The sequence below is a fragment of the Mycolicibacterium canariasense genome (assembly GCF_002101555.1).
Lineage (GTDB): Bacteria > Actinomycetota > Actinomycetes > Mycobacteriales > Mycobacteriaceae > Mycobacterium > Mycobacterium canariasense.
Genome location: NZ_LQOL01000019.1, coordinates 1 through 115,343 on the forward strand (window position 1 = coordinate 1; position 115,343 = coordinate 115,343).

Below are 115,343 nucleotides of genomic sequence, written 5' to 3' on the forward strand. Positions count from 1 at the left end.
ACATGATGCTCGATCACTACCAACAAACCAAGAACCTCCTGGTCAGCTACAGCGAGAACGCCGCAGGCTTCTTCTAAGAAGCCGCCTTCGTCGGGTTACACCCCGGGTCTCTCCAGGCTCGGGGTGTAACCGCGCTTCGGGTGGACAAGAACCGAGGCATCCGTCACACTCTTTTAAAGGTTGGAAAAACGACCTTTCAGACGTGGAAATCAATCGAGGGGGTTGGGTGTGACGTCAAGTCACGGCGCGGTGGAGGAGCACCTCGAGAGCGCGGGCTATCTACAGAAGCGGCAGCTCAAATCCGGTAGTGCCGGCTGGATCCTGCTGGCCGGGCTGGGGGTCAGCTATGTGGTGTCAGGTGACTACTCGGGCTGGAATTTCGGTCTGGAACAAGGCGGATTCGGTGGTTTGGCCATCGCCGCGGTGGTGATCGCCGGTATGTATCTGGCCCTGGTCCTGGGCATGGCGGAACTGTCGTCGGCCTTGCCCGCCGCGGGCGGCGGCTACACGTTCGCCCGCCGCGCGCTCGGGCCGTGGGGTGGATTCGCCACCGGCACAGCCATTCTCATCGAGTACGCCATCGCGCCGGCCGCCATCGCGACGTTCATCGGCGCCTACGTCGAATCTCTTGGGCTGTTCGGCATCACCGACGGGTGGTGGGTCTACCTGGCCGCCTACGTCCTGTTCATCGGAATCCATCTCTCCGGCGTCGGTGAAGCGCTCAAGGTCATGTTCGTCATCACCGCCATCGCACTGGTCGGGCTGGTCATCTTCGCCGTCTTCGCCGCCGGGCACTTCGACGCCGCCAACCTGACCAACATCCCCGTCGACGCCGACGCCGCGGGGGCCTCGACGTTCCTGCCGCACGGCTACCTCGGCATCTGGGCCGCCATCCCATTCGCGATCTGGTTCTTCCTTGCCATCGAAGGGGTCCCGCTCGCCGCCGAGGAGACCGCCAACCCGGAACGCAATGTGCCCCGCGGCATCATCGCGGCGATCACCGTCCTGCTGATCACCTGCGCCGCCGTGCTGATCCTCACCACCGGCGCCGGCGGCGCCGAACAGATGTCGTCGTCGGGCAACCCGCTGGTGGAGGCCCTCGGTACCGGCACGGCCGCCAAGGTGGTCAACTACATCGGTCTGGCCGGCCTGATCGCCAGCTTCTTCTCGATCATCTACGCCTACTCCCGGCAGCTGTTCGCGCTGTCACGCGCGGGATATCTGCCAACCCGGCTGTCGCTCACCAACTCTCGCAAGGCGCCGACCCTGGCCCTGATCGTTCCCGGCGTCATCGGCTTCCTGCTGTCGCTCACCGGAAAGGGCGCGCTGCTGCTGAACATGGCCGTCTTCGGTGCCGCACTGAGCTACGTGCTGATGATGGTCAGCCACATCGTGCTGCGCCGACGCGAGCCCGAGATGCGCCGGCCCTACCGCACTCCCGGCGGCGCCATCACCACCGGATTCGCCCTCGTGATTGCCGTTCTCGCCGTCATCGCCACCTTCCTCGTCGACAGCGTCGCGGCACTGTCCTGCCTGGTGGTGTTCGCCGCGTTCATGGCGTACTTCGCCCTGTACAGCCGCCACCGCCTGATCGCCAATTCCCCCGACGAGGAATTCGCGATGCTGGCCGAGGCCGAGAGCGAACTCAAGTGATCTACCGGCAGCACATCGGCGGTGTCGGTTACCGCTTCGACGGACTCGTCGAGGTGCTGGCGAAGGCCACACCGCTGCGGTCGGGTGATCAGCTGGCCGGATGCGCGGCCTCCTCCGATGCCGAAAGAGCTGCGGCGGCATGGACATTGGCCGACATCCCGTTGCAGACATTCCTCGACGAAGAGGTCGTCCCCTACGACGACGACGAAGTGACCCGGCTGATCTTCGACACCCACGACCGCGGCGCCTTCGCCGAAATCTCGCACCTGACGGTCGGTGGGTTCCGGAACTGGCTGCTGGACAACGCCTCTCGGGACGACGGTGCGCAACGCATCGCGGCCGTCGGCCCCGGTGTCACCCCCGAGATGGCGGCCGCGGTCAGCAAGATCATGCGCAACCAGGACCTGATCGCGGTCGCGGCCGCCACCCAGGTCACCGCGGCATTCCGGACCACCGTCGGCATACCGGGGACGTTGGCCACCCGGCTGCAGCCGAACCACCCGACCGACGACCCGCGGGGGATCGCCGCGGCCGTCCTCGACGGGCTGCTGCTCGGGTGCGGTGACGCTGTCATCGGGATCAACCCGGCCACCGATTCACCGCACGCCACAGCCGATCTGCTGCACCTGCTGGACTCGATCCGGTCCCGCTACGACATCCCCGCGCAATCCTGCGTGCTGTCGCACATCACCACCACCATCGGGCTGATCGACGAGGGCGTGCCGGTGGATCTGGTGTTCCAATCGATCGCCGGCACCGAAGCAGCCAACACCGCGTTCGGGGTGAACATCGACCTGCTGCGCGAGGGCAACGCCGCGGCGCGGTCGCTGCGGCGCGGCACCGTCGGGGACAACGTGATGTACCTGGAAACCGGTCAGGGCTCGGCGCTGAGTTCCGGCGCGCATCTCGGTGTCGGCGGCAAGCCGGTCGATCAGCAGACGCTGGAGGCCCGGGCCTACGCGGTGGCCCGCGACCTGGAGCCGCTGCTGGTCAACACCGTGGTCGGTTTCATCGGTCCCGAATACCTCTATGACGGGAAGCAGATCATCCGGGCCGGTCTGGAGGATCACTTCTGCGGCAAGCTGCTCGGGCTGCCGATGGGGGTCGACGTCTGCTACACCAACCACGCCGAAGCCGACCAGAACGACATGGACAACCTGCTGACGCTGCTCGCCGCCGCCGGCGTTGCCTTCGTCATCACCGTGCCGGGCGCCGACGACGTGATGCTCGGCTACCAGAGCCTGTCCTTCCACGACGTACTGGCCACCCGGCGGACCCTCGGGTTGCGCCCGGCACCGGAGTTCGAGGACTGGCTGCGCGGTATCGGCATGATCGACGCTGCCGGTCGGTTGACGCCCTTCGACGTCACCCAATCGCCGCTGCGATCATTGACCTCGGCGGCGGCATCATGAGCTCCTCCGAGCTGGCCCGGCAGCAATTCTGGGACGAACTGCGCACCACCACCCAGGCCCGGATCGGGCTGGGCCGCGCCGGCAACGGGCTGCCGACGCGAGAAGTGCTGGCGCTCAACGCTGCCCACGCCGCAGCCCGCGACGCCGTGCACCTGCCCCTGAACGTAGAACAGCTGGCCGCGAGTGTCGGTGAGGTCGGCATCGGCACGCCGGCGACGGTCACCAGCCAGGCGACATCACGGGGCGAGTATCTACGCCGGCCCGATCTGGGCCGCAGCCCCGCCGACCTGTCGGCGGTACCCGACGGCCCCGCCGATATCGGCTTCGTGCTCGCCGACGGGCTGTCACCGACCGCGGTGATGCACCACGGTGTCCCGCTGCTGCGTGCACTGGTGGCCCAACTCGGACAGACGTATTCGTTGGCGCCGCCGGTGATCGCGACGCAGGCACGGGTGGCCCTGGGGGATCACATCGCGGCCCGGGGTGGCTACGGGACGCTGTTGGTCATCATCGGCGAGCGGCCCGGCCTGTCCGTATCGGACAGTCTGGGCATCTACCTGACCCACCGTCCCCGCCCGGGGTGCACCGATGCGGATCGCAACTGCATCTCCAACATTCACCCACCGGACGGACTGGGGTACCAGGAGGCGGCTCGCATCGCGACCGGTCTGGTTGCCGGGGCGCGGCAACTCGGGCGCTCGGGGGTGACACTCAAGGACACCTCGCGGGGTGTCGCGGTCGGGACGGGTGCCGGCGCACAACTGTTGTAGCGAAGCGCCAACCGACCGACGGGTGCCGGAGCAGGCTCGGCAGCAGTGCCAGCGAATCGAAGTAGGTGACGCGTTCGGTGGCCTTGCCGTCGCGAAGGCTGAGCCGGTTCACCGTCGGCCACTCCAGTGTCCCGCCGAAGGCTCGCAATCGGAATTCGATGAACACCAGGGACTCGTCGCCGGACCATCGATCGACGACTCCGTGCAATCCCGGCAGACAGTGGCAGAAGAGCCGGAACTGGTCCTGCGCGGCGGCAATGCCCGCTGTGGTCGGCGTCAGGGGTTGCCTCAGCACCACGTCGGGGTGCAGCAGACCGGGAAGCTGCTCTGGCGATGGGTGCCGCCAGAATTCGGCGAACCGCGTGACGAAGTCGTGTGTGCTCATGAGGTGACGGTGCAGGGCAGTGGCTGCCACGTCAGCTCGTCGTGCTGCCAATCGCTGCCATCGGGTTTGTCGGTGGTGCCCTCTAGCATCCCGGCCATGAACTTCGTATCCACGCGCATCATCACCGCCGACGTCGGCCGGCTGGTCGCGTTCTATGAGCAGGTCACCGGCATCGCCGCGGTGTGGGGCAATGAGCTGTTCGCCGAGATCCCGACACCGGTCGGCACCCTGGCCATCGGCAGCGACAAAACCGTGCCGCTGTTCGGTGCGGGGTCGGCCGAGCCCGCCGCCAACCGCAGCGCGATCATCGAGTTCATCGTCGACGACGTGGATGTCGAGTACCAGCGCCTGCGGGGGCACGTCGGCGAAGTGGTCACCGAGCCCACCACGATGCCGTGGGGTAACCGGGCATTGCTGTTCCGCGACCCGGACGGCAACCTCGTCAACCTGTTCACGCCGGTGACCGACGCGGCGCGGGCCAAGTTCGGGATCAGCCCACCGAACTGATACTGGCGCCGCAGATCGGCAGGTCGATCGGCAGGGTGCGCGCGACGACATCGTCGGGCGGGGTGACCACCAGCTGACCCCAGCGGGCGCAGGCGTTCCCCGTCTCGGTGTCGATCATCGAGGTGAGCACGTCGGCGCTGGCGACCTCACCCGGCTGCAGCGTCAGGCGCGGCGCCGCGTTGGCCGGCCGTCGCGGGATGTTGATCAGCACCCCGCCGGCCGGTGTCACCAGATCGGCGCCCGGATAGCCCACCATGGTGCAGGCCTGCTGCGACGAGTTCCGGAACGACACGACCACCCGTCGTTGCGTGTTCGCGGATTCCATTGGCCCATTGGTGACGTCGAGCGCCTCGTCGGAGCACGGGCCGACCTGCTGCGGTGGCTCGGGGGGTGCCTGCGTCGGCGCGACCGTGACCGTCACGGGTGTCACCGGGGGAGCGGGTGCCGGCGTCGCGGCGAGGGTGGGATGGGCGGTCGGCGTCGCGGTGACCGTGACCGTCTGCGCCGGCGGCGACTGCTGGGCGGTGCATCCCGCCAACAGGGCGACCGCCACTACCGGCAGCGACCGAGCGACGATCTTCATGGGGCAAGTCCTTTCGTGGTGTCAGGTGCTTGCACGCTAGAGCCGGGTTCTTGTCGGATTCTTGGTGCCGACCCCGAGAAGGGACCACACCACAACGTCGGTGACGCCTCAGAGTCCGCCGCACCGGGACGGGGCCAGGAAGGGTGACCAGGGCGGGCAGTCCGCCGGCAGGGGCTGCGGCTCGGCCGGTGGCGGGGGCGGTGGCGCGGGCGGCACGGGTGCAGCCTGGTGCGGCGTTCCTCGCCACGGATAGACGGTGTTGGTGGCGATATCCACGGTGCCCTCGGACGTCCAGTACCAGTCGTGGCAGATGTTCCAGTCCCAGGTGATCACCCCGAATTCGGCCCCGGGAATCAACGGGTCACCCGGGCACCAGTGGGTGCAGGTGAGGCCACCGGGACAGTTGCCGCCCTGATAGCTGGGGCCGTCCGCGGATGCGGTGCCGGTGGCAGCGCCCAGGGCGGCCAATCCCACCCCGCCGGACATGACGGCGGTGGCCGCCATTCGCGCAATCCGGTTCATCTCTCGGTCCTTCCGTCAAGCGCCGCCTCCGGACGCGTCCTGGCATCCAGTAGATGCCGAGCGGGACCGCTACCGATCCCAAATAGCGCCTATGGCGTCTCTATCGCCGGGTCGGCGCGCGGCGTTGGCCGTCCGGTGCGACCAGGTGGGAATCGGTGGCGGTACCGCGGTGTTGGAGGGGACGAGTTCACCCACGACATCCGCCCGTGCGGCCGGAGCGGGTGCGCGGCTGTCCGGACCGACAGCGCCAAAGAACATCCGAACCGATGACGCTGAGCCACCACCGTAAAACGGTTGGCGGGCAGCGTGATCGTCGCGTCGGGAATATTCTGCACGGCGCCGTCGCACACCCGACCGATACGGTGATTGCCGATGTGTTGATCAATCCCGAGGGGGCATCCCGTTCCGGGGCTGTCGATCACCGTGATGGCAGTCACTCGACAGGCGCGTTTTAAAAAACTTGCCCTCCAACGAATTTCAGAGACCGAACCGTCGACCTCGGGGGTAGTATCGACGGTCCGGTCTGCTCGTTACAACGCATCAAAGGCCGCTTTTTATGCCAGGGGCGCGCCGCATCGGTCGAGCGAACGTCCGAGACCGTCCGATCTGAGATAGGTGCCATGCGAAAGCCCTTCCGAGTCGCCCTCAACACACTGGGAGTCCTCGTTGCCACCCCGGTGCTCGTACTCGCGACGACAGCCGTTGTCCACGCCGTCGCGTCGAAGGTCGAAGCATCGGACATCGTCTCCTACGGCGAATTGGTGCCGGTCGACGGCAAGAAGATGAACGTGGTGATACGTGGCAGCGGCAACGACACCATCGTTCTGCTACCCGGCCTCGGCACGGCCGCCCCGGCGCTTGACTTTCAACCGCTGATCGAGGCGCTCTCGGTTCGTTATCGCGTCATCGCCGTCGAGCCGTTCGGCACCGGGCTCAGCGACCAGACCGACACCGAGCGGACCATCGGGAATATCACCAGGGAACTGCACGAGGCACTTCGGTACCTCGGGGTCGACCGTTATGTGTTGATGGGCCACTCGATGGCGGGGATCTACGCGCTGGCCTACAGCGCGGCCTACGCCGGTGAACTCAGTGCGTTCGTCGGTATCGACAGCAGTGTTCCCGACCAGCCCGGCTGGAATGAGCCGCTACCGGCCGATGCGATCGTGGCCTTGGCCGACCTCGGGATCACCCGGTTGTTGCGCTGGCTCGGTGACGACCCCTACGCGGGGCTTCCGTATGACGAGGCGACGCAACGGCAGCTCGATCTGCTGAGTGCGAAGAATGCGGCAGCCCCGACGTTGACAAACGAAATGCGTAATGCGCCGGCAAATTTCGCCGCCGTCAGCGGGATGACGTTCCCGAAGGATCTGCCGGTGCTGCTCTTCGTGCGGGCGCAGGATGCCGATATCCCGGGCTGGGGTGAACTGCACCGGCGGCAAGCCGCGAGCGTCGACCGCGGCCGGGTGATCACCCTGGATGGCGGTCACTATCTGCATCACACCCGCTCGGCGGACATCGCGCGGGATACGGCGACGTTTCTCGAGCCGCACTGACCACCCGGAATGCCCGGGATTGACGGGCGGCGCGACAGGTTGTAAAACTGTCTTACATATTACAGCTTGTGCCGGTGCAGACGGGAGTCCTTTGGTGTCGATCACGCCCATCGGTCGAGGCAGCTCGGCGGACGCCGTCTACAGCCAGCTGCTCGCGCTGATCCAAGAAGGCGAATACGCGGTCGGTGCGCGCATCCCCTCCGAGCTCGAACTGGCCCGTCTGTTCGGGGTGAGCCGCCCGGTCATCCGGGAAGGGCTGGGCGGGTTGCGGTCGGCGGGAATGATCGAATCACGGGCCGGTGCAGGGACTTTCGTCACCGCCACCCACCCCAAGGCGCCGGGCCTGGTCCTGCTGGACCGTTACGAGACCGCCGATCTGCACGAGGTGCGCCAGCATCTGGAAATTCCCGGTGCCGGTCTGGCGGCGCTGCGCCGCACGGACGAGCACATCGCGGCCCTGGACGTGCTGGTCGAACGCAGCCGCGATGAGCGCGATGTCGTCAACTGGATCCGCGACGACCTCGAATTCCACGTCACCATCGCATCGGCCACCGGAAATGCGTTGCAGGTTCAACTTATTCGCGGACTGCGCGAATTGCAGTTCGAGCAGTCCGTGGAGATGGCGCGGCTGGCCGGGGGACTGGCCGCGCCGCACGCCGAACACCACGCCATCCTGGAGGCCATCCGGGCGCAGGATCGGGCCGGCGCCGAACAGGCGATGGCCGATCACCTCGCGGCCATCCAGCAACGGGTCAGTGCCCTCGCGTCCCACTCGACTTCCCCGGAGCAAGCATGAAACTGCCTTCCCACAACCGATTCGGCTACCAGCCCATCACCCAGCGGCCGTCGTTCAACTGGCCCGGTGGCCGTCAACTGGCGGTGTATGTGGCGGTCGCCCTGGAACACTTCTCCTATGACGCCGACGGGCTGGGATTGTCCTACTCGCCGGGGCTGCGTCACCCCAACACCTACAACTGGGCCTGGCGTGAATACGGCAACCGGGTGGGCGGCTACCGACTGCTCGATGAACTCAGCGCCCACGGCATGCCGCTCACGGTGCTGCTCAACACCGCCTGTTACGACCACTGCCCCCAACTCGTCACGGCGTACCGACAGGCCGGAGCCGAGTTCGTCGGGCACGGGATCACCAACTCGGTGCACCCCAACGAACAGGACGAACAAGCCGAGATCGAGACGATTCGCGCGGTCCGCGACGCCATCGCCGCACACGAAGGAAATCCGCCGGCGGGCTGGATGAGTCCCGGTGCACATCCCAGCCGGCGGACCGAGGACATTCTCGCCCGCGAAGGTTTTGGCTACACCTTGGACTGGCCGATGGATGATCAGCCCACCTGGATGGACACCCTGGGCGGCCCGCTGCTGAGCGTTCCTTACCCGCATGAAGTCAACGACGTTCCCGCCGTGGCGTTGCACCATGCCTCGGGCGCAGACTTCGCCACCATCATCGGTGACACCTTCGACGAGATGCGGGAACAGGCGCGATCGCAACCCTTGGTGCTCGGCATCGTGATCCACAGTTTCATCGTCGGCCAGCCGTTCCGCCTGCGCCGGTTCCGTGAAGTCCTCACCCACCTCACCGCCGGTCACCCCGACGTCTGGCTGACCACGCCGGGGCAGATCGCCCGTCATTTCACGAATACCGTTCCACCGGAACGGAGCTGAGGTGACCGGCGACTCCGGCTGCACCGAACTCGGCGACGCTGCCCGGCGTGCGGCCGCGGCGCTGTCGGCCTTCGGCTCGCTCACCACCCGCCTCACCATCGACGATGACCCGTCCGCCTTTCGCCGCATCCTGGAACGACAGGTGCCACGATGAATCCGCCGACGTGGACGGCACGCGGCTTGACGGCCGCTCTGCGCCGCGGTGAGTTCTCCTGCGCCGAAGTCCTGGCCGTCGCCCGCGAGATGCTGCAGCGTGTCGATAGGCTGACGAACTGCGTCGTCGATGATGACCTCCCCGGCACCGCACGGCACGTCGGCGAACTCGACTCGATGAGCGCCGAGACGCGACGTGAGCAACCGCTGTTCGGGCTGCCGTTCGGATTCAAGGACGTCTTCGCCTACCGCGGCGAGGCCCCCGGCCTGGGGCGGGCCGAATCGCGGCACACACATCGTGCGCGGAACGCAGAAGTGCTGCAGCGCGCCGAGAATGCCGGGGCGATCGCCGTCGCCCGACTGAGCCTGGACCCCATGAGCTACTCGGCGACCGGTCTCAACGACGACCTGGGGGACACCCGCAACCCGTGGGACCCCCAACGCATTTCCGGAGGATCGTCGGCTGGTGCCGCTGTCGCGGTCGCCGCGGGCGCGTTACCGGCGGCGATCGCGTCCGACACCGGCGGATCGGTCCGCATACCGGCCGCGATGTGCGGGGTGGTGGGGCTGAAACCCACCTATGGCCGAATCTCGCGCCGCGGCATGGCGCCGGTGTCGTTCTCCCAGGACTGCGTCGGCGTCATCGCCCGCAGCTGTGACGACGTCGCCTTCGTCTTCGCCAACCTCGCCGGTTATGACGCCGACGATCCCGGCTCCGTGCCCGCGCCACGGCCGCTGGACCAGCCCGACCCGCACGCACTGAACCGGCTTCGCATCGGCATCGACCGAGAGCTACTCGCGCGCAGCGCCACCGCAGAGGTGCGCGCGGCCATCGATGCCGCCATCGGCATCCTGGAGGGAATGGGCGCCCGTCTCGTCGAGATCGATCTGACGGGACTTTTCGGCTACGACAGCGCGGCGACGATGTTGACCGGAGCGGAGATCCTGTCCCTGTACGGGTCCGACTATCGCAGGCACCGAACGAAATACCCACCGACACTGCGGGCGCGACTGGACGCCGCGCTGCTGGCACCGCCCACCGCCCATGTCGATGCGCAACGCCTCCAGGGCCGCGCGCTGCACGATGTGCTCACCGGCCCGCTCACGCAGTGCGACGTGCTGTTGTCAGCGACCGTACCCGACGGCGCCCCGACCATCGCCGACCTCCGGACCGGCGGCGCCGAGCCGTCGCTCACCAACCAGAGGCTCCTGGCGCTGAACCGGCCGTACAGCTTCGTCGGCCTGCCGGCGCTGAGCATCCCGATCGGTTTCGGCGCCACCGGCCTCCCGCTGGCCATGCAACTGGCCGCGCGGCCGTGGAACGAAGCACTTCTGCTGCAGGCCGGTGCCGCCTATCAAAGCGCCACCGACTGGCACACCAAATATCCCACCAACCTCTATGCGGAGCAACGGAAATGACGACGAAGACCACGACCCAGCCCCCCGGCATCTGGAATCCCGGCGAGCATCTCTTTGCCCAATGCACGGTGGTCACCAATCCCACCCGCACGGTCTACCTGGCCGGTCAAACCTCGATCGACGAGAACGGTGACATCATCGGCGTCGGGGACGTCGAGACACAGATACGCACGTCGTTCGCGAACATCGCCACCATCCTCGCCCACGTCGGCGGCACGATCGAGGACGTCGCGAAGATCACCGCGTACTTCGTCGACATGGCAGCGCTGCCCGTGTACACGCAAGTCCTCGGCGAACTCTTCCCGAAGGTGCGGCCCAGTCAGACCGTCGTTGAGGTCGTCCGGCTGGCCATGCCGGAACTGCTCGTCGAGATCGACGCGACGGCGGTGTTGTGATGCGTGCGGTCAAACGGGTCGGCATCGTCGGGCTCGGGCCCATCGGTAGAGCCGTGGCCGAGGCCATCGACCTAGGGCTGCAAGGATATCGGCTGTCGGCGGTCGCCTCCGGGCACGCCGAGCGCGCCGCGGCCTATTCGCGCACACTGCGCCGGCCTGTACCGGTATTGGACGGGCCGGATATCGGCGCAGTCTCCGACATCGTCGTGGAATGCGCACCGTCGGCCATCTTCGAGAGTCTCGCGCGGCCGACCCTGGAACAGGGCCGGGACCTCATCGTGCTCAGCTCCGGGGCCCTGCTCACGCACTGGGACCTGGTCGAACTCGCCGACCTCACCGGGGGCACGTTGCGCGTCCCCACCGGTGCGCTGCTCGGGCTGGACGCCGTGCAGGCCGCCGCGCAGAACGGGCTGCGGTCGGTGCGGATGACCACCCGCAAACCACTGCACAGTCTCCTCGATGCTCCCCACCTGCACGGCCGGTCGGGGTTGGCGACGATCACCGAGCCCACCCTGTTGTTCACCGGCACCGCGCGTGAGGCCGCCGAGGGATTCCCCGCCAATCTCAATGTCGCGGTGGCACTGTCGCTGGCCGGGTTGGGCCCGGACCGGACCGAAGTGGAGATCTGGGCGGATCCGGCGCTGCAACGCAACACGCACCGAATCGACGTCGACGCCGCCTCGGCAACGTTCTCGATGTCGATCGAGAACGTCCCCTCCGAGAACCCGAAGACGGGCCGGATCACGGCACTGAGCGTCGTCGCGTTGCTGCGCAAGCTCGCGGCGCCGCTGCAAATCGGAACCTGACCGAACGACAGGAAGGGACAACGTCATGGATCTTGGCCTGGATGGCCGAATTGCCTTGGTCTGCGGGGCAAGTGGCGGCCTCGGCCGCGCCATCGCCACTCGGCTGACCACCGAAGGGGCTGTCGTGGCCGGAATCGGCCGCAACCCCGAAGCGCTGGCCACCACCGCCGCGACCGCCGGTCACTTGTTCACACCGTTCACCGCCGATCTGAACGATCCGGACAGCGTCACCGCGGCGGTCGACGCGATCGAGGAATCGATCGGCCCAATCTCGGTGCTGGTGAACAACACCGGTGGCCCCGCACCGGGTCCGCTGCAGGGTGTCCCGGTGGAACACTGGCGGACCGCCTTCGACGCGATGGTGGCCCCGGTGGTGCAGTTGACCGACCGGGTGCTACCCGGTATGCGCGCGGCGGGCTGGGGCCGGGTGATCACCAGCACCTCGTCGGGAATCGTGGCACCGATCCCGAATCTGGGGCTGTCCAACGCACTGCGGTCCACACTGGTCGGTTGGTCGAAGACACTGGCGACCGAGGTGGCCGCCGACGGTGTCACCGTCAACATCGTCATGCCCGGCCGCATCGCGACGCCACGCGTCGCCGCACTGGATCAGGCACGCGCCCAACGGGAATCGCGACCGGTGGCTGATGTCACGGCCGCGAGTGTCGCCGCGATCCCGATGGGCAGGTATGGACGACCCGACGAATACGCCGATGTCGTGGCGTTCTTGGCCGGAACCGGGGCCTCATACGTAACCGGTTCGGTAGTTCGAGTCGATGGAGGAATGGTGCCCAGTGTCTGAGACAAGAGCCACGATCCGGAAGCGGTTTCTCGCCGTCGACACCTCGGTGGTCGCCGACGTCCTCGACGAACACGGACTGCCGGACCAAGCGCTACACCCCGACCTGCGACCCTTCTCCGGTACCCAACTGGCCGGCTGGGCTTACACCATTGCCGGTGAGAAAGCCACGTACAGCGGGGGTGGCGACCCGGCCAAGATGCAGGCATGCGGCGGCATCGGACCCGACGAGATCTCGGTCTGGGCCGGCGACGGTGAAGGCATCTGCTATTTCGGGGAGCTGATCGCGCTCGGAATGGCCGAACGCGGGTCGGTCGGGGCCGTACTCGACGGCGGCATCAGGGACGTCCACTGGTTGCGGCAGCACCAGTTCCCGGTATTCGCTCGCTACCGCTCACCCATCCAGTCGATCGGGCGATGGCGCGTCACCGCGTATCAGCAGCCGATCACCATGCCCGGCGCCACCTGTGCCTCCGTCGATGTGCGGCCCGGTGACTTCGTGCTCGGCGACGACGACGGTGTGATCGTCGTGCCGGCCGAACGCGTCGAGACGGTTCTCGCTCGCAGTGAGGAACTCACCGCCACGGAGATCCGCGTGCGGGCAGCGTTGCGTGAGGGCAACACGCTCGCCGAATGCCTGGCCACCTTCGGCCACGTGTAGCTGACAGCCAAGGAGATCGTGTGACCGCCGAAACGCCCCCATCCGCACCGGGAAACGCCCCTGCGACAACCGGTGTCGCCGTCGAATGGCTCGGGTTGGAACAGGTCCCGCCCGAGGAAAGACACGGATCCGCCGGCAAAATTGGGGTGCTCTGGTTCGCCGCACAGCTTGTGCCGACCGCCTTCTTCCTCGGAGCCCTTGGGGCACAAGACTTCATCGGCCTGAGCTTTCCGGTCGCGTTCCTGGCCATCGTGCTCGGGACGGCGCTGGGAGCGCTGGCCCCGGCAGTGCTCGGGCTTGCGGGACCGCATACCGGCCTGGCCCAACTCGCCCAGTCCAAGCCGTTGTTCGGGCGCGCCATCACCTTGGTCGGCGTCCTGGCCGCCGGTACCAGCCTCGCCTTCATCGCGCTCGGCAGCATCTTCGGGGCCCAGTCGCTGAACATCACCGTCGGGATGCCGTTCATCCCGGCCATCGCCCTGGTCTTCGCCTTCGTCGGACTGGTCAGTGTGCTCGGTTACCGGTTCATGCACCGGTTCGAGCAGGCGATGGCTCTCGTGGTGGGGGCCGGATTCGTCGTCGTCACGGTCGCCATCGTCGGTCGCTCAGGACAGATCGTCCTCGATCAGACCAACCACGGAGCCGGCGCGGTGGGTGCGTTCGCGCTGCTGACGACCATCTCGTTCAGCTTCACCTTCGCGTGGGCGCACAACGCCGCGGACTACTGCCGATACCTGCGAAGCGATGTGTCCAAGCCGCGATTGTTCCTGTCGGTGTTCGCCGGAGTTTCGGTCGCCTGTATCTGGTTGGAAGGCCTCGGTTTGGCGGCGGGCACCCTACTGCCGGATGTCTCGGCGATGGCCGCGATGCACGACCTGGTCGGTCGGGGGCCGGTCGGGGCCGCGGTATTGCTGGCGATGTTCCTGGGTGTGGTGGCCAATGCCACGGTGGCGCAGTACAGCGCGGGACTGCAACTGCTGGCCGCCGGTGTGCGCCTGCCGAGGCCGGTGGTGACCGTCGGCACCACCGTCCTGGCGTTCGCGCTGGCGCTGTACTTGCAGGCAGGTGACCTCGCGCCACGCTTCACCAGCGTCATGTTGCTGGCCTCGTACTGGGTCGCGCCGTTCGTGGGCATCGTTGCGGTGTTCTGGTGGCAGCGTCCGGCGGTCGAGACGTTCGTGACTGCCGCATGCACACCCGTTCGCCGATTGCCCTGGCGGCCAAGTGCTTTGGTCGCACTGCTGGTCGGCTTCGTGGGTTGCCTGCCGTTCTCCAACACCACGTTGGGTGCCGAGCTGGCCGAACGAGGCCCGGTGTACGGCGCGCTGTTCGGCTCGGTCTCACGCTCGGTGCTGCACGGTGCGGACCTCGCGTACCCGGTGGGCATCGTGCTCGGTGCCGGAACGTATGTCCTGCTCGAAGGCGTCCGCGCGCTGCACGCCGAGCGGGAGGCACGCATCCCGCAGCGTGCACAGCTGCAGACCGGCTGACCCGGGCGGCTATGCCTGGGGTGCGGGAACGTCGACGACGATCTCGGCCCCCAGGGTGTATCCGGGTGCCAGCGACAGCGAGTCACCACTCCAGAACTTGCCCGGATCGAAGTAGTTCTCCCGTTTCTCGGTCCGCAGCAGGCCCATGTCCTCGTAGGTGATGGCGACCGTCTCCGCGCAGTACGCCGTCTCCAGGCCGACGGCCCGCTGCCGCGACTTGCTGCGCTCGGCGGACTCACGCACCTTCTTGTGCACGAACGGCAATCCCCGGGTGAAGTCGCTGACGACGGGCAGCCGCCCCCGCAGCCACCGCCCGGTCAGCCGCGCCGTCGTCGGGAACGCCGTCCCGTTCATCCGGGCGATCACCCGCAGCATCCGGTCTTCCTGCTCGCGGGTGGCATACGGGGAGAGCTGGCGCAGCCAGCAGCGCTGCCCGTAACCGTGCACCCACTGCTCGACGACCTCGCGCGTATCGTTGAGCTGGACGCCGCGGTGATGCGTGCCGGTCCACAGATCCAGCAGCTTTTGCCCCAGTTCGGCATGCCAGATCAGCGGCGGCAGGTCGTCGATGGCCACCGTCACGCCGACGTGGTTGACCGGCGCGTTGGTCAGGGTCTGAATGGCCCGGTCCGGACCGGACTCGCCGCGGAACAGCCAGATATCGCCCGTGCGGGTCTCCTGCAGCGCTCGGTCCAATGGCACCGTGTGTGCGTTCACCCCCGGCAGCCTATGCAGCACAATCGCTTGATGCGAAGCATCTGGAAATGGGTCGGGTTGGCCGGTGTCGCCGGGGTGGTGGCCGGCGGGGTGCTGGTCGCGCGGGATCAGCGCAAGCGCAAGGCCTACACGCCCGACGATATCCGGGCCCGGCTGCACCAGCGGCTCAACGAGGCGAACCAGGCCGGTTAGCGCCTGGCGGGCGGCCCCGAAATGCCACCGTTTACGGCGTGTCGGTGAGCAGACACGGCCGCTCGCGGACGAACGGTCAGCGGCTGACGAAGTCCACCACGACGTTGGTGAAGGCGTCGTTGTCGTCGCCCGCGGCGGTGTGCCCGGCATCGGACAGCTCGACGAACTCGGCGGCCGGCACCTTCGCCAGGAAGTCGCGGACGCCCTCCTCGGACACCACGTCGGAGAGCCGGCCGCGAATCAGCAGGATCGGCACGGTGAGGTTCATCGCGGCCTGCTCCAGCTTGTCCACCCGGGTGAACGGGTCATCGTCGGGCTTGGTGAGAAACGCCGGATCCCAATGCCAGTACCACCGGCCGTTGCGCAGCCGCAGATTCTTCTTCAGCCCTTCGGCGCTGCGGGGTTTCGGCCGATGCGGCAGATATTCGGCCACCGCGTCGGCGGCCTGTTCCAGCGAGTCGAAGCCGTGCACGTGGTTGAACATGAAATCGCGGATGCGGGCGCTGCCGTCCTTCTCGAACCGCGGCACCACATCGACGAGCACCAGCTTGGTCACCAGGTTGGGCCCGGCCTCGTGGGCGGCCAGGATGCCGGTCAGCCCGCCCATGCTGGCGCCGATGAGCACCACCGGCCTGTCGATCTGGTAGAGCACCTGCAGGACGTCGGCGCACAGGGTCTCGACGGAGTAGTTGGCGGTGGGGGACCGGTCGCTGTCGCCGTGTCCGCGGCTGTCCAACGCGACGACGTGCATGCCGGCGCCCGCCCCCGGGTCGCCGGCCAGGATCTGCCCGGTGTTCTTCCACGAGTGCCGGTTCTGGCCGCCGCCGTGCAGCAGCAGGACGCTGGGTAGGTCGGTCTCGATGCCGGCGTTCCATTCGTCGGCAACCAGGGTCAGGTCGTCGACACCACGGAACGTGACCGTCTGCGGTGCGTTGTCTGCTGTGCTCACGGGCATCCTCTCGCCGACCCGGCGATCACGTTACCCAGACACCCGATACCGCAAATGGCCGGTCCGCCCGCGCGGGCGTCCCTAGAATCACGCCTGTGCCGCCGGAACGTTCCCTCGACGAGGAACGTTGCCGCATCATCGAGGCCACCTACGAGTGCCTGCTGGAGTCGCATGAGGGCCCGTTGCCGGTGGCGGCGATCCTGGCCAGGGCCGGGGTGTCCAGCCGAGCGTTCTACCGGCATTTCGAGTCCAAGGACGAGTTGTTCCTGGCGATGCTGCAGGACCTGGCGGCGACGCTGTCGGGCTGGTTGGAGGAGATCGCGCGCGGGCCCGGCACGCCGGCCGAGCAGTTGCGCGCCTGGATCGGCCAAATGTTTGCTCTGGCGACCGAACCGTTGGTCTCCAGCTATCTCGCTGTGATGGAATCCGACGAGATGCGGTCCGCCAAGGGGTATCCGCACGTCCGCGAACTCGCGCGCACCGATCGGGAACGTTCGCTGGCCGAGATTCTGCGCCGCGGCGTTCAGGATGGCTCATTTCCGCTGGCCGAACCCGAGGTTGACGCGGTGGCGATCAACGCCTTGGTCAGCAGGCAGCTCAGTGTGCCGGTGCCGGTCGACCCGGCGCTGGTCGACATCGCCAAGCAGCGGGTGCTCGGTTTCGCCTTGCGGGCACTCGGCGCTGGCAAATTTTGATATGTAGCCTCCCGAATTGTAAATCCGTGGTGACCGGCGCGGCGCCGCGCGGTAGATGTTGCTGGCGGGAAAATCGTTATGTACGTTCTTGCCCGTCCATGGTGGTGCCTGTGGTCAGATTCGTGTGACACGGCTTCGTCGGGGCGCGGGGAAGGGAAACGGCAGGTAATGCGGAAGAGGTGCAGCTCGGGACGGCGTCGTTAATGGCCTCCTCCGACGCGGTGCCCGACGTCGTCGCAAAACCCGTGCGCGCGTTCGGCGGCTTCTTCTCGATGACGTTGGACGTCTTCGTGCTGATGTGGCGGCCGCCGTTCGCCTGGCGGGAATTCATCCTGCAAGCCTGGTTCGTGGCGCGGGTGTCGATCCTGCCGACGTTGATGCTCACCATCCCGTACACGGTGCTGCTGACCTTCACGTTCAACATCCTGCTCACCGAATTCGGCGCGGCCGACTTCTCCGGGACCGGCGCCGCCCTGGGCACCGTCAGCCAGATCGGACCGATCGTCACCGTGCTGGTGATCGCCGGCGCCGGTGCCACCGCCATGTGTGCCGACCTTGGCGCGCGCACCATCCGCGACGAGCTGGACGCCTTGCGCGTCATGGGCATCAATCCCATTCAGGCACTGGTGATTCCGCGCGTGCTCGCGGCGACGACGGTATCGCTGGCACTGTCGGCCACGGTGGTGCTGGTGGGCCTGACGGGGGCGTATTTCTTCTGCGTGTACATCCAGCACGTATCGCCGGGCGCCTTCGTCGCCGGCCTCACCCTGGTGACCGGCCCCGCCGACGTGGTCATCGCGCTGGCCAAGGCCGCGCTGTTCGGCCTGGCGGCCGGCCTGATCGCCTGCTACAAGGGCATTTCGGTGGGCGGCGGTCCGGCCGGAGTCGGTAACGCCGTGAACGAGACGGTGGTGTTCACGTTCATGACGCTGTTCGCCATCAACGTCGTCGCGACGGCGGTCGGTGTGAAGGCCACGATGTGAGCGGGGCCCGATGAGTGGGGCACTGGGGTACCGTCTGAAGCGGGGGGTCGGCGGTGTCGTCGACAGCTGGAACCAGGTCGGCGTACAGACGAAGTTCTTCGGCCGCACCCTGCGTTCGATACCCGACGTCTTCATCAACTACCCCAAGGAACTGATCCGGCTCATCGCCCAAATGGGGCTGGGCACGGGTGCATTGGCCATCATCGGTGGCACCGTCGCCATCGTCGGCTTCCTCACCATCAGCACCGGTGCCCTGGTCGCCGTGCAGGGCTACAACCAGTTCGCCGAGATCGGTGTCGAAGCGCTCACCGGTTTCGCCTCGGCCTTCTTCAACGTCCGCCTCATCGCGCCGGGCACCACCGCCGTCGCGTTGTCGGCCACCATCGGCGCCGGCGCCACCGCCCAGCTGGGTGCCATGCGTATCAACGAGGAGATCGACGCCCTCGAGGTGATCGGCATCCGGAGCGTCGCCTACCTGGCGTCTACCCGTGTCATCGCCGGTGTGGTGGTGGTGATCCCGCTGTACTGCGTCGGCGTGCTGATGTCGTTCTGGGCGGCCAAACTGGGCACCACCGCCATCTACGGGCAGTCCATCGGTGTCTACGACCACTACTTCGACACGTTCCTCAACCCCGTCGACCTGATCTGGTCGTTCGTGCAGTCCATCGCCATGGCCATCGTGATCATGCTGGTGCACACCTTCTACGGGTTCACCGCCAGCGGTGGGCCGGCCGGCGTCGGTGAGGCGGTGGGTCGCGCGGTGCGCACCTCGCTGGTGATCTCGGCGTTCGTCGTGGTGATGATCTCGCTGGCCGTGTACGGGCAATCGGGCAACTTCAACCTGGCCGGCTGACGCACATGGACCACTTCTCTCGCGACAAGGGGCTGGCGCCGGGCTGGTGGACGCTGATCCTGGTGCTGTTCGTCGTCGGCTCGGTGTGGCTGTCGTATTCGCTGTTCACCGGCAACCTGAAATCCTCGGTGCCGGTCACCCTCACCTCGGATCGTTCGGGTCTGGTCATGGAGACCAACGCCAAGGTGAAGATGCGCGGCGTGCAGGTCGGCAAGGTGGCGGCCATCTCCGGGGGCGACAGCAAGAGCGCGGCCCCGGTGAAGCTGCGCCTGGACATCGACCCCGACCAGATCCGATACATCCCGGCCAATGTGGAGGCCCGGATCCGGGCCACCACCATCTTCGGCGCCAAATTCGTCGACCTGGTGTACCCGGACAACCCCAGCCCGCAGCGGCTGGAACCCGGCCAGGTGCTCACGTCGCTCAACGTCACCACCGAGGTGAACACCGTCTTCCAGAACCTGGTGGGCGTGCTGGACAAGGTCGACACCGCCAAACTCAACGCGGTGCTCTCCGCACTGGCCGAGGGTGTCCGCGGGCAGGGCGAGCGCATCGGCCAGGCCACCACCGACGCCAACCAGGTGCTGCTGGCCATCAACCCGCGCAGCGACACCATCCGGGCCGACTGGCAGTCACTGCAAGGCTTCAGCGACGCCTACGCCGGTGCGGCACAAGACATCCTGTCCACGCTGAACGCGGCGAGCACCACCGCGGTCACCATCTCCAGCCATGCCCAGCAGCTGGACGCGCTGCTGCTGGCCACCACCGGGCTGTCCAACAAGGGCATCGAGCTGCTGGCGCCCAACCAGGGCAACCTGATCACCGCGATCAACACGTTGCGGCCCACCACCGATCTGCTGGCCAAGTACGACCCCGAATACACCTGCATGCTCGTCGGCGCCAAATACCTTCTGGACCACGGTGGTTACGAGGCCACTGGCGGCAACGGCAAGTCGTTCATCCTGGACGCCGGCATCCGGCCGGGCAACGACCCGTACAAGTTCCCGCAGAACCTGCCGATCATCGGCGCCAAGGGCGGGCCGGGCGGCAAGCCGGGCTGCGGCTCGCTGCCGATCGTCGACCAGAACTGGCCGGTGCGCCAGCTCATCACCAACACCGGTTTCGGTACCGGCCTGGACTGGCGCCCCAACCCGGGCATCGCCTTCCCGATGTACGGCAACTACCTGCCGGTCACCCGAGCGGTGCCCGAACCGCCCAGCATTCGCAACACCTTCGGTGGTCCGGCGCCCGGACCGATCCCGTATCCCGGGGCACCGGCCTACGGTGCGCCGCTGTACGCGCCGGACGGCACGCCGTTGTGGCCGGGTCTGCCGCCCGCCCCGCCGCCGGGCGCCCCGCGCGATCCCGGGCGCACGCCGGGCTCGGAACCGTTCGTGGTGCCCGCCCCCGGTGTGCAGCCGACACCGCTGCCGCCGGTACCCCTTCCCGAGGAGGCCGCCCCGTCGCCGTAGACGCAACGAGCACACCCGAACTCAGCAGCACGAGAAGGAACGAGCCATGAAAGACAACCTGGTGGGCGCGATTTGGCGCCTTGCCATCTTCCTGGCGGTGTGCCTGCTGGGTGTCTTCGGCTTGTTCGCGATCTTCGCGCAGCTGCGGCTCGGCGAGTCCACCCACACCTACCGGGCGTTGTTCGCCAACGCCTCGGGCATGGAGGAAGGCGATTTCGTGCGGATCGCCGGTGTCGAGGTGGGCAAGGTCGGTGCGATGCACATCCAGGACGACGGCACGGTGCTGGCCGAGTTCACCGCCGACGATTCGGTGGTGCTGACCGAGGGCAGCCGCGCGGTGATCCGCTACGACGATCTGATCGGCGGTCGGTACCTGGCCCTGCAGGAAGGCGTGGGAAACACCAAGAAGCTCAAGCCCGGTGACACCATCCCGCTGGCCCGCACGTCACCGGCGCTGGACCTGGATGCGTTGATCGGCGGGTTCCGGCCGCTGTTCCGCGCCCTGGACCCCAACCAGGTCAATGCGCTGTCGGGCCAGTTGATCAGCGCGCTGCAGGGTCAGGGTGCCACCATCGGGTCGTTCCTCAGCCAGACCGCCGCCCTGACCAACACGTTGGCCGACCGGGATCAGTTGATCGGCGAGGTGATCGTCAACCTGAACACCGTGATGGGCTCACTCGGAGATCAGAACAAGCAGTTCGCCAAGGGCATCGACGGCCTGGCGCAGCTGATGGACACGCTGGCCCAGCGCCGCACCGATATCGCCAACGGTGTCGCCTACGCCAGCGCCGCCGCCGGCAGCATCGCCGACCTGCTCGAGCAGGCACGTCCGCCGCTGGTCAAGACGGTGCATGAAACCGACCGTGCCGCAGGCATCGTGGTGGCCGATCACGACTACTTCGACAACCTGCTCAACACCCTGCCGGACTCGTACCAGATCCTGGCCCGCCAGGGCATCTACGGTGACTTCTTCAGCTTCTACCTGTGCGACATCATCCTCAAGCTCAACGGCAAGGGCGGACAGCCGGTGTATGTGAAGGCGGCCGGGCAGGACAGCGGGCGGTGCACGCCGCGATGAAGTCCTTCTCCGAACGCAACCAGCTGATCGTCGGCGCCGTCGGTCTGTTGGTGATCGCCGCCATCATCGTCGGCGCCCTCAACTACGACAAGTTGCCCTTCCTGGACCGGGGCAAGGACTACTCGGCCTACTTCGCCGAGGCCGGCGGCCTGCGCAGCGGTGCGGCCGTTCAGGTTTCGGGCATGCGCGTCGGGCACGTGACGGCCGTGGAACTGGACGGCCAGCGGGTGCTGGTCAAGTTCAAGGTCGACGACGGGGTGCGCATCGGTGACCGCAGCGAGGCCGCGGTGAAGACCAAGAGCCTGCTGGGCACCAAGATCCTGGAAGTGTCCCCGCGGGGCGAGGGAACGCTGCAGGCCACCATCCCGCTGGAACGCACCACGCCCGCCTATCAACTGCCGGATGCGCTGGGCGATCTGGCCACCACCATCAGCGGCCTGAACACCGACCAGCTCTCGGATTCGTTGCGGGTGCTGTCGGAGACCTTCGCCGACACCCCGCCCGAACTCAAGGTCGCCGTCGAAGGTGTGGCCCGGTTCTCCCAGACCCTCAACGAGCGCGACGCCCAGCTGCGCGGCCTGCTCAGCAATGCCAACACCGCCACCACGGTGCTGGCCGAGCGCAGCGACCAGATCGTCGGCCTGGTCCGCAACACCAACGCCCTGCTGGCCGAACTGCAGGGGCAAAGCGCTGCGCTGGACAGCCTTTCGGGCAACATCTCGGCGCTGAGCCAGCAGATACAGGGGTTGATCGCGGAGAACAAGACCACCCTGCGCCCGGCGCTGGACAAGCTCAACGGAGTGCTGACCATCCTGGACAACCGCAAGGACCGGTTGCGTAAAGCCCTGCCGCTGCTGAACTCCTACGCGATGTCGCTGGGTGAGTCGGTCAGTTCCGGTCCGTTCTTCAAGACCTACATCGTCAATCTGCTTCCCGGACAATTCATCCAGCCCTTCGTCGACGCGGCGTTCTCCGACCTGGGCCTGGACCCGCACGTGCTGCTGCCCTCGCAGCGCACCGACCCGCAACTGGGTCAGCCGGGCACTCCGGCCATGCCCGTCCCGTTCCCGCGGACCGGTCAGGGAGGCGAGCCGAGGATGAACCTGCCCGACGCGATCACCGGCAACCCCGGTGACCAGGGGTGCGGGCCGCCCGGGCTGCCGCTGCCCGGGCCCACCGGCTGCTACCCGTACCGTGAGCCCATTCCGCCCGGCCCGCCAGGTGGTCCGCCGCCGGGACCGCCGGCGATCGCGCCACCGGGAATCGCCTCCACCCCAACGCCGTTCCCCAGCCCGGTGCTGGTGCCGGCGCCGGGTGAGCCGGGGCAGGACACCGGGGCGAGCGCAGCGACGGGGCAGGACACCGGGGCGAGCGCAGCGACGGGGCAGGACACCGGGGCGAGCGCAGCGACGGGGGCCGGCCAGTGAACTCGGCAGTGAACGCGCGCAACGCCCGGATCGGTCTGGCGCTGGCCCTGGTGCTCATGCTGGGCGCCGGCGTGTACCTGGTGACCCGGGCCGGCGACACCCTCAACCGGACGAACGTCGTCGCGTACTTCGAGAACAGCAACGGCATCTTCGTCGGTGACGACGTGATGATCCTCGGGGTTCCCGTCGGCCGGATCGACAAGATCGAGCCGGAACCGCAGCAGGTGAAGGTCACGTTCCACTACGACGACCGTTACAAGGTGCCTGCCGACGTGAAGGCGGCGATCCTGTCGCCGATGCTGGTGACCTCGCGCGCCATCCAGCTCACGCCCGCCTACTCGGGTGGGGCCGTGCTCAAGAACGACGCCGTCATCCCGCGGGAACGCACCGTCGTGCCCGTCGAGTACGACGATTTCCGTAAGCAGTTGCAGCGCCTGACCGAAACCCTGCAGCCGACCGAACCCGGCGGCGTCAGCACGCTCGGCTCGTTCATCAACACCACCGCCGACAACCTGCGCGGCCAGGGCGCCAGTATCCGCGACGCGCTGACCAAGCTGTCCCAAGCGTTTTCGACACTCGGTGACCACAGCACCGACATCTTCAGCACCGTCAAGAACCTGTCCATCCTGGTGTCGGCGCTGCAGGACAGCACCACGGTGATGCGTCAGCTCAACCAGAACCTGGCCTCGGTGACCGGGCTGCTCGCCGACAATCCCAACGAGGTCGGCAACGCCGTCAAGGATCTGTCCGACACCGTCGGGCAGGTGCAGACGTTCGTGGCCGACAATCGGGAGGCGTTGGGCACCACGTCGGACAAGTTGGCGGGGGTGACGCAGACCCTCAACGACAGCCTCGACGACGTGAAGCAGTTCCTGCACGTCGCGCCGTCGGCGTTCCAGAACTACGTGAACATCTACCAACCGGCGCAGGGCGCGGTGGCGGCGGTCCCGGCGCTGAGCAACTTCGCCGACCCGATCTCGTTCCTGTGCGGCGGCATTCAGGCCGCCTCCCGGATGGGCGCCGAGGAGTCGGCCAAGTTGTGCGTGCAGTACCTGGCGCCGATCGTGAAGAACCGGCAGTACAACTTCCTGCCCCTGGGGTTGAACCAGTTGGTGGGCGCGCAGGCCCGGCCGAACGAGGTCACCTACAGCGAGGAGTGGATGCGGCCGGATTACATCCCGCCACCGGGACCCGCACCGGCGATCCTGCCGCCACCGGTGGTCGACCCCGCGGGTCCGCCGCTGCCCGCGGAGGCACCCCAGGTGACCGATCCGAACGCCGGCCTGCCCGGCCTGATGGTGCACAGCGGCGGTGGCTCGTGAAACGGCTGATCCTCCTACTGGCCTGCATGGCCCTGGGCGGATGCTCGTGGCAGGGCCTGAACTCGGTGCCGTTGCCCGGTGTACAAGGCGAGGGACCGGGTGCCTACACGGTCAAGGCCGAGATGCCCGATGTGGACAACCTGGACCGCAATTCGCGGGTGCGGGTCGGTGACGTCACCGTCGGCAACGTCACCGATATCCAGCGGCAGGGCTGGCACGCGCTGATCACCATGAAGCTCAACGCCGATGTGGTGCTGCCGGCCAATGCGACGGCCAAGATCGGCCAAACCAGCCTGCTGGGTTCCCAGCACATCGAACTCGCACCGCCCAAAGACGTTGCACCGCAAGGCCGGTTGCACGACGGCTCGCTGATCCCGCTGGCCAGCAGCGGCGGCTATCCGACGACAGAGCAGACGCTGGCGGCGATCTCGTTGCTGCTCAACGGCGGTGGCCTGGGCAACGTGCAGGACATCACCGCGGCGTTCAGCCAGGCGTTCACCGGGCGCGAGGCCGACCTGCGCAGCCTCATCGATCAGCTGAACATCTTCATCGCCAACACCAACGACCAGAAGGACGACATCATCGACGCGGCGTCCAGCCTCAACGATCTGGTCGGACAGGTCGCCGCGCAGAAGCCGGTGGTGGACAAGGCGCTCAAGACGGTGCCCGACGCGTTGGCGGTGCTCAAGGATCAGCGCAACCAGCTCGCCGAGGCGGTGACCCAGCTGGGCAAATTCAGTGCGCTGGCGGCGGATTCGGCCAACCAGACCCGTGAGGCGCTGGTGGCGGAGCTGAAATCGCTGGGCCCGACGCTGGAGCAACTGGCCAATGCCGGTCCGGCGCTGACCCGGTCGCTGAGCTTCTTCACCACTTATCCGTTCCCCAAGGAGACGCTGGCCAACTGGATGCGTGGTGACTACGCCAACCTCACCCTGGTGGTCGACCTGACACTGAGCCGGTTGGATCAGGGTGTGTTCACCGGAACACGCTGGGAGGGCGATCTCACCGAGCTGGAGATGCAGTGGGGCCGCACCATCGGCCAGCTGCCCAGCCCGTACACCGCGGTGAATCCGCTCGTGGTGCCGTATCGCTGGGATCAGGGGCCGTAACCATGGTGTTGACCAGACGTATCCTGCTGCAGTTCGCGGTGTTCACCTTCATCGCGGCCATCGCCATCGGCATCATGGTGTTCGGCTATATGAACCTGCCCAACTTGCTGTGGGGCGCAGGGCATTACAAGGTGACCCTGCAGCTGCCCGAGACCGGCGGGCTGTACCCGCGTAGCAACGTCACCTACCGCGGCACCCAGGTGGGCCGGGTGGAGAGCGTCGGCCTCGACGAGCACGGCGGTGTCAACGCCGTGCTGTCGCTGACCGACGACGTGAAGATCCCGGCCGACCTGGAAGCCCAGGTGCACAGCCAGACCGCGATCGGTGAACTGTTCGTCGAACTGCTGCCCCGCGCCGACGGCGGACCGTACCTGCGCAACGGGGATGTCATCGCCGCCGACCGGGCGACCGTGCCGCCGGACGTCAACACCTTGCTCGACGCGACCAACCGCGGGCTGGATGCCATTCCGCGGGAGAATCTGCAGACCGCCGTCGACGAGGCCTACCAGGCCGTCGGCGGGCTGGGACCGGATCTGTCGCGTCTGGTGAAGGGCTCCACGGCGCTGGCTATCGATGCCCGTGCCAACCTCGACCCGCTGACCGCGTTGATCGACCAGTCCAAGCCGGTGCTGGACACCCAGGCCGATACGTCAGGATCCATCCGGGCCTGGGCCTCGCACCTGGCCACCATCACCGGGCAGCTGCAGTCCCGGGATCAGGCCGTGCGCGGGGTGCTCAGCCAGGGACCGGGTGCCGCCGAGGAGGTGCGGGCGCTGCTGGGCCGGCTGCAGCCGACGCTTCCGGTGGTGCTGGCCAACCTGGTCAACATCAACCAGGTGGCCATCACCTACCAGCCGTCGCTGGAACAGCTGCTGGTGTTGTTGCCGCAGGGCACCGCCACCTCGCAGGCCGTCGGAACGGCGAATCGCAACACCAAGCAGAACTTCAAGGGCGCCTACCTGGATCTCAATCTCAACCTGAACCTGCCGCCGCCGTGCACCACCGGCTTCCTGCCGCCGCAGCAGTGGCGGGTGGCCGCCGACGTGGACTATCCGGACCGCCCGGCCGGGGACCTGTACTGCCGCATCCCGCAGGACGCGGCCGGCAATGTGCGTGGTGCGCGCAACCTGCCGTGCGAGACGGTGCCGGGTAAGCGGGCGCCGACGGTCAAGCTGTGCGAGAGCAACGAAAACTACATTCCGCTCAACGATGGTTACAACTGGAAGGGCGATCCGAACGCGACCCTGTCCGGGCAGGCCATCCCGCAGTTGCCGCCGGGGACCCCGCCCGCGCCGGCCGGACCCGTGGTGCCGTCGGGAGCCCCGCCGCCCCCGCCGATCGCGGCCGCCGAATACGATCCCAGCACCGGCACGTACGTTGGACCCGACGGGCAGGTGTACACCCAGTCCAATCTGGCCCGCAGTGCGAGCGAGGAGCAAACATGGCAGACGATGCTGCTACCCCCAAAGGGGCGGTAAGCGAGTCCGCAGACCAGAAAGCCGACGGCAAAGCCGAAGTCACCGAGACCACCGAAGCCACGGCGGTCGAGGACGATGCCATGGTCGACACTGTCGTGCCCGATGCCGGTCCCGCTGCGCCGGAGCGTTCGCATGTCACGCTGGCTCTGGTCGCCGGGCTGGTGCTGGTGCTGGCCCTCGGCGGTCTCACCGTCTGGCTGGGCATTCGGGCCTACCAGTCCAAGCAACTCGACGATCAGCGCAAGGTGTTCCTTCAGGTGGGCCGTCAGGGCGCAATCAACCTGACCACCATCGACTTCGAGCATGCCGATGCCGACGTGCAACGCATCCTCGATTCGGCCACCGGCACCTTCTATGACGACTTCCAGAAGCGGGCCGGGCCGTTCGTCGAGGTGGTCAAGCAGGCGAAGTCCAAGTCGGTCGGCGCCGTGACCGAGGCCGGTCTGGAATCCGACACCGATACCGGGGCGCAGGTGCTGGTGGCGGTGACGGTGCAGACCTCCAATGCCGGTGCCGCCGAGCAACAACCGCGGCTGTGGCGGATGCGCATCACCGTGCAGAAGATGGGTGACGACGTGAAGGTGTCCAACGTGGAGTTTGTGCCGTGACCGAACCGACCAAGGATGACGACACCGTCGCCAGCGGCGAAGCGCACGAGATCACCGAGTCCGGGGCCACGGAGATCACCGGAGCCACCGAGGCCACCGCGACGCCCGCCGCCCCCGCCACGACCCAGGCCGCCCCGCAGCCGAATCGGTCCGTCGACTGGGCGCGCGTGGTCGCCTACGGTGTGCTGCCGGGGCTGGCCCTGGTGCTGGCGCTGGCCGCGGGTTTCCTCAAATGGCAGGACAATTCGGTCCGTGACGCCGACCTGGCCCGTGCCGAGTCCGTGCAGGTGGCCAAGGACAGTACCGTCGCGCTGCTGTCCTACAAGCCGGACACCGTCGAACAACAGCTCAACGCCGCACGCGATCTGCTGACCGGCGAGTTCCAGGACGCCTACACCTCGCTGACCCATGACGTCGTCATCCCGGGCGCCAAGCAGAAGCAGATCTCGGCGGTGGCGACCGTGCCGGCCGCGGCCTCGGTGTCGGCCGATCCCAACAAGGCCGTGGTGTTGGTGTTCGTCAACCAGACCGTGGTGGTCGGCTCCGACGCGCCCACCGACACCGCATCCAGCGTGCGGGTGACGCTGGAAAAGCACGGCGATCACTGGCTGATCTCCAAGTTCGACCCGGTGTAGCCATAAGGCGGCTCGCACCCGTCGACGCCCAGATGTTCTGGATGTCGGCCAAGATCCCCAACGACACCTTCATGGTGTTCGGGTTCGACGGCGTGCCCGACGATCTGCACCGGGTGCTCGATGAGCTGCTCGAGCGGGCGCGCACCAGTCCGGACCTGTCGCAGCGCATCGACGACTGCTCGCGGCTGCGGTACCCGCGCTGGGCGCCGTGCCCGCCCGACCGATCCCGGTTCCTGGTCCATGAACCCGGCGAGCGAACCTGGGACGGTTGCCTTTCCGTGGTCAACGGCCTCGTCGACGACCAGCTCGATCCGCAGGTGACGCCCTGGCGGCTGCACGTGTTCACCGATATCGACGGCATCCCCGGTGCGGCCGGCCCGGGGACGGTGGCCGCACTGCAGATCACCCATACCCTCGGCGGTGCCGGGCGCACCAACGCGCCGGCGGCCCTGATGTTCGGCCGCCCCGACACCGTGGCACCGGTGCTGCCGCCCCACGTCGGCCCGCTGTCGCTGCCCTGGCGCACCGTCCAGGCGGTCAGGGCGCAGCGAGAACTGCTGCGCGACAGCGAATCCGGACGGATTCCGCCGCAGGCGCCGGGACGCCGGCCGGTGCGGACCAACGCGCCGCCGGCCGGGCGCCGTGCCATGCGCAGCGTGGTGCTGCCCCGGGCCGCGCTGTCCGGGGGCACCGTCACCGTGGTGGCCCTGGCCCGCATCGCCGGTGCCCTGGCCGCGCAGCTGGCCGAACTCGGCGAGGACACCGGCGGGCTGGGTGCCGAGGTGACGATGACCAAACCCGGTGTGCGTCAGGCATACAACCATTTCCGTGCCGCCGGCGTGGGCCTGCATCCGCAGCTGCCGATACGGCCGCGGATCGCGGCCATCGCCGCGGAACTGCGGGCCCGTCGGGACCGGGCGGCACACCCGGCGATGCAAGCGTCGGACCGAGCGTTCGCCGCCACCCCCGCGCCGCTGCTGCGGTGGGGGATAAGCCACTTCGACCCGGCGGCGCGGTCGGCGACGGTCATCGGCAACACCGTGGTGTCGAGCATCAACTGTGGTGCCGCCGATTTCGGCTTCGGCGGGTGCCCGGTGCGGGTGGCGACCGTGTTCCCCGGGTTGTCACCGATGATGGGCCTGACCCACGGTGTGATGGGGCTGGGGGACACCGTTTCGGTCAACGTGTTCGCCACGGAATCGGCCGTCGGCGATGTGGACGCCTACGTGGCCCGGCTGAAGTCCGCCTTCGCCTGAGTGATTTGTGCACGTTTGGTAACGCCGGGCGTGACAGAACGTGCACAAATCACTAGGCGGCGCGGAGGTTTTCGATCCCCACATCCAAGGCGTGCTGCAGGTAGGACAGGTCGCCGGTGGCCAGCAGGATGCCGACACCGCCCTGGATGCCGGCCAGCAGGGCCGCCGCGGCCTTCTCCGGCTGCACCCCGGCGTCGATCTTGTCCTGGGCCTGCATCGCCCGGATGCCGTCGGCGATCTCTTCGTGCCAGCGGCGCATCAGGGCCGTGGTGACCGCCTGTGCGCCGGGCGTGGTGCGGCCGATCTCGGACATCAGCATGCTCAGCGGGCAGCTCTGGCCCTGCCGGCGGTAGCGGTCCAGGACCGCGTCGCGCCACCGCTGCCAGGCCGCCCATGAGGTCAGCGCGCCCAGATGGGGTTGTTGGTCGGCGAGGACCTGATGGGCTTCGTGCGTGGCGACCGCGAGCAGCAGCTGCTCCTTGCCGTCGGGAAAGTAGTGGAACAACTGGCTCTTGGACGTGCCGGTGCGGGCCCGGATGTCGTCGAGCGTGGTCATCGCCACGCCACGGTCGCGGATCTCGGCGGCCGCACCCTGCACGATCCGATCGCGGGTGGCCATGCCCTTCTTGGTCGCCGGAGTGCTGAGGTTTTGGACTTGCGGGTCCATTTTTATCTCCGTACTTGTGGACTCATGAGTCCAAACACTACGCGGCTTGCGGGCCGCACTGCACTGGTTACGGGGTCCACCGGCGGCTTGGGTGTCGCCATCGCCAAGGCGTTGGCGGCCGAGGGGGCGCTGGCGGTGGTCAGCGGTCGCGACAAGGGCAGGGGCGACGCCGTCGTCGCCGACATCCGGGCGGCCGGCGGGCGCGCCGAATTCGTCGCCGCCGACCTGGGCGCGGGTGGGGCGCAGGTCCGTGCCCTGGCCGACGGCGCGCTCGCGGCGGCCGGCGGCCGGATCGACATCCTGGTCAACAACGCCGCCACGTGGTCGCTGCCCGAGCCCACCGCCGAGATCACCGAGGAGGCGCTGCTGGAGTCCTACCGCACCAACGTGGTCGCGCCGTTCCTGTTGACCGGCGCGCTGGTGCCGGCGATGGCCGAGCGCGGCGAGGGAGCCGTGGTCAACATCGGCTCGATCAACGGGCTGATCGGCGGCGACAAGTCGGCGCTCTACGGTTCGACGAAGGCCGCCGTGCACTCGCTGACCAAGTCGTGGGCCGCCGAGTACGGGCCGCTGGGGGTGCGCGTCAACACCGTGGCGCCCGGGCCGATCGGCACCGAGCGGGTGTTGGAGATTGCCGACCACATCGCCCCCACCCTCGAACGTATCCCGTCGCGCCGGATGAGCACCCCCGAGGAGGTGGCCGCCGCGGTGGTGTTCCTGGCCGGTGCGTCGGCGGCGAACATCCACGGCGCGGTGCTCAGTGTCGACGGAGGGTGGGCGGCGGTGTAACAGATGGCCTAGATTCTGTTACGTGGCCGATCCTGCTTTCGACACCGCGATCCTGGTCCTGCGCGTGGTTCTCGGCCTGACCATGGCCGCGCATGGCTACAACAAGTTCTTCGGTGGAGGCCGCATCCCCGGCACCGCGGGCTGGTTCGACAGCATCGGGATGAAGCCGGGGATGTTCCATGCCAGGGTGGCCGCGACCACCGAGATCGCCGCCGGCCTGGGGCTGGCCGTGGGCCTGCTGACGCCCGTCCCGGCCGCCGGTTTCGTGGCTCTGATGCTGGTCGCGGCCTGGACCGTACATCGGCACAACGGCTTCTTCATCGTCAAACAGGGCTGGGAGTACAACCTCGTCCTGGCGGTGGCCGCCGTCGCGGTCGCCGGCACCGGCGCCGGCCGCTACAGCCTGGACCATGTGCTGTTCGGCGGCACCGTGATGTGGCAGTGCGTGCAGGGCTGGGGCGGCCTGGCGATCGCCCTGCTACTCGGCCTGGTCGGCGGCATCGGTCAACTGGCACTTTTCTTCCGTCCGCCCGCAAAGTGACAGGTATCGTCGCCGCGCAAGTGAGACGTTAGTTACGGTGTGCACGGGGGTACAGAGTGCACATGTACGAAATCGCTGGTCGTGACGGACACTCGACGGGAAATCCGATCCGGGCGGTGTCGCAACCCGTGATTCCTGGCAAGTCTCTCTAGACTCCCGTGGTATTGGCGGAATTGGGTGCGAAGAGCGAGCTGACGTGGCGCTGAAGCTGGAGGACTACCTCGGCGAGAGCGGCCGAATCGAGCTGCCGACGGATACGACGATTTGCACGTATCTGGACCGCAACTTCGAGGCTGCCTCGCCCGCTGTCGCTTATCGGTATCTGGACTTCGGTCCAGACCAGAGCGTCAGGCGGATCGACTTGTCGTGGCAGCAGATGAAGCTGCGTGTCTGCGCGGTGGCCGCGCGATTACAGCAGGTCACCCAGCCCGGTGACCGGGTCGCCATCCTGGCGCCCCAGGGCGTGGACTACGTGGTCGCCTTCTTCGCCGCGATCAAGGCCGGCTGCATCGCCGTTCCGCTGTTCGCGCCGGAGATGGCAGGACAGGCCGAGCGGCTGGACAACGTCGTCACCGACGCCCAGCCGACCGTCGTGCTCACGACGACCGACAGCGCTGAGCGGGTGCGTGAAACCCTGCGTCGCCGCGCCATCGCGCACCGACCCCGCATGATCGCCGTCGACGCCGTCCCCGAGACGCTGGCCACCGAGTTCCGGCCCATGCCGATCGGCATGGACGACATCGCCTATCTGCAGTACACCTCGGGTTCCACCCGCAAACCGGCGGGCGTGGAGATCACGCACCGGTCGGTGTGCACCAACGTCCTGCAGATGGTGATGGCCGTCGGTCTGGACTGGGACATCCGCAGCGTGAGCTGGCTGCCGCTGTTCCATGACATGGGGCTGCTGATGATCATGTTCCCGGCGCTGTTGGGCGGGCACATCACGCTGATGTCGCCGTCGGCGTTCATCCGGCGGCCATATCGGTGGATCAGGGAACTCGGCGCGGGAAGCGAACCGGGCCGGGTGTTCGCCGCGGCGCCGAACTTCGCCTTCGACCTCGCCGCCACCCGCGGCCTGCCGCCCGCCGGTGAGGAGCTCGACCTCAGTAACGTCGCCGGCCTGATCAACGGGTCCGAGCCGGTCAGCGCCGAGTCGATCAGCCGGTTCCACGAGGCGTTCGCGCCGTACGGGTTGGCTCCGACGGCGGTCAAACCGTCCTACGGACTCGCCGAGGCCACCCTGTTCGTCTCGACGACGGACCCGGCCGACGCGCCCCGGGTGATCTACCTCGATCGCCACCAACTGGGGGCCGGCCACGCGGTGCAGGTCGAACAATCCGACCCGGCCGCCAGCACCCATGTGGCGTGCGGTCATGTGGCGCCGAGCCAGTGGGCGGTCATCGTCGACGCCGCCACCGGCGCCGAGTTGCCCGATGGTGAGGTCGGCGAGATCTGGCTGCACGGCGACAACGTCGGGAGCGGGTACTGGGGCAGGCCGGTCGAAACCGAGACGACGTTTCGCAACAAGCTGCAATCCAAGGTGCCCGACGGCAGCCACGCCGAAGACACCGACACCGATGCGCTGTGGCTACGAACCGGTGATCTGGGCGTCTACGTCGGCGGGGAGCTGTTCATCACCGGGCGCGTCAAGGACGTGCTCATCGTGGACGGGCGTAATCACTATCCCCAAGACATCGAACACACCGTCGCGCAGGCGACACCCGCCGTCCGGGCTGGCTTCGTGGTGGCCTTCGCGGTGCCCGGGCCCTCGGGCCGGGAAGAACTGGTGATCGTCGCCGAACGGGCCGCCGGGTTCGGCCGCGTCGATCCCGAATCGGTGATCACCGCCATCAGGGCCGCGGTCTCGCGGGGGCATGGGCTGGCGGTCGCCGACATCCGGCTCGTCAGTGCCGGTGCCGTCCCGCGCACCACCAGTGGCAAGTTGGCCCGGCAGGCGTCGCGTTCGGAGTACCTGGCCGGGGCATTCGGCGGGCGCCCCGCCGAGCAGGCTTCGGCGACGCACTGAGCGCCCGCCCCGCTGGCAGGGGCGCCGGATGACGTGTTTCCGGGAAGTATTTCCGCCGAACTGGAACACGTTCTAATCTGACTCGCATGGGCTTTCTGAAGCAGGAAACTCCGCAGATCGATTTCGAGCAGTGGAGTAAGGGCACCCGCTCCGAGCGGATCATCCCGATGGCCCGGCACTGGGCCGAGGTCGGCTTCGGCACCCCGGTGGCGCTGCATCTGTTCTACGTCGTGAAGATCCTGGCCTACATCCTGGGTGGCTGGCTGGTGGTCTGGACGACGTCCGGGCTGGGAGGGTCGGCCGGGTTCTTCGATGTTTCGCACTGGTACGCCGAGCCCATCGTCTATCAGAAGGTCGTCTTCTACACGATGCTGTTCGAGGTGGTCGGCCTGGGTTGCGGGTTCGGCCCGTTGAACAACCGGTTCTTCCCGCCGCTGGGGTCGATCCTGTACTGGTTGCGGCCCAAGACCATTCGGCTGCCACCATGGCCCGGCCGCATCCCGCTGACCGCCGGTGACACCCGCACCCCGGTCGACGTCGCGCTGTACGGGGCACTGTTGGTGGTGCTGGTCATCGCGATCTTCAGCGACGGCACCGGGCCGATCCCCGCGCTCGGCTCGGCCGTCGGGGTGCTACCGGTGTGGCAGACCGCGACCATCGTCGGCCTGCTGGCCGTGGCCGGGTTGCGCGACAAGGTGATCTTCCTGGCCGCGCGCGGCGAGGTGTACGGGTCGCTGGCGGTGTGCTTCCTGTTCGTCGGCGCCGATATCGTCATCGCGGCCAAGCTGGTCTGCCTGGTCATCTGGCTGGGTGCGGCGACCTCCAAACTCAACAAGCACTTTCCGTTCGTCATCTCCACCATGATGAGCAACAACCCCGTATTCCGGCCACGGTGGATCAAACGCAGGTTCTTCGAACACTTCCCCGACGATCTGCGGCCCGGCCCGCCGTCCCGCTTCCTGGCCCACTTCTCCACCGCCGTAGAGGGATTGGTGCCACTGGTGCTGTTCTTCTCGCACGGCGGCTGGCCGACCTATATCGCCGCCTTCGTCATGCTGTGCTTCCACTTCGGCATCCTGAGTTCGATCCCCATGGGCGTGCCGCTGGAATGGAACGTCTTCATGATGTTCTCGGTGCTGACGCTGTTCGTCGGGCAGGCGGGGATAGGCCTGGGTGATCTCCAAAGCCCATGGCCGATACTGCTTTTCGTGGTCGTCGCGGGAACGGTCGCGGTGGGCAACATGTTCCCGCGCAAGGTGTCCTTCCTGCCGGGGATGCGATACTACGCCGGCAACTGGGACACCTCGCTGTGGTGCATCAAACCGTCGGCCGACGAGAAGATCGCCAAGGGCGTCGTCGCCATCGCCAGTATGCCCGCCGCGCAGCTGGAACGGTTCTACGGCAGCAAGGAGGCCGCGCAGATCCCGCTCTACATGGGATACGCGTTCCGCTCCTTCAACACTCACGGCCGGGCGCTGTTCACCCTCGCGCAGCGGGCGATGGCCGGCCACGACGAGGACGACTACACCCTGACCGACGGTGAGCGCATCGTCTCCACCGCCATCGGCTGGAACTTCGGTGACGGCCACATGAGCAACGAGCAGTTGGTGGCCGCCCTGCAGGCGCGCTGCCATTTCGAGCCCGGCGAGGTGCGCGTCGTCATGCTCGACGCCCAACCGATCCACCGCCAGACCCAGCAGTACCGTCTCGTCGACGCCGCCACCGGGCAGTTCGAGTCGGGATACGTCAAGGTCGCCGACATGGTCGTCCGCCAGCCCTGGGAGCACGACGTGCCGGTGTACGGGGTGACGCCGGCGTAGATAAGACTGTCGGGTATGGCTATCGATGCCGGGACCCTGGCCGACCTGTACCGCGCGCTGCACAGCGACCCCGAACTGTCGCGGCAGGAGCACGCCACCGCGGATCGGGTGATCGCCGCGCTCGACGGCAGCGGAGCCGAGATCACCGCGGGTGTCGGCGGCACCGGCGTGGTGGCGCTGCTGCGCAACGGGGAGGGGCCGGTGGTCATGCTGCGCGCCGATATGGACGCGCTCCCGGTCCGGGAGAACACCGGATTGCCCTATGCCAGCACCAAAACCGTGACCGACGCCGCCGGCAGGCAGGTACCGGTGGCGCACGCCTGCGGGCACGACATGCACACCGCGGCCCTGGTCGGCGCGGTGCACGCGCTGGCAGCCGCCCGCGACGAGTGGGCCGGCACCGTCCTGGCGGTGTTTCAGCCGGCCGAGGAACTGGCCAGCGGCGCCCAGGCGATGCTCGACGACGGGTTGTTCGACCGGTTTCCCAGGCCGGCTGTCGTCATCGGCCAACACGTCGGCCCGCTGCCGACCGGCGTGCTCGGCTTCGGCACCGGCCCGATCATGGCCGGCACCGATTCGGTGGAGGTGACGCTGCACGGCCGGGGCGGGCACGGATCGTCGCCGGAGAACACCATCGATCCGGTGGTGATGGCCGCGGCGGTGGTGCTTCGGTTGCAGGGCATCGTGGCGCGTGAGGTGCCGCCGCACGAGCAGGCGGTGGTGACGGTCGGCCGACTGCAGGCCGGCACCAAGGAGAACATCATCCCCGACACCGCAGAGCTGGGCATCAATCTGCGGACCTACTCCGAGCACGTGCGGGACGCGGTGAAGGCGGCGGTACAGCGGATCGTGCGCGCCGAGGCGGACGCCTCGAACGCCCCCCGCGAACCGGAGTTCGACTGGACGGTGACGGCGCCGGTGCTGATCAGCGAACCGGCCGCGACCGAGAAGACCGTCGCCGCCTTGCGCGCACATTTCGGTGCGGACAAGGTGTGGCCGCTGCCGCCACTGTCGGCCAGCGAGGACGTCGGGGTGTTCGGCAACGCCATCGGGGTGCCGACGGTGTTCTGGTTCTGGGGTGGGGTGGACGCGCAGACCTTCACCGACGCCTTCGCCAAAGGTGAACTGCCGCCGACCAATCACGCACCGGAGTTCGCGCCGGTGCTGGAGCCGACGCTGACGACGGGGGTCGAGGCGCTCACCGTCGCCGCGCGGACCTGGCTGGGCCGCTGACCCCGATGCCGGCCGCCTGATTGCCGCCAAATCTCCACGAGATCTTCAAGCGCGGCCGTCGGCGGCCCTGGATCATGGGTGGATGGAGCAGCGATCGTGAACCCGCGCCTCGACGAACAACGCGATTTGACCGTGGCGCTCAACGAGCAGATCGCATCGCTGTCGGTGACGGTCAGCGCTCCCGACGGCTCGGTGAGCGTCCAGGTGAACGGCTGGGGTGCCATCACCGGATTGGAGTTGGGCGACCGTGCCTACCGGCGCGGCGCCGAGGCGCTCGCGGTCCAGATCGTCGACGTCGCGCAGGCGGCAGCCAAGGTCGTCGCCGAGCGGCAGGCCTTTCTCCTGAACGAGTTCGCGGAACGCGCCGCTCGCCTGCGCGACAAGCCGGAGTAGGCGCCGACGGGTCTCACCCCACTCTCGAGAACTTGCCGGCCACGGCACCGGCGAGCTCCAGGTACGCGCGCACCGCGTCCGGTGACAGCATGGCGAAGTCGACATCGGCGCCCCTGGCCAGGTGGGGTTCGAACGGCACGACGTGAATGGAGCCGCTGCGTTCCTCGAAGTACTGGAACACCTCGTCGAACGTGGCGGAGTTAGCACCGGGCCGCACACCGCTGAGCACAACGTGTGACTCCCGCGCCAGCGCGCCGTGACCATGCTGGGTCAGCCAATCGAGAGTCGCCGCGGCGCTGCGCGCGGCGTCCACCGCCGGTGAGCTGACGAGCACCAGTGCATGCGCCAGGTCCAGCACGCTCGCCATCGACGAGTGCATGATCCCGGTTCCACAGTCCGTCAGGATGATGTTGTAGTGGGCTTGCAGGATCTCGATCGCGCGCCGGTAGTCGCTCTCACCGAAGACTTCGGCAACCGCCGGATCCTGCACGCTGGCCAGGACCTCGAGCCGACTGGGCGCCAGGCGCGTGTGCCGGCGGACGTCGGCGTACCGCGAGACATGGGGGTCCAGCAGCAGGTCGCGCACCGTCGAGGAGGTCGACGAGTCGGAGATGCGTTCGGCCAGCGTGCCACGATCGGGGTTCGCGTCCACCGCGATGACGCGATCGGAGCGGACCATCGCAAATGCCGACCCGAGACCGATCGTGGTGGTCGTCTTGCCGACACCCCCCTTGATCGAGAGCACCGCGATCCGGAAGTCGCCGGCCAGCGGCTGCCTGATCTGCGCCACGAGCGTCTGTTGCTCGCGATCCCTTTGTGACACACCCGGATTGATCCTGCCCTTGGTCGCCCGGTGCAGCATTCGCCGCCAACCGAATTGCGGTGTCAACTGCTCGCCGCCCGGCGGGTCGTCGCCGTCGAGGGGCCGGTCGTCTTGCCCGGCCGGTGCCGTCGGCGGGGGCGGAGCCTGGTGGCGGGGCACCAGCTCGCCACCGGTCGCCGCAGGCCCGTTCCGGTGCGGGGGCATCCAGAGCGGCGGGCCGGGCCACCCCGGAGGTGGCGGTGGCGGGTTCCAGCCTGGGGGCGGTGGTGGGGGACCGAACTGCCGAGCCGGCCGCGACACCGGTTGGGGATGTGGCGTCGGCGCGTGCGGTGCACGCCCGGAATCATCGGTGCCGGGGAACGATTCGACGCTGCGCGATTCCCGCGTCGGATGGACCGCCGGCTGCCACGGCGGCGCGGCCATCCGGCGCCCGGTGCGCTTGCCGGCGGCCGGCGGAACGGGCGGGGCCGGCGGACCGACCGGTTCGACCTCCGGCTCGGGTGCGGGCGGCTCGGGTGGTTCCCATGCCTCGGGTTGGGGTTCGGTTTCTGGCGGCGGCTCGGTGTGCCGGCTCTGGCGCGCCGCGAGACGCGCCATCAGGTCGGCGGCCCGGCTGTCCACATCGTCGACCGCCGACTGCCGGTCATGGGCGAGCTGGTGCTGATCTGTCACGGTCACTCCCTGTTCCTTGCAATGGTTTTCACGGCTTCACTGCTTGCGCAACGGCATCTTCAGCACGGAGATCGCGATACCGGCGAGCACCGCACATCCGAGCAGGACGGCCAGTTCGAGGTTGCGCGCCCGGTGGTCGGCCGAGTCGCCCGGTGGCGGCACCGCCACCGGGGACGTGGCGTCCGCCGGTGGCCGATCAGGCACCTGGAACGTGAGCGCAGCCACCGGGTCGACGACGCCGTACCCGACGGACTCGTCCGGACCCGACGCCGGCGTCCGGGCCGTGCGCTTGATTCGTTCCATGACCTCGCCCGCCGACATCTCCGGGAACCGCGACCGCAGCAGCGCGACGACACCGGACACGTAGGGGGCGGCAAAACTGGTGCCGTTCACCGGTACCGGGCCGGCCGTGGGATCCAGCCACGCGTTCATCAGGCCGGGCCCGGTCGGGCTGAGCGAGGTGATCTGCTCGCCGGGTGCCGCCACGTCGACCCACGGTCCGTGCAAGGAGAAGTCCGCGGGCCGGCCGGCCGCCGTCACGGCGCCGACGGTCAGCACGTAGTCGGAGAACCATGCCGGGCTGGCGACGGTCCGCACCGATGCCCACGCATCGGCCACCGGCAGGTTCGGATCGGCGATACCGTTCTGTGTGCTGCACTTACCCTGCGGGGCAACGTTTCCGGCTGCGGCGACCACGACGACGTTGCGCTCGAACGCATAGCGCAGCGCTTGCCCCACCGCGGCGTCGTCGATGTTCGTGCCCACCGGGGCGCACGCGGCCTCGGACAGGTTGATCACGGTCGCCCCGAGGTCGACGGCCCGCACGATGGCGTAGGCCAGTGTCTGGGTGTTGCCGTAACCCGCCGACGTCGCGTTGGGATCTTCCTGCGACGATCCGGTTCCCTGCACCGAATACACGCCGCTGTTCTGCCGGATGGACAGGATCGTCGCCTCCGGTGCCACGCCGCTGAAGCCGTCGTCGGGGCTGGGTGCGGCGGCGATGATCCCGGCCACCAAGGTGCCGTGCGCGTCGCAGTCGGTCAGGCCGTCCGACGACGAGACATAGTCGCCACCGGGCGCAAGGGCCAGCAGTCTGGGGTTGGGGGACACGCCCGTGTCGATCACCGCCACCCTTTGCCCCGCCCCCCGGGAGAATCGCCAGGCAGCGCGGTAGTCGAGCATCATGTCGCCGGCCGGCCGCCGCTGGAACTGGGTGCCTGGCAGGGTGGTTGCCTGCGCGCACACCGTCTTCTGCTCGGTGGGCTCCGTCGGTCCGACGGGTCCGGTGGGTGGCGGTCCCGGCGCGATGACCGGCGGTCCGATGGCCGCCGCCGGCGCGGGCCAGACCACGACGGCACCCACGAACAAGCACGCGGCCGCCATCCGGCCCCAGCGCCTCACCCGACACCCCATCCCGCGGCGGCGCCGGCCGCCCACCCGGCGGGGACGACCAGGGCGAAGGCGAGGTACGACCCCAGCGAGAGCAGCGCCCGCCACCGAGGGTGCGGCCGGGCGGACCCGGCCCCGACGGCGGCGAGAACGACGGCACCCGCCAGTAGCGCCGAGGCGCCCGCCGCCGACATCGACGCGTCACCGCCGACCGCGGCACCGGCGACGGCGACCAGCAGGGCCACGGCCGGTAGTCCCGTCGCCGCGCGCATCACGCTGGTGCGCGCGGCGGGGCGGGGCAGTCCCAGCGCCGCGGCACACGCCAGGCCGAACGCCAGGGTGGTCCACGACGGGGCGGGCTCGGCCCACACCACCGCCACCGCACCGGAACAGGCGGCGACCGCCAAGCCGGCGGACAACCCGCCGCGCCGGGCGCGGGCCCGGGTGACCCGCTGCCCGACGTCCACGCCGCCGGGTGGCAGAACATCGGCGCGGGAGTGGTCCCACCGGACGGTCAGCCGCGGGATGGCAGCGGTAGCGATTGTGGCCCCGGCGGCCAGGCCGACCGCCGTCGCGACACCGGTGACACCGATCCACTGAGCAGCCAATGCCAGTGCGCCACAGCCGAAGAACGTTCCTGTGGCGGTGAACCCGGCCAGGCCGGCGCCGGTGAGTCGACATCCCGCCACGCAGAGCGTGACCATCGCCAGCGCCCCGCCGGCGAGTGCCAGATCGCCGTAGGGCGACAGGGCGGCCCAGCAGCCGGCCGCGGCGACGGGGAGGCCGGCCAACCCCAGCGCTGCGCCGATCTGTGCTGCCCCACCCGATCGCGCGAAGATGGTGGCGACGACGAGCAGCGTGACGGTGGCGAACGCGGTCAGGCCCAGCAGTGCGGCCCGCCGCGGGCTCGACGCGTCGACCAGCACCAGGTAGACCCAGGCCGCAGCGGCCAGGCCGATCCCGAGGTAGGCGATGCGGCGCGCGCCGGCCGCGTCCCAACCGGCATGCCCCGATCGGTTCAGGCGCGCCGCGGCGTCGACCACGTCGTCGTACAGCGTGGGAGCCGCAACGGTGCGTCGGCCCCGCAGATACAGGACGTCGTCCTGCGCCACGCCGGCCTCGCGCAGGGTGCCGCCGGGGTCCAGGGGTACCTCGGATTCGGCTGCGACCAGCACCCAGACCACATCCTCGGGGCCGTCCTCGGCGCCGGCGAACAGGCGGACGACCTCGGGCACCAGCAAGGCGACGGGTACGTCCAGTGGCAGCGACAGGTCGACCTGTCGCTGCCGCCCGACGACGGCCAGCCGCACCAGGTCGGGCACCGGTGACACCGCCTCGGGCCGGGTAGCCTCGAGAACGGTTGGAAAGAGCTCGATTTCGGTCACAGGTCGGGCATTCGCGACAGTTGGACGACGTCGGAGTTCACCGACCGTGACACCAGCATGCCCCGCCCGGGTGGCATGGGTTGGGGTCGCACGCCGAACAGGGCGCCCTCGTCCTTGTTCCCGCTCATCACGAGTCCGTGACACGTCAGATCCTTGAGACGCCCGATGATCGGGTCCATCATGGCCCGCGCCGCTCCGCCGATGCGGCGGGCGATGACCACCCGCAGGCCGACGTCGCGAGCTTGTGGCAGGTATTCGACCAGCGGCCCCAGCGGATGGTTCATCGACCCACCGGGAATCAGGTCGTAGTCGTCGATCAGGACGTACACGTCGGGGCCCTGCCACCACGACCTGTCCCGGAGTTGCTGCTGGGTGACGTCGCTGGGTGGCAGTCGCTCCTTGAGCGTCTCGGCGAGTTCGGCCATGGCTTCGCCGCACGACTGTGCGGCGGTCGCATAGGCGCCCAGGTAGTCGTTCTGCACCGCACCCAGCAACGTGCGCCGGAAGTCGACGACGACGATCTTGCACTCCTGCGGCGTCGAGCTCGCCATCAGGCCCGCGGCGATGTTGCGCAGAAGTCCGGTCTTGCCGCACTCGGAGTCCCCGAACACGACGAGGTGCGGCTGGACGTCGAAGTCCAGCACCACCGGCGCCAGCTCCGACTCACTGACGCCGATGGCCACCTTGTTCCGGCCCAGCGTGCCGGCCTCGCGGGCGGCTGTGGTGACCGCATGCGGGTCGACGTCGTGCGGGAGCATGCGGACCCGGGGAGCCTCCCGGTCGCCGTAGCGGGCGCGCACCGTCGCGCACGCCGCGGCGACGCCGGCCGGCAGATCCTCGACATCGGACGACGAGTCCAGCCGGGGCAGGCCGATGAGGATGTGCAGTCGCTCGGCGCTCATCCCGCGACCCGGGCGCCCGATGGGTACGAGTTCGGCGAACTTACGGCCGACGTCGCTGTCCATCGGGTCGCCCATGCGCAGCTCGACGCGGGTGCCCATCATGTCCTTGACCGCCGGCCGGATCTCCATCCATCGGGTGGCGGTGATCGCGAGGTGGACGCCGTACGACAGGCCCTGGATGGCGATGGCCTGCAGTGCCGGCTCGAGCAGGTCGAAGTCGCTTCTGATGGTCGCCCACCCGTCGATGACCAGCACCACGTCGCCGAACTGGTCGCCGCTCAACGGGTCTCGGGCGGCCTCCGCCGGCGGCATGGCGGCCAGCGTCGCCTTGCGCTGCCGGAAGTCGCGCATCGACTCGATCCCCAACTCGCGGAACCGCTCCTCGCGCGCCCGCAGGATCCCGGTCACCTCGGCGACCGTGCGACGGATGCGATCCGAGTCCATCCGACCTGCCACGCTGCCGACGTGGGGGAGACCGTTCAGGCTGCCGAGCGTGCCGCCGCCGAAGTCGAGGCAGTAGAACTGGATCTGCTCGGGGGTGTGGGTTGCGGCCGCCGCCATGATGAGACTGCGCAACGTGGTGGACTTGCCCGACTGGGGACCACCGACGATGGCCACGTTCCCCTTCGCGCCTGCCAGGTCCAGCACCAGGACGTCGCGGCGCTGGTCGTAGGGTCGGTCAACGATTCCGACCGGAAGGAGCAAACGTCCGTTGACGTTTCGAGGATCGCTCCAGTTGGAGTCGGGCAGCAGCGTGTTGACGGCCGGGCTGGCTTCCAACGGGGGCAGCCACACCTCGTGGGCGGGCCTGCCGTGCCCGTGCAGCCGGCTGACCACGACGTCGAGCAGCGTGGTCCGTGTCGACGACGCGGACGTCTCCTCCTCGAGTTGCCCGGCCGCGGGCTCGAGCTCGACGGGAACCACATCCCGTTCCACGGGCGTCGCGGTGAACAGCTTGGGCGCCCGGTTGCCGAGCGTCGACGGCCGGCCACCGGTGGCGGACAGGCGTGGCTTGGCGTAGGTGCCGGAAACATAGGACGCGTTGAAGCGCACGGGTTCGTCGGCGTCGCATTTCAGGAAGCCCGATCCGGGGACGCTGGGCAGGTGGTAGGCGTCCGGAACGCCGAGCACACTGCGAGATTCGCCGGCGGAGAACGTCTTCAGCCCGATTCGGTAGGACAGATGCGAGTCCAATCCGCGCAACTTGCCTTCCTCAAGGCGCTGCGAGGCCAGCAGCAGGTGGATGTGCAGGCTTCGGCCCAGACGCCCGATCATCACGAACAGCTCGGCGAAATCCGGCTTCTGACTGAGCAACTCGGAGAACTCGTCCACCACGATGAACAAGGCCGGCAGCGGATCCAGCGCTGCGCCCGCAGCCCGCGCACGCTCGTAGTCGCCGACGTTGGCGAAGTTGCCCGACGAGCGCAGCAATTCTTGCCGGCGGTTCATCTCACCGGCCAGCGCGTCGCGCATGCGGTCGACCATCGTCAGCTCGTCCTCGAGATTGGTGATGATCGCCGCGATATGCGGAACGCCGTCCAGGCCCAGGAATGTCGCGCCACCCTTGAAGTCCACCAGGATGAGGTTGAGCGCCTCCGGGGAGTGCGAGGTGACCATCGCCAGCACCAGCGTCCGGAGGAACTCCGACTTACCCGAACCCGTTGCGCCGATGCAGAGTCCGTGTGGTCCCATGCCGCCCTCGGCGGACTCCTTGATGTCCAGTTCGAGCGGCTGGCCGGACGGGGTGACGCCGACCGGTACGCGTAGCCGTTTGCGCGGCGACGAGGGCCGCCACACCTCCTCCGGGACGATCTCGGCGGCGTCCGGGATCTTCAACAGCGCCATCAGACCCGGGTCGGTGGCCCTGGCGTTGGCCTCCAGGTTGACGATGTGCGCGGCGCCGCCCGGCCGGAACCGACTGAACGTACGTGCCGTCGCCTCCGCTTCGGCCAAGCTGAGCTCGTCGGCCTTGGCGAAGTGCTCGACGCCGGCAGCCGTCCGCGCGCCGACGTCGTCGCCGTCGACCACGAGTTGCAGGCCGCGTCGAACCCCGGATCCCTCCCGCGGACCGTTGAGGTCGAGCACGGTGACGCTGTCCAGACCGGCGTCGGTGACCAACCGCTCGTCCCCGGTGACGTACCCGTCGTCGATCACGACGACCAGATGCCTGCGGCCCTCGGGAAGCTGCGCGTTGCGGTTGAAGCGGCCACGTTCGGCGAGGTCGGACTCGAGCGCGGTCTCCAACAGCTCCAGTGTCGGATACAGCAGCCGCATCGTGCCGCAGCCGTCCCGCAGCGTCTCGTGCTGGGCCTGAGCCAGCCACTTCACCCACTTCCAGTTCGCGTTGTCGGGATTCGACGTCACCACCGCGATCAGCAGGTGGTCGGGACCGTGAAAGGTACACATTTCCAACACCATCGAACGCACCAACTGCCGGATCTGGGTGCGGTCGCCGTCGAAGCTGATCGTCGGGAACGCCCGCAGCGACACCGCGGTCGGCAGAGCGTGAACCACCGAGTGCGTGGCTACGAAGCGGCGCAGCGCCACGGTGGACACCGGCTCGAGGTCCTCGGGTGGTCCGGTCTCGGGCGCCAGGAGACGGGTGGCCAGGCGATGGGTGCCCAGGCCGACGCGGACATGGCAGAAGTCGTTGTCGGTGGGTCGACGTTCCCACATACGACGCGTGCCCGCCAGGTCGATGAGCGTCCGTGGGTCGGGATGACTCCACTGCAGAGCCGCCCGTTGCGCGGCGCCGGTCTCCTCGGCGTCGTCCCGCAGCCCGGCCAGGTAGCTGAAGTAGTCCTTGCGTTCCTCGTTCAGTTCGGCGGCGGCCTTGCCGGACTTGCCGCCACCCATGAACATGCCGGCCACCGACATGATCATCATCATCGGGAAGAGCAGGAACATCGGGTTGCGGGTGACGTTGCGGCCGCCCACCGTGACCACCAGTGCGATCATCCCGACCACTGCCACGAGCATGATGATGGGCATCAACCTCGCGAGGAGATTTCCCGGGATGACCCGCGGCACCTCGGGGGGTGACTGCAGGCTCACCTCGCCGCCCGGCATGCGCGGCGGCGACAGCCGCAATCGACGAACGAAGCCCTGCCTGGTCATCCCACCTCCGACGAATCGGCTCCCGACGATCTGGTCCGGGCCATGTCATGGAGAACGAAAAAATTCCGCGGCACGTTCGACCCGACGAGGGATGTCGTTTCACACGAGAGTCGCCGGGAGGCCGCCAGACCATGACACTGCCAACCACATTCGACGGCGAGCCCGACGAGGACCAGCAGCTGAGCCGGGTGACGGTCGTCGTCGGCGCCCACCTCGTCGATGTCGGCCTGCCCACCACCGTGAGCGTCTCCGTGCTGGCGGGCGAGGTCGTCGAGATGGCCAACCTCGAGGGCGTCGCCGGCGAGGGTGACGACACCGAGACCGCGCAGCGATGGACGTTCGCACGCCTCGGTGGGACCGTCATCGATCCCCGGCGGACGCTGGCCGAAGCCGAGGTGTTCGACGGCGACGTCCTGCTGATCCGCCAGGTCGGCGATCCCGTCCCGTCGATTCTGACCGACGAGCTGACGGAGTCCGCGGAGGAGGCGGCGGGCAGCTCGTGGCTGCGGCGGCCCGCGACGGGTTGGTATGCGGTCAGCACCGTCCTTGCGATCGCCACCGCGCTGATCCTGCCCGCGCTGGTATCCGGACCCCGGCTGTTCGACGTCCCCGTGGCGGCGATGGTCCTGGTTCTCGTGGGTGCCCTCGGCGCCGGGATCGCGTGTGTGGTGGCCCGGCCGGCCGAGGGAACGCGGGGCGCGACGGGCCTCTTCGTGACGGCTCTGCCGCTGTTGTTCGGCGGCCTGCTCTACGTCCTGCCCACCGCCGCGGGCATCGCCGGGCTACCGGCCGCGCTGGGCGTGACGGCACTGACGGCGTTGGTCCTGCTGCTGCTCACCGGAACGGGCCGTGCCCTGTCCAGCGGGATCATTGCGTTGGCGGCGTTCGGTATTCCGACGTCGCTGGCCCAGCTGACCGCCGCTCCGGCGTCGACCACGATCGGGGCGATCCTGGCGACGGTCGCCGTCGTCGTCGTGTACCTGGCGCCTGGGATCACCATCATGGCATCGCGACTGCCGGTCCCGCGCGTCCCGACGGCGGGAGAACCGCTCGACGACATCGAGATTCAGGGTGGAACCGCGGTCGACGGGGTGGACGCACTACACGCGATCAGCCGGGTCGTTCCCACCGAGGAGGGCATGACGCGACGCGTCGGCCGGGCGTCGGACTACCTGACCGGCGTCGTGTCCGCGGCCGCGCTCGCCGCCGTCGTCGGCGCCTATCTGGCCGATGGCGTCGATCGCGGCTTCCATTGGCAGGGCACGGTATTCGGGGTTGCGGTGGCGACGGTGCTGTGCCTGCGGGGGAGAAGCCACCACGACCTCGTGCAAGCCGCCACCCTGATCGGGGGTGGTCTGCTCACCGCCCTGCTGGTCGTGGCGAAGACCGCGGTGTTCCTGCCCGAGTTGCGGGTTCAGGCCGCCTTGGCCCTGATCGCCGTGACGACGCTCGTCGTGACCTGCGGTCTGGTGGCACCGAGAATTGAGTTCTCCCCGGTGATGCGACGCCTGGCCGAGCTCGGCGAGTACCTCGCCATCGGCGTGATCCTGCCGCTGGCCTGCTGGATCGTCGGGATCTACGCATTCTTCCGGGGGCTGCGGCTCTGACGGCTCCGCGGCCGTGGTGCGACTCCTACGGCGACGGCGTGGAACCCGCAGGTGACACGGCCGTACCCGCGGGATCGGCGGCCATGCCGTCGTGGGCGATCAACGCCGCTTCTTGCGACAGGCGCGGTCCCGGTGGGAGCAGCGACAGGATCGGCCAAGGGGCCGGCTGCGCGTGCTCGGGGACATCGCGTGACTCGCGTACCCCGGCCAGGCCCAGGATCGCCGCGGTCGCGGCGTCCTTGACCGGATAGCGCAGTCCCAGGTCGCTGACGTAGAACAGGTCACCGAGTGCCGGTCCGGACCCCGGGTTCGCGGCTTGCACGTACTCACCGGTGCCCGGCTTGAGGTACACCGCGTCGACACCGGGCCCGGCGCCGTCGGCGCTGGCCACCTGCACCGGCTGGGCGTCCCGGGGCAGCGGCAACCGGTTCCCGAGTAGAACCCTCGACGACGCCGACGCGTCCCCCAACCGGCGCTCCCAGGACATGCACACCACCGGGGCCGACTCGGCGCTCACCAAATCCAGTGCGGTGGAGGGGTAGTCGTCGACACCGAGGGCGTGGACGACGGGGAGCCGACCGAGCTGAGCCGGTGAGATCATGGCCGGCTCACGTGCTGCCGCGGATTCCGGATTGCCGTAGCGGATGATGTCGGCGGTCTCGGCCGAGACCGGTTGGAGTCCCTGCGCCAACACGACGTAGAGCTGATCGCCTCGCGAGTCCGTGGTGCGGGTCAGCGAACCCACCGGGAACTCCGCAGGAAGGTAGGAGGTGGCGGCGCCGATTCCGTCGATACGGATCGGCCGGATCGGCGCGACCAGGGGGAACGCGTTCAACAACCCGACCGACACCTCCCTGGGCGGCGCGCCCTGCAAGCGCAGGGCCGACGCGAGCACCGGGTCGCTCGGGTCGATTTCGGCACGGACCCCGTCGTACAGCAGGTAGGTGCGGCCACCGGACCGCGCCAGCAGCGCCTGCCTGGCCGTCGCGGGCAGGATGTCGGGGCCGAGCACGGGATCGTTGGCCAGGACCGTCGTCGAGACCGACGTCTTTCCGACCACGGCGGTGACGGGCGGCGTCACGGTCGAATCGCAGACCGCCCATGCCGACGTGCTCGGGTCCTCGGCGGAGTGAATGGCGCTGGGGGCGCCGATGATGCCCAGCGCCGGCCCGCGCGCCACCGTGTCGAGGAACTTGCGGTCCACCCGGCCCGGTGCCTCGTTCTTCCCAACGGCCAGCCGGGCCGAGGCCAGGTTGAGTGCAGGGTGCAGCCGGTCGCCGATCCGGACGTACAGAGCACCGTCGGTGTCGCTCAACATGATCGACGAACTGCCGAAGTTGGGCGCAGGCTTGAAGAACGCGAGAACCCCTGATGCGCCGGCGATGAGGAGGGCGGCGGCCAGGCCGGTGAGCAGGGCCCGCATCTGGCCGCGCATCGGGTCGTGGATCATCCGCGAATCGGCACGAATCAGCGCGTGCTGCAGCCGTCGCAGCAGGAAGCGGTATCCATTCACCTGAGCGCGCGTGGTGACCTGTGCCGGCATCTGTACTCCTCCGCCCGTGGGCTCCCGAAGGATTGCCGCGTCGGGAGCGTACTTACTAGTGGAGAAACTGAATCCGCGGCGAAAGCGTTCACCACGCGGCCCGACGCGACGCACACATCCTGGACGGAGACGAGCCGTTGATCACGACGACCACGCGGCGACGCGGCAGGCGGCCCCGAGTGTCGCCGGCTCCGGCCGACCGGCTCCTGGTGGAACGCCTGATGCCGCTGACGGATCTGCTGCTCGTCGAGGTGACCGCAGGCGCCGGCCTCGCGTTCGCATTGCTGCTGAACGAACCGGAATGGTGGGGCGCGCTCTGGGGGTTGGTGGCCGGGCTGATCCTCGTGGTGCCGTTGGCCGGACGGTCACTGCCCCGGTGGGCACTGGCCCGGATCGATTTCTGGCGCGACCGCCGACGGCGTCCCGCAACAGCTCACCGGACCGCGTTCGACCACGAGCAACCCGACGGCACGGCGATCGGATTCTTCTGGGACGGAGCGACGTTGACGTCGCTGATCCGCCTCGACGAGAGCGCGCCGTCGCTCAACGTGTTGGAACCGGGGGGCGCTGTCCCCGGCGACGTGGTGCCCATGGGCGTTCTGGCCGACTGCTTGGGTAAGTTCGACATCGCACTGCAGTCGATCGACGTGATCAGCCAGGGCCACCGCTCGGCCGGGCACGGACACGTCGCCGCGGTGTACGACGCCGTCCTGGGGCCGCTGTCGGCCGTTGCCCACCGCTCGGTCTGGGTGGCCGTCAGGCTGGATCCGGCGCATTGCCCCGATGCCGTCCGGGCACGAGGCGGCGGTTGGGACGGGGCGTTGCGCACCGCGGCCGTGGCGACGCGGCGGGTGGCGAACAGGTTGCGCGACGCCGGACTGGGGGCCGACACGACGACGGCCTCCGACATGTCGCATGCGGTCGCCGAGCTCTCCGGCGGCGTGAGCCTCGACAGGCTGGAGGAGACCTGGACGGACTGCCGCAGCGGTCGAGTCCGACTGCGCAGCTACGGAATCGGATCCGCGGCGTGCACCACCGAGGGGATCGGCTCGCTGTGGACGCTGCCGAGCCGATCCACCACGGTCACGCTGTCGTTGCGCCGCCATGAGCAGCCCGGCGCGGTCGAGCTCCGCGCCATCGTCCGCCTGGATTCCGTCGGTGGCGGCCGGCCGGGCCATGCCGGCGTGCGCATGCTGTCCGGGCGCCAGTTCGACGCGCTGCTCTGCACCCTGCCGTTGCTGACTCCGAGACGACCTGTGGGTCAATGGATTACGGTAACCGGTGACGCCGAGGCGCCGCCGTTGGCCGGTCTGGAGCTGTCCGCCTCGGGCTGTGGTCAGGTCGTCGGCGCAGACGAGTATGGACGCGCGATCGCGTTGCCGCTGTTCGGTCCCCGGGTGGGCAGGGTGGAGCTGCACGGCACCTTGCACCTGGCACAACAGGTGGTGCTGCGATCCCTGGCGCTGGGCGCCCGCGTCCGTGTGCACACCCGGCGTACCGGAGCATGGCGCGCGATGGCCGAGGCGGTGGGTGACGTGGACCAGCTCCAGATCGTCGGAACCGACCGCGGCGCCATCGAAGCCGGTGCGCGTCGCGACTTCACCGTGGAGATGTTCGACGGAACACCCGAGCAGTCGGTGCGGATGGGGCTGACCACGGTCGTGGTGAGCCCGACCCACAGCGCCCCGTCGACGGCCGCCGACGTCCGTTTGCAACTTCTCGACGAGGACCGTGACGAGGTGTTGGTAACCACCCGAACGGGTTCGGCGACGGTGACGATGGTGGCCAGCGATGAGGAGATGCGCTACATCGGAGCGTCGTTCGACGTCGTCGACGGGATCGAGGAACGTGACCAGCCCGCATGGGACTGGCCGAGCAGGCAGGAGCAGCGATGAACCAGGAAGCCGACGCGTTCGAAGAGGATGGCTACGACATCGCGGCGGGTTCGGTGCCACGAACGAAATCAACTATCCGCCAGGTGCTTTGGACATCGGCCGGAGCCTTGGGGCTGGCGGCGTGGGTGGTGGGCCTCACGGCGATGGTGTCGCCGGGGCTCGCGGTACCCCTGGCCGTGCTGGCCGGCGCCGTCGCCGCCGTCGGTCTGTTGCCGGGGCAGGCGGTCCGGGGGTGGCTCGTCGTCGCCGTGGCGTTCACCGCGTTCACCGCCGCGACGACCGCGACGGTGACGGCCGCCGGGGCGGGTTGGGCCCTGATCGCCGTCGACGTCCTGGTGGCACTTCAGGTGGTGGTCGCGGTGTCGGCGCTGCTGCTCGAACCGCGGGTAGCGCCGGCTACGCAGTCCGCACCCGGCAATGACTACGCCGCCTATGCGGAGTACGTCCGAGCCTATCGGGACTACGTGCAGCAGTACGAATCCCAATGGCCCGAGCAGTATTCGGCCGCAGAGCGGGCAGCGGCCGCGGGTGGTGCCCATGGCGCCGTCGCAGGCACCGCCCACGACGAACCGGGCGGATGGGCGGACCTGCAGGCCACGTATGCCCGGCACCTGTCACCGGTGGCGCCGGCGCCCTCGGAGCGCAGCGCCCGCCGGGCCGATGGAGGCGACACGGCCGACGCCGGCCTGCCCGGGGTCGACTGGGTGACGCCGCGGCCTCCGCACGCGGGGAGCCAGAATTCGCCCGGTGCGGCACCCATGTCACCGGGCGCGTACTGATCCCGGTCAGACCGCGCGCCCCACCCGACGCAGGATGAAGTCACCGGTGCGCCGGCCGTGGTGGAATGCCGACGGCATGGCCGCGGCCAGTGCCGTATAGGCGGACCTGGTCTTGCGGTTGAGCCGATCGAGCCGGATCTCACCACCCTCGGCCAGGTGGTCGTCGTACGGGACGACCACGACGTTCTGCACCCGGCCGCGGAAGTACTGCGTCAGCTGGGAAACGTCGACCGACGTGTCCCCGGCCCACGGCGAGTTGACCACGACGCTGGTGTGCGCCGCCAGGTAACCGAAACCGTGGTGTTCGAGCCAGTCCAGGGTGGCCAGGGCGCTGCGGGCCGAGTCGATCGCCGGGGATGCCACCACCACCAGCGCGCTCGCCGCGTTCAGCACACCCTGGATGGCCGAGTGAGTCAGGCCGGTTCCGCAGTCGGTCAGGACGACGTTGTAGAAGCGGTCCAGCACCTCGTGGACATTGCGGTAGTCGGTCTCGGAAAAGGCCTCCGACACTGCCGGATCGCGGGCAGAACCCAGGAACTCCAGGCGACTGGCGCTCTGCGAGGTGTGCCGCCGGACGTCGGAGTAGCGACTGATACCGCTGTCTGCCAACAAGTCGCGCACCGTCGATCGAACGTGGTCGGGTCCACGCTGGGCCAGTGTCCCGAGGTCGGGGTTCGCGTCGACGGCGATCACCCGGTCGCCCCGCATGGTCGCGATGGTCGAACCGAGGCCGACGGTCGTCGTCGTCTTTCCGACCCCGCCCTTCATGGACAGCACGGCGATGCTGCAGATCCCGTGGCGCAGACGGGCGGGGCGACTCGGCTCCGTCCCGTCGTCCATGCCCACCCCGGGGGTCACGGTTCCGCCCGTCGCGCGGTGCAGGGCCTGGCGCCACCCGCTGCGTCCCGGGGCGCGCTCCTGGCGCCTCAACCCCAGTTCGGCTGCCGACGGTGAGTCCCTCGGCGGTGGAGTGACCGAGCCCAGGTTTCCTGCGGTGAAGCTGGTGTTGAACCGGGAGGGGAACTCCACCGTGTCGTCGTGCTCGGTCATGCGGTCTCCTCTTCGGTACGGTCGGGCGGTCGTCTACTGGATGTTGAGCGTCTGCAGGATGTTGCTCAGGGCGCCTTTGACGTCGCTCGACTCGAGGCGAACCAGTGCGGTCTCGTCGATCTCGTCCAGCGCCGTGCCGTAGCTCTCGGTCAGCCGAAACGCGCGTTCCTCCTCGGCCGCCTCGATCACGTTGCGGACGAACCGGCCGTTGCCTGCGAGGTCGATGTTCGCGCGCATCTTGCCGTCCGCGTCCGCGGATTCACCCGAGCACAGTTCCGCGCAGACCGTGACCAACTCGTCGTAGGCCTCCGACGTCAGTTCGGAATCGCGGGAACTGGCGATCAGGCGTCCGATGTCACCCAATTCGTTCGGGGTGTAGGACGGGAAGCGGATCCGCTTGGTGAACCGTGACGACAGCCCCTCGTTGGCGCCGAGGAAGCGGTCGATCTCGGAGTCGTATCCGGCGATGATGACGACGAGGCGGTCACGGTCGTTCTCCATCCGGGCCAGCAGGGTGTCCACCGCCTCCTTGCCGAACGCGTCGCCGCCGGAAAGGCCGGTCTGGATCAGGGTGTACGCCTCGTCGATGAACAGCACTCCGCCCATGGCGGAGTCGATGAGCTCGGTCGTCTTGATCGCGGTGCTGCCGAGGTGCTGACCGACGAAGTCCTGACGCTTGGCCTCGACGACCTTGAGAGTCTCCAATAGCCCCAACCCGCAGTAGGTCTGGGCGACGACGCGTGCGATGGTCGTCTTACCGGTGCCCGGCGGCCCGGTGAAGGCCAGGTGCAGACTGCTCGATGACGTGCTGAATCCCTTGTCCCGGCGCAACTTCGCCAACGTGACACTCGACCGCAACTTGGCCACCTGCAGCTTGACGTCGGTGAGACCGACCTGGCGGTCGAGCTCCTCCTGTGCGGCCCGCAGGTGCTGGTTGCTCCGCTCGGCGTGCTCCTCTGCGTCGACGTCCGCACCCGTCGGGGCACTCGCGGGATCCCATTTGTCCCGGCGCGACTCGATGGACTCCTTGGTGGTGATCACCAACCGGAACTTGGGGTCCTGCAGCGCGGCATAGTTGGCCGCGAAACCCGGCTCCTCGCTGTAGATTCGCTCGAAGATCTGGCGCGCGTCGGGTTCGTTGCCCATCTCGCGCAGGGTCAGCCCCTTACAGAACTCGGCAGCCCGTCGCGCCGCCGGGATCGGGCCGTCGATCGCCTGGTCCAGCCGGCGGATGCCCTCACCGAACAGCCCCATCTGCGCGCAGGCGGAACCCACCATGAGGTGGCATCCGGCCGCGATGTACTCGTCGGCATAGGATGCCGAGTCGGCGAGCGCGGTCAACACGTCCGGCCAGCGCTGGGTCGTGAAGTGCAGGACGCCGCGAACATACGCCCGAATCTGATCGGTGGACGGGTCCGCGGCGGAGCCGCCGGCGGCGGCCAGCTCGTCGAGGATCTGTTCGGCGGCGGTGTAGTCCCGGCCCTGAATGAGGTTGGCCGCGTAGGCGACCCGGATCTCGGACAGCGAGCTGAGCGGGTAGTCGAGGTAGAGCCCGGTCTCGAACCGACCGGTCAGGGAGCGCGGGGCCAGGCCCAGCCGCCGCTGCTCGCGCCCCAGGTTGTCCGCGGTGATGAACAGGTGATGGATCACCTCGGCGGTGCTCTCGCCGGCGGCTGCCCTGCCGAGCCAGGCATCGCACATACCCGGGTCGTATTCCGTGGCCCGCCGGAACGCCGACGCCGCGTACTGCAGGTCCCGTTCGATCTCCAGGCCATCGATCGGAATGCCAAGGGACAGCACCCCGGCGTCGAAAACCTGCTGCGCGTCCCGGCTGTCACCGCTCATCGGATCCCCATCTCCTTCGTGCCGGTCCACCACGTCGCGGTGTTGTCGTCACGATGTGAAACGTCGGGATCGTCGGGACCGTTCACCCGGGGAGTCGGCCGGGGCTTCGGCTTCGCGAGCGAATGGATTCGGGCCACCGTCCGTTTGCAATCCCGTACAGCATTCCCGGCGTCGCCGGTTCACCGGGCGTTTCCGAGAGGAAGTCAGATGGCGTTTTCCGTGGTTCCCCCAGCGCTCGAAGCGTTTGCAGCTGCCAATGCCGCTGCCGCGCAGGCCGTGTCCGAGGCGGGAGCGGCAGACCACGCCGCGAACCTGGCGTCGGCCGCGTCGGCCCTGGGGCCGATCGGCGCCGAGTACCTGGCGGCCTATGCGCCGGCTCAGGCCGCCAACTTCGCCGCAACGCTGGCGGTTGCCCAGCTGCACGCCGCGATCGGGATGGCAACGGAGTCGGCGAAGACCTCGTTCATGGTCACCGACAACGACTGATCGGGACCAGTGGAGATGGCATCGACGACGCACTTCGACGTACCGGGGGTCAGCGCCGAGACGCTCCGCCCGGCTTCGGTGACGCCGAACCCGGAGCCGTCCGGCGGTCTCGACGCGGCCAGTACCAACCTGGACGGCTACTTGAACGAGCCCGTGCGCGATATCCTGGCCCGGCTCGGGCTGGCGTCCGGCGGGGCGCCGGCGAATCCGGCGGGCACCGCCAACTCCGCTCCGCCGCAACAGCCGCAGTCCGCAGCCGGGGACGCGTCCGATGGCGGTGGTACCGGTGGGTTCGATCCGTCGCAGATGATTCAGCCGGTCATGGACGCACTCGGCAGCCTCGGCTCGGGTCAGATGGGCCAACCCGATCCGACGCAGTCCTTCGACGGGATCGGTCAGGCGCTGGAATCCGCGGGCAGCCAAGTGCAACAGGCACTGTCGGGCCTCGGCGACGACTGGCAGGGTGACGCCGGCGCGGCGGCGCAGACGGCCGCCCAAGCCGCGCTCGCGGATGGGAGCAAGGTGGCCGACCAGGCTGCGAGCCTGCGGTCCAGTCTCGCCACGGCCGCAGCCGCGGTGCAGGACGCTCAGGCGCGACTCATCGAAATCGTCAACGTGTTCTGGGCGAAGATCGCCGCGATTGGGCCGAACATCATCTTTCCCTGGGGAATTGCCGCGGCGATCGCTGCCGCAACGGAAGCCGTCACCTCGACCGGTGAGGTCATGGCGGAGACCCAGGGCACCCTGGCAACCCAGGCTGCCGCGGTGACGGCTGCCGGTGCACCCGTGGACGTCACGTCCATCCCCGCGCTCGGGGCGGGGGTCCAGGGGCTGAGCCCGTTGGTGCAGTTGGCGTCCTCGGTCACGTCACCGGTGTTGCAGGCGATCGGCTCGGCATCGAACGCGGCGCCGGGTGCCGGCTCCCCGGCCGACGCGCCCTCCGCCCCGCTGGTGGCCCAGGCTGCGGGTGTGGCGGGCAGCGGAGGTGGCGGTGCGGGCGCCGCCGGTGGTGCCGGAGCGCCTCGCGGCGTACTGACGGCGACGGCCGCGTCACCGCCCGCCCGCCCGATGAGCACCGGGGTTCCCGCAGCCGCGGCCGAGACGGCCACCCCGGTGCAGGCGACCTCGGCGCGGTCAGGAGTCGCAGCCGCAGGCGCCGGCGCTCCGATGGGCGGCGGGGCCCCGATGGGCCACCACGGCAAGGCCGGGATCGGTGGCGGCCACAGCGCTGCCGACTTCCTGCACACCTCGGACCAAGGCGGCGAGATCGTCGGTGATCTCGGCAGTGTCGCCCCACCGGTCATCGGTGAGAAGGACCCACTGGACAGTCCCGAAGTCGGACTGCGAATCGGTTAGGAGTGAAGCCATGGCGGACAACGACATTCTGCGAATGCGACCGACGGAGGTCGCCGAGGCCTCGGCCCAGCTGGACGCGCTGGCCAGTCGCGTGGAGCAGCTGATGCAGACCGAGACCCCCAACCTGTCGGTGCAGCCGGGTGCGCGCGACGAGGTCTCACAGCACGTTGCGGACACGCTCAACGGCGTTCACGACGCGTTCGGTGCGTCCGTGGAGCGCGGTGTCACCGAGATGCGTGAGACGGCAGCCACTCTGCGGTCCCAGGCCGACGACGTCACGCACCTCGACGACGGCTTCGCGGTCTGACCGTCGGCGGCGTACGTCACCACTCGCGAACAGCTCCAGAAGGGAGGTCAGGACATGGGATTCACGAACGTCGCGTGGGATTCGCGCAGCACCGAACAGCTCGCCCGCGACCTGACGGAGGGCCCCGGTCCGACTCCCGCCGGCGAGGCCGGAGCTAGCTGGGTTCGCGTCGCGAACGAACTGGCGGCGGTGTCCGAGGACTATCAGAAACTCGCCGATCAGCTCACCGGTGCGTTCGAGAGCGGCTCGGCCGACGCGGTGGTCCGCCGGATCCAGGACTTCGGGCAGTGGCTGCGGGCCATGAGCCTGAGCGCGGCCGGCAATGGACAACGGGCCGAGGAGGCCGCCGTCGCCCACAGTGTCGCCATCCTGGCCATGCCGACCGTCCCGGAGGTCGTGGAGGCGCAGACCACCCGTGCGGTGATGGCGTCCCTGGCCGCCTACAACGGGGCAATCCTCAACGGGCGCTTCGCCGAGTTCGACGAGGCCGCCGACGCCGACCAGACCAACGCAGCCGCGGTCATGGAGCAATACGAGGAGTCGTGTTCCGACCTGGCCCAGCCGTGGGATCAGCCACCTCCTCCCGACGTCAGCAACGGAGCCGCGCGAGCCGCAGAGCGCGAGGCGCACGCGGCCGGCGACGACGGAGCCGGTGGCGGCGGCAGTGTCGGTGGCGGATCGGCCGTACCCCAAACCCCGCTGGGAGCGTTTCGGGTCGCCCAGGTCAAATCCAGCGGCGAGGCACGGAATTCGTCTGTGGGCCCAGCGGTCGGCAGTACGTCGGCCGGCGCCGGCATGGGCGGTATGGGTGGCTACGGTCCGATGGCGGCCGGCATGGCCCGCGGCGACAACTCGCGCGAGCACGAGTCGGCGCTCGGCGCGGAAGCCCTGGCCGGCGGCGGCGAGCCCGGCGCAGGGCTGGCGGACGGCGGTGTGAACTGGCTGCCCACTGCGGCCAGGAGTGACGCACCCCTGCTGGTGTCGAACGTCAGCTGGGGGCCGACCAGTTCGGCATTCGACGGGTTGGTCCTCCCGTCGGAACCGGAGGTCCCGGCATACGCCGATCCGCCACGCCCCACGCTGGAACAGGTGTCGGATCACTGGGTCGCGCCCGCCGTCATCGGCCGCGGAACGGAGACGAGCGCATGACCGGAGCGTTGACCCAGGAATGGTCCTTCACGGCAGACGAACTCGCGGCGCTGGCCCTGCGGACGTCCGGCTCGTCCACCGTACTGGGGTTGCGATCTCGGCACGCGACGGTGGATGTTCGGGATGCCGCCGTCAGTCACGCCGCACACACCCTGACCCAACGAGGCGTCATCGTCGACGGAGTGGTCGACGACGAGGTCGTCACGGTGCTGCACGCCTTGCAACGTCCAGCCCGCCAGCTCGTCGTTCGACTGGTGACCCCGGCCGGAGCCGGCCGCTTCACCATCGTCCGGCGCGGCCCGCTGTGCGTCCTGGCCCGGCGCGTGGCCGAGCGGCTGGACGTCAGGGTGCTCGGCGCCGGCATCACGCTATCCGACGCGGCGGCAACGCTTCTCGACGAGCTTCCCCGCGCCGAGCCGGCGGCGATCGAGCCGGTTGGGGCACCCCTGTCGGACCTGGCAGGGGCACTGTCGGAGAGCCACGACCCCCTGGTCCTCGCGGACCGGATCCGGGCGCTGGGTGTCAAGCAACGCTCCGCGATGCTGTTGGGTGCGGCGCTGGGTTCGAGGCAGGCCTTCGCCGAGATCGTGTACTGCGCTCTGGTCGACGGCGAAGACGTGATCGCCCGGGTGCCTGCGGCGGTTGCGGTCTTCTACACCGTCCGCGGCCGGGTGATCGCCGTCCCCAGCGAGTCGCCGTCCGGGCAGGTGTGGTCGACGCTCAAGCCGGGGTCTGACCAGGTATTCGGTCAGGCCATCAGCCAGCTCGTCGCACTCTCGACCGAGAGATGGGAGGGCGGCTAGCCAGACACACGTTCGAAAGATCGCTAGTCCCAAGCTGTTCAATGTTCACCAGGAAGGAACATCCGCACATGACGGTTTCACTCACCCCGGCCGAGGCCGAGGCGAAGATCCAGCAGATTCAAGAGGCTCGCGGGCAGGCCGTGCAGAAGCTGAACCAGATCAGCGACGCGCAGGAGCAGATGCTGTCGGCGAACTGGCAGGGTGGCAGCGCCTCGACCTACCAGCAGACCTCGCAGGCGCAGCGTGAGGAGTTCGACGACATCATCAAGTCGCTCGACGCGACGGTGGAGAAGGGCTCGGAGCACCTCCGGGCCGTCGCCAACATGGACAACGGATAACGGGACAGGGAGAACAGACATGGCCGACAACATTCTCTACAACTTCGGCGCCAACGCCGGGTCGCTCACCGACATCAACGGGATGTTGAACAACATCCAGGAAGTGCGCCAAGACATCAGCTCGATCTTCACGACGCTGATGAGCGTCTACGAAGGCGAGGGCGCGACCGCACTCAGCGCTGCGCACCAGAAGATCGACGGCATGCTGGACGAAGCGGTGAACACTACCATCAACACCCAGAAGCAGGCGCAGGATCAGCAGGACGCGATGCAGTCGCTCGACCGGGCCAACGCCGCGGCGTTCTGATCGGACTGGCGGAGCCGGGGCCCGACCGGCCCCGGCTCCGCACCCCGCCACACCAGTGAAGGAGAGGAAAGCCCATGGGACAGAACTGGGTTGACAGCATGAAGGACCTCAAGCGGGGTGCCGAGAACGGAGATCCGGACCTCAAGCTCACCAAGGAGGTACGGGACGCCTACGTCAAAGCGGTCCACGACTTCCGCGATCTGCTCAACGAGCAACTGAGGAAGATCAACGCACTGCCGGGCTACGGCCCACCAGGAGACTTTCAGTCTGCGGCGCAGACCAAGACCAACCTCGAGCACGGCTGCAATGAGCTCAAGAGGGTCATCGCCGACTACACCAAGTACCTCGACGCGTTCGCCGACACGGTCACCGAGTCCGGAAAGTGCCTGATCCAGTCGGGCTAGGCCCGGCTGCCCCGGGATCGGATGCGGATTCTCGATCATGTTCGCATCACCGTCGAGCAGCTGGCCGACCCTCCAGCCGAGTCAGGCGACGTGCCTGCCGCAACGGTCAGTCGAGTGGCGTACTCGGACAGATGAGTACGCAGTAGACCGCGAATCTTTGTCCCTACCTTCCGATTGGAACAACCATGCCGGCGACTCACCCGCAGAACGGCCATAAGTGGCCTGGCACTGACCACTATTACTGGGATCCCGGCAAGGCCCCGGGAGAGCCCGGCTTCGTGGCCCCCGAGGGCTACGTGCCTCCCGGTGGCGGCAAAGGAGCGTCGTCGCCTCCGGCAAAGTCATTCGGCGACTACAAGAAAGACCACGTCGACGGGAAGATCAAGGACAACAACGGCGATCCACGTCACGGGGGCGGCAACAACAAACCGGACGCCACCCTCGGTGAGCTGGGCGGCAACGGCGCCAAGGTCGACGCGGCGTCGGTGGTGTTGGAGAACTTCGACGGCATGGACTACGAGACCATCTACAACCGCATGACGGGAGTCTCCGAGAACATTGCCCCCGGATACAACGACACCCTGCGCGGTGTCGCCCAACAGATCGTCAAGGGCATGTCGGACTTGAAGGACCGTCTCGAGTCGCTGGAGAGCGACGGCGGGTGGAAGGGCAAGACACACGACGCGGCGATGGCCAACATCCTGAAGTCTTTCGACGTGCCAAACGAATTCGGTAAGGCCGCGCTGTCCTTGGGGGTATTGAGTGAGTACTTCTCCCAGACCATGTCGACCAACAAGCACAACATCGTGGATCAGTGGCAGACCTACCAGAACTGCTTGTCGTGGTATCCAAACGAAACCGATACCGTCAAGCAGTATTTCAACAGCTTCGCCCAAGACGTCATGAAGAATTACTACTCGCCGGAGATCAGGGACATCGCCGGCCACCAACCGGCGGTGAGCTCGACTGCCGCTCCGGACGTCGGGTCGTCTTCGGGCGGTAACAACGGCGGGGGCAACAACGGCGGGGGCGGTAACAACGGCGGCGGCAGCAGCGGTGGCGGTAACAGTGGTGGCGGTAGCGACAGCGACGGCAGCGGTAACAGCGGTGGCGGCAGCGGTAACAACGGTGGCGGCAACAACGCGTCGCCGCCGCCCTTCTCGCCGCCGAACCTGTCCGCCAACACCCCAGGCGGTGGGTCGTCCGGCGGAGGGTCCCCGAGCGATGGGTCAGCCGGTGGTACCGACACACCGAACCAGTCGTTCAACCCGCCGGCCATGCCAGGCGTGAAGACTCCGGGGCTGCCGTCGGAAACCGGTGGGGAATCGGGGAGCGGATCGGCTGGCGGCGCCCCGCCGACCATGCCCGAGCTCGCGGCGACTGTTCCGCGCGTTCCCGACCGTGGCGGCTCCGGCGATCCGTCCACGACGGCGACTTCCGGCACGGGCGCCACCTTCGACCCGTCGAAGGTCCTCACGGACCCGAAGTCCGTTGCCGCTGCCAACAAGCTGTTCAACGATCCGAAGACGGCGGACGCGGCGAAGAAGCTCTTCGGTGACCCCAAGTTCGCCGATGCGGCCAAGACGCTCTTCGGTAACGGGGCCAAGGGGCTGCTGGACAATCCCAAGGCCCTCGACGCCGCCAAGACGTTGTTCGGCGATCCGGAGGCCGCGGATGCGGCGAAGACGTTGTTCGGCAACCCGGATACGGCGAAGGACGCGCAGAAGTTGCTGAACGATCCGCATGTGGGCGATCTCGGCAAGGCGCTCAAAGAGTCCGGGGCACTACAAGCGACCGGTCTGACGGGCTTGGACCCGACGGGTGGGACCGATGCCAAGGATCTCAATCGGAGCCTTCTGAGCCAATCCGGGTTGGGCAACGCGGGCGCAATCCCGGGCTTGGCCGCGGGCACGGCCGGCAGCCCGTCCGACGGCTTCAGCAGCCTGGTCGGGGGAATCATGGACGGGGTCAATCAGATCGTGCAGACCGCTCAGCAAGGGGCGGCTGCACAAACGCCAGGGTTCGGCGGAGGACCCGGTTTCGACGGTGCCCCCGGTGGATCGGCGGGTCACCCCGGTGGCGGCGCGGCTCACGGTGGCGGCGCGGGCGGCGGTGCTGCCGGACCCGGCAAGATGCACCTGGCGACTGCAGGCGCACCGGTGGCCGCGGCCAACTTCAATCCGGCCACGCACGGCCACGCGCTCAGCGCTGCCGTCGATCCCACGCAGGCAGGGTCCAGTGGCGGCGGCGCGCCGGCGGGCGGCGGTCACGGCGGTGGCGGCAAGGGCGGCGAAGGCAAGGACCACAAGGGCAACAGGGCGCTTCGCGGCAGCCACAACGGGCAGGACCTGATCGGTCAGCCCGAGGCGGTGGTGTCCGTCATCGGTGACGACGGCGCGGACGGCATGCCGGGCTGGACCATGGACACCCCATGAGCAACACGAGGGGGCCGCGCGCGGTGGGGGAACGGGCCGGTAGCGGAGTGACTTCGCGACGTGAGGTGGGCGCACTCGACCTTTTCGACTTGCAGCTGATCAACGAGCGATACGGTCGTGATTCGCTGCCGTACCCCTTCATGTTGACCAGGCCCACACCGTTCGAGTTCGTCGACGAGGTGGCCCGCTACGCGGTGCAATTACCCGACCGTCTGCGGTCGGGGGATCTGAGTGTGTTCGCCCGGTGCCTGGAAGCGTGGCTGCATGCCGACGTCACCGTCGCCGGGCACGTACAGTACGTCCCGGCCGATACTCCGAGCATCCGCGTGCTGGCCTTCCGCACCGGCCAATCGGGTTATCTGCTGCAGCAGAGAGCCGATGCGGACGTCGTCGACGTCTGTATGGTGTCCCCGCTCGAGGTGGGCGCGGCCATCGCGGCCGCCATGAATCTCGAAGGGCCAGGACGCCATCCGCGCATCCTTATCCCGGAATACGTGCCAAGACGGCCGGCGGATGTGGACACGGACGACGTCGTGGTACGTCATGAAGTGACCGCCACCTCCGGTGTGAACGTCTCGGCGTCCGAGTTGTCGGCCTACGCGAACGTACAGAGCAATTGGCGGCCGGCACGGGAGTGGGGCATCGATGCCCACAAGGAGTCGCTGACCTGGATGCGGATGAGGGACGACGGTGACTATCTGGGAGAGCCCGACCGCAGTCGCGGGATCCCGTTGACGACGGCCTTGCTCTCCGAGCGCATCGACGGTCTGATCGCCGCCGACATCGAGTTGTTGAACGAATCCCGCGAATGGTCTCTTCCCTGAGCACGTTTGATCAATTGCGGCCGATTGACCGACGTCACGTGGATGTGGTGTCGCGTCGATGCCTGACAGACCGGAAGGACGAGCGTGAGCAACGAGTCGATACGAAGTGAGTTCGGTCAGGTACTGGCCTTGGTGCAGGAACAGATGCGTGACCTGAACAATATCCAGCAGCAACGATCGACGATGGTGGCGCGGGCGACTGCCGCCGACGGCCTGGTCGAAGTGACGGTGAACGCTCACCGCACGATCGTCAAGACGGTCGTGGACGAGTCCTATCTGGACGATCACGAATTGGCCGAACTGGGCGCTCACGTGACCAGCGCCGCGCAGGCGGCCGTCCGGCAGTTGGACAAGCGGTCGGAGGCGTTGCTCGCGCCGATGAACGAGCGGCGCAAGGCGGTGTCGGAGATCTCCGGCAACGTCATCGGTCTTCCCGGATTCCGCGAGGCGCTGGCCGAGGTGAGTGCAATGGGCGACGCGCTGCAACCTCAGCCGAGGCCGACCGAGAACGACGGCGACGACGCCACGTCGTTCCCGACGATCAGGAGTTGATCCATGCCGGAGTTCAGTGTTCAACCCGCCGACCTGCGTTCCACGTCCAAGGACCTGGCCGACGTCAGCGCCCGCATGAAGGGTGTGATGTCGCGGTTGTCGGCCAACCTCGCCGCCGAAGGATCGCCGTGGGGGGACGACGACAGCGGCCGGAAGTTCCGTCACGGCGACAACGACAACGGGTATGACGCTCAGCGGGAGTGGGTGGACGGTTCGGTGGACGCCAAGGCTGTGTTGCTCGACGAATACTCCGAGGGATTGCGCACCGGAGCAGATACGCTCGAGCAGACGGATGACGTCTAGCTGCGTCGCGCGCTCGGCGCGACCGCGATCCGGCTGCCCCTGAGTCGTCATGTCCATCGACATTCCCCCAGCGCTGCAATGGATCTCGTATCTGGCGGGCAGCAAATGGCCCCAGGGTGACGAGGACGGCCTCTGGCGCATCGGTGAGCACTGGCATGCGGCGGCCGCAGAGATGTCCGATCTGATTCCCGATCTGAATCGGGTGCGCAACGAGACGATGTCGGTGATCACCGGCGAGACCGCCAACACCGCGGCGCAAGAGTTCGCGAAACTCTTCGACGGCGACTACTCGGTGGACAAGCTGGTCGCAGCGATGTCGGCGCTGGGAGAGACCGCGCGTCAAGCCGGCACGCAAGTAGAAGCGTCCAAGATCGAGATTCTGGTCGGATTGGCGATGGCCGCCGCCGAGATCCTCTATGCGATCGCCATGGCACCGTGGACATTTGGGGCTTCAATGGCGTGGATTCCACCGATCGAGGCCCTCACCGTCGCCGCGATCCGAGCACTGTTCAACCAATTGCTGCGGGCCCTGGTCCGTCGGGCGGTCGAGGCCCTGACCAAGACGACGGTGGCGCGGCTGGTTCGGGCGGCAGCCAAGGAGGGCGTCGAGGAGATCGCCGAGGAGCTGATCACCAACCTGGCCATCCAGCAGTATCAGATCGACAAGGGGCACAAGGACAAGATCGACTGGAGTGACGTCGGGAACGCGGCCAAGGGAGCGGCTGCCGGTGGAGCGGCTGCAGGTCTGTTCCACGCGCCGACGTTCGGGGCGTTGGGCGGAAAGCACGGCCATGGCGGGATCGGCAACGCACTGGCAGGCGCGGGGGCTTCGTACGGGTCGGAGGTGGTCGCCGGCGTCGTCGGTGCCGTGGCCGTCGGCGGCGACTTGGACGCAGGTGAGATCTTCGCAGGTGGCGCATTGGGCGGCGTGTCCGGAGGAATCGACAGCTCGCACGGCCATGGTCACGACGGTCACGGTGACGACGCCCCGCACGGTGCACCGGCCGGCCTCGACGGAGGCAAGAGCCACGCGTTCGACCCTGACGGCAAGGGACGTGACGGCAAGGAATCTGCCACCAAGGACATCGGTGACGCGGATCCGGGGAAGGACTCCTCCGACGCGACGCCCCCGTATGAGAAGTCCGACCCCAACGGCTCACCTCCGCCCTATGCGCAGCACTCGTCCAACGGCCCATCCGACGGTGCGAGCAGCGCGGTGTCGGAGACCGCCGAAGGCTCGAATACGACAGCCACGGGAGCGCCGCAGCCCCAAAGTCATGACGGCTCGTCGGCCACGCGGGATGTCGTTCGGAATGGCGAGCCCGGCGCCCACCAGGGCGGAGGTCACACCGGTGACGCTGCGACGCGGCATGATTCGACTGGTAGCCAGGGCGGTGAGTCGAGTTCGCAGCAGTCACCCGGCGGGAACGGCGTACAGGGTGGGTCGCAGCAGGCGCCGAATGGTGGTTCCACCGATATCGCCTCCTCGCACCAAAGCTCGTCGCACCAGAACTCGCCGCACCAAAGCGACGGGCACCAGAGCTCCTCGGACCAGAACTCGGCGCACCAAGGTGACGCACACCAAAGTGACGCGCACCAAAGCTCGTCACACCACGGTGGCGGGCAGGACTCGCCATCGGACGCGCGGCAACAGGGCTCGGCCGAGCATGTCAGCGGCCAGACCGCTCCGCAGCAACTGTCCGGCCACGCCGACTCGAATGCCACCGAACACCACACCGGGGGCGGCGACTCGAATTCATCTCCGACGCAGCATCACTCGCATCCACCCCAGAATTCGGGCGGTGGTCCGGAGCCCACCTCGCATCAGCTCGCCGCGCCGTCGGACACCCCACCGACCCGCACCGACACCTCGCCGCAATCACCCGGCGTGTCGTCCGAGTCGACGACTACGGATCACGGTTCACCAAGCCAGGCGTCCCCGCCGTCGAACCAAGCGCCATCCGATTCGCATCAGGTAGGTGGGCCGCCCCCAACCGAGCACACGTCCCGCGGTGAGACGGCACCGGCCGACCCCAATGCCGTTGCAGGCCAGCCGAACCTGACGTCCACAGCGCCCGACCCGAGCACGTCTGCCGCCCCGGCGAACACACCGACGAACGGGCCGTCGACCGCCGTCGCGCCCTCGCCGGGCACACCGCCAGGTCCGACCACACCGTCCGCGGCGCCCGCCACACCCAACACCCCGAGCACGTCGTCGTCACCGGGCTCGACGGCAACGCAGGCGGCCAACCCCGTTGGTACCAACCAATCCGGCGCCCCTGCCAAGTCGGTGTCGGCGGGCCTGGCGGCATCCTCGAACTCGGCACCGACGGCCGTGTCGAACATCGCGAACAGTACCGCGTCGGCACCGGCAGCACGCTCGACAACTGACGACCGGGACCAGGTCATCGTGGGGATGGTGCCCGTACCGGGGACTGCCGCGCCAATCGCACCGCCGGCGCCTCCGGTGCGCGCGCCGAGGAAGGCGGGGCCGCGAGTCGGTGCCCCGCCGGCGGTGCCCGCGCCCCGTCGCCCGCGCAAGGCCGCCATCATCGACGACGAGTCGTGGCGGCACGACCAGGCGCGGTCGGCGGACTGGTTCGCCCCGCGCGACCCTGCGCCGGAACGGCTTTGGCGCGCGCGTCGAGACGGCGCCCACGTCAGGACCGTGGACACCGAGGTCGCCGACATCCTGACCGACAGCACTCCGACCAGAATCGAGGCCTACGACGGGCCGGTCCGGTACGACCTTCGGCGCATCGAGGTGACGCCGGGTCGGTTCGTTCAGGAGTACACGGTCAAGGTTCACCTGCGTGCTGGGGCCGGCGCCGACTCGGACGCGGTGGCCGCAGTCGCAGACAGGGCGCGCCAAGGCGTCGACGGTCTGCTCAACCAGGGCTTCCGGCTGCCCAGCGGCGACCAGTTCCATCTCAATCTGGAGTTCACCGACGACGCCGGCGACGCGCACACCGTCGTCGAGGTCGGCACCGGCGCAACAGATCAGACCCATTGGAATCCCAAGGCGCCGGCCAGCGTATTGGCGCACGAGACCCTGCACTACCTCGGGGTGCCCGACGAGTACGCCGACGCACAACGGGTGCTGCTGCGCCACGACACGAACTCCGGGGTGCATCGCGACGACGGCGGCATGATGGGCCGCGACGTGCTGGGCGACGACCCGGGGCTGCGCCCGCGCCACCTGTGGCTCGTCGAACGCGCCGCCAACAGCCAAGTCTCGGTGCCGGATACGCGACTGAATGACGACCCGCATCCGGTGCGCGGTGACGACGGCGTCAAGATCTCGCACCCCGACCGCGCCGACACCGACCGGACGCGCCCCGCTCCGAAACGGGAACGGGATGCCGAATCCCAGGACGACGCGGACATCTCGGGTCCGTTCAAGCGTCTGCGTACCGACGACGCGGCAATGGACGTGGACTCCGACGCCGCGGACCACGACGTGCCGATGGACGACGTTCAGCACGCTTCGGACACCACGCCCCTGGGAGCACCCGTGCCGCTACCGGCTCGCGACGAGGTGACCAAGTACAACAAGGCGTTCGAAGACTTGGCCAACGGCGCCACGGTGTTCGCCCCGACCAAGGACACCCACCTGGCGGCTCTGAACGACAGCGTCGCCAAGGACAAGCCGATCGCCTTCGTGGTCAACGCCATCGTGCCCATCTCGGAGATCCACCAACTGCCGGAGGTCGTCAAGGCGATCACGGCCAACGCCAAGGGGTTGGACGGCAAGGTGGCGTTCGTCATCGGAGTGAACACCCGGGAAGCCCCGGGGGCCGCGGCGAACCTGAGGTCCGCGCTGGCAGGCATGGAGCACGTGCTCGCCGACATCGATCAGCCGGTCGCGCTGACCGGCGCCACCTGGAAGATGCCGAGTTCGGGGCACCTGCCGTACGGCACGATGCGAAACGACATGATGCATAGCGGCGTCAACCGATTCGCCATCGCGGCCATGGTTTCACAGGGGAATCATCCCTATCTCGCGGTTCAGGACTTCGACACGGGATCCCGCAACGTGCCCTCGGGAGAGCACGTCTTCAACCACGTCGCGCGCACCCTGACCACCGGCGAGGACCTTCCGTCGGCCCGGCCCCTGATGTTCAGTGGCGGTTATGTCGCACCCCGGTCCGACGCCGCGTACCAGGCCATGATCGCCGCGGCGCACGCCAAGCGCCTGGCCAAGATCGCCGCGCTCGAGCAGCAGCACCCGACCGACGCCGAGGCGAGGAAGAAGACGGCCGCGGCAATCTCGAGGCTCGAGAAGGCCGGGCCCAAGCTCGACGCCGAAGGCTTCAGGGAGGACTTCGCTCGGCAGATCACCCAGGACATGGACGCACGCGTCGAGCAGGCCAAGACCAGCCCGATGCTGCCGTACACCCCTGAGCCGAATCTCTTCGTCGACGCCGTCGCGACGTTGGTCGATCCCGAGGTCAAGTTCGGCGACGGCGGCGCGGAGTTCTCGATGCTCGGGCGGTCCTTGGCCAGGTTCAACGCCGCCGAGCTGGGCGCCATCCACGACGCAGACGTCGCCGCGCTGACGAGCGGCGTGGTGAACGAGGACGTGCTGGCCCAGGTCGAGAACGAGCGGTCCAACCTCGAGGTGAACGCCCAGACGGGCCGACACCCGGTGCGCGGTGCGGCATTCATGACGGACTTCAAGGGTGCGGCCGTGGAAACGGATCTGGCCCGCATAGCGCTGGGCTACGCGACCGACGGCAAGCTGCCGCAATCGCACGCCGCGCTGACCAACGTGGCGGACCGCTTCTTCGCGACCAAGGACGACAAGGGAGACACCAGCCTCAGCAAGTTCCGGGACGACTTCGCCAAGCGCGGCGGTGCCGACCGCGAGCCCTTGCATCTGCACAACGACCCGGAAGCGCCCAAGGGCACCCCCAAGGTCGCGGTCGCGCCCTTCACCCAGCAGCGCGACATCCACCAACAGCTGGGCCTGACGGACGACTCGGCAAAACGGCCGGACAAGAAGAAGGACACCGGAAAGCACAACCTCGACGGCTCCCTGTCCACGCCCATACCGGGTCATCCAGATGTGATCGCCGGCATCGACCAACGGCAGCAGACGGCGAAGGGAGTGGCAGCGGTCAACGTGGCGATGTCGGGTCCGGAGGCGTCGGTCCAACGAAAGTTCGCTTCGCTGAACGACTTCGTCAGTCACGACTTCTCCGACGAGAACGGCTCGTCGCGGTACGCCGCACCCCCGCCCGCTCACGGTGGTCTGTTCCACGCCGTCGCAGCGGCCCGCGGTGTGAGCGGCGCCTCGCTTCGGCAGGGGCTCACCGCGCACTTCGCGGGTCCGCGCGGCAAGAAGGCGCTCACCGACCTCGCGAACTTCATCACCGACCATCCCACGACCGACGGGGACCTGGTCAGGGCGATCATCCAACCCGGTGCGACGCCCGCTCCCAAACTCGACGCCCTCACGTTGGACCCGAACGCCGTGCTCCATCGCAACCCGAATCCGGATGATCCCGATCCGCCGCCGCTGACCGCCGACGAGCGCGCCGCCGTCGACGCGACGAACGCAGCACAGGCCGGCGCCGACGCCGAGACCGCGCGCAATGCCGAGCACATCGCCATCAAGGCGCTGGCCACCCAACTGAATACCTCAATCGTGGTGCACGACGCGGTAACCGGTGAAGTGACGCCGTATGCACCGCTGGGCAAGGGCGGGTCCAAGTCGAGCATCGAACTCGACGCCACGCCTTCGCCTGACGGCCGTCACACGTACTCCGCGCGCAATCAGGCTGGTCCCCAGCGCCGCACCCGCCCCGCCCCGTTGCCAGACGAACCGATCGCATCGCCGTCCCACCCGACGAAACCAGATCAGAAACCCGCGCCACGGCAGGAGGTCGACGCCGCCGACAAAGCCGAGAAGAAGGCGAGGCGCGAGTGGGAGCAGAGAGTGTTCGGCGACTTCGGCAGTCCCCGGGTCATCCCGGTCACGTTCGAGAACGGACGGCCGCTCGGAGGCAGCAGCGGGGTGCGGCTGCACGAGGTGGACGGCCGGAAGGTGGCGATCAAGCCGACCCGCGGGGCGCGTGCCGTGAAGACCGAATTGCTCGCGCAGGCCCTGATGCGCGCGGTGGGCGCTCCGACCCTGCAGGCGACACCGGTCCTCGTCGAGGGCAAGGGTGCCCAAATCCATCTGATGTCGGAGTTTCTGGACGGCAAGAAGCCGGACAGGTCGGTGCACGCCCAATTCGGCGGACACCCCGACGTCGCCCGGTTCGCCGCCGCGGACATGATCCTGAGCAACTGGGACGGTCACAAGGACGACGCATACCTCACCACCGGGCGGCGTGTGGTGCGCATCGACGTCGGCGGCTCATTGGATGTCCGTGCCCAAGGCGCAATCCGGGAGGGCTGGACGAGCTCCGACGTCGCCGCGGACGACTTCGAGGTCGACGAGATCAAGCCGGGTTCAGAGATGCGGAAGAACGAACCCTACGCCAAGCTCACCGACGCGCAGATTGCCGATTCGATTCGCACGGTGGCCGACCGCCTCACTCCAGAGGCCATCGATGACGCAATCCGTCGGTCCGGCTATCCGCGTGGTGAGGGAGCGGAGTTGAAGGCCGTCCTTCAAGCCCGAATCGCCAAGGCACTCGAGTGGGCGGACACGGTGTACCCCGCGCAGGAGATCGAGAACCAGTCCTTTGGAACAGTTCTCGAACGCAATCCACGGACGGCGCTGCAGCAGCTGCAGGAGGACTTCGGATACGAGCCGACAGCAGATTTCGTCGACCCTGGTGTCGTCGAGGGCCTACGCTCGGACACTCTGGCCGGCAACGAGTCCGAGTACACGACGATGTTGTCCGTCCGCAACTCCCCGGCAGCCGACGCCCTCGGCCACAAACCCTTCCCCTCCGAGGAGAAGAACGAACCCGAACCGCGGACGGCGCTGCAGCAGCTCGAGGAGGACTTCGGATACGAGCCGACAACAGATTTCACCGACCCCCGTGTCGTCGAGGACCTGCGCTCGGATACCGGGGCCCGCAACGAGTCCGAGTACACGACGATGTTGTCCGTCCGCAACCCCCCGGTGGCCGAGGCCCTCGGCCACAAGCCCTACGCGTTCGAGCAGAAGGTCGACGCCACCGTCCCGGAAGTCGGCCCGGAGGAATTGTTCCGCGCCTCACAGCACGGCGACCACCGTGCGCGCAAACGATTCGCCGAGCACACCGCCATGCTCGAGGGCGGCGTTCTCATCCGCCGGATGTCGGAGGCCGAGGTCGAGGCCTTCGAGACCGCGCTCGCTTCCGACGACCTCATGGCGGTGCAGAAGGCACTCTTCGGCGTTGACGAGACGCGTTCCACAGCCGACCGCGCCGGGTCGTCCCGATCCGCCACGGCACCCAAGCGGGGAGAGATCGTCTGGTCCCTCAACGACACCTTCCAGTTCACCCGGGAGCTCAAACCCGACACCGCGGCATCGGGATCGGGGGCTGCCCGCCACGACGCCGACGCCTACAAGAAGGTGCTCGAGATACCGGTGACGGCCGAGATGGCCAGACACCTGGGACAGAACCTCTACATCAGTAACCCGGTGAAGGGCGCGAAACCAGGGGCCTTCCAGGGCAATCCAAACTTGAAGTACGAGGGCACCGCAGGCGGGGCGAACAACTCCACGGGTACGCCCAACGTGGTGATCAAACGCAACGGCTTCGCCGACTTCTGGTCGACGGTGCGCAAGGTCAGGGTGTTCGACGCCGCCGACCACGTCTCGGCGAACAAGTACGAACCCGTCGTCGAGCGGGTCGACGAGACGAATGACGCACGGAAGGCGCGTCTCACCGCAACCCCCGAGGCCCAGCAGAAGCAGGATGCCCGGAAGGTGAAACCCGTCGACGTCCTCATGGACGACGAGGACGACGTCGGTTTGTTCGGGGCGATACTCGACGACGAGCCGTCGCCGCCAACTCGTCCGTCGCCGACGAGTCGGGACATGAGCCGGGACATGGGTTGGGATGCGCCGAGCCCGCGACTGCCCGTTCGCGGCGGCCCAAGCCTCGTCCTCGGGGGCATGGACGTCGTCGAGAGCTTCCGCTCCGGGAACGAAGGTTTGAACCAGACAAGGCAATTGGTGACCAGGCTTGGCGGACAGCAGACGTGGGATGCCAACCGTGAACGTCTGACGGCGTTGTTCTCCGATGACGGCCTCAAGCCCAAGGTGGCCGGCATGTTGCGCGGTGGCAAACCCGTCAGCTATGTGGTCGAGCTGGGATCCGGGCGAACCCTGAGCATCGACCTGCGATTGGACGGGTCCCCAGCGGCGTCCTCGCTCACGTTCAAGGAGAACGTCGCGGACTACGAGTTCGAGCACAGCTCCGACCCGAGCAGCGTCGTCGGTTCGTTCGACGAGGGCCGCCGGACCTACGTCGTGGGCGCCCAAGCCGGCCTCACCCACCCCAACGCGACTCACATCGCCGGGGTGTTTGGAGTGCGCGAGCATCAGTGGTCCGAGTCCAGGCAGCGGACCGACCGGCAGATCAGTGGCGGTCAAACAGTCGAACCCGGCACACGTTTCCATGGCGACATCCAGGCCGTCGTCTCCTACCGGGTGAGCGGCCCCGTGAATCGGATGACCGGTGCCACCGACGAGGCAGGCACTCTGCCGCGGGTGACCTTCCGTACCCAGGTGGCGGTTCCCACGCGTGCGGTCACCGATGCGGCCGGACATCTCGCTGCCTCCGTCGCGCCGCCGCGGGTGGCGAAGTCGCGCGCGCTGACCGGGTCGGACGTCGTGACCAACCTGCAGTTGATCCCGGACGGCGTCGGTCCCCATCGTGGTCCCCAGTCCACCTCGGGCTTGGTGTCGAGTCCCGGGATGCGCGCGGCATTCGAGTCGGCCTACGGCAACAAGGCCGCCCGGGCGATGGACGAGGTCGACGACTGGCTCAGTGTCGAACTCCTGCAGGCCAACTTGCACGGGATGACCAACAAGCAACCCTTGGTGCACCACTTGGAAGGAGTCGGTGGTCGGGTCGAGGTGCACGCCTTCGTCGAGTCCCTCGGCACTCCGGCGAACACCAAACCGGCGCACGGTGAGCAGACCTCCAACTCCGCGGACCCGACGATGCGCGCTACCGGCGAGACGAGCAGGACCGAGTTCCACTTCGGTACCGAGACCGATTCGGCACGGGTGCGCCAGGACCAAATCACCCACACCGCACAGCTTCCATTGCCGGGACGCAGCCGAGGGCAGGGCGGAACCCCCACTGCAGAGGTGGTGGGCGGTTTGGATGGGGGACTGAACGTGGGCCGCAGCACCAACGAGGTGACGGTCTCGCAGTTCCGCAACCGGAGCACCTTGAAGAACCCGGCGGCCGGTCAAGCGTGGAACGGCCAGGTGCGCTTGCGGTTCGTCATGCACGGCCCGGATTCCGTCTCGCCCACGCAGCGTAACGGGGCGTTCAGGGGCGGGGTCCACGAGACCAGAGCCGAGTTCGACGTACTCGTCGAGAAATCCGAGACCACCCCGATCACGGACTATCGCGGCAAGGTGGTGTTTGCCCCACCCGTGCGCATCTGGGGTCGGGGTGGCCCACCCGCTGAGCGCAATTCGTCGACGCCCCGGTCGCGTTGGCAGTGGAGCAGGCGACCTCACCCGGTGGCCGCGACGAACGACGTATCCGCTCCCCGGGAGCGGGGGATGGCCACCGAGCCGCTGTCCGGGCTGGGCAGCATGGATCGGGTCACCAACCTCGATCTCAGCGGATTCCACGGCCTGCTTGACTCGATGGGACACCGAGCATTTGGCAGCAAGTGGGACGAGGTGCGCCCGACCGTCGCGGCCTCGAGCCACCTGAACAGGATCCGCGGCGGATTGCCGGGAATGACCCAGCACAGTCCGCTCACCATTGCCGACCTTTCCGGACCCGGATCCTCGAGCGGCTTGGCGCTCACCGCCGACATCGCGAATCTGACCTACCGTCGCACCATCGACGAGGTCGTGTCGTCGCCCAGCATGGAGAACACCGAGGGGGCGACGACCACGACGACCAGCACCGAGCAGATCTCCGCTCAGGCCGCGCTGGGTGGGCGCGGCGACGTGGCCGGCGGGGCGTTGCTCGGCGAAGTCATCGCCGGAGCCAATCAGACTGTCCGGGAGGGTGACCGGACCCGCGAACAGCAGCGCATGGTGGTGGCGACCAAGTTCGCACAACCCATGGCGATCTTCGACGGCTGGGTTCGCATCGACGGCACGATGACCGGCCCCAAGGCCACCGTGCACGAATCGGGGCTCTTTCCCATCGAAATAGCGATTCCGCTCAGCGAATTGCAGGGCTCGCGTACCCACGACGCGGTGCAGCCGCCCACGTTCGACCGGTCCAGACCCGCGGGAATCGCGGCGACACCTCCGGCCGCAATCGAAACCAGTTCGGCAGCAGCACTTTCGGTGCCCGGACCTGCGCCACTGTCCTGGGACCCGCCGGTCACGACGGCCGAACCCCCGGTCCTGCCGGCGCATGCGCTGTCCGAGCGGTGGCAGCCGACCGACATGCTGATCGGCCTCGACCCGGCCAGCGGCCTGGTAGAGGCGATCCGGGCCGACCTCGGCCCAGCCCTGGGCACGGATGTGGACAGGGCCATGGCCGGGGTGAATCAGGAGTTCGGCCCGCAGGTGCTGCAGGCTCGCCTGGCCCACCAGTCGGGCCGGCAGTGGAGCCACGACATCCCGGTCGCAGGTGGCAGAATCACGGTCAAGGTGCGGGCGATTCGAGATGGCGATCCGGAAAAGGCCGAGTATGTCGGCCAGTCAACGAAGTTCGAGACCGATCTATCCATGGAGTCGCAGTGGTCCAAGGCCCGTCTGCACGACGACCTGACCCGCCACGTCGAAGGAGGCCGGCTCGTCATACCGTTCCCTCACGGCTCGGCGTCGGTTCAGGTCACCCACAGCGGTTCCGTGCTGCCCGGTGATGCGCCCTCCGCGGGCGGCCGCACAACCCCACGCGCCGAGACCACCGTCACCGACACCGAGCACCGGATCCCGACCCGGGTGAGGACGACCGAGGTGCACGACCTCTTCCGGCAACCCGTTCGTTTCGAGATCAGCTACGAACGGCACGAGGGGGCCCGGCTGCTGTCGACCGTGCCGGAGAACGCGGCTGACGTACGCCTGACGGGCGTGTTCTCCTACCCGCACGTGGCACCCGCCGAGAACGGCCAGGCCCACCGCCTGGTCGGCGAACCCGCGGACGGCCCAGGGATCCCACTCGGCACCGACCACGTCGTCACCGAGGTGCGCCCGCCAGGACCGCCACGAGCCGCGGCCACGACGACCCCCACACCCACCGAGGACGCGATGGCGGCACACGTCCTCGACTCGATCGCCGAGCAAGGCCGGTACGTGTTCGGCGACGAATGGCCAGCCGTGCGAGCCGAACTCGCCCAGCATGTCGGTACGCGCGCGCTGCACGGTGGACTGGGTGACTACAGCCGCGGTGGTGAGAAGGCCATCGAGTTGCAAGCGGTCAGAGGTGGCAAGGTCGTGCTCAGTGCCAGAGTAGACGCCATGACCGAACCGACTCAGGGGGCGGCCAAGGAGGCCGAGTTCTACACCGGAGGTCAGACCATTCAGACCGCCACCGACGGCAACGCCAAGATCGACAACTGGAACGCCGCCATTCAGGTGCGGGGCACGGTATTGCCCGTCGACGTCGGGGTGAACGCTTCCCTGCTCGGCCGTGTCGACGTCAACAGGGCGACGGACAGCAGCAACACGCGAACCACGACCTCGGCCACCGGAGAACTGTTCCGGACGAAGGCGGCCGCACACGTCCAGGCCGGCACGGCCACGTTGCGCGCCACCATGAGCCGACCCGCCGGCTTCTTCGGTAGGGGTGCCGAGCGCGAGCGAGATGGATTGGCTACGGTCGATTTTCGGATCCGTCGACCGAGTTCGAATGTCGACCGAGACCGCTATGAACCGCGGCCGGGAACTGTCGTCGACACCGGCCACGACAACCACGGTCATCGGCCGGATGGTGGGCTACCGCACGGTTCGATGGTTCGCAAGGTCCTCGACGGCCACCAATTTCGGCAACAAACATTGGACAACCTCACGGCGCCGCTGAGCGGAATCACGGCCTCGCGCCTGCGTGACCGCCTCCCCGAGGCACTCAGTGACGTCAATCTGCAACGCAATCTGCCCGCGATGACACGCGGTGAGGAGGTCGAACTCTTCCGCGACGGACCCCTGCGCATCACCGGGCGCGCCAACCTGACCGCGTTGGACTTCACCAGGGTTGAGCGCGAAGGCGGGACGACCAACCTGCTCAACGAGGTCAATCACGGCGAATCACACCAGGACTCGTCGGCATGGGAGGCCGGTGCCCGGTTCATGGCGGGCCCGCACGGCAACCTGGGTGACGGCGTGCGCGCAAATGCGATGGTCGGCGTAGGCGGGGTGGGTCGTGTCCGCCATGGCGCGGCCTACGGGCAGAGCGCGAAGGTATCGGCCAACGCCAGGTTCGCCGGTGCCCGTGCCGCGTTCGACGGGGCGGCGGAGGTCGTGTTGACCGTCCACGACGGAGATTCCTCGCACACGCTGACTGGGATAGTCGTGCACGGACCGATGTTGATTCCGACCTCCCAGGCCCAGCTGGTCGACGTGCCCACCGCGCCTGTCGCCAACGTCCCCGTCCCGCCGCAGGAACCGCCGAGCGGTGCAAGATTGTCGGCGTCTGCACGCGCACGCTCTGGACAGCCCCAAGGGGTGCCGATCGCCGGGACCAGCGGTCTGCAGCGGCTCTTCGGGTCCGACCGCGGAACCCCGCCGGACCGGCCCGCCATTGCGGAGGACGATCCGACAGGGTCGAGCTCGAGAGCTTCCGAAGAATCGGCTGCCCTCGCGGTCGAACCGACGGACTCCGAGTCCCGGAGCGGACTTCACACACCGTTCACCACGACCCACGACATCAGGCGGTGATGCAGTGCAAGCCCCCGAAGGCGTCCACGAGATCAGCAGTGCCACGATACGACTGCGGACCACCGAGCGTGGCCTACCAGTCGCAATGGCACTGTCACCGCAGGCGCTTTCAGTACCACCCGATGAACTGGCGCGTCGCATCTTGGCACTGTGCGAGCTGTCGGCCCGCCGTGCGCAAGTCGGACGCCGACGTCACCTCGTCGCGAACGGATGCCCACCGTCAGTGGCCGACGGCTTGAACTTGAGCACCGCAGAAGAACTTCGACGCATCGAGGCCGACTTGCTGGTAGGCGGCTCGACAGATGACCTCGACGAGTTACCGGAGACCTGGCTTCGTGACGTGTGACCAGTGGTCCCCGCTCGCGCGTGGCCTAGGCAGACCTCGGCATCGTGCGGTCGTCGGCGTCGACCGGCTCGGACAGCCGCGAGCGCAGTTCGCGGCGCCCTCGAAAGAGGCGGGAACCCACTGTGCCCACCGGAATCTGGAGCATCTCGGCAACCTCGGTGTTGCGGTACCCCTGCACGTCGGCGTAGTAGACGACCTCACGCAGGTCGACCGGAAGTTGACTCAGTGCAACCGCGACCTCGCCGGGAAACCGTTTCAGTGCCTCCGCCTCCGCGGACGGAAGGCTGCGGTCGATCCGCGCCCGGCCTGCCAGCTGCGGATCGGTCAAATCGCCGTGCAGTTGCTCGGCCGGACGCCGCAGTGACGACCGGTGTTTGTCCACCCACGTGTTCGCCATGATGCGATACAGCCAGGACTTGACGTTCGTTCCCTCCCGGAATGTGCCGAACGAGACATACGCCTTGATCATCGTGTCCTGCACCAGGTCCTCGGCATCGGTCCGTTGATGGGTCAATCCGATGGCATGACCGAGGAGATAGGCGGTATGCGGGATGACCTCGTCGGCGAACCTGTCGGCGAGCAGGCCTGTCGTGCGCTCGGGCGTGCCAGTTCCGGCGTTGTCGGACGGATCTGCAGGCAGCATCTACAGCTCCCTTTCGAGAATATCGGCCACCTCGCGGTGGACGACGTGAGCACAGGCGTTCCGGAGCCGCAGAGGAGTCCCCTGAGATGGGGACAACCAGATCAACCTGCCCGGACGCGCAGCTCGGACGGAGCGGGTGCTCTGCTTCGGTCCGCCGTTGGAGTCGAATCGCACTCGCCTTGACGGATTAAATGGTTGTCGCGGCTAACGATCGTTGCTTGAAGATCAGATGGAGATCGGATGGAGAGCGCACGCAGGCCGGCCGGCAACGCCGGAAGCGCATCAAGGCAGCCCGGCACGCGCTCGCCGACAGCGGGCAGCTGCAGCACACCATCAGAACGGTGCGCGGCGGGGGATATCAGCCGGTGAGTGCGTTGACGCGCACGCTGGGGGTGATCCGCAAGCTACTCACCGCAAGTTGTCGGGGGTGATCCGCAAGCTACTCACCGCAAGTTGTCGGGGGTGATCCGCAAGCTACTCACCGCAGATTGCCGGGGGTGATCCGCAAGCTACTCACCCCATCACATCGCGGACCTTGACGGTCTCCATACCCTTCAGCAACAAGTCGCGGGCGGTGTCCAGGTGCTTGCGCCAATGCGCCTCGGCGCCCTCACCGTCACCCGAGCGCATCAACGTCATCAACCGCTTGTACGAGCGCATCAGCAGGTCGTAGTCCGACTTGGACATCGGGCGGTTCTCCTTCATCGCGAAGGCGGTGTGCCGCACCGTGATCTCGTGCAGCATGCCCGCGATGATGGTCAGCGTCGCGTTACCGGACAGCTCCACCATCCGGCGATGGAAGTCACCGGTGGTCTCGGCCATCCGGCCGGTCTCCCGTCCGGAGGGGACGTACTCGGTGAGCATCGTATCCAACTCGTCGAACGCCGCGGTGTTGCCCGATTCGGTCAGCAGCCGCACCGCCATCGGCTCGATGCCCGAGCGCGCGGTCATCACGTCGGCGATGGTCGCGCCCGACAGTTCCAGCAGCAGCCCGGCCGGCCGGGCGACGATCTCGGGGCCCGGCACCCGGACCCGGGCGCCGGTGCGCGAGCCGCGGCGCACCTCGACCAGCCGCTCGGACTCCAGCACACGGACCGCTTCGCGCAGGGTGGGGCGACTCACCCCGAAATGAGCCATCAGCTCGGCCTCATTGGGCAGGAAGTCGCCGTCCTTGAGCTGGCCGTCGACGACCATCCGGCGTAGCGTGCCTGCGACGAGTTCGGCGGTCTTCGGACTCCGGATGGGGGCGCCGGCCGTCGACGACACGGCATTCGGGCCCATCATCGGCGATAACGGGGTGGACGGTGCCACCTTGCCTCCTGCACATCGTCCGGCCAGCTAGTCAACTCAGTAAACCATGTTGCCGGTCATCTCGGCGTCACCCCAGGTCTACCAACCAGTAGGTTGACCTAGTAAACCTTCTGTTCTAGGTTGCATTTTAAGTCGCCCGCACACTTCGAAGGAGAAGTTCATGGCAGAAGCGGTCATCGTCGAGGCAGTGCGCTCCCCGGTCGGGAAGCGCAACGGCGCCCTGTCGGGTGTGCACCCCGCCGAGCTGTCGGCCCAGGTCCTCAACGGCCTGGTGCAGCGGGCCGGCATCGACCCCGCCCTCGTCGACGACGTCATCTGGGGCTGCGTCATGCAGGCCGGCGAACAGGCCCTCGATATCGCCCGCACCGCGGTGCTGACCGCCGGGTGGCCCGAGACCGTGCCCGGCGTGACCGTCGACCGGCAGTGCGGATCGAGCCAGCAGTCGCTGCACTTCGCCGTCGCCGGCGTGGTGGCCGGGCACTACGACGTCGTCGTCGCCGGTGGTGTCGAGTCGATGTCGCGCACCCCGATGGGCTCCTCGCTGGCCAACGGCGGACATCCCTACCCGGAGGCCTTCCGGGCGCGCTACGACCAGACGCCCAACCAGGGCGTCGGCGCGGAGATGATCGCCGAGCAGTGGGGCCTGTCGCGCACCCAGCTGGACGAGTTCTCCCTGCGTTCGCATGAAAAGGCGGCCGCCGCACAGGATTCCGGTGCCTTCAAGGATCAGATCGTGGGGATCAAAGACCAAGAGGGCAACGTCGTGCTGGAAGACGGCGGCATCCGTCGCGGCGGCACCGTCGAATCCATGGCCGGTATCAAGCCCGCCTTCAAGGAGGACGGTGTCATCCACGCCGGCAACTCCAGCCAGATCTCCGACGGTTCGGCCGCCCTGCTGATCACCTCGGCTGAGAAGGCAAAAGACCTGGGGCTGCGGCCCATTGCCAAGGTGCACACCGCGGTGCTGGCCGGTGCCGACCCTGTCATCATGCTGACCGCACCGATCCCGGCCACCCAGAAGGCGCTGGCCAAGTCGGGTCTGAGCCTGGACCAGATCGGTGCCTTCGAGGTGAACGAGGCCTTCGCCCCGGTGCCCATGGCCTGGCTCAAGGATATCGGCGCCGACGAGAACAAGCTCAACCCCAATGGCGGTGCCATCGCGCTGGGACATCCGCTCGGCGGCTCCGGCGCGCGGATCCTCACCACATTGCTGTACCACATGCGCGACAACAACATTCAGTACGGCCTGCAGACCATGTGCGAGGGCGGCGGCCAGGCCAACGCCACCATCCTGGAACTGCTGTGACCGAACCGGGCGCGCTGGTCGAGCGCACGGGCAACATCTCGATCATCACCATCAACCGGCCCGACGCGCGCAACGCCGTCAACTCATCGGTGTCCATCGGCATCGGTGACGCGTTGGCGGCGGCGCAGAAGGATCCGGACATCCGGGCCGTCATCCTCACCGGCGCCGGGGACAAATCGTTCTGCGCCGGAGCGGATCTCAAGGCCATCTCGCGCGGCGAGAATCTGTTCCACCCCGACCACCCGGAGTGGGGCTTCGCGGGGTACGTGCGGCATTTCATCGACAAGCCGACCATCGCAGCCGTCAACGGCACCGCCCTGGGCGGCGGCACCGAGCTGGCCCTGGCCAGTGATCTGGTGGTGGCCGAGGAACGCGCGAAATTCGGTCTGCCCGAAGTGAAACGGGGCCTGATCGCCGGCGCGGGCGGAGTATTCCGCATCGTCGAGCAACTGCCCAAGAAGGTGGCCCTGGAACTGTTGTTCACCGGGGAACCGCTGTCGTCGGCCGACGCGCTGAAATGGGGTCTGATCAACCAGGTGGTGCCAGACGGCACCGTCCTCGACGCCGCACTGGCGCTGGCCGAACGCATCACGGTGAACGCGCCGCTGGCCGTTCGGGCCAGCAAACGGGTTTCCTACGGCGCCATCGACGGTGTCGTCGGCGCCGACGAACCGTTCTGGAAGCAGACCTTCGGGGAATTCGCCACCCTGCTGCAGACCGAGGACGCCCAAGAGGGGCCGCTGGCCTTCGCGCAGAAGCGCGAGCCCGTCTGGAAAGCAAAGTAGCGAAGGACATTAGGCAAAAACAATGAAGAGACTGGTTTTCGAAACCGAGCACGAGCAGCTCCGCGAGACCGCCCGGCAATTCCTGGAGAAGGAATGCCTGCCCAACGTCGAGAAGTGGGAGGCCAATCGGCTGGTCGACCGCGAAGCCTATGTGGCCGCGGGCAATTACGGCCTGATCGGCTTCAACATGCCCGAGGAGTACGGCGGCGGCGGCGTCGACGACTTCCGGTTCAACGCCGTCATCGTCGAGGAGTTCGCCAAGTTCGGCCTGGCCTGCCCGGGGGTGAGTCTGCAGAACGACATCGTCGGCCCGTACTTCACCTCACTGGCCAACGACGAGCAGAAGCAACGCTGGTTGCCCGGCTACACCAGCGGTGAGCTGATCGGGGCCATCGCGATGAGCGAGCCCGGCGCGGGCAGCGACCTGGCCGGTATCCGTACCACCGCGGTGCGTGACGGCGACGACTGGATCATCAACGGCTCCAAGACGTTCATCTCCGCGGGCATCAACTCCGATCTGGTGATCGTCGTCGCGCGGACCGATCCGGAAGCCGGCCACAAGGGCTTCTCGCTGCTGGTGGTCGAGCGCGACATGGAAGGCTTCACCCGCGGACGCAAGCTCGACAAGATGGGCCAGCACGCCGCCGACACCGCCGAACTGCACTTCGAGAACGTCCGGGTTCCGTCGGCCAACCTGCTGGGCACCGAGGGCCGGGGCTTCTACCACCTGATGAACAACCTGCCGTCGGAGCGGCTGTCCATCGCCATCGCCGGTGTCGCCGGGGCGCGCGCCACCTACACCGAGACGCTGCAATACGTCAAGGACCGCAAGGCTTTCGGACAACCCATCGGCAGTTTCCAGAACAGCCGCTTCGTGATGGCCGAGCTGGAGACCGAACTCGACATCGCCGAGCAGTACGTCGACCGCTGCCTGCGCGCCGTCGTCGACAAGGAGCTGACCGCCGTCGAGGCCGCCAAGGCGAAGTGGTGGTGCACCGAACTGGGCAAGAAGGTCGTCGACGCCTGCCTGCAGCTGCACGGTGGGTACGGTTACATGAACGAATACCGGGTCGCCAAGGACTACGTCGACGTCCGGATCCAGACGATCTACGGTGGCACCACCGAGATCATGAAGGAGATCATCGGCAGAGATCTGGGCTTGTAGCTGCGCCGAAACTGAAGCCAGGGACGGATTCCGAACGGAATCCGTCCCTGGCTTCAGTTTCGCGTCGTGTCAGGCGGCTGGCGCCGACGTGGTCGTCGTCGTGGTGGTCGCCGGGGCCGAGGTGGTCTCGGTCGACGTGACCGCGCTCGGGGTCACACCCTCGGGCGCGGCGGCCGGGTCCAGCACCGTGTCGATGATGTAGACCCGCATGTTCTGGGACTTGATGCCGCCGCAGGTCACCTTGGCGTCGTTGACGGTGATATCACCGCCCTTGCCCTTCACCACGACGGGCTTGCCCTGCTGGGTGTACATGGTGCCGTGGATGTCGTCGGGACCCAGGATGCCCAGCACCATGTGGTAGTAGACCAGCGCGGTCAGCTTGGCCGGATCGGCCTTGATCGCCTCCCACGTGGCCGGATCGAGCTTGGCGAAGGCGTCATTGCTGGGCGCGAACACCACGTACGGGCCGTTGTCCAACACGCTGGCCACGTTCACCGCGGGGTTCAGCTGACCCGAGACGGCCTGGCTGAAGGTGGAGATCTCCGGGATGGCCGCCAGCGCGGCCGACGACGTCTCGTTGACCAGGCTGTTCAGCGAGCCCGGACCCGACGCCACGGCCTTGATCCCGGCGTCGCAGCCGGGGCCCTGCGGCACGGGGACGGGTGCGGTGATGGTGGGGGTGGTGGGGTCGGCGTGGGCCGTCGCCGCCACCGAAAGGGCGACCGCCGCCGATGCGACGACGCTGCCGATGAGCTTGCCGGTGCGAGCTTGCACGTGAATTCCTCCATCTCGTGCCTGGGTCCAGTTACCTATGCTGGGCGGCGCGGATGGGCGGGGACGTGATGCGTACGCCAGCGCACCATCAGCTAACGGTCCATCCGAGCCTGGGCGTCCCCGCGGCGCCGCTTGCATGCTATGCGCAGCGGCTGGACGAACAAAATGGTGGCTCTCAGGATGCCGGTCGCCGCACCGCGCCGCAAAGTCCGGCGGCGACGACGCACAACCCCGCGGCCAGATAAAAGGCCAGGTCGTAGTCGCCCCGCAGGTCCCGGATCCAGCCGGCACCGGCCGCGGCGACGGCGGCGCCGACCTGATGCGAGGCGAACACCCAGCCGAACACCACCGGGGTGCGGACGCCGAAATAGTCCCGGCACAGCACGATGGTCGGCGGCACGGTGGCCACCCAGTCCAGCCCGTAGAAGATGACGAACACCCAGGTGCTCGGTTCGGCCTGCGGTGACAACAGCGACGGCAGCAACAGCAGCGACAGTCCGCGGCCGGTGTAATAAACCACCAGCAGCAGGCGCGGATCCACCCGGTCGGTGAGCCACCCGGAGAACACGGTGCCCAGGACGTCCAGCACGCCGATGGTGGCCAGCAGGCCCGCGGCCACCGTTGTGGGCATGCCGTGGTCGTTGGCCGCGGGGATGAAGTGGGTGCCGATCAGGCCGTTGGTGGTCATCCCGCAGATCGCGAAGCTGGCGGCCAGTAACCAGAATGCCCGGGACCGCAGCCCGATCCGCAGGCCGTCGAAAGCCGCGGTGAACGTGCCGGTGGGCAGCGCCTCGGGTTTGCGCGCGCCGGAATCAAAGGGGTCGGCGCCGTAGGCGGTCAGCCCGATGTCCTGGGGATAGTTGCGCATGAACAGCGCCACCAGGGGCACCACCGCGACGGCCGCCGCGGCGACGATGAGCGATGCCCAGCGCCACCCGTGGTGCGTGGTCACCGCGGCCACCACGGGCAGGAAGACCAGCTGCCCGGTGGCGCTGGCGGCCGTCAGGACGCCGGTGACCAGGCCGCGGCGGGCCTCGAACCAGCGGGTCGCGACGGTCGCGACGAAACCCATCGAGATGGCACCGGTGCCCAGCCCGACGAGCACACCCCACAGCAGCACCAGCTGCCAGCTGGCGGTCATCAGCACGCTGAGCGCCGACCCGGCCGCGATCAGGGACAGCGCGCCGGCGAGCACCGGGCGTACCCCGAAGCGATCCATCAGCGCGGCGGCGAACGGGGCCGTCAGGCCGTAGAGCGTCATGTTGACGGCCATCGCTGCGCCGACGGTGCCGTGGCTCCAGCCGAACTCGTGGTGCAGCGGGTTCATCATCACGCCGGGCACCGACCGGAAGGCCGCCGCGCCGAGGATGGCGACGAAGCTGACCGCGGCGACCACCCAGGCCCAGTGCAGGCGCGTACGTGTACCGAGAAGTGTCACCGGCCCACTGTCGCGGAACGCAGACCGTCCGCCTAGTGGCACAAACGACACAACTCGTCAAAAACATGCCAGACTGGTCGCGTGCACCGTGTCGCCGTCCTGATGCTGCCCCCGGTGGTCGGGTTCGACGCCACCATCGCGCCCACCCTGTTCGGCTCCGCCACTGCACCCGACGGCACGCCGTTGTACGACGTGACGATGTGCGCCGTCGACCGCGGTCCGGTCCAGTCGACCAACGGTTTCGCGATGCTGCCCAGCGCCGGACCCGAGGCCCTTGACACCGCCGACACCGTCGTCATCCCCGGCACCCGCTACCCACCGGCGCGCACGGGCGGCGTCCTCGACGACGCGGTGATCGCCGCATTCGCCCGGATCCGGCCCGGAACCCGGCTGGTGTCCATCTGCACCGGGGCGTTCGTGCTGGCAGCACTCGGCCGCCTCGACGGCCGGACGGCGACGACGCACTGGAAGTTCGCCGACACCCTGCGCCGGCTGTACCCGGCGGTGCGAGTGGATGAGAACGTGTTGTTCGTCGACGATGGTGACCTGCTCACCTCGGCGGGGCTGGCCGCGGGAATCGACTTGTGCCTGCACATCATTCGGTGCGATCACGGTGCACAGGTGGCCAACACCGCCGCCCGGTACTGCGTGGTGCCGCCGTGGCGCGAGGGCGGTCAGGCCCAGTTCATCGACCGCCACCTGCCGGTGGTCGATCACGCCTCCACCGCGCGCACCCGGGCCTGGGCGATGGCACACCTGGACGCCGAGCTCACCGTGCAGGCGCTGGCCGAGCACGCCCATATGAGCCTGCGGACGTTCAACCGCCGCTTCCGCGAGGAGACGGGCGAGGCGCCCGGCAACTGGATTCGGCAGCGTCGCATCGACCGCGCCAGGGAGTTGCTGGAATCCCGCGACATTCCGGTCGACGAGGTTGCGCGGCTGTCCGGGCTGGGTACCGGTGGCAACCTGCGTCACCACCTGCGCCGCGGGATGGGGATGTCCCCGTCGAGCTATCGCAAGGTGTACCAGGGTTCCTGACCAGGCACCTGATTACGATGACGGCCATGCCTGAGCCGTTGATCATCCCCATCCGGGGGCGCGCCCCGCAGCTGCACGCCGAATCCTGGGTGGCACCCAATGCCACTCTGATCGGTCCGGTGACGCTGGCTGCGCACGTGAGTGTCTGGTACAACGCCACGTTGCGCGCCGAATTCGAGCCCATCGAGATCGGTGCGGGCAGCAACATCCAGGACGGGGTGACCGTGCACGTGGATCCGGGCTTCCCGGCCCGCATCGGCAGCGGCGTCACGGTCGGGCACAACGCCGTCCTGCACGGCTGCACCATCGAGGACGATGTGCTGGTCGGAATGGGCGCCATCGTGCTCAACGGCGCCGTCGTCGGAGCGGGCACGCTGGTTGCCGCCGGTGCGGTGGTGCCGCAGGGGGCGGTGATCCCGCCGCGGTCCCTGGTGGCCGGTGTCCCCGGCAAGGTACGCCGCAGCCTCACCGACGACGAGGTCGCCGCAAACCGGTTCAACGCGCAGGCGTATCGCGGCCTCATCGAGCTGCACCGCGACACCGACTGAACCGGTGTGACGAGCAACTCCTTCGGGTGTAGCGCGGCACCGATCAGGGTATGGCCCACCGCGTGCGGTGATAGGACTGGCGGTGGGTCACGGGAGGCAATGGTGCGGATGCGGCTGTCGAGCGCTGATATGAGTCGCGCATGACCGAGCGCATCCTGGTCACCGGTGCCACCGGCTATATCGGCTCCCGGCTGGTCGCCGAACTGGTGGCCGCCGGTCACCAGGTGGTGGCGAGCAGCCGCGCCCCCGACCGGCTCAGCGCCTTCGGCTGGTACGGCCAGGTGACCACGACGTCGCTGGATACCCGCGAACCGGATTCCGTCGCAACGCTTTTCCAGCGGTCCGGGCCGATCGACGTGCTCTACTACCTGATCCACGGCATCGGTGAACCGGGCTTTCGGGACGCCGACAACGCGGCCGCTCGCCGGGTCGCCGAAGCGGCCGCACGCTCCGGTGTCCGCCGCATCGTCTATCTCGGCGGGTTCGTGCCCGACGTACGCAACCTGTCCGAGCACCTGGCCGGGCGCGCGGAGGTGGCCGAGGCACTGACGATTGCCGGTGGCGCCGAGGTGGTCTGGCTGGGGGCCGGGGTGATCATCGGTGCCGGCTCGACCTCGTTCGAGATGCTGCGTTATGTGGGCGACCGGTTTCCGCTGTTACCGCGCCCGCCGTGGCTGGACAACCCGATCGACCCGATCTCCATCCGCGATGTGCTGCACTATCTCACCGCCGCGGTGGACCCCGCGCAGGTGCCCGCCGGCGCCTACGACATCCGCGGCCCGCAGACCGTGCGGTACCGGGATCTGCTGGCGGCTTACGCCCGGGCGAGTGGCACCCGGCAGTGGCGGTTGCCCGCACCCGGGTTACCGACGGCCGTGGCGTCGCGGGTGTCGGCGCTGGCGCTCCCGGTGCCCGGCGGCCTTGCCGCGGATCTCACTGCGTCCCTGGCACATCCGATGAGGGCGGCCGGATCCGGATTACGCGAACTGGTGCCCGACCCGCCCGGCGGGCTGCTCACCATCGAGGATGCCATCGGCCGGTCGGTGGCCACCCGGACCCGGCGGCCCGTCGACAGGCTCGCCGACCCGCACCATCTGGCCGACACCGATCCGCCGTGGGCCGGTGGTGACGTGTCGCGTATCCGTGAGCTGACCCCACCGGTCGCGCGTCCCGCCCTGGCCCTGCTGCCGCTGCTGCCCGGCCCGGCCACCGCCGCGCTGCGCACCGGCATCGACCTGCTGGCCGACCTCATCCCGGCGGAGAGATGGGGATGATTCCGCCGCCCTGGCGGGCCGCGGCTCCCGCGGCCGAGGAGACGCCGCCGGTGGTGCGCCGCCGGCGCATCGCCGTCGTCGGGGTGCTGGTGATCGGTGCTGCGCTACAGGCATATTCGCTGAGCCGGCATCCGGGGGACAGTTCCTTCTACGTGTTGACCCTCGTCATGGCCGCGGTCTGGACGGCGGGTGCGGTGTCATCCGGCCCGCTGCACCTGGGCCGGCTGCCCGGCAGCGGGCGCCGCCCGATAGTGCTCGGCGTCGGTGTCGGGCTGGGACTCGGTGCGGTGTTCGTGGTGGGCGGGCTGATCGCACGGCTCATCCCGCCGGTGCGCGACTATGTCACCGCCGTACTGGAATTCGCCGATCACGGCCCGCTACTGCTGGTCGTGTTCATCACCGTCGTCAACGGGGTGGCCGAGGAACTGTTCTTCCGCGGCGCACTGTACAGCGCGCTCGGCGGGCGCAGCCCGGTGTTGATCTCCACCGCGGTCTACTTCGTCGCCGTGATGGCGGCGGGCAACCCGATGCTGGGCTTCGCCGCCATCCTGCTGGGTGCGGCGTGTGCGCTGCTACGGCGGCTGACCGGCGGGGTGCTGGCACCGATGCTGACCCATTTCTGCTGGGGGTTGGTCATGGTGCTGGCGCTGCCGCCGATCTTCGGGGTTTAGCCGCTGAGCGGGTTTTCCACCTCGTCGCGGGGCATCTGCGCCGCAATCCAGGCCGCCAGGCCGATCAGGACCGGCACCACGCCGGCGACCATGAAGATGGCCTCCATGGACACCACCTTCGACAGCGGCCCGACGATCGCGAACGAGACCGGCATGAAGGCCAGTGACACAAAGAAATCCAGGCTCGACACCCGCCCGAGCATCGCCGTCGGGACCCGGCGCTGCAGCAGCGTGCCCCAGATGACCATGCCGGCACCGTCGGTCACCCCGACGATGAACGACGCCAGCGCCATCCAGCCGAACGACCATGTGGTGCCGATGACCACCAGCGGCAGCGACCCCAGTCCCCACATCGCCATCATCACCGTGAGGTAGCGCCGTGGCAGCCGGCGTGAGGACACGGCAAGCGCGCCGAATGCGCTGCCGACGCCGAAGAATGCCAGGATGAAACCGTATGTCCGGGCGCCCTCGGTGAACCGCTGCTGGGCGATGAAGGGCAGCAGCACCTCGATCGGGCCGAGCACCACCAGCACGAAGATGCTCGCGAACAGCAGTGTCGCCAGCAGCCACGGTGTACGGACCACGAAGGTGAAACCGTCACGCAGATCTCGCAACACGTGCGGCCGATCGCCGTCGGGTTCCGCGGTGGCCGGCGAGCGGGTGGCCACCAGCAGCGCCAGACCGACCGCGAACAGCACCGCGACCACGACGGCACCGACCGAGGGCATGGTCGCGCCGACCACGATGCCGGCGACCGCGGGCCCCACCGCCCGCTGGAACACCGGCCGCACGACACCCTCGACGCCGTTGGCGGCCAACAATTGTTCCGGCGGCAGAATGCGCGGCAGGATCGCGCTGTAGGCCGGGAAGAAGAACGCCGCGGCGATGCCGAGCGTGCCCGCGGTCACGGCCAGGTGCCAAACCTTCAGCAGCCCAAGCGAACCCAGTATCGCCACTACGGTGACCGCGACGACGTTGACCGTCTCGACGGCGATGATGATGCTGCGCTGATCGAGCCGATCGGCCGCGATACCGCCGACCAGCACGAAACCCACCAGGCCGGCACCCAAACAGGTTGCCACCAGCGACAGCGATGTCGGATTGTTGTCGAGTTCGATGACCTGCAGGGCCATCACCACCGCCCACATGCCCTCGGCGAAGATCGACAACGACACCGCGGTGATCAGCAGGCGGTACTCGCGGTGTCTGAACGGTGCGAGTACCCGCCAGCCCGAGCGCTCGAGTTGTGTACTCACACGGTCGATGGTGACCGATCGGGCACCGGCGAATCCACTTATTTTCCGGCGTGACTAACTGTCGGTGAAGCTGGCCCGACGTCGCTGTTGGAAGGCCTTGGTGCCCTCCTGGAAATCGTCGGAGCGCAACAGCAGGAGCTGCCCCTCGCGCTCGCGCTCCAGGGCCGCCTCGAGTTCGGTCAGGGTGGCGGCGTTGACGGCCTGCTTGGTCTTGCGCAGGGCCACCGCCGGCCCGGTCGACAGGGTGGTGAGCACCGTGGCGACCTCGTCGTCGAGCGCCTCGGGCGCGTGCACGGAGGTCACCAAACCCCAGTCGTAGGCCTCGGCCGCGGTGATCCGCTCGGCCAGCAGCGCCATCCGCTGGGCCCTGATGCGCCCGATCGCCGCCGCGATCAACGCCGAGGCGCCGCCGTCGGGCATCAGCCCGATCTTGGTGAAGGCGAGCATGAAAAATGCGTTCTCCGAGGCCAATACGATGTCCGAGGACAAGGCCAGCGAGACTCCGACACCGGCGGCCGGGCCCTGCACCACCGCGACGACGGGTTTGGGCAGCGCGACGATGGACCGCACCGCCCGGTTGGCGGCATCCAGCACCGACTCCGGACCGCCGGTGGCGTGACCGGCGGTGTCCTCTTCGCTGATCCCGGCGCCGGAGCTGAATCCCCGTCCGGCGCCCGCGAGCTTGACCACCCGCACCGCGGGATCGCTGGCGGCCCGTTCCAGCGCGTCGCCGATCCCGTCGAGCATGGCCTCGGACAACGAGTTCAGGCTGTCGGGCCGGTTCAGAGTCAGTGACAACACGCCATCGGAAAGCTCGACGAGCAGAGAATCGATGCTGCGATAGGTCATGGACACGTCCTCAGGTTAGACCGGGTGGCCCCCGGCTGGTTCGACCTGGTTATACAAGTAAGCTATGTCGGCGGTCAACTACTCAGTACTCGACAAGACACTCAACGACGAAGGACGGTCGGTATGACGGGACCACTGCACGGATTGCGCGTTGTCGAATTGGCCGGTATCGGCCCCGGCCCGCACGCGGCGATGATCCTCGGCGACCTGGGCGCCGAGGTGGTGCGGGTGGACCGCCCGTCCGCCGCCAACGGCCCGGCCAAGGACGCCATGCTGCGCAACCGGCGCTCGGTGACCGCGGATCTCAAATCCGAACAGGGCCGCGAATTCGTGCTGAACCTGGTCAGCAAGGCCGATGTGCTCATCGAGGGCTTCCGCCCCGGGGTGACCGAGCGGCTCGGACTGGGTCCGCAGGATTGCGCCGAGGTCAACGAGAAACTGATCTATGCCCGGATGACCGGCTGGGGACAGACCGGTCCGCGCGCCCAGCAGGCCGGCCATGACATCAACTACATCTCGCTCAACGGGGTGCTGCACGCGATCGGCCGCAAGGGCGAGCGGCCGGTGCCGCCGCTGAACCTGGTCGGCGATTTCGGTGGTGGCTCTATGTTCCTGCTGTTGGGCATCCTGGCGGCGCTGTGGGAACGGCAGACCTCGGGCAAGGGCCAGGTGGTCGACGCCGCCATGGTCGACGGTTCCAGTGTGCTGATCCAGATGATGTGGGCGTTCCGCGCACAAGGGTTGTGGAGCGACGAGCGCGGCACCAACATGCTCGACACCGGCGCTCCCTACTACGACACCTACGAGACCGCCGACGGCAAGTACGTCGCCGTCGGTGCGATCGAGCCGCAGTTCTACGCCGAACTGCTGGACAAGCTGGGCCTGGACCCGGCGTCGTTGCCCGCGCAGAACGACATGGCGCGCTGGCCGGAACTGCGGGCCGGCTTCACCGAGGTGTTCAAAACCAGGAGCCGCGACGAGTGGGCGCGGATCTTCGCGGGTTCGGATGCCTGTGCCACACCGGTGTTGGCGTTCGGTGAAGTGCTCACCGAACCGCACCTCGCCGAACGCGACACCTTCTACGAGACCGGTGCCGGGCTGCAGCCGATGCCCGCGCCGCGCTTCTCGCGCAGTCGCCCAGCGCAACCCACGCCGCCGCCGGTGGTCGGCGCGGACAACGACACCATCCTCGACGAATGGGCCGACGAGCGAGCCTAGGAACCGGGTAACGACCCCGATAGGAAGGAAACACACCAAGTGGAAATCAAGGATTCCGTAGCGGTTGTCACCGGCGGGGCTTCGGGCCTCGGCCTGGCGACCACCAAGCGGCTGCTGGATGCCGGCGCGTCGGTGGTGGTCATCGATCTCAAGGGGGAGGAGGTGGTGGCCGGGCTGGGTGAGCGGGCCAAGTTCGTCGCCGCCAATGTCACCGACGAGGCGGCCGTGTCCGGGGCGCTGGACGTCGCCGAGTCGATGGGGCCGGTGCGCATCAACGTCAACTGCGCCGGGATCGGTAACGCCATCAAAACCCTTGGTAAGGAAGGCCCGTTCCCGCTGGACGGTTTCCGCAAGGTGGTCGAGGTCAACCTGATCGGCACCTTCAACGTGCTGCGACTGGCCGCCGAGCGGATCGCGAGGACGGAGCCGCTGGAGGACGCCAACGGCTCGGCGGAGCGCGGCGTCATCATCAACACCGCGTCCGTCGCGGCCTTCGACGGCCAGATCGGTCAGGCCGCGTACTCGGCGTCCAAGGGCGGTGTCGTGGGATTGACGCTGCCGGTGGCGCGCGACCTGTCGCGCAGCCTGATCCGGGTGGTCACCATCGCCCCCGGCCTGTTCAAGACCCCGCTGCTGGGCTCGCTGCCGGAAGAGGCGCAGCGCTCCCTGGGGCAGCAGGTGCCGCATCCGGCGCGGCTGGGCGACCCGGACGAGTACGGCGCGCTGGCCGCGCACATCGTGGAGAACCCGATGCTCAACGGTGAGGTGATCCGCCTGGACGGCGCCATCCGGATGGCGCCGCGATGAGCGCTTGCGCGAAGAGCATTCAACTGCAGATGAGCGCTTGCGCGAAGAGGAGAGGGCACCGATGAGCGCTTGCGCGAAGAGCCGAGAGGACAGCTGATGGCACTCAAGACGAAGTTCACCGAGGCGTTCGGTGTCGAGCACCCGATCGCCCAGGGTGGCATGCAGTGGGTGGGCCGCGCGGAACTCGTTGCGGCCGTGGCCAATGCGGGCGGCCTGGGGTTCATCACCGCACTCACTCAGCCCACCCCGGCGGATCTGGCCAACGAGATCGCCAGGACCAGGGACCTGACCGATAAGCCGTTCGGGGTGAACCTGACCATCCTGCCGGCGATCAATCCGCCGCCCTATGACGAGTACCGCCAGGTGATCGTCGACGCGGGTGTCAAGATCGTCGAGACCGCCGGCTCCAATCCGGCCCCGCACCTGCCGATGTTCCACGACCACGGCATCAAGGTGTTGCACAAGTGCACCTCGGTGCGCCACGCGGTCAAGGCGCAGTCCCTCGGTGTGGACGGCATCAGCATCGACGGGTTCGAATGCGCCGGCCATCCCGGCGAGGACGACGTGCCGGGCCTGGTGCTGATCCCGGCTGCGGCGCGGGAGATCGAGATCCCGATGATCGCCTCGGGTGGCTTCGGGGATGCCCGTGGTCTGGTGGCGGCGTTGGCGCTGGGTGCTGACGGCATCAACATGGGCACCCGGTTCATGTGCACCGTGGAGTCCTGTATCCACCAGAACGTCAAGGAGGCCATCGTGGCCGCCGACGAGCGTGGCACCGAGCTGATCTTCCGCAGCCTGCACAACACCGCCCGCGTCGCGAGCAACGCGGTGTCACGCGAGGTGGTGCAGATCCTCGCCGACGGTGGTCAGTTCGAGGACGTCAAGGATCTGGTGGCCGGGGTGCGTGGCCGCAAGGTGTTCGACGACGGCGACATCGACGCCGGCATCTGGACCGCGGGCACGGTGATGGGCCTGATCCACGACATCCCGACGGTGGCCGACCTGATCGGCCGCATCGTCGGCGAGGCCGAGGACATCATCACGGGACGGCTGGCCGAGATGGTCGTCATCGACAGGCGAGAGATCGGCGAGGAAGAGAAGGCGTCGGCTTAAGTCCGGGGCGGGGGATTCTGGGCGGGACGAGACAACCGCGCGGCCGGACAACGGTGTCCGGTCGCGCGGTTTCGCGGTGTTGCGGGCCGGAACCCGGACGCCAGAACGCCGCCGAGGCAAGCCTCAGCGGCGTCGTGGTGCTAGGAGGGACTGCGGCGTTCAGACCGCTGCAGCGAGGTCGGGGAACTGCTCGGAGGTGTCACCCTCGACGAGGACATCCCCGTGGTACAGGGCGTCAAAGTCGACTTTGATGACATCGGCACTGGTGTCGTCGATCCACATGTCAGTGAGCGTATGGGTCACGCTTAAGGAATCTTTGAGTCACGATTCTGAAAACCTTGGCAATTCTTACCGCCGGGTAGGTTCACGATGTTTGCGGGTCGCCCGGCTGATCTTGTTGCTCCACCGTCAAGACGGTCGTGAACTGCTGCTTTACGGTTCGCCGGGAGGTCCGCCGCGTCCGCGCCGCGTGTGCCGGGGCGTCCGAGTGCATCCCGAGCGGCAGCAAACGTTACTTCTGAGTTCTACTCGGCAGTAAGGCCGGCGGTTACCAGAGTGGCCGCTGTGGCCAATGGGTCTGACCTGCACGGCATTGAACCCGACCGCGTTCTCCGTCGTGATCAGGACAACGATTGACGCACCCGACTTACCGTTGTTAACTTAACGGCGATATGCAACGGAGGGGAAACCGCAATGCTGAACCGAATCGCACTTCTCGCGATCGCCGCGCCACGGCGGGTGCTGGTGTTGTCCGCTCTGGTCATGGTCGCCGCGGCGATCTTCGGCATCCCGGTCGCCAAGAGCCTGTCCGCCGGCGGGTTCCAGGACCCGACCTCGGAGTCGGCCCGCGCCACGCAACTGCTCACCGACAAGTTCCACCAGGGCGATATGCAGCTGATCATCACGGTCAGCTCACCCGACGGTGTCACCAGCCCTTCCGCGACGGCGGTCGCCAGGGAGATCATCGACACGCTCGGCCGATCACCGCATGTCGCGCAGGTGACCTCGGCATGGACGGTGCCTGCCGGTCCCGGTCCCGGTCCGAGCGAAGCGGCGGGCAATGATCCCGCGAGCGGGGACCTGGTGAGCAAGGACAAGACCTCGGGTCTCATCGTCGCCGGGATCACCGGCGGGGAGAACAACGCCCAGAAGTACGCCAAGGAGCTGTCCGACTCGCTGACGGACGTCACCGACGGCCGGCCCGGCGTGACGATCAAGACCGGCGGCACCTCGATGGTGTATGCCCAGATCAACGCGCAGACTGAACGTGACCTGCTGCTGATGGAATCCATCGCGATCCCGCTGAGCTTCCTGGTGCTGGTCTGGGTGTTCGGCGGGCTGGTGGCCGCCGCGCTGCCGATGATCGTCGGCGCGATGGCCATCATGGGCACCATGTCGGTGCTACGGCTGATCACGTTCTCCACCGACGTGTCGATCTTCGCACTGAACCTGTCCACCGCGATGGGTCTCGCCCTGGCCATCGATTACACGCTGCTGATCATCAGCCGGTACCGCGATGAGCTCGCCGACGGGCAGCCGCGCGACCGCGCGCTGATCCGGACCATGGCGACGGCGGGGCGCACGGTGCTGTTCTCGGCGACGACGGTCGCGCTGTCGATGGCGGCCATGTTGCTGTTCCCGATGTACTTCCTCAAGTCGTTCGCCTACGCCGGCGTGGCGACGGTGGGCTTCGCGGCGCTGGCGGCGATCGTCGTTGCGCCGGCGGCGATCTGGCTGCTCGGCGAGCGGCTCGACGCCCTCAGTGTCCGGTGGGCGTTCCGTCGGATCGTGGACCCGTCACCCAAGCCGGTAGAGGAACAGTTCTGGTACCGCTGGACGGGCGTGGTGATGCGCCGCGCCATTCCTGTCGGCCTGGCCGTGGTCGCGCTGCTGGTGCTGCTGGGTGCGCCGTTCCTCGGCGTCAAGTGGGGCTTCCCGGACGATCGCGTGCTGCCCGCCTCCGCCTCGGCGCGCCAGGTCGGTGACCAAATGCGCAACGACTTCACCGACAACTCGGCCACGGCGGTGACCGCCGTCATCCCCGATGCCGACGGGCTCACCCCGGCCGAATTCGACCGCTACGCAACCGAACTGTCGCGGGTCGCCGACGTGTCGTCGGTCTCCAGCCCGACCGGAACATTCGTGGACGGCCGCAGAGTCGGTCCCGCCGGGCAGGCCGGCGTCGCCGAGGGCAGCGCGTTCCTCACCGTCGGCAGCACGGCGCCGCTGTTCTCGGACGCCTCTGAACGCCAACTCGACGCGTTGCACGCCGTCGCCGGGCCGGACGGGCGCACCGTCGAGCTCGGCGGCATCGCGCAGATCAACCGCGACAGCGTCACCGCCATCACCACCCGGTTGCCGTGGGTGCTCGGCGTGATCGCGGTGATCACGTTCGGCCTGCTGTACCTGCTCACCGGCAGCGTCGTACTGCCCTTGAAAGCGCTTGTGCTCAACGTCCTTTCGTTGACCGCCGCATTCGGTGCGCTGGTGTGGATCTTCCAGGACGGCCATCTGTCCGCGCTGGGCACCACACCGACCGGCACCCTGGTGGCCAATATGCCGGTGCTGCTGTTCTGCATCGCGTTCGGACTGTCCATGGACTACGAGGTGTTCCTTGCCGCCCGCATCCGGGAGTACTGGCTGGCGCTGGACGGCCCGGGGCGCCAGCGAAATGACCGGGCGGTGGCCCTCGGGCTGGCCCGCACCGGCAAGGTCATCACCGCCGCAGCCCTGGTCATGTCGATCACCTTCGCCGCCCTGATCGCGGCGCAGGTGTCGTTCATGCGGATGTTCGGGGTCGGGCTGACGCTGGCCGTCCTGGTTGACGCCACCCTGGTGCGGATGGTGCTGGTGCCGGCGTTCATGCACGTCGCCGGCCGGTGGAACTGGTGGGCGCCCAAACCGCTGGTCTGGCTGCACGAGCGGATCGGGATCAGTGAATCGGGCCCGGAATCGGAGCGGCGTGAACCCGTGACCGCGGGTGTGACGGACACTGGTCAACGTGGTTGAAGCACTGAAACGCCGCCGCGCTGCGCGCGGCTCGGGTGACCAGTTGCGCGAGGAGATCCTGGACGCGACCACCGATCTGCTGCTGGAAACCGGACACGCCAAGTCGGTGTCGATCCGTGCCGTGGCCCAGCGGGTCGGGATCACCCCGCCGTCGATCTACCTGCATTTCGCCGACAAGGACGCGCTGCTGGACGCGGTGTGCGCTCGCTATTTCGAGAAGCTCGACGAGGAGATGCAGCGGGTCGCGGTCGACCAGACCTCCACCATCGAGGTGTTGCGGGCCCAGGGACTGGCCTATGTCCGGTTCGCGCGGCAGACGCCGGAGCTCTACCGCATCGCGACGATGGGCGAAGGCAATCCGGGCAGTGATGTCGACGTGACGCTGGCCAGCTCGGCGTTTCAGCACATGCGGGCGTCGATCGAGGCGCTGATGGCCGAAGGCGTTTACCCGCAAGGGGATTCGACCGCCGCGGCATTGGAGCTGTGGGCCGCCGTGCACGGCGTCGCGGCGCTGCTCATCGCCAAGCCGTATCTGCCCTGGGGTGACGTGGAGGCGTTCACCGACCGGGTGTTGAGTGCGGTGTGCTGCGGACGGATCGTGTACGGAATCGTCGGGCCGGATGCCACTCCGGAGGAGACCATCGCGAAGTTGCAGGAGTTGAGATGACCAGGACCAGCAAGGAGCCGGAGGCGGATCGCGTATGAGTGACACGGTGCAGAACCCGTTCTTCGCGCGGCTGTGGACCGTGATGTCCGGCCATGAACCCGAATCACTGCGCCGACTGCGGGTGGAAAACCTTGCCGGGTTGACCGGCCGGGTGCTCGAGGTCGGCGCCGGTACCGGCACCAACTTCGCCCATTATCCCGCCGGGGTCACCGAGGTGGTCGCCATCGAACCGGAACCGCGGCTGGCCGAGATCGCGGCCAGGGCCGCCCGGTCGGCTCCGGTGCCGGTGACCGTCAGCACCGACACGGTCGAGGACTATGCCGCGGACCAACCGTTCGACGCCGTGGTCTGCGCTTTGGTGCTGTGCTCGGTCGGCGAGCCGAACGACGTTCTGCGGCATATCTTTTCGATGCTCAAGCCGGGTGGACAGTTGCGATACCTGGAGCATGTCGCCAGCACCGGAGCTCGGGCCTCGCTGCAGCGGGTGGCCGACGCGACGGTGTGGCCGCGCCTACTGGGTAACTGCCACACCCATCGTGACACCGAGGCCTCGATCGCCGGTGCGGGATTCGCGGTATCCCGGTCCCGGCGAGAGCAGGCCCTACCGGCGTGGGTGCCGCTGCCCGTCACCGAGCTGGCGATCGGACAGGCGACACGGTCGTGAGCGTTGCGCGAGCGTGAGCTTGTGAGCGACCTCGGGCCGGACCTTCGCGCACAAGTGCACGCTGGGCGGCTTTGAGCCGTCAGCCCAGCAGGGCTGGCAGCCGCTGCAACAGGCCCGGCAGCGCGACCGCGGCGGGCTCGCGCACCACGGCGGTGGCCGCCGCCGACAACGGGGTGGCTTGCGGATTCACCTCGATGACGGGAATCCCGTTGGCCAGCGCCGCCTCGGGCAGGCCCGCGGCGGGGTAGACGATCGACGAGGTGCCCACCACGATCACCACATCGGCGCCGGCCACCGCCTGCACCGCGGCGTCCCAGGCGTCGTCGGGCAGGCCTTCGCCGAACCAGACCACATCGGGCCGGATCAGGCCGCCGCAGGCGCAGTGCGGCGGCTCGACGACCTCCACCGGTTCCGGCATCGCCGGCAGCTCCCCGGTGAACGGCATTTGGCAACGATCGCAACGGAATTCGAACAGGCTGCCGTGCAGGTGGTGCACCCGGGAACTGCCGGCCCGCTCGTGGAGGTTGTCGACGTTCTGGGTGGCGATGTGCACGTCGGCGTAGTCCTCCCACGCCGCGACGGCGCGGTGACCGTTGTTGGGCTGCACCGCGTCCATCAGGTAGTGCCGCCACAGGTACCAGGCCCACACTTTCTCCGGGTGCCGCTGCCAGCCCTCGCTGCTCGAGATTTCGTACGGGTCGACCTTCGCCCATAAACCCGTCTCGACGTCGCGGAACGTCGGGACACCGCTCTCGGCGGACATGCCCGCTCCGCTGAGCACCGTCACCTGCACCCCACCAAAGTAGCCGGTGTGGGCAATACTGGGCACATGGCCGGGTTGGGGGATTGGGTCAGGCTGGACGCGCAGGGGGCAAGCCCATTGTTCGACCAGCTGCGCACCCAGATAATCGATGGGGTTCGGGACGGGCGGCTGGAGCCGGGAACACGGCTGCCGACGGTGCGCGATCTGGCCGGGCAGGTGGGGTTGGCGGTCAATACCGTCGCGCGCGCGTACCGGGAGCTGGAGACCGCGGGGGTTCTCGAAACGCGGGGCCGCTTCGGCACATTCGTGGCGCGGGTGGATCCGGCGGATGCCGCGATGGCGGCCGCCGCGCACGCGTTCGCCGAGGCGGCCCGCCAGGTGGGCCTGGGCAAGTCCGAGGCGCTGCGCTACCTCGACACCGCCTTCGGCTGACCGTTAGGGGCCGCGCCAGCGCAGCACGTCCAATGCGACGGCGACGTCGACGCTGCATTCGGCCAGCGGGCGGGGCAACAGCTCGTCGGCGCGGGCCAGCCTGCGCAGCAGGGTGTTGCGGTGCGCGTACAGCCGGGCCGCCGCGCGTGAGGCGTTGCACTGCTCGGCCACGAAGATGCGCACGGTGTCGTGCAGTTCCGGGTGCGCGGATTCGAAGTCGCCCAGCACCCGGTGCACGAACTCCGCGGCCCGATCGGCGTCGGCGGTGATCAAGGCGACCAACTGGATGTCGGTGAACAACGCCAGCTGCTGCGGTGAGTGCAGGCGCGCCATCATCTGTTGAGTGGTGATGGCGTCGAAATGGCTGCGCCGGAAACCGTCGATGCCCTCGCCCGCCGGGCCGATCGCCACCCGGATATCGGGTGCGGTGCGCACCACCTCGAGCAGGGCGGCGATGTCGGTGCGACCCGATCCTGGTGCCCACACCCATCGGGTGGCGGTACTGGCGAACACGCTGAGCACCCGAGGGCTGCCGCACGCCTGTCCGAATGCCTCGGCGACCCCGTCCAACAGCGACAGATCCCCGTCGGACCGCACGCTCCAGATCACCGCCGCGGTATGGGCACCCGTCAACGCGTAACCGAGGCGGGCCTCCGCACGCCGGCGGGGGATGGGGGCCCCGTCGAGCAGCAGTGCGACCGTCTCGCGCCGCTCGGCGTGCGTGCCCAGGGTTAGTTCGTCGCGGTCCAGCTCGATCTGGGCGTCGATACCCTGCAGCGTCGCCTCGATGAACGTGCTGATGGACAGGGAACAGATCTGCAGCATCTCGTGCAACTCGGCCGGTTCGGAGGTGAGCTCGAAGGCGATCTCCATCAGGCGTCGCCAGGCGAAGCCCTCGCCGACGCGGTAGGCGTCGGAGGGGAACGCGTTGATGCCGCGGCGCACCAGTTCGCGGGCGATGGCCAGCGGCTCCGGTCCGGTGTTGGGCGGTACGGGGGCGCCGGGATCGCGCACGTTGGCGGTCGCCCAGAAGTAGAGGTTGGCGCGGTTGCTGCGGCTGACCGCCGCGGCCAGCTCGGGGTCGGCGGCGATCACCGGGCTGGCCGCCAGCACCGCGGCGTCGAACTCGTCGAGCCATTCCGGCCGGGAGTTGACGACGATCTGGGCGCAATGCCGGATCAGCTCGCGAACCGGTGGTGATGGCGTCTTCCACTCCACCCGGCCAGCCTACTGATGTGGTGCAGACTGCACACTAGGAATGCGAGTATGGAGCATTTTGGCCTAGGTCTGCCCGGTACGCTCGGGGACCATAGAGACATGACTCACACCGAACACCTCGACGTGCTGATCGTCGGCGCCGGCATCTCGGGTATCGGCGCCGCCTACTATCTGCAGCGGGAGCACCCCGGCCGCAGCTACGCCATCATCGAGGCGCGCGGCGCCACCGGCGGCACGTGGGACCTGTTCCGCTATCCGGGCATCCGGTCGGACTCCGACCTGCACACCTTCGGCTACGAGTTCAAACCGTGGCGCGACGAGCATGCCATCGCCACCGCCGACAAGATCCTGGACTATCTGCGCGAGACGGTGGCCGAGAACGGGATCGACCGCCGGATCCGGTTCCACCACAAGGTGATCGCCGCGGCATGGCAGAGCGCGGACTCGCGCTGGGTGGTCGATATCGAGCGCGACGGCGAGCTGATCCAGATCTCGGCCAATTGGCTGTTCTGTGCCGGCGGCTACTACCGCTACGACCAGGGCTACACCCCCGAGTTCCCCGGCCGGGAGCGGTTCACCGGCCAGGTGGTGCACCCGCAGCACTGGCCGCACGATCTGGACTACACCGGCAAGAAGGTCGTCGTGATCGGTAGCGGCGCCACCGCGGTGACGCTGATCCCCGCGATGGCCCCGACCGCCGGACACGTCACCATGCTGCAGCGCTCACCCACCTACGTGATGCCGGTCCCGGCCAAGGACGGCTTCGCCAACGTCGCCAAGAAACTGTTGGGCGACAAACGCGGCTACGCCCTCACCCGGCGCAAGAACATCCTCAAACAGCGTTCGGTCTACGTCTTCTGCCAGAAGTACCCGCGGGCCGCCCGCAAGCTGATCCGGTACATCAACACCAAACAGTTGCCCGCCGGGTATCCGGTCGACGAGCATTTCAACCCGAGCTACAACCCGTGGGATCAGCGGCTGTGCGCGGTACCCGACGGCGACCTGTTCAAGGCGCTCGGCGACGGCAGCGCCTCGGTGGTCACCGACCGGATCGCCACCTTCACCGAGAACGGCATCGCGCTGGAGTCCGGTCGTGAGCTGGAGGCCGACATCATCGTCACAGCAACGGGTTTGCAGGTCCAGCTGTTCGGCGGGGTGCGGCTCACCGTGGACGGCGTGCCGGTAAATCCGGCGGAAACCGTTGCCTACAAAGGCATCATGCTCTCCGGCGTGCCCAACTTCGCCTTCGCGTTCGGCTACACCAACTCGTCGTGGACGCTCAAGGTCGGGCTGCTGTGCGAGCACTTCTGCCGGTTGCTGTCATACATGGACGCCAACGGTTTCGACGCCGTCCGCCCGGAATTCGCGGACCCGGCCATGAAAACGCTGCCGCTGATCGACTTCGGTGCCGGCTATGTCAGCCGCAGCGCCGCCGAACTGCCCCGCCAGGGGGCGAGCGGCCCGTGGCAGATGACGATGAACTACACCGCCGACGCCGAGACACTACGCAACGGCCCGGTGACCGACCCGCACCTGCGGTTCAGCACGAGCGTCACCGCGGCAGAACCGGTCGTCGCTCGATGACCGATCGGTACTGCCTGCTGCCGGGTGGGAACCGGGTCTGCTACCGGGTCGACGGCGGTCCGACGGGACAGCCACTGGTGCTCATCGCCGGCCTCACGCTGGATCTCACCTCCTGGCCGGCGGAGATGGTCGACGGCCTGACCGGGCTGGGCTTCCGCGTGATCAGGCTGGACAACCGCGACGTCGGGCAGTCGACCTGGGCCACCACCGCGCCGCCGGGGAGGCTGCGTCAGCTCACCCGCCGCCCGCGTGCCGACGGGTACGACCTGGGCGACATGGCCGGCGACGTCGTGGCCCTGCTCGACCACCTCGACATCGACCGGGTGCACCTGGTGGGGATGTCGATGGGCGGGATGATCGCCCAAACGGTCGCCGCCCGGTACCCCGACCGGGTGCTGACCCTGACCTCCATCTTCTCGACGACCGGAGCGCCGGATGTCGGGCAGCCCGCCTTCTCGACGCTGGCATTGCTGGCCAGGCGAGCGCCGCGGACCAAGCAGACGTTCATCGACCGGCATATCACGATGATGAAACATCTTGCCGGGACGGGCTTTCCGTTGGATGTCGAGGCGGCGGCCGACTACGCCGGCGGGGCGTGGGACCGGGGACCGGGCCCCTGTGCCGGCGCCGGGGTGGCGCGCCAGATCAACGCGATCTTCAAATCCGGAGACCGCACCGCCGAGCTGGCCCGGATCACCGCGCCGACACAGGTCGTGCACGGCGACCGGGACCGGATCGTGCATCCCAGCGGTGGCGCCGCCACCGCGGCCGCGATCCCGGCAGCCCGCCATCTCACGATCCCGGGCATGGGCCATGACCTGGCTCCCGGGTTGATCGGCCGCCTGGTGGCGGTGATCAGCCAGAACGCGGCCCGGGCCGAGTCAGCCGAACTCCAGCAGGGTGGTCACCCCGCGCAGTGAGTCCAGCACCGGAAGCCGGTGCGCGGCCCAGATCAAGGTGTTCACCACCCGGCCGCGCCCCGGCTGCAGCGGGACATCGTGCACGGCGCGGACACCGGGCACGGTGTCGGCCAACGCCGCGGCCTGGGCGACCGACAGGCTGAACGGCATCGGCGGAACCCGGTAGCGCCACGACGGCCGCAGCAGGCCGTTGCGGGACCCCCAGGCGAACCAGTGCGGCGGCAGGTCGAACATCATCCGCCCACCGGGGAAGCGCTGCGCGCAGGCGGTGATCAAGCCGAGCGCCTCGTCGGGTTGCAGGTACATCAACAGACCCTCCGCGGTGATGAACACACCGTCGTCGGGGTCTGAGCTCGATGTCGCCGCCGGAGCGGCTCCGACCTGATCCATCCAGCTGTAGTCCAGAGCTGATTGTGCGCACACCCGGACCCGGTCCGACGGCGGCAGCAGCCTCTCGCGCAGTGCCACGATCGGCGGCAGATCGACGGTGAGCCAACGGAATCGGTGGCCGACGTCGGAGGCGTCGATGCGGTAGAAACTGGTCTGCAGCCCTTCGGCGAGGGCGACGACGGTGGCGGCGGGATGTTCGCGAAGATAGTCGCGGGTGGCGGCGTCGAAGGTGAGCGCGCGCAGCGCCATGTCCTGGCGCCGGGACGGCCCGAACTTGGCGAAGTCGAAGTCGATGGCGTCGACGAGGTCGATCGCCACCGGATCGTCGAGGATCGCATCGGGCCTGCGGGCCTCGTTGGCGCGGACTTGCAACGTCAACAGCGCCGTCTCGGAAACCCCGGTCAGCGCCGAGCCGTCGATCTTCTCCGAAGTCACGCAGCCGAATCTACCCAGGCCCGGTCAGCGCAGCACTTTGTCCAGCGTGCGCAGGTTGCGGGTGGTGGTCGACGACTTGTAGCGCTTCTTGCCCATGGTCTTGCCGATAGCGGAGTCCAGCGTCGCCGAACGGGCCACCTGCCAGTACAGGACTCCCTCGCCTCGTGCGGCCGTTTCGCCGGCATCGGCCGCCAACGCGGCGAGCTCGTCGAGCACCGCGTCGTCGCTGACGAAGGTGACGTAGGAGTGGTGCTCGGCCACCTCGCGTTCGAACGGGTAGTTGGCGCTGATGTCACGCAGTGTGTCCAAGTCGTAGGCCAGTACCCAGGCGTCGTATCCGAACGCCTTCCGTAATGCGGTCTCCGCCGTGCTGCGCACCGTTTCTACCCTGGAGTTGCTGTCCAGCAACACATTTCCACTCGCCAGCACCGTCTTGACATTGCCGAAGCCGGCGTCGGTGAGCACCGAGGCAACCTCGGCCATCTTCAGGTTCACCCCGCCGACGTTGACCCCGCGCAGGAAGGCGGCATAGCGCGTCACGGGACAATCCTGGGCAGAGCGGCCATCGTCTCGATGGTATCGACGTACCCTCGTCGCATGGGCCGTTTGGTTTTCGATGACAAGCTGTTGGCGCTGATCAGCGGGAACTCGCTGGGGGTGCTCGCCACGATCAAATCCGACGGCCGACCACAGCTGTCCAACGTGTCGTATCACTTCGATCCGCGCGCGGTCGCCATCCAGGTGTCGATCACCGAGCCGCGGGCCAAGACACGAAACCTGCGCCGCGACCCGCGGGCGTCGCTGCTCGTCAGCTCCGACGATGGTTGGTCCTATGCGGTCGCCGAGGGCGATGCCATCCTGACGCCGCCGGCCGCCGATCCGCACGACGACACCGTCGAGGCGCTGATTGCCTTGTACCGCAACATTGCCGGTGAGCACCCGGATTGGGACGACTATCGCCGGGCGATGGTCGAGGATCGCCGGGTGCTGCTCACCATCCCGATCTCCCATCTGTACGGGATGCCGCCCGGTCTGCGCTGAGTCGTTTAGGCTGGCCACATGGCCGAGAAACCGGAAGAAGACGACACCAAGCGCAAGTTCCGGGAGGCGTTGGAACGCAAGAAGGCGCAATCGTCGGCGGGTGCGGCGCGCACCGACGGCGGCCGCAAGCAGGCCCGCGCCCATGGCGCGGCGGAGAACCGTCGGGAGTTCCGCCGCAAGAGCGGTTAGCGTGCGAGGCTGCGCGCCGCCGCCAGCGCGGTGAGCAGCACCGCCACGCACAGCACGCCGGGGCCCTTCAGTCCCCAGCCGACCGAGGCCAGGGTGGCGGCACCGGCGACGCAGAGCAACGTCCCCACCGTGGCGCTGCGCGCCGCGGTGACGGTGCCGCCGTCCCAGTAGGGCAGTGGATTGTTCTCCAGCGGGCGCAGCGCGACGAACAGGACGGCGACCACGGCGGCCATGATCACCAACTGGGCGATGCTCAGCGCGACGAAATGCGGTTGCCCGGGATAGCGCGGCAGCCCGAGTTGGTCGAACAGCAGATGCATGCCGAGCAGCGCGGGCATATGCCACAGGTACAGGGTCATCGCCCCGCTGTTGCCGATCGCGGTCAGCCACCACACCCGGGGCCGGCGGGCCCACCGAGTGATCGCGGGCGCCGCGGCGATCGCCAAGGCGCACATCATGATTGCGTGTCCCGCCATCAGCAGCGACGGCGGCGCCATGTTCTTCAGGTGTTGCCCATCGATGCCGACCAGGCTCAGCTCGTACGGCCCGAACCGCAGCAGGGCCATATTGGCGGCCAGCATCGTCACACCCAGCACCGCGGCTGCGGACGGACCTAGCAGGCCCCGCCGGTAGGCCACTCCGAACAGGCCCGGCAGCAGCCACGCCGTCAGGTTCGCATACCCCAGCCAACCCAGCCCCGGGTCGTCGAGGCGCACCGCGTCGACCACCGCGACGAACCCGTAGCCGAGCGCCACCGCGCCGGCGAGCCGGGCCGTGGTGGTGATCCGGGTCAGCAGCGGAACGGCCGCGAGCACAAGGACATACGCGCCCAAGAACCACAACAATTGGGTCGAGATACCGGCGATCGGCTCGTAGACGTGCACCGGCACCGTGCGGTGCAGCACCATCAGCGCGACCGCCCAGAACGCCAGGTAGTAGAAGACCGGCCGGTACAACCGGGTGCAGCGCTTCAACAGCCAGCCGCCCCAATCGCCGTGATAGGTCTGGACAGACCCGGCGACGCCGGCGAAGAAAAACAGCGGCATGATCTGGAACACCCAGGTCAGAGCCTGGAAGACGGCCGAGGTGGTGAGCAGGTTGTCCCAATGGAACACCTCGTCGGTGATGATGCTGGTGGCCATCACGGTGTGTCCGGCGATCACGCCGAGCAGGGACACGATGCGGATGACGTCGAGGGCGCGATCGCGGTCGGGCGGGGTGGCGCTGGCGACCTCGGCGACGGAGGGAAACGCGGTCACGGGCATGGCTCGACGCTAAGCCGGGCACACCCGTACCGCCTGAGTAGAACCACTCAAACCCCGGCGACTTGTGGAGCCGCAGCCGGACTCAGTCCGGCTGCGGCTCCACAAATCACACGCCGGCGGGGGTATCGCGGCGTTCCTGCACCAGGATGGCCGCCAGGCACAGCACGGCCAGCACCCCGACCGCCGTCGCGAACACCTCGCCGGCGGTGCGCAACCCCCAGGCGTGCGCGGCCAGGCCGGCGCCCACCACGGGCAGCGAGATGGCCACGTACGCCACCACGAAGTAGGTCGAGCTGACCTCGGCGCGGCGCTCGGTTGGAACCTGCTCGACGATGGCGGCCAGGCCCCGGCTGAAGCTGATGCCCTGCCCGGTGCCGGCAATCAACGCCGCCACCAGGATGCCGACCAGCGACGAAAGCCGCAGCGCCACAACCAGAATCGCCATGCCCAGCACCAGGATGGCGCACCCTGCCGCGACTGCGCGCGCCGGGGTGATCCGCCGGCCCAGCAGCTGTGCTACTGCCGAGGCGACGAAGATCGACGCCGCAATCGCGCCGCCGACGGCATGGTTCCCGATGCCCGCGACATTGGCCACGAACGACGGCGCCACCGAGGTGAACAAGCCCGTCACGGCGAAGCCGGCGAACGCAGCGGTGGCGGCGGTCAGGAACACGGCCCGTGCCTCGGCGGGGATAGACAACCGCTGGAAGCCGATCCGGCCGGTGCGGTCGGAGGTCTCCGGGACGATCAGGACCGCTGCGATCGCCAGTACCACGAGCGCGATGTGCACCACGAACGGCACCACCAGCGGGTGGGGGACGTACTGCACCAGCAGTCCGGCCAGGATGGGCCCGCTCCCCAGGCCGCCGATGTTGGCGACCGTCGCGACCATGGCGCCGCGCTCACGCTCCGCGGCGGGCAGCGCTTCCACCACGGCGGCGGTCGCAGTTCCGGTGAAGATACCCGCCGACAGGCCGGACAGCAGGCGTCCCACCAAGAGCACGGGCACGCTGTCGGAGAAGAGGAAGACAACGGCGCTGGCCAGCGCGAACGCCAGACCGCCGAGCAGTACCGGGCGCCGCCCGATCGCGTCGGACCAGCCGCCGACCACGAGGAGGGCGCCGAGCACACCGATGGCGTAGGCGGCATAGACGATCGTGGTGGTGAGCACCGCGAAATGCATCTGCGCCGCATAGAGCGCGTACATCGGCGTCGGCAACGTGGTGCCGAGCATGACGGCGGCGAACGCGAAGGCCAGCAGCGGAAAGGCCAGACGGCGGCGGGTGCTCACTCGCGTGAACAACGCCGCCGCCGCCATGGGTAATCCGGTACCCGTTGTGATACTCGCTAATGCACGATGGCCTTCTCCGCGCCGACACCGGTGAGCGAACGCACCTCCATCTCGGCGTCGATTTCCGGATTGCCCCTGTCCTTCGATGTCAGGGTGCCGACGATGCCGAGTAGGAAGGCCAGCGGGATGGACACGATGCCGGGATTGGCCAGCGGGAACCACGCGAAGTCGGCACCGGGGATCATCGCGGTCTTCGAGCCCGAGACGGCGGGGGAGAAGACGATCAGCACGATGGTCGAGATCAGCCCGCCGTACATGCTCCACAGCGCGCCGCGGGTGTTGAACCGGCGCCAGTACAGCGAGTACACGATGGTGGGCAGGTTGGCCGCGGCGGCCACCGCGAAGGCCAGTGCCACCAAGAAGGCGATGTTCTGCCCGTTGGCCAGGATGCCCAAGCCGATGGCCACCAGGCCGAGCACCACCGCGGTGATCCGGGAGACCCTGACCTGCTCCTCCTCGGTGACCTTGTGGCCCTTGAGGACACTGGCATAGACGTCATGCGCGAAGGACGCCGACGCCGTGATGGTCAGGCCGGCCACCACCGCCAGGATGGTGGCGAACGCCACCGCCGAGATGATGCCGAGCAGCACCACGCCACCCAGTTCCAGGGCCAGCAGTGGGGCCGCCGAGTTCTGCCCGCCGGCCGCCGACAGGATGCGGTCCGGTCCGACGATCGCGGCGGCGCCGTAGCCCAGCACCAGGGTGAACAGGTAGAAGGCGCCGATGAGGGCGATCGCCCACACCACCGAGCGACGGGCCTCCTTGGCCGTGGGCACGGTGTAAAAGCGCATCAGCACGTGCGGCAGCCCCGCGGTACCCAGCACCAGCGCCAGCCCCAGCGACAGGAAGTTGATCTTCGATTCCGTCGACCCGCCGTATTGAGCGCCGGGAGCCAGCACGTCGCGGCCGGCCACGCCCGTGGTGGTGGCGTCGGAGACGGCCGACTGGGCGGCGCCGAGGATGTCGGAGAAGTTCAGCCCGAACTTGGCCAGCACCATGACGGTCATCAGGCCGGCACCGGTGATCAGCAGGACGGCCTTGATGATCTGCACCCAGGTGGTGCCCTTCATGCCACCGACCAGGACGTAGACGATCATCAGGATGCCGACGACGGCGATCACCAGCGACTGGCCCGCCTTGCTGTGCACGTTGAGCAGCAGGGCGACCAGGCCGCCGGCGCCGGCCATCTGGGCCAGCAGGTAGAACAGCGACACCGTCAACGTCGTGGTGGCGGCCGCCAGCCGGACCGGCCGTTGCTTGAGCCGGAAGCTCAGCACGTCGGCCATGGTGAACCGGCCGGTGTTGCGCAGCAGTTCGGCCACCAGCAGCAGGGCCACCAGCCAGGCCACCAGGAAGCCGATCGAGTACAGGAACCCGTCGTAGCCGTATACCGCGATGGCCCCGGCGATGCCCAGGAAACTGGCCGCCGACAGATAGTCACCGGCGATGGCGATGCCGTTCTGTGGTCCGGAGAAAGCACGGCCGCCGGTGAAGAACTGGTCGGCGGACTTGTTGTTACCGCTGGCGCGGATCACCACGTACATGGTGACGGCGACGAACAGACCGAAGATGGCGATGTTGGCGACCGGGTTGCCCACCGACTCGGCCGCGGCGACGAGGGTGGTCACTTCGCCGGGCCTTCCATCTCGGACCGGATGGCCGCGGCCCGCGGATCCAGCTCACGGTTGGCGAACCGCACGTAGATGCCGGTGATGAGGAAGGTGGTGACGAACTGCCCCAGACCGAGCAGCAGCCCGACATTGACATTGCCGAACACCTTGGTGGCCATGAAGTCGTGGGCGAAGGCACCGAGCACCACGTACAGCCCGTACCAGATGAGGAAGAACGCCGTCATCGGGAACACGAAGCGCCGCAGCTTGCTGCGCAGCTCCTGGAACTCGGGGCTGTCCTGCACGTGCAGGAACTCGGCGCCCGTGGGGGCGGGCGGACTGTCTGTTGTGGGCACCGGTGACTCCTCGAGGTCGACTGTGAACCAGCTTGGAGTCGAACATAAATGAGATGTGAGTCACACGGGTATGGTCGGCGCCGAAGCTTCTGGCCGGTGCGCCGAACGGTCGGTGGGTGGCGGTGAGCGGCGGGCTACGCCGGGCGCCGGACCAGTTCGACCACCGGAATCACCCGCGCGGTCTTGCGCTGGTAGTCGCCGAACTGCGGTTCGACCGCGACTTGCTTGTCGTAGATGCTGTCGCGCTCGGCGCCTTCGAGCACCCGAGCGGTCACCGGGAAGGTCTCGGTCTTCCACTCGACGGTGACGTCGGGATGCGCGACGAGGTTGTGGAACCAGTCCGGGTTGGTGTCGGCGCCGCCCTTGCTGGCGAAGATGTAGATGCGGTCGCCGTCGACCAGGGGAACCAGCGGAGCGATGCGTTCCGTGCCGGATTTCGCGCCGAAGTGGTGCACCAGCACCAACGGCTTGCCTTCGAACATGCCGCCCGCGGTGCCGCCGTTGGCCCGGAACTCGCCGATCACCTCGCGGTTCATCGCATCGAAATCGAACGTTTCTGTCATGGTGTTCCTCCCTGTCGTCGCCTTCTTGACGAACTGTCAGAACCCCGGATTGATTCCGGGACGTCCCGCTCGGTGCTGTCGGACAAGATCTGCCGCCCAGGACGGTGCCTGGGCTTTGTCCGGTTGCCGCAGAGCCTGGTCGATCACCAAGGTCTGCAGGATCTCTTCTAGGCGGTTGCGGGGAAACCGCTTCTCGGCCTCGGCAATGGCTGAGGCAAACGCGACGCGTAACGGCGCTGGGCCGAACTCGATCTCCACCCCGCGGCGTAGGTAGTGCGCTATGGGGCCCCGGCGCTGGGGGATTCCTGGTGTGGTGTGCAGGGCTATCGCTTCCCAGACGGTGTCGATCTTCGCCGCGTTCCAGCCGTGCCGGCTCAGGAACGCGGCGGCGGCATCGGCACCCTCCACCTCGAACCGCGCCGGGCCGTCATACCGATCCGCCGTTCCCGCGTCATGGAAAAGCGCTGCGAGGCAGAGTGACTCGGTGTCTAGATTCGGCACTCCATCGCGCAGTGCCGCCTGCCGTCCGAGCACGAACGTCCGGACGCTGTGGTGGTAGATCTGCGGATGCACGACTTCCCGAACGTGTGCGGCCGCGGCAGACATGATGCCGCTACCGGCTCCGTCAGTGTCGATCCCCATCGTCTTCATCAAATCCACGGTGGCACTCATCTAGTCGAAGGTCAGCACGATCCGGCCGCGGATGCCGCCGGATTGAATGGCCCGATGGGCTGCGGCAGCCTCGGCAGCCGGATAGGTTCGCCCCACCCGCAGAGTCAGCAGCCCTTTCTCGGCCAGCACGCGGAGCTCGTCGAGTTTGGCGTGGGCGTGGGTGTATTCCGGGACGAAGACCTCTCGGACGGTGATAGCCCGGTCTGCACGTGGGTCTGGGCCGTCGCGCAGTTCCCAGCCGCGGACCGTGGCAAGCTGCCCGCCGTCGCGCAGTGCGGGCACAACGTCAATCCCTTGCAACGAACCGTCGACGACGGCGTCGACCCCGCCGGGCCACCACTGGCGGATGCGCTCCCCGACCCCGGGGCCGCGGGCAACGATCTGGTCGGCGCCCAAGTCCGCGACCAGCGTCTCGTCGGCGGGCGCGGCGTCGGCGATCACGCGCAGCCCATCGGCCTTGGCCAGCTGGATGGTGTACCCGCCCACCGCCCCGGCCGCGCCCGTGACGGCGATCGTTTGGCCGGGATGCAAGTTCAGCATGTCGAGGGCGAGGCGTGCAGTCAGGCCGTTCATCGGCAATGTCGCCGCAGCCGTATGAGTGCTGCCCGCCGGAGCGAGCGTGACTTGATCCGGGCCCACCACCAAGTATTCGGCGTACGCGCCGCCGGTCGCGTCGATCGGCATGACAATCACCATCACGCGGTCACCGACGTGCAGATCGGTCTGCGCGTCGGCGCCGATCTCGTCGACGACACCGGCGGCTTCCATACCGGGGATGAACGGAGGACGCAACGGGCCGGAGCGCAACTGTTCGTCGAGGTCTCCGGCGCGCAACAAGGTGTCGCCCGGGTTGACCGTGGCGGCATGCACTCGAACGCGGATCTGCCGTGCTCCGGTGGCCGGCATCGGCACTTCGACCAGCTTGAGGACTTCCGGTCCGCCGTACTCGGTGAGACCGACGGCTTTCATCAGCCGGGGGTGCGGCTTCATCACAACCCGAGTTCGGTGAGGCCGGGATGGTCGGCGGGCCGCGGCTCCGCACTGTCCCAGTGGAAGAGGCGGGCGGAATCGGTGATGCGGACGTCGTTGATGCTGGCGTGCCTGATCTTCATCAAGCCGTCCGGAGCGAACTCCCAGTTCTCGTTGCCGTAAGCACGGAACCACTGACCGGTGTCGTCGTGATATTCGTAGGCGAATCGAACGGCAATACGGTTCTCACCATGTGCCCACAGTTCTTTGACCAGCCGGTAGTCGTGTTCGGAGGCCCATTTGCCGGAGAGGAACTCGATGATCTGATCTCTGCCCCGAAGGAAGGTGGACCGGTTCCGCCACCAGCTGTCCTGCGTATAGCCCAGGGCGACGCGCTGCGGATCGCGCGTGTTCCAGAGGTTCTCGCCGGCTCGTACTTTCGCGATCGCGGACTCGTCGGTGAAAGGAGGCACCAGTGCGGATACCGTCATGCTGATCTCCAGGCATCGAAGGTGTGGACACGTCATCCGTCGCCGTCGAACGACGTAGGGGACAACCTCACCCAGTGTCGTCGCCAGGCGACGGGGGCGAATCTGCCATCGGACAGTCCACCCCGACAGTGTTGGTGTGTCCGGCCCGCCCCGCGACCAGTCCCGCCGTCATCTGGGTGCGCGTCGTGAACCGCTCCGCCCGTCATGTCCCGTCCCCGGGCGGCAGTGCGCGGTCCAGCTGACTGCGGGAGCTGACATCGAGCTTGGCGAAGACCTTGCTGAGGTGGTACTGCACCGTGCGGGCGCTGATGAACAGCCGGGCTCCGATCTCGGCGTTGGACAACCCATCGCGAGCAAGCCGCGCGACCTGTGACTCCTGTGCGGTGAGGCCCCGGTCGGCATCGAACGGAGTTCGTTCGCGCATCGCCGTGTCACCCACCGCCCTCAACTCACGCTGGGTCCGCTCCGCGAATGCGTTCATCGTCATCGAAACGAACATCGTGTGAGCAATGCGCAGTTGCTCTCGGGCATCCGCGCGTCGCCGTTCGCGCCGCAACCACTCTCCGTAGAGCAGGTGCGCGCGGGCCAGATCCCCGCGAACGCGTGTCCGACTGAACCGTTCGATCGACTCTAGGTAGAGGCGCTCGGCGTCCGCTCCGTGCTGCAGCAGTGCCGATGACCGCGCGCCGAGTCCCAATGCCCAATCGGTACCGCTGGCGGCGGTCAGCTCTTCCAATCGGGTGAGCGCATCCGCTGCCTTCTCGGCCTCGCCGCTGCGCGCCGCCGCCTCGACCAGTTCGGGCAGCGCCCAATTCGCCGATGCCAACTCGGGCGGGAACTGCGCTGCCAGCTCGGCAGCGCCCAGAGCCCGGCGGTAATCTCCGGAACCGTTGTGCAGGACCGCTTCAGCCCACCAGGCCACCGTGAGACCGTTGCCTTCGCCCCGAGCCGTCACTTCGGCCACCGTGGCCTCGATGAGTGCCATTGCATCTGCTTGTTCGCCGCGCAGGGCGGCCAGGCCCAACGCTGCGTACGGAGCAAGGCGGCTGCCTGTCGCCTCCTGTGCGGCTTCGAGCTCATCGACCACCGCCGCGGCACCGGCGAGGTCACCGAAGAACAACAAGGCTGTTGCGCGGGAACTCAGCGCGACCGGCATGTCACCGATCGCGCCTCGACCGCGGGCAATGTCGACGTGGCGCCTCGTCGCCTGGTCGAAACGGTCGTCGTCCCAGGCCAAGTGGGCTGCCGACGACGCGAGTAGCGCGCAGATGAGTTCTTCGTCAGGCGACACGCCGTCGTCGAACGCTGCCAGAACGGCACCCAGAGCGGGCCTGGCCGCTACGTAGCCCAGGCGGTAATGCAGAATCAGCCAATCCAACAAGAGATCCCGTCGGTCGGGGATGGCGGCTGGGCGTGGTGCGGTCTGCGCGGCGAGGGCGACGTCGAACACGTTGGCGTTGAGGGCGAGACGACCAGCGAACATGGCAGCCAACATTGCGTCCATGTAGGTGACGCGGGACAGTGTGACGTCAATCGATTCCAGTCGTTTGGCGGCGCTCAGTAGCAGCGGCGGCGCGTCGCGGCCATGGTTGGAGATATATGCGATCTGCGCTCTGATGAGATCTCCTCGCGCTCGTTGACGATCGCTGGGGCGCTGCGCTTCTGCCATTGCCAGGAGATCCTGGGCACTGTCGAAGGCGCCCAGCTGAACTTTGGCCGATGCCGCGGCCAGTGCCCGCTCGCTGCGTTTGGCGGAATCGACCGACAGCATGGCTGCCCGCTCCAGGAAGGCTGCCGCGGCGCTGATTCCACCGCGGGCTTGTGCGCGGCCTGCGGAGGCTTCCAGTTCTGCGGCGACGGTTTCGTCTGGCCCGGTAACGGCATGGGCAAGGTGCCAGGCGCGTCGATCAGGGTCTGATCCCGGGTCGGTGGCCGTGGCCAGAGCGCGGTGGGCCTGCTGTCGCTCGGATAGCGACGCTGACCGATATGCCGCAGAACGCACCAACGGATGGCGGAATTTCACCCGGCCACCGAACGACGCCAGCCCGGCTTCGATTGCGGGAGCGGCTTCCTCGGATGCCACCCCGACGTCGCCGGCGGCCCGCCATATCAGGGCGGAGTCGCCGGTCGGTTCGGCTGCCGCCAACAGCAGCAGGCGCCGGGTGGCGTCGGGTAATGCGCGGATACGGGAGCCGAAGGTTTGTTCCATCTCGGCTGGTAAGTGCACTCCGCCCGGCAATCCGAACCCGCCCGCCAACTCGTCGGGCTTCAACCCGCGGGGCAATTCCAGTAACGCCAGTGGGTTGCCATGGGTCTCGGCGATGATCTGCTGGCGGATCCGCGGGTCCATCGGAACCGTGAGCGCGGAATCGAGCAGTGCGTTCGCATCGGGTCCACGCAAACCTCGAACCACCAGGGTTGGCAGCCCTGCCACGGCCTGAGTGGGCTCCCTGGCGGCAAAGACCATCCCCACCGACTCGGACCCCAATCGGCGGGCGACGAAGGCAAGGATCTGCGCCGAAGCCCGGTCCAGCCATTGTTCGTCATCGATCAGGCAGAGCAAGGGGCGGTCCGTGGCGGCGTTGGACAACAAGTTGAGGACAGCGAGCCCCACCAGAAATCGGTCCGGTGCCGGCCCTTGCGCCATGCCCAATGCGGTTGACAGCGCCGCCTGCTGCGGCGCGGGCAGGCCATCGAGGCGGCCCAACAACGGCATACAGAGTTGATGGATCCCGGCGAAAGCAAATTCCATTTCCGACTGGATGCCGGCGGTCCGCTCCACTCGGCAGGGGCCGGCGTTGTTCGCCAGGTGGTTCAGTAGCGCGGTCTTGCCGATCCCGGGTTCACCGCGGATCACCAATGCGCGGCTCTCACCGCTGCGCAGAGCCGCGACGATGCCATCGAGAACCGCACACTCATCCCGACGACCCAGGAGCTTGGGCAACCGGTCGTCTACGGAATAACCGCTGACCTGCACAGGGAGACGCTATACCGCGACGCAGTGCTTCCGGCGGCACAAGCGCCGACTGCCGCTTCTGGCCCCCGCTACAGGCTGCCCAGCAGCTGATTGAACGCCTCGGTCATGGACGGATGGGTGTAGATGGAATCCCGCAGGGCGGTGGCGGTGATGCCGTGCCGCATGGCCAGGGCGACGGTGTTGATCACCTCATGGGCGTCGTAGCAGAGCAGCGCCGCGCCGAGGATCAGATCGGTCTGCGCGTCCACCACCACCTTCATCCGGCCCTGCGGCTCGTCGACGATGCGGGCCCGCGGCACGGTGGCCATACGGGCGACGTCCATGGCTGCGACCTTGATATCGAGTCCCGTGGCGCGGGCCTCGCGCTCGGTCAGGCCCACCCGCCCTAGCGGCGGGGTGATGAAAAGGTTGTAGGGCACGGCCTTCCGGTCGGCCGTGCTGCGAGCCCCGTCGCCGACGAGCTGGTCGAGCACGATGCGGTAGTCGTCGAGGGAGACGTAGGTGAACTGGGGGCCGCCGTTCACGTCGCCCATCGCGAAGATGTGCGGCCGGCTGCTGCGCAGCTGCTCGTCGACCGCGACGGCGCCCGACGGGGTGGTGTCCACCCCCGCGGCCGCCAGGTCCAGTTCGGCGGTGACGGGTTCGCGGCCCAGTGCCACCAGGATGGCGTCGGCGTCGACGGTGTGCACCGTGTCGCCGACCCGATAGCTGACCGTGCCGTCGTCGACCGCGGTCACCTCTGCGTCGGTGATGATCCGGATGCCCTTGTCCTGCAGGATGGTCCGTGCCGCCTCGGCAATATCGTCGTCCTCGCGGGCCAGTACCCGGCCGTGCCGATCCAGCACGGTCACCTCGGAGCCGTACGTGGCGTACATCGCGGCGAACTCCAGGCCGACGTAGCCGCCGCCCAACACCACCAGCCGCGCCGGCAGGTTCTGCTCGGTCAGCAGGTCC

General features: G+C 68.2%; 101 protein-coding genes and 1 pseudogene (1 of these 102 running past the window's edge). 68 read left to right on the forward strand and 34 right to left on the reverse strand.

Going from position 1 to position 115,343, the window contains the following annotated elements; all coding sequences use genetic code 11:
* Positions 1–228 precede the first annotated feature (228 nt).
* The 3 genes from eat to eutC are packed head-to-tail and all read left to right on the forward strand — an operon-like array spanning position 229 to position 3,835.
* Positions 229–1,653: an ethanolamine permease gene (gene eat, locus AWB94_RS01980; protein WP_109762509.1), complete on the forward strand. Its 1,425-nt coding sequence runs from the start codon at positions 229–231 to the stop codon at positions 1,651–1,653.
* A complete protein-coding gene (locus AWB94_RS01985; protein WP_062658784.1) occupies positions 1,650–3,065 on the forward strand; it encodes an ethanolamine ammonia-lyase subunit EutB in 1,416 nt (471 codons plus the stop codon). The genes eat and AWB94_RS01985 overlap by 4 nt, the downstream gene beginning before the upstream one ends.
* Positions 3,062–3,835, forward strand: a complete 774-nt coding sequence (eutC, locus tag AWB94_RS01990) for an ethanolamine ammonia-lyase subunit EutC (RefSeq protein ID WP_062658785.1) — start codon at positions 3,062–3,064, stop codon at positions 3,833–3,835. Before AWB94_RS01985 ends, eutC begins: the two co-directional genes overlap by 4 nt.
* On the opposite strand, the gene AWB94_RS01995 is transcribed toward eutC, so the two are convergent.
* Entirely contained in the window at positions 3,777–4,220 is a 444-nt protein-coding gene (locus AWB94_RS01995) for a nuclear transport factor 2 family protein (protein ID WP_062658786.1), read from the reverse strand. The two genes, eutC and AWB94_RS01995, sit on opposite strands and share 59 nt — an antisense overlap.
* 96 nt (positions 4,221–4,316) lie before the next feature.
* Here AWB94_RS01995 and AWB94_RS02000 point away from each other — a divergent pair, with 96 nt between their 5' ends.
* Positions 4,317–4,727, forward strand: a complete 411-nt coding sequence (locus AWB94_RS02000; protein WP_062658787.1) for a VOC family protein — start codon at positions 4,317–4,319, stop codon at positions 4,725–4,727.
* Here AWB94_RS02000 and AWB94_RS02005 read toward each other — a convergent pair.
* Together AWB94_RS02005 and AWB94_RS02010 are read right to left on the reverse strand one after the other, a co-directional pair.
* Positions 4,711–5,310 (reverse strand): DUF4232 domain-containing protein, encoded by a 600-nt coding sequence (locus AWB94_RS02005; RefSeq protein ID WP_062658788.1) that lies wholly within the window; start codon positions 5,308–5,310, stop codon positions 4,711–4,713. The two genes, AWB94_RS02000 and AWB94_RS02005, sit on opposite strands and share 17 nt — an antisense overlap.
* A gap of 108 nt (positions 5,311–5,418) precedes the next feature.
* Entirely contained in the window at positions 5,419–5,832 is a 414-nt protein-coding gene (locus AWB94_RS02010; RefSeq protein ID WP_062658789.1) for a hypothetical protein, read from the reverse strand.
* A 266-nt stretch (positions 5,833–6,098) separates the two neighbouring features.
* On the opposite strand from AWB94_RS02010, the gene AWB94_RS34455 reads away from it, so the two are divergent.
* From AWB94_RS34455 to AWB94_RS02055, 11 genes are all read left to right on the forward strand, one after another.
* The gene (locus AWB94_RS34455) at positions 6,099–6,287 is read left to right on the forward strand and encodes a hypothetical protein (protein ID WP_131805377.1); all 189 of its coding nucleotides are present in this window, start codon (positions 6,099–6,101) and stop codon (positions 6,285–6,287) included.
* Positions 6,288–6,452: 165 nt separating this feature from the next.
* Positions 6,453–7,388, forward strand: a complete 936-nt coding sequence (locus tag AWB94_RS02015) for an alpha/beta fold hydrolase (protein WP_062658790.1) — start codon at positions 6,453–6,455, stop codon at positions 7,386–7,388.
* A 94-nt stretch (positions 7,389–7,482) separates the two neighbouring features.
* Positions 7,483–8,184, forward strand: a complete 702-nt coding sequence (locus AWB94_RS02020) for a FadR/GntR family transcriptional regulator (RefSeq protein WP_165605381.1) — start codon at positions 7,483–7,485, stop codon at positions 8,182–8,184.
* The gene (locus tag AWB94_RS02025; RefSeq protein ID WP_062658792.1) at positions 8,181–9,071 is read left to right on the forward strand and encodes a polysaccharide deacetylase family protein; all 891 of its coding nucleotides are present in this window, start codon (positions 8,181–8,183) and stop codon (positions 9,069–9,071) included. Before AWB94_RS02020 ends, AWB94_RS02025 begins: the two co-directional genes overlap by 4 nt.
* Position 9,072: 1 nt before the next feature.
* A complete protein-coding gene (locus tag AWB94_RS34925; RefSeq protein ID WP_165605382.1) occupies positions 9,073–9,225 on the forward strand; it encodes a hypothetical protein in 153 nt (50 codons plus the stop codon).
* Positions 9,222–10,643, forward strand: coding sequence for an amidase (locus AWB94_RS02030; RefSeq protein ID WP_062658793.1), 1,422 nt, complete (start codon positions 9,222–9,224; stop codon positions 10,641–10,643). The genes AWB94_RS34925 and AWB94_RS02030 overlap by 4 nt, the downstream gene beginning before the upstream one ends.
* Positions 10,640–11,038 carry a RidA family protein gene (locus tag AWB94_RS02035; protein WP_062658794.1) on the forward strand — a complete coding sequence of 133 codons (399 nt, stop codon included), beginning with the start codon at positions 10,640–10,642 and terminating at the stop codon, positions 11,036–11,038. The genes AWB94_RS02030 and AWB94_RS02035 overlap by 4 nt, the downstream gene beginning before the upstream one ends.
* On the forward strand, positions 11,038–11,844 hold the full coding sequence (locus tag AWB94_RS02040) for an aspartate dehydrogenase (RefSeq protein WP_062658795.1): 807 nt from the start codon (positions 11,038–11,040) through the stop codon (positions 11,842–11,844). Before AWB94_RS02035 ends, AWB94_RS02040 begins: the two co-directional genes overlap by 1 nt.
* Positions 11,845–11,869: 25 nt before the next feature.
* Positions 11,870–12,646: an SDR family oxidoreductase gene (locus AWB94_RS02045; protein WP_062658796.1), complete on the forward strand. Its 777-nt coding sequence runs from the start codon at positions 11,870–11,872 to the stop codon at positions 12,644–12,646.
* A complete protein-coding gene (locus AWB94_RS02050) occupies positions 12,639–13,304 on the forward strand; it encodes an RraA family protein (RefSeq protein WP_234811579.1) in 666 nt (221 codons plus the stop codon). Before AWB94_RS02045 ends, AWB94_RS02050 begins: the two co-directional genes overlap by 8 nt.
* A gap of 20 nt (positions 13,305–13,324) precedes the next feature.
* Entirely contained in the window at positions 13,325–14,794 is a 1,470-nt protein-coding gene (locus AWB94_RS02055) for a purine-cytosine permease family protein (RefSeq protein ID WP_062658797.1), read from the forward strand.
* A 9-nt stretch (positions 14,795–14,803) separates the two neighbouring features.
* Here the strand turns inward: AWB94_RS02055 and AWB94_RS02060 are convergent, their stop codons facing one another.
* Positions 14,804–15,511 (reverse strand): hypothetical protein, encoded by a 708-nt coding sequence (locus AWB94_RS02060; protein ID WP_062658798.1) that lies wholly within the window; start codon positions 15,509–15,511, stop codon positions 14,804–14,806.
* Between the two features lie 30 nt (positions 15,512–15,541).
* Here AWB94_RS02060 and AWB94_RS02065 point away from each other — a divergent pair, with 30 nt between their 5' ends.
* A complete protein-coding gene (locus tag AWB94_RS02065) occupies positions 15,542–15,703 on the forward strand; it encodes a hypothetical protein (RefSeq protein ID WP_109762511.1) in 162 nt (53 codons plus the stop codon).
* A gap of 76 nt (positions 15,704–15,779) precedes the next feature.
* Here the strand turns inward: AWB94_RS02065 and AWB94_RS02070 are convergent, their stop codons facing one another.
* A complete protein-coding gene (locus AWB94_RS02070) occupies positions 15,780–16,652 on the reverse strand; it encodes an alpha/beta fold hydrolase (protein WP_062658895.1) in 873 nt (290 codons plus the stop codon).
* A gap of 95 nt (positions 16,653–16,747) precedes the next feature.
* On the opposite strand from AWB94_RS02070, the gene AWB94_RS02075 reads away from it, so the two are divergent.
* The 12 genes from AWB94_RS02075 (at position 16,748) to AWB94_RS02130 (ending at position 29,568) form a co-directional block, all read left to right on the forward strand.
* Positions 16,748–17,347 carry a TetR/AcrR family transcriptional regulator gene (locus AWB94_RS02075; RefSeq protein WP_109762503.1) on the forward strand — a complete coding sequence of 200 codons (600 nt, stop codon included), beginning with the start codon at positions 16,748–16,750 and terminating at the stop codon, positions 17,345–17,347.
* A gap of 203 nt (positions 17,348–17,550) precedes the next feature.
* A complete protein-coding gene (locus AWB94_RS02080; protein WP_036396968.1) occupies positions 17,551–18,330 on the forward strand; it encodes an MlaE family ABC transporter permease in 780 nt (259 codons plus the stop codon).
* Between the two features lie 10 nt (positions 18,331–18,340).
* Positions 18,341–19,183, forward strand: coding sequence for an ABC transporter permease (locus AWB94_RS02085; protein ID WP_062658800.1), 843 nt, complete (start codon positions 18,341–18,343; stop codon positions 19,181–19,183).
* Between the two features lie 5 nt (positions 19,184–19,188).
* Entirely contained in the window at positions 19,189–20,655 is a 1,467-nt protein-coding gene (locus AWB94_RS02090; RefSeq protein ID WP_062658801.1) for an MCE family protein, read from the forward strand.
* 46 nt (positions 20,656–20,701) lie between these two features.
* On the forward strand, positions 20,702–21,733 hold the full coding sequence (locus AWB94_RS02095; protein WP_062658802.1) for an MCE family protein: 1,032 nt from the start codon (positions 20,702–20,704) through the stop codon (positions 21,731–21,733).
* Positions 21,730–23,160, forward strand: a complete 1,431-nt coding sequence (locus AWB94_RS02100) for an MCE family protein (protein WP_085122203.1) — start codon at positions 21,730–21,732, stop codon at positions 23,158–23,160. The genes AWB94_RS02095 and AWB94_RS02100 overlap by 4 nt, the downstream gene beginning before the upstream one ends.
* A 56-nt stretch (positions 23,161–23,216) precedes the next feature.
* Positions 23,217–24,482: an MCE family protein gene (locus tag AWB94_RS02105; protein WP_062658897.1), complete on the forward strand. Its 1,266-nt coding sequence runs from the start codon at positions 23,217–23,219 to the stop codon at positions 24,480–24,482.
* A complete protein-coding gene (locus AWB94_RS02110) occupies positions 24,479–25,591 on the forward strand; it encodes an MCE family protein (RefSeq protein ID WP_264022139.1) in 1,113 nt (370 codons plus the stop codon). The genes AWB94_RS02105 and AWB94_RS02110 overlap by 4 nt, the downstream gene beginning before the upstream one ends.
* Positions 25,592–25,593: 2 nt before the next feature.
* Positions 25,594–27,069, forward strand: a complete 1,476-nt coding sequence (locus tag AWB94_RS02115) for an MCE family protein (protein ID WP_062658803.1) — start codon at positions 25,594–25,596, stop codon at positions 27,067–27,069.
* The gene (locus AWB94_RS02120; protein WP_062658804.1) at positions 27,033–27,677 is read left to right on the forward strand and encodes an Rv1363c family protein; all 645 of its coding nucleotides are present in this window, start codon (positions 27,033–27,035) and stop codon (positions 27,675–27,677) included. Before AWB94_RS02115 ends, AWB94_RS02120 begins: the two co-directional genes overlap by 37 nt.
* A complete protein-coding gene (locus AWB94_RS02125) occupies positions 27,674–28,312 on the forward strand; it encodes an Rv1363c family protein (protein ID WP_062658805.1) in 639 nt (212 codons plus the stop codon). Before AWB94_RS02120 ends, AWB94_RS02125 begins: the two co-directional genes overlap by 4 nt.
* 41 nt (positions 28,313–28,353) lie before the next feature.
* Positions 28,354–29,568 (forward strand): DUF1298 domain-containing protein, encoded by a 1,215-nt coding sequence (locus AWB94_RS02130; protein ID WP_234811580.1) that lies wholly within the window; start codon positions 28,354–28,356, stop codon positions 29,566–29,568.
* Between the two features lie 52 nt (positions 29,569–29,620).
* Here AWB94_RS02130 and AWB94_RS02135 read toward each other — a convergent pair whose 3' ends face one another.
* On the reverse strand, positions 29,621–30,235 hold the full coding sequence (locus AWB94_RS02135) for a TetR/AcrR family transcriptional regulator (protein ID WP_062658807.1): 615 nt from the start codon (positions 30,233–30,235) through the stop codon (positions 29,621–29,623).
* 24 nt (positions 30,236–30,259) lie between these two features.
* On the opposite strand from AWB94_RS02135, the gene AWB94_RS02140 reads away from it, so the two are divergent.
* The 6 genes from AWB94_RS02140 (at position 30,260) to AWB94_RS02165 (ending at position 37,037) form a co-directional block, all read left to right on the forward strand.
* Positions 30,260–31,024: an SDR family NAD(P)-dependent oxidoreductase gene (locus AWB94_RS02140; RefSeq protein ID WP_062658808.1), complete on the forward strand. Its 765-nt coding sequence runs from the start codon at positions 30,260–30,262 to the stop codon at positions 31,022–31,024.
* Positions 31,025–31,046: 22 nt separating this feature from the next.
* The gene (locus tag AWB94_RS02145; protein WP_062658809.1) at positions 31,047–31,565 is read left to right on the forward strand and encodes a DoxX family protein; all 519 of its coding nucleotides are present in this window, start codon (positions 31,047–31,049) and stop codon (positions 31,563–31,565) included.
* A 196-nt stretch (positions 31,566–31,761) separates the two neighbouring features.
* On the forward strand, positions 31,762–33,591 hold the full coding sequence (locus AWB94_RS02150; protein WP_062658810.1) for a fatty acyl-AMP ligase: 1,830 nt from the start codon (positions 31,762–31,764) through the stop codon (positions 33,589–33,591).
* 86 nt (positions 33,592–33,677) lie between these two features.
* Complete coding sequence (locus AWB94_RS02155) at positions 33,678–35,411, forward strand: DUF3556 domain-containing protein (RefSeq protein WP_062658811.1); 1,734 nt, start codon at positions 33,678–33,680, stop codon at positions 35,409–35,411.
* A 15-nt stretch (positions 35,412–35,426) separates the two neighbouring features.
* Positions 35,427–36,644, forward strand: coding sequence for an amidohydrolase (locus AWB94_RS02160; protein ID WP_062658812.1), 1,218 nt, complete (start codon positions 35,427–35,429; stop codon positions 36,642–36,644).
* A 96-nt stretch (positions 36,645–36,740) separates the two neighbouring features.
* Complete coding sequence (locus tag AWB94_RS02165) at positions 36,741–37,037, forward strand: YbaB/EbfC family nucleoid-associated protein (RefSeq protein WP_062658813.1); 297 nt, start codon at positions 36,741–36,743, stop codon at positions 37,035–37,037.
* Between the two features lie 13 nt (positions 37,038–37,050).
* Here the strand turns inward: AWB94_RS02165 and AWB94_RS02170 are convergent.
* The 4 genes and pseudogenes from AWB94_RS02170 to eccCa all read right to left on the reverse strand — a co-directional run.
* Positions 37,051–38,121 (reverse strand): annotated as a pseudogene (locus AWB94_RS02170) (MinD/ParA family ATP-binding protein); the annotation flags it as partial.
* Between the two features lie 447 nt (positions 38,122–38,568).
* Positions 38,569–39,915, reverse strand: a complete 1,347-nt coding sequence (gene mycP / locus AWB94_RS02175; protein WP_084395407.1) for a type VII secretion-associated serine protease mycosin — start codon at positions 39,913–39,915, stop codon at positions 38,569–38,571.
* Between the two features lie 14 nt (positions 39,916–39,929).
* A complete protein-coding gene (locus tag AWB94_RS02180) occupies positions 39,930–41,306 on the reverse strand; it encodes an EsaB/YukD family protein (RefSeq protein ID WP_062658814.1) in 1,377 nt (458 codons plus the stop codon).
* Complete coding sequence (eccCa, locus tag AWB94_RS02185) at positions 41,303–45,325, reverse strand: type VII secretion protein EccCa (RefSeq protein WP_062658815.1); 4,023 nt, start codon at positions 45,323–45,325, stop codon at positions 41,303–41,305. Before eccCa ends, AWB94_RS02180 begins: the two co-directional genes overlap by 4 nt.
* A gap of 131 nt (positions 45,326–45,456) precedes the next feature.
* Between eccCa and eccD the strand changes: the two genes are divergently transcribed.
* A complete protein-coding gene (eccD, locus tag AWB94_RS02190) occupies positions 45,457–46,932 on the forward strand; it encodes a type VII secretion integral membrane protein EccD (RefSeq protein WP_062658816.1) in 1,476 nt (491 codons plus the stop codon).
* Positions 46,933–46,957: 25 nt separating this feature from the next.
* On the opposite strand, the gene eccB is transcribed toward eccD, so the two are convergent.
* Entirely contained in the window at positions 46,958–48,475 is a 1,518-nt protein-coding gene (gene eccB / locus AWB94_RS02195) for a type VII secretion protein EccB (protein ID WP_062658817.1), read from the reverse strand.
* Positions 48,476–48,696: 221 nt separating this feature from the next.
* On the opposite strand from eccB, the gene eccE reads away from it, so the two are divergent.
* A complete protein-coding gene (eccE, locus tag AWB94_RS02200; RefSeq protein ID WP_084395408.1) occupies positions 48,697–50,370 on the forward strand; it encodes a type VII secretion protein EccE in 1,674 nt (557 codons plus the stop codon).
* Positions 50,367–51,149: a DUF5336 domain-containing protein gene (locus tag AWB94_RS02205; protein WP_131805378.1), complete on the forward strand. Its 783-nt coding sequence runs from the start codon at positions 50,367–50,369 to the stop codon at positions 51,147–51,149. Before eccE ends, AWB94_RS02205 begins: the two co-directional genes overlap by 4 nt.
* Positions 51,150–51,155: 6 nt before the next feature.
* On the opposite strand, the gene AWB94_RS02210 is transcribed toward AWB94_RS02205, so the two are convergent.
* Entirely contained in the window at positions 51,156–52,199 is a 1,044-nt protein-coding gene (locus AWB94_RS02210) for a MinD/ParA family ATP-binding protein (RefSeq protein WP_062658820.1), read from the reverse strand.
* Positions 52,200–52,232: 33 nt separating this feature from the next.
* A complete protein-coding gene (gene eccA, locus AWB94_RS02215; RefSeq protein WP_062658821.1) occupies positions 52,233–54,044 on the reverse strand; it encodes a type VII secretion AAA-ATPase EccA in 1,812 nt (603 codons plus the stop codon).
* A 207-nt stretch (positions 54,045–54,251) separates the two neighbouring features.
* Between eccA and AWB94_RS02220 the strand changes: the two genes are divergently transcribed.
* From AWB94_RS02220 to AWB94_RS02280, 13 genes are all read left to right on the forward strand, one after another.
* A complete protein-coding gene (locus AWB94_RS02220) occupies positions 54,252–54,530 on the forward strand; it encodes a hypothetical protein (protein WP_062658822.1) in 279 nt (92 codons plus the stop codon).
* Positions 54,531–54,545: 15 nt separating this feature from the next.
* Positions 54,546–55,886, forward strand: a complete 1,341-nt coding sequence (locus AWB94_RS02225; protein WP_131805379.1) for a hypothetical protein — start codon at positions 54,546–54,548, stop codon at positions 55,884–55,886.
* A gap of 10 nt (positions 55,887–55,896) precedes the next feature.
* The gene (locus AWB94_RS02230; protein ID WP_062658824.1) at positions 55,897–56,193 is read left to right on the forward strand and encodes a PE domain-containing protein; all 297 of its coding nucleotides are present in this window, start codon (positions 55,897–55,899) and stop codon (positions 56,191–56,193) included.
* A 54-nt stretch (positions 56,194–56,247) separates the two neighbouring features.
* Entirely contained in the window at positions 56,248–57,342 is a 1,095-nt protein-coding gene (locus AWB94_RS02235; RefSeq protein WP_062658825.1) for a PPE domain-containing protein, read from the forward strand.
* Positions 57,339–58,145, forward strand: a complete 807-nt coding sequence (locus tag AWB94_RS02240; protein ID WP_062658826.1) for an ESX secretion-associated protein EspG — start codon at positions 57,339–57,341, stop codon at positions 58,143–58,145. Before AWB94_RS02235 ends, AWB94_RS02240 begins: the two co-directional genes overlap by 4 nt.
* A gap of 68 nt (positions 58,146–58,213) precedes the next feature.
* Positions 58,214–58,483, forward strand: a complete 270-nt coding sequence (locus AWB94_RS02245; RefSeq protein WP_165605383.1) for a WXG100 family type VII secretion target — start codon at positions 58,214–58,216, stop codon at positions 58,481–58,483.
* Between the two features lie 19 nt (positions 58,484–58,502).
* Positions 58,503–58,790: a hypothetical protein gene (locus AWB94_RS02250; RefSeq protein WP_062658828.1), complete on the forward strand. Its 288-nt coding sequence runs from the start codon at positions 58,503–58,505 to the stop codon at positions 58,788–58,790.
* A 74-nt stretch (positions 58,791–58,864) separates the two neighbouring features.
* Entirely contained in the window at positions 58,865–59,194 is a 330-nt protein-coding gene (locus tag AWB94_RS02255; RefSeq protein WP_131805380.1) for a hypothetical protein, read from the forward strand.
* 185 nt (positions 59,195–59,379) lie between these two features.
* On the forward strand, positions 59,380–61,629 hold the full coding sequence (locus AWB94_RS36020; protein WP_062658830.1) for a hypothetical protein: 2,250 nt from the start codon (positions 59,380–59,382) through the stop codon (positions 61,627–61,629).
* Entirely contained in the window at positions 61,626–62,453 is an 828-nt protein-coding gene (locus tag AWB94_RS02265; protein ID WP_131805381.1) for an ESX secretion-associated protein EspG, read from the forward strand. The genes AWB94_RS36020 and AWB94_RS02265 overlap by 4 nt, the downstream gene beginning before the upstream one ends.
* 84 nt (positions 62,454–62,537) lie before the next feature.
* Positions 62,538–63,005 carry a YbaB/EbfC family nucleoid-associated protein gene (locus AWB94_RS02270; RefSeq protein ID WP_062658832.1) on the forward strand — a complete coding sequence of 156 codons (468 nt, stop codon included), beginning with the start codon at positions 62,538–62,540 and terminating at the stop codon, positions 63,003–63,005.
* Between the two features lie 3 nt (positions 63,006–63,008).
* Positions 63,009–63,308, forward strand: coding sequence for a WXG100 family type VII secretion target (locus AWB94_RS02275; protein WP_062658833.1), 300 nt, complete (start codon positions 63,009–63,011; stop codon positions 63,306–63,308).
* 49 nt (positions 63,309–63,357) lie between these two features.
* Positions 63,358–76,281, forward strand: coding sequence for a WXG100-like domain-containing protein (locus AWB94_RS02280; RefSeq protein ID WP_062658834.1), 12,924 nt, complete (start codon positions 63,358–63,360; stop codon positions 76,279–76,281).
* A gap of 371 nt (positions 76,282–76,652) precedes the next feature.
* Here the strand turns inward: AWB94_RS02280 and AWB94_RS02290 are convergent, their stop codons facing one another.
* On the reverse strand, positions 76,653–77,270 hold the full coding sequence (locus AWB94_RS02290; protein WP_084395402.1) for a sigma-70 family RNA polymerase sigma factor: 618 nt from the start codon (positions 77,268–77,270) through the stop codon (positions 76,653–76,655).
* 513 nt (positions 77,271–77,783) lie between these two features.
* On the reverse strand, positions 77,784–78,581 hold the full coding sequence (locus tag AWB94_RS02295; RefSeq protein WP_062658835.1) for a FadR/GntR family transcriptional regulator: 798 nt from the start codon (positions 78,579–78,581) through the stop codon (positions 77,784–77,786).
* A gap of 160 nt (positions 78,582–78,741) precedes the next feature.
* Here AWB94_RS02295 and AWB94_RS02300 point away from each other — a divergent pair, with 160 nt between their 5' ends.
* Genes AWB94_RS02300 through AWB94_RS02310 form a run of 3 tightly spaced genes read left to right on the forward strand, consistent with a single transcriptional unit; the run spans position 78,742 to position 81,837 of the window.
* Positions 78,742–79,887, forward strand: coding sequence for a thiolase family protein (locus tag AWB94_RS02300; RefSeq protein WP_062658836.1), 1,146 nt, complete (start codon positions 78,742–78,744; stop codon positions 79,885–79,887).
* Positions 79,884–80,672, forward strand: coding sequence for a crotonase/enoyl-CoA hydratase family protein (locus AWB94_RS02305; protein WP_234811584.1), 789 nt, complete (start codon positions 79,884–79,886; stop codon positions 80,670–80,672). The genes AWB94_RS02300 and AWB94_RS02305 overlap by 4 nt, the downstream gene beginning before the upstream one ends.
* Positions 80,673–80,694: 22 nt before the next feature.
* Positions 80,695–81,837: an acyl-CoA dehydrogenase family protein gene (locus tag AWB94_RS02310; RefSeq protein ID WP_062658837.1), complete on the forward strand. Its 1,143-nt coding sequence runs from the start codon at positions 80,695–80,697 to the stop codon at positions 81,835–81,837.
* Between the two features lie 69 nt (positions 81,838–81,906).
* Here the strand turns inward: AWB94_RS02310 and AWB94_RS02315 are convergent, their stop codons facing one another.
* Together AWB94_RS02315 and AWB94_RS02320 are read right to left on the reverse strand one after the other, a co-directional pair.
* Positions 81,907–82,611, reverse strand: a complete 705-nt coding sequence (locus tag AWB94_RS02315; protein WP_062658838.1) for a fasciclin domain-containing protein — start codon at positions 82,609–82,611, stop codon at positions 81,907–81,909.
* Positions 82,612–82,786: 175 nt separating this feature from the next.
* Complete coding sequence (locus AWB94_RS02320) at positions 82,787–84,049, reverse strand: MFS transporter (RefSeq protein WP_062658839.1); 1,263 nt, start codon at positions 84,047–84,049, stop codon at positions 82,787–82,789.
* A gap of 81 nt (positions 84,050–84,130) precedes the next feature.
* On the opposite strand from AWB94_RS02320, the gene AWB94_RS02325 reads away from it, so the two are divergent.
* From AWB94_RS02325 to AWB94_RS02340, 4 genes are all read left to right on the forward strand, one after another.
* Positions 84,131–85,087, forward strand: a complete 957-nt coding sequence (locus AWB94_RS02325; protein ID WP_062658840.1) for a GlxA family transcriptional regulator — start codon at positions 84,131–84,133, stop codon at positions 85,085–85,087.
* A gap of 26 nt (positions 85,088–85,113) precedes the next feature.
* Positions 85,114–85,635, forward strand: coding sequence for a gamma carbonic anhydrase family protein (locus AWB94_RS02330; RefSeq protein WP_062658841.1), 522 nt, complete (start codon positions 85,114–85,116; stop codon positions 85,633–85,635).
* Between the two features lie 140 nt (positions 85,636–85,775).
* On the forward strand, positions 85,776–86,909 hold the full coding sequence (locus tag AWB94_RS02335) for an NAD(P)H-binding protein (protein WP_062658842.1): 1,134 nt from the start codon (positions 85,776–85,778) through the stop codon (positions 86,907–86,909).
* A complete protein-coding gene (locus tag AWB94_RS02340; protein WP_062658903.1) occupies positions 86,906–87,580 on the forward strand; it encodes a CPBP family intramembrane glutamic endopeptidase in 675 nt (224 codons plus the stop codon). Before AWB94_RS02335 ends, AWB94_RS02340 begins: the two co-directional genes overlap by 4 nt.
* Here AWB94_RS02340 and tet(V) read toward each other — a convergent pair.
* Positions 87,577–88,836 (reverse strand): tetracycline efflux MFS transporter Tet(V), encoded by a 1,260-nt coding sequence (gene tet(V), locus AWB94_RS02345; protein ID WP_062658843.1) that lies wholly within the window; start codon positions 88,834–88,836, stop codon positions 87,577–87,579. The genes AWB94_RS02340 and tet(V) overlap by 4 nt on opposite strands.
* A 54-nt stretch (positions 88,837–88,890) precedes the next feature.
* On the reverse strand, positions 88,891–89,685 hold the full coding sequence (locus tag AWB94_RS02350) for an enoyl-CoA hydratase (RefSeq protein WP_062658904.1): 795 nt from the start codon (positions 89,683–89,685) through the stop codon (positions 88,891–88,893).
* A 123-nt stretch (positions 89,686–89,808) separates the two neighbouring features.
* Here AWB94_RS02350 and AWB94_RS02355 point away from each other — a divergent pair, with 123 nt between their 5' ends.
* From AWB94_RS02355 to AWB94_RS02365, 3 genes are all read left to right on the forward strand, one after another.
* Entirely contained in the window at positions 89,809–90,903 is a 1,095-nt protein-coding gene (locus tag AWB94_RS02355) for a CaiB/BaiF CoA transferase family protein (RefSeq protein ID WP_062658844.1), read from the forward strand.
* A 39-nt stretch (positions 90,904–90,942) separates the two neighbouring features.
* Positions 90,943–91,710, forward strand: a complete 768-nt coding sequence (locus AWB94_RS02360; RefSeq protein WP_062658845.1) for a 3-hydroxyacyl-CoA dehydrogenase — start codon at positions 90,943–90,945, stop codon at positions 91,708–91,710.
* 96 nt (positions 91,711–91,806) lie between these two features.
* Entirely contained in the window at positions 91,807–92,823 is a 1,017-nt protein-coding gene (locus AWB94_RS02365; RefSeq protein WP_062658846.1) for an NAD(P)H-dependent flavin oxidoreductase, read from the forward strand.
* Between the two features lie 159 nt (positions 92,824–92,982).
* Here the strand turns inward: AWB94_RS02365 and AWB94_RS36025 are convergent, their stop codons facing one another.
* Positions 92,983–93,105, reverse strand: coding sequence for a hypothetical protein (locus tag AWB94_RS36025; protein ID WP_090363461.1), 123 nt, complete (start codon positions 93,103–93,105; stop codon positions 92,983–92,985).
* A 411-nt stretch (positions 93,106–93,516) separates the two neighbouring features.
* Between AWB94_RS36025 and AWB94_RS02370 the strand changes: the two genes are divergently transcribed.
* From AWB94_RS02370 to AWB94_RS02380, 3 genes are read left to right on the forward strand one after another with little or no spacing between them, the layout of a single operon-like run.
* Positions 93,517–95,832 carry an MMPL family transporter gene (locus AWB94_RS02370; protein WP_062658847.1) on the forward strand — a complete coding sequence of 772 codons (2,316 nt, stop codon included), beginning with the start codon at positions 93,517–93,519 and terminating at the stop codon, positions 95,830–95,832.
* Complete coding sequence (locus AWB94_RS02375; RefSeq protein ID WP_234811585.1) at positions 95,825–96,499, forward strand: TetR/AcrR family transcriptional regulator; 675 nt, start codon at positions 95,825–95,827, stop codon at positions 96,497–96,499. The genes AWB94_RS02370 and AWB94_RS02375 overlap by 8 nt, the downstream gene beginning before the upstream one ends.
* Positions 96,500–96,533: 34 nt before the next feature.
* Positions 96,534–97,163, forward strand: a complete 630-nt coding sequence (locus AWB94_RS02380; RefSeq protein ID WP_062658849.1) for a class I SAM-dependent methyltransferase — start codon at positions 96,534–96,536, stop codon at positions 97,161–97,163.
* Between the two features lie 79 nt (positions 97,164–97,242).
* Here the strand turns inward: AWB94_RS02380 and AWB94_RS02385 are convergent, their stop codons facing one another.
* Positions 97,243–97,956: an NAD-dependent deacylase gene (locus AWB94_RS02385; protein ID WP_201029602.1), complete on the reverse strand. Its 714-nt coding sequence runs from the start codon at positions 97,954–97,956 to the stop codon at positions 97,243–97,245.
* A gap of 36 nt (positions 97,957–97,992) precedes the next feature.
* Between AWB94_RS02385 and AWB94_RS02390 the strand changes: the two genes are divergently transcribed.
* Positions 97,993–98,358, forward strand: a complete 366-nt coding sequence (locus AWB94_RS02390) for an Rv1152 family transcriptional regulator (protein WP_062658850.1) — start codon at positions 97,993–97,995, stop codon at positions 98,356–98,358.
* A gap of 3 nt (positions 98,359–98,361) precedes the next feature.
* On the opposite strand, the gene AWB94_RS02395 is transcribed toward AWB94_RS02390, so the two are convergent.
* A complete protein-coding gene (locus tag AWB94_RS02395; protein ID WP_062658851.1) occupies positions 98,362–99,576 on the reverse strand; it encodes an Rv1453 family transcriptional regulator in 1,215 nt (404 codons plus the stop codon).
* A gap of 99 nt (positions 99,577–99,675) precedes the next feature.
* Between AWB94_RS02395 and AWB94_RS02400 the strand changes: the two genes are divergently transcribed.
* Entirely contained in the window at positions 99,676–101,160 is a 1,485-nt protein-coding gene (locus AWB94_RS02400; RefSeq protein WP_062658852.1) for a flavin-containing monooxygenase, read from the forward strand.
* On the forward strand, positions 101,157–102,080 hold the full coding sequence (locus AWB94_RS02405; protein WP_062658853.1) for an alpha/beta fold hydrolase: 924 nt from the start codon (positions 101,157–101,159) through the stop codon (positions 102,078–102,080). Before AWB94_RS02400 ends, AWB94_RS02405 begins: the two co-directional genes overlap by 4 nt.
* On the opposite strand, the gene AWB94_RS02410 is transcribed toward AWB94_RS02405, so the two are convergent.
* Positions 102,042–102,905, reverse strand: a complete 864-nt coding sequence (locus tag AWB94_RS02410; RefSeq protein ID WP_062658854.1) for a class I SAM-dependent methyltransferase — start codon at positions 102,903–102,905, stop codon at positions 102,042–102,044. The two genes, AWB94_RS02405 and AWB94_RS02410, sit on opposite strands and share 39 nt — an antisense overlap.
* 24 nt (positions 102,906–102,929) lie before the next feature.
* Positions 102,930–103,445 carry a DUF1697 domain-containing protein gene (locus tag AWB94_RS02415; protein WP_062658855.1) on the reverse strand — a complete coding sequence of 172 codons (516 nt, stop codon included), beginning with the start codon at positions 103,443–103,445 and terminating at the stop codon, positions 102,930–102,932.
* Between the two features lie 57 nt (positions 103,446–103,502).
* On the opposite strand from AWB94_RS02415, the gene AWB94_RS02420 reads away from it, so the two are divergent.
* Together AWB94_RS02420 and AWB94_RS34930 are read left to right on the forward strand one after the other, a co-directional pair.
* Positions 103,503–103,946 carry a PPOX class F420-dependent oxidoreductase gene (locus AWB94_RS02420; RefSeq protein WP_062658856.1) on the forward strand — a complete coding sequence of 148 codons (444 nt, stop codon included), beginning with the start codon at positions 103,503–103,505 and terminating at the stop codon, positions 103,944–103,946.
* Positions 103,947–103,964: 18 nt separating this feature from the next.
* Positions 103,965–104,135 (forward strand): DUF5302 domain-containing protein, encoded by a 171-nt coding sequence (locus tag AWB94_RS34930; RefSeq protein ID WP_165605384.1) that lies wholly within the window; start codon positions 103,965–103,967, stop codon positions 104,133–104,135.
* On the opposite strand, the gene AWB94_RS02425 is transcribed toward AWB94_RS34930, so the two are convergent.
* The 10 genes from AWB94_RS02425 to AWB94_RS02470 form a co-directional block, all read right to left on the reverse strand.
* Complete coding sequence (locus AWB94_RS02425; protein ID WP_062658857.1) at positions 104,132–105,400, reverse strand: acyltransferase family protein; 1,269 nt, start codon at positions 105,398–105,400, stop codon at positions 104,132–104,134. The two genes, AWB94_RS34930 and AWB94_RS02425, sit on opposite strands and share 4 nt — an antisense overlap.
* A gap of 106 nt (positions 105,401–105,506) precedes the next feature.
* On the reverse strand, positions 105,507–106,718 hold the full coding sequence (locus AWB94_RS02430; protein WP_062658858.1) for an MFS transporter: 1,212 nt from the start codon (positions 106,716–106,718) through the stop codon (positions 105,507–105,509).
* A gap of 29 nt (positions 106,719–106,747) precedes the next feature.
* Complete coding sequence (locus AWB94_RS02435) at positions 106,748–108,379, reverse strand: monocarboxylic acid transporter (protein WP_062658859.1); 1,632 nt, start codon at positions 108,377–108,379, stop codon at positions 106,748–106,750.
* Positions 108,376–108,717 (reverse strand): DUF485 domain-containing protein, encoded by a 342-nt coding sequence (locus AWB94_RS02440; RefSeq protein WP_062658860.1) that lies wholly within the window; start codon positions 108,715–108,717, stop codon positions 108,376–108,378. Before AWB94_RS02440 ends, AWB94_RS02435 begins: the two co-directional genes overlap by 4 nt.
* A 134-nt stretch (positions 108,718–108,851) precedes the next feature.
* The gene (locus AWB94_RS02445; protein WP_062658861.1) at positions 108,852–109,280 is read right to left on the reverse strand and encodes a nitroreductase family deazaflavin-dependent oxidoreductase; all 429 of its coding nucleotides are present in this window, start codon (positions 109,278–109,280) and stop codon (positions 108,852–108,854) included.
* A gap of 36 nt (positions 109,281–109,316) precedes the next feature.
* Positions 109,317–109,952, reverse strand: a complete 636-nt coding sequence (locus tag AWB94_RS02450; protein ID WP_234811586.1) for an HD domain-containing protein — start codon at positions 109,950–109,952, stop codon at positions 109,317–109,319.
* Positions 109,953–110,921, reverse strand: coding sequence for an NADP-dependent oxidoreductase (locus AWB94_RS02455; RefSeq protein WP_062658907.1), 969 nt, complete (start codon positions 110,919–110,921; stop codon positions 109,953–109,955).
* Positions 110,922–110,941: 20 nt separating this feature from the next.
* Positions 110,942–111,412 carry a nuclear transport factor 2 family protein gene (locus AWB94_RS02460; protein WP_062658862.1) on the reverse strand — a complete coding sequence of 157 codons (471 nt, stop codon included), beginning with the start codon at positions 111,410–111,412 and terminating at the stop codon, positions 110,942–110,944.
* A gap of 202 nt (positions 111,413–111,614) precedes the next feature.
* Positions 111,615–114,389 carry a helix-turn-helix transcriptional regulator gene (locus AWB94_RS02465; protein WP_201029599.1) on the reverse strand — a complete coding sequence of 925 codons (2,775 nt, stop codon included), beginning with the start codon at positions 114,387–114,389 and terminating at the stop codon, positions 111,615–111,617.
* A 68-nt stretch (positions 114,390–114,457) separates the two neighbouring features.
* On the reverse strand, positions 114,458–115,343 hold the 3' portion of the coding sequence (locus AWB94_RS02470; protein WP_062658863.1) for an FAD-dependent oxidoreductase. The gene runs 473 nt beyond the window's last position; only the last 886 of its 1,359 coding nucleotides appear in the window; the start codon falls outside the window, past its right edge; it ends in the stop codon at positions 114,458–114,460.

Bases quoted from the DNA above. Each gene is read 5' to 3' on its own strand.
- AWB94_RS02355 (WP_062658844.1), top strand. From the start codon at position 89,809: ATGACGGGACCACTGCACGGATTGCGCGTTGTCGAATTGGCCGGTATC.
- AWB94_RS02135 (WP_062658807.1), bottom strand. From the start codon at position 30,235: ATGGACCCGCAAGTCCAAAACCTCAGCACTCCGGCGACCAAGAAGGGC.
- AWB94_RS02265 (WP_131805381.1), top strand. From the start codon at position 61,626: ATGAGCAACACGAGGGGGCCGCGCGCGGTGGGGGAACGGGCCGGTAGC.
- AWB94_RS02330 (WP_062658841.1), top strand. From the start codon at position 85,114: ATGCCTGAGCCGTTGATCATCCCCATCCGGGGGCGCGCCCCGCAGCTG.
- AWB94_RS02380 (WP_062658849.1), top strand. From the start codon at position 96,534: ATGAGTGACACGGTGCAGAACCCGTTCTTCGCGCGGCTGTGGACCGTG.
- eccE (WP_084395408.1), top strand. From the start codon at position 48,697: ATGCCGCTGACGGATCTGCTGCTCGTCGAGGTGACCGCAGGCGCCGGC.
- AWB94_RS02250 (WP_062658828.1), top strand. From the start codon at position 58,503: ATGGCCGACAACATTCTCTACAACTTCGGCGCCAACGCCGGGTCGCTC.
- AWB94_RS02400 (WP_062658852.1), top strand. From the start codon at position 99,676: ATGACTCACACCGAACACCTCGACGTGCTGATCGTCGGCGCCGGCATC.
- mycP (WP_084395407.1), bottom strand. From the start codon at position 39,915: ATGGCGGCCGCGTGCTTGTTCGTGGGTGCCGTCGTGGTCTGGCCCGCG.
- AWB94_RS02115 (WP_062658803.1), top strand. From the start codon at position 25,594: ATGGTGTTGACCAGACGTATCCTGCTGCAGTTCGCGGTGTTCACCTTC.
- AWB94_RS36020 (WP_062658830.1), top strand. From the start codon at position 59,380: ATGCCGGCGACTCACCCGCAGAACGGCCATAAGTGGCCTGGCACTGAC.
- AWB94_RS02340 (WP_062658903.1), top strand. From the start codon at position 86,906: ATGATTCCGCCGCCCTGGCGGGCCGCGGCTCCCGCGGCCGAGGAGACG.
- AWB94_RS02425 (WP_062658857.1), bottom strand. From the start codon at position 105,400: ATGCCCGTGACCGCGTTTCCCTCCGTCGCCGAGGTCGCCAGCGCCACC.
- AWB94_RS02310 (WP_062658837.1), top strand. From the start codon at position 80,695: ATGAAGAGACTGGTTTTCGAAACCGAGCACGAGCAGCTCCGCGAGACC.
- AWB94_RS02240 (WP_062658826.1), top strand. From the start codon at position 57,339: ATGACCGGAGCGTTGACCCAGGAATGGTCCTTCACGGCAGACGAACTC.
- AWB94_RS02350 (WP_062658904.1), bottom strand. From the start codon at position 89,685: ATGACCTATCGCAGCATCGATTCTCTGCTCGTCGAGCTTTCCGATGGC.
- AWB94_RS02230 (WP_062658824.1), top strand. From the start codon at position 55,897: ATGGCGGACAACGACATTCTGCGAATGCGACCGACGGAGGTCGCCGAG.
- AWB94_RS02120 (WP_062658804.1), top strand. From the start codon at position 27,033: ATGGCAGACGATGCTGCTACCCCCAAAGGGGCGGTAAGCGAGTCCGCA.
- AWB94_RS02245 (WP_165605383.1), top strand. From the start codon at position 58,214: ATGACGGTTTCACTCACCCCGGCCGAGGCCGAGGCGAAGATCCAGCAG.
- AWB94_RS02105 (WP_062658897.1), top strand. From the start codon at position 23,217: ATGCTGGGCGCCGGCGTGTACCTGGTGACCCGGGCCGGCGACACCCTC.
- AWB94_RS02290 (WP_084395402.1), bottom strand. From the start codon at position 77,270: ATGCTGCCTGCAGATCCGTCCGACAACGCCGGAACTGGCACGCCCGAG.
- AWB94_RS02220 (WP_062658822.1), top strand. From the start codon at position 54,252: ATGGCGTTTTCCGTGGTTCCCCCAGCGCTCGAAGCGTTTGCAGCTGCC.
- AWB94_RS02025 (WP_062658792.1), top strand. From the start codon at position 8,181: ATGAAACTGCCTTCCCACAACCGATTCGGCTACCAGCCCATCACCCAG.
- eccA (WP_062658821.1), bottom strand. From the start codon at position 54,044: ATGAGCGGTGACAGCCGGGACGCGCAGCAGGTTTTCGACGCCGGGGTG.
- AWB94_RS02390 (WP_062658850.1), top strand. From the start codon at position 97,993: ATGGCCGGGTTGGGGGATTGGGTCAGGCTGGACGCGCAGGGGGCAAGC.
- AWB94_RS02365 (WP_062658846.1), top strand. From the start codon at position 91,807: ATGGCACTCAAGACGAAGTTCACCGAGGCGTTCGGTGTCGAGCACCCG.
- AWB94_RS36025 (WP_090363461.1), bottom strand. From the start codon at position 93,105: ATGTGGATCGACGACACCAGTGCCGATGTCATCAAAGTCGACTTTGAC.
- AWB94_RS02130 (WP_234811580.1), top strand. From the start codon at position 28,354: ATGTCGGCCAAGATCCCCAACGACACCTTCATGGTGTTCGGGTTCGAC.
- AWB94_RS02335 (WP_062658842.1), top strand. From the start codon at position 85,776: ATGACCGAGCGCATCCTGGTCACCGGTGCCACCGGCTATATCGGCTCC.
- AWB94_RS02080 (WP_036396968.1), top strand. From the start codon at position 17,551: ATGGCCTCCTCCGACGCGGTGCCCGACGTCGTCGCAAAACCCGTGCGC.
- AWB94_RS02140 (WP_062658808.1), top strand. From the start codon at position 30,260: ATGAGTCCAAACACTACGCGGCTTGCGGGCCGCACTGCACTGGTTACG.
- AWB94_RS02160 (WP_062658812.1), top strand. From the start codon at position 35,427: ATGGCTATCGATGCCGGGACCCTGGCCGACCTGTACCGCGCGCTGCAC.
- AWB94_RS02275 (WP_062658833.1), top strand. From the start codon at position 63,009: ATGCCGGAGTTCAGTGTTCAACCCGCCGACCTGCGTTCCACGTCCAAG.
- eccD (WP_062658816.1), top strand. From the start codon at position 45,457: ATGACACTGCCAACCACATTCGACGGCGAGCCCGACGAGGACCAGCAG.
- AWB94_RS02235 (WP_062658825.1), top strand. From the start codon at position 56,248: ATGGGATTCACGAACGTCGCGTGGGATTCGCGCAGCACCGAACAGCTC.
- AWB94_RS02280 (WP_062658834.1), top strand. From the start codon at position 63,358: ATGTCCATCGACATTCCCCCAGCGCTGCAATGGATCTCGTATCTGGCG.
- AWB94_RS02035 (WP_062658794.1), top strand. From the start codon at position 10,640: ATGACGACGAAGACCACGACCCAGCCCCCCGGCATCTGGAATCCCGGC.
- AWB94_RS02420 (WP_062658856.1), top strand. From the start codon at position 103,503: ATGGGCCGTTTGGTTTTCGATGACAAGCTGTTGGCGCTGATCAGCGGG.
- AWB94_RS02255 (WP_131805380.1), top strand. From the start codon at position 58,865: ATGGGACAGAACTGGGTTGACAGCATGAAGGACCTCAAGCGGGGTGCC.
- AWB94_RS02430 (WP_062658858.1), bottom strand. From the start codon at position 106,718: ATGGCGGCGGCGGCGTTGTTCACGCGAGTGAGCACCCGCCGCCGTCTG.
- AWB94_RS02205 (WP_131805378.1), top strand. From the start codon at position 50,367: ATGAACCAGGAAGCCGACGCGTTCGAAGAGGATGGCTACGACATCGCG.
- AWB94_RS02095 (WP_062658802.1), top strand. From the start codon at position 20,702: ATGAAAGACAACCTGGTGGGCGCGATTTGGCGCCTTGCCATCTTCCTG.
- AWB94_RS02005 (WP_062658788.1), bottom strand. From the start codon at position 5,310: ATGAAGATCGTCGCTCGGTCGCTGCCGGTAGTGGCGGTCGCCCTGTTG.
- AWB94_RS02225 (WP_131805379.1), top strand. From the start codon at position 54,546: ATGGCATCGACGACGCACTTCGACGTACCGGGGGTCAGCGCCGAGACG.
- AWB94_RS02455 (WP_062658907.1), bottom strand. From the start codon at position 110,921: ATGAAAGCCGTCGGTCTCACCGAGTACGGCGGACCGGAAGTCCTCAAG.
- AWB94_RS02155 (WP_062658811.1), top strand. From the start codon at position 33,678: ATGGGCTTTCTGAAGCAGGAAACTCCGCAGATCGATTTCGAGCAGTGG.
- AWB94_RS02405 (WP_062658853.1), top strand. From the start codon at position 101,157: ATGACCGATCGGTACTGCCTGCTGCCGGGTGGGAACCGGGTCTGCTAC.
- AWB94_RS02040 (WP_062658795.1), top strand. From the start codon at position 11,038: ATGCGTGCGGTCAAACGGGTCGGCATCGTCGGGCTCGGGCCCATCGGT.
- AWB94_RS02300 (WP_062658836.1), top strand. From the start codon at position 78,742: ATGGCAGAAGCGGTCATCGTCGAGGCAGTGCGCTCCCCGGTCGGGAAG.
- AWB94_RS02210 (WP_062658820.1), bottom strand. From the start codon at position 52,199: ATGACCGAGCACGACGACACGGTGGAGTTCCCCTCCCGGTTCAACACC.
- AWB94_RS02460 (WP_062658862.1), bottom strand. From the start codon at position 111,412: ATGACGGTATCCGCACTGGTGCCTCCTTTCACCGACGAGTCCGCGATC.
- AWB94_RS02000 (WP_062658787.1), top strand. From the start codon at position 4,317: ATGAACTTCGTATCCACGCGCATCATCACCGCCGACGTCGGCCGGCTG.
- AWB94_RS34455 (WP_131805377.1), top strand. From the start codon at position 6,099: ATGACGCTGAGCCACCACCGTAAAACGGTTGGCGGGCAGCGTGATCGT.
- AWB94_RS02015 (WP_062658790.1), top strand. From the start codon at position 6,453: ATGCGAAAGCCCTTCCGAGTCGCCCTCAACACACTGGGAGTCCTCGTT.
- AWB94_RS02450 (WP_234811586.1), bottom strand. From the start codon at position 109,952: ATGAGTGCCACCGTGGATTTGATGAAGACGATGGGGATCGACACTGAC.
- AWB94_RS02090 (WP_062658801.1), top strand. From the start codon at position 19,189: ATGGACCACTTCTCTCGCGACAAGGGGCTGGCGCCGGGCTGGTGGACG.
- AWB94_RS02065 (WP_109762511.1), top strand. From the start codon at position 15,542: ATGCGAAGCATCTGGAAATGGGTCGGGTTGGCCGGTGTCGCCGGGGTG.
- AWB94_RS02370 (WP_062658847.1), top strand. From the start codon at position 93,517: ATGCTGAACCGAATCGCACTTCTCGCGATCGCCGCGCCACGGCGGGTG.
- AWB94_RS02030 (WP_062658793.1), top strand. From the start codon at position 9,222: ATGAATCCGCCGACGTGGACGGCACGCGGCTTGACGGCCGCTCTGCGC.
- AWB94_RS02045 (WP_062658796.1), top strand. From the start codon at position 11,870: ATGGATCTTGGCCTGGATGGCCGAATTGCCTTGGTCTGCGGGGCAAGT.
- AWB94_RS02445 (WP_062658861.1), bottom strand. From the start codon at position 109,280: ATGACAGAAACGTTCGATTTCGATGCGATGAACCGCGAGGTGATCGGC.
- eutC (WP_062658785.1), top strand. From the start codon at position 3,062: ATGAGCTCCTCCGAGCTGGCCCGGCAGCAATTCTGGGACGAACTGCGC.
- AWB94_RS02010 (WP_062658789.1), bottom strand. From the start codon at position 5,832: ATGAACCGGATTGCGCGAATGGCGGCCACCGCCGTCATGTCCGGCGGG.
- AWB94_RS02100 (WP_085122203.1), top strand. From the start codon at position 21,730: ATGAAGTCCTTCTCCGAACGCAACCAGCTGATCGTCGGCGCCGTCGGT.
- eccB (WP_062658817.1), bottom strand. From the start codon at position 48,475: ATGCCGGCACAGGTCACCACGCGCGCTCAGGTGAATGGATACCGCTTC.
- eccCa (WP_062658815.1), bottom strand. From the start codon at position 45,325: ATGACCAGGCAGGGCTTCGTTCGTCGATTGCGGCTGTCGCCGCCGCGC.
- AWB94_RS02085 (WP_062658800.1), top strand. From the start codon at position 18,341: ATGAGTGGGGCACTGGGGTACCGTCTGAAGCGGGGGGTCGGCGGTGTC.
- AWB94_RS34930 (WP_165605384.1), top strand. From the start codon at position 103,965: ATGGCCGAGAAACCGGAAGAAGACGACACCAAGCGCAAGTTCCGGGAG.
- AWB94_RS01995 (WP_062658786.1), bottom strand. From the start codon at position 4,220: ATGAGCACACACGACTTCGTCACGCGGTTCGCCGAATTCTGGCGGCAC.